Here is a 90,137-nt window from a genome sequence, read left to right as displayed (position 1 = left end):
CGGAGAACAAGATCTCGACGAGGGGACCGCCACAACGCCGAGACACGACCACCAAGGGTCTTCGCGGACGGTTGCTACATCAGTTCGTGTCGTTGTCGCGGCATCTGGCGTGTACGGCCACTGGCCAGGGTGGGGAGCCGACCCCCGGGAATATCCCATCAGGTTTGCGTGTGAAGTTGTCCGCTACCCAGACCATGACACACCCCACCGACAACATGCCGGAGGTAGCGGCAAATCGGCACCAACCTGTGGACAAGCGCCGAAACTCAGACGATCAGTGACCCGACCGGAGCGCAGCGGCACCAGGAACGCGCTCTCATGCCTCGCGCACCGAGCCGCAACGCGGCTACTTGTTGGTGCCGCTTCGCCGCAGCGACGAGTTCCAGCATTGGCGGTCTGACGAGGTGTGGTCCGGAACGACGAGCAGCAAGCGTCGCGCGCTTGACCGTCATTGCGCTGGCTCAGGCGGCCCGGCTCTCGGTGGGACGCCAGACCAGGATGACGACACTGAGAAGCAGCACCCAGAGCGGGAACAGGAGTTGGGTCCACTGCTGTCGCCCCGCGGCCACGAGCAGGACCAGCGCGACAAGGTAGCCGAGGAACGCGACCCAACGCGGAACTGCGGACGTCCTGAGACCGACCGTGCTCACCGAGATGGTGAACACGGCGGCCATGCGCATGGCGTACACCGTCATGAGGGTCTGGCTCGTGAGGCGAGTGGACTCCAAGAGGTCTGGACTTGTCTGCGATGCGGCGAGCATGCCCAGCAGGCTGTGGGCGGTGACGGCGGCATCGAAGAGCATGGCCAGGAACAGCAGGCCGCTGCCGAGGAACACCGTGGAGAAGAGCCGATCCTCGACCTCACCGAGTTGGTCGCGGACGACCCCGATGAACCAGAGGAACGCGATGCCAGAGAACGGCACGAGGTGGAGACTCAGCCGGATCAGGGTCCGCTTGCCTTCGTCGGCTCGAAGCGACTCGAGGCTCTCCTCGGAAAACGCGACACGCATCATCGAGATGGCAGCCATCAGGAGCAGGGCAAACACGATGCCCGCGATGGCTGCGGAGCGGCGGCTCCGCCAGAATCGGGCGGTCAGCTCGACCGATGGAGAACTCATGCCCTCTCCCTCGCTTCGTGCTCCGCCGCTGTGTGGGAGCGATCGTGGATGAATGACTCATCAGCGTCGCGCCGCCGATCGCGAGTCGTCCCAGGATGCTGAGCCCGAACACGTTCGTAGAGACGATCCTGATGATTCCACAGCCCTCGTCGCGCTGGCGGTAGCGGCCGCGGACCTACCCAGGTGCACCGGCGGACTGGTCACCAACGGACTACCGCAGCAGCACAACCGGCCGACGCGACACGTACGCGCCACGATTACCGCTCTCATACCGACGAGCGGACGCGGCATCGCAGAGTCAGGGCGGACGGAATCGTGACCCTTGGAACGAGCACGAGGTGAGCGTCCTGGCCGCGAGCCATGTCAACCAGCGCGGCTGTCCTCCGGCGCCGGAGGCCCCGGGGTCGGTAGCACGAAGGTGACGACGAACGCGACGACCACGGCAACCACAATCTCGGGGGTGACGGCGGCGCCGTCGGCGCCGAGCAGGAGGACTGCGAGCAGGGTGGAGGTCAACGGCAGCCTCAGCATTGCGCTGCACATGGCGCCGATTCCCATGCCGATCGCTGGCGAGAGGCTCATGCCTGGCAGTCCGCTCACCGCGATCCCGAGGGCGGCCCCGATGAACATGGACGGGAAGACAGGGCCGCCCCTGAAGGCGCTCAGCGAGAGGCCGTAGGCGAGCATCTTGCAGGCGATGAGCAGGATGAGCACACCCACCGAGTAGTCGGCGGCGTTCTGGACCAGCTCGGGCAGGGCGTCTTGTCCGGAGAAGAGCACTTCGGTGAAGCTGTTGCCGGAGATCAGGTCGTAGGCCATCGCGGTCAGCCCGATGATCAGGCCCAGAGTCGCGGTGACGAGCACCCGGTTGAGGTGCACGATCGGCCGCAGTGAGAGCCCGATCCAGCGGATCACATAGGCGAGCAGGGCACAGCCGACTCCCATGGCGGCGGCCCAGCACAACGTGGCGACGGTCGGGTCCACCAAGGGTGGGACGGAGGTGAGCGCGAGGGAGAAATCGCCCAGCCCGGTCCAGTTGTCGAGCCCCAGGAAGACGAGGGCGCCGATGCCGGAGGCGAGCAGTCCAGGCAGGGCCACCAGGCTCAATGTCATCCCGCCGAGGCCGGCAGCCTCCATGATCAGGAACGCCCCGAGCACTGGCGAGCCGAGCAGGGTGCTGATGGCTGCGAAGCTGCCGGCCGAGGCCATGATGGTCAGCGCCATCGGCGGTGCGTCCTTCTTCACCAGGTGCACGGCCAGGGCTCCGAGCCCGCCGCCGATCGCGATCAGGGGTGCCTCCGGTCCGAGGACGGCGCCCAGGCTGAGCGTGGTCAGGGCGGCCAGGGTGACGTCGACCAGCTGCGGGCCGTTCACCGGTCCGCCGCCTGTCTGGAAGCCGAAGGCGGGTGAGTGTCCGCCGTTGCCCGGGAGATAGCGGATAACCATGCCGGTCAACAGCCCGCACAGCACCAACCACGGCACCGGCCACCACGCGGGCACGGAGCCGCTGACCAGCTGGTCGGGCAGATCCTCGAAGATCAGCTGCTGCAACCGGGTGGTCAACGCCAGGAACCCGTAGGCAACCGCGGAGACAGGTACACCCAGGATCGCCGCGAGTGCCAGTGCGGACAGGTAGGCCCTCGACCGGATGACCGCAACCGGATCCATGCCCGGGTCAGCTCCGGCATCTGTCGGGTGCCGTGACGGGCCCGTCGGGCCGTGCGATTCGCTCATCCCCACGCCCCGTCGTCGACGACCTGATCGTGAGTCAGTCAGCCATCGCGCCATTGCCCAAGCATCCTCCTCAGTTCACCGGTCCCGCTATCTCCCAAGCCGCCGCATCCTCCGAAGCCATGTCCGCGCCGTGCGTGCCCGGCAAGTGCGGCTGTGAACCGGGCTCGCGGGCTCGGCCTGATCTGACCCCAAGAGCTTGGGTGTCCGGAGGGCCCCACGTCGGGTCAGGCGTCCACGCGAAGCCTGTGCGACGCAACCTCGGCGGCCGACGGTCGGACCATCCGCTCCGGGTGATGCCCCAACGCGGGGTCAGGGTGGAGGCTCCAAGTGCGGGTGCTCGTCAGCACACCCGACCCTCCTTGTGGCCGGCGCAGGCGCGGCCCCGCCCATGGCCGGGACCCCGAGGAGGAGGAGCCATGCAAGAGAGCAACGACGTGACACTCGACGAGCTCGGACCGGTGGACTACCTGGTGGTGGAGTTCCCGGCCGGGGCGCAGAATTTTACCGGCGAGATGGCCGACGAGCTGACCCGGATGTCGGAGGCCGGCACCATCCGGATCCTCGACATGCTGATCCTGCAGAAGAGCGACGACGGGTCCGTTGACGCCCTCGAGATCGACGACATCCCCGGTACGGACGACATCCGCGCACTCGAGGCGACCATCGCTGAGATCCTCGCCGCCGACGACGTCGAGCACCTCGCGGCGGCGATGCTTCCCGGCAGCGTCGCCGGCGTCCTGGTCTGGGAGAACTGCTGGGCCGCCCCGTTCGCGAGCGCTGCCCGGCGAGCGGGCGGCCAGCTCATCGCCAGCGGACGCATCCCCATCCAGGCCATCGCCGCCTCCATCGAGGCCGAGATCTCCGCAGAGGAAGGAAACTGACATGCCGCTCCGTCCAGCACGCGCAGCACGCCGAGGCGTGATCGGCGCCCCGGTGGCCCGCACCGCGGCCACCGTGGGCACGACAGCCGTCGTCGTCCACGGGGTACGCCGTCGCGGTGACCGCCGCGAGGACCGGCGCGACGACCGTCGCGACCGTCGCTGAGGATCCCCGGGATGACCAGGGACTTCGCCGGCCGGATCGAGCTCGACATCCGGGACTCCGTCCCGGACTGGGAGCCCTTCCTCGCACCGAAGCCGCCGGCCGGTGCGCCCAACGTGGTGTTCATCGTCTGGGACGACGTGGGCTACGGGACCATGGACTGCTTCGGCGGCCCGGTGAAGACCCCGACCATGAACCGCATAGCGGACCGTGGTGTGCGCTACTCCAACTTCCACACGACCGCGCTCTGCTCCCCCACCCGCGCTTCGCTCCTCACCGGACGCAACGCGACCTCCAACGGGATGGCGACGATCGCCGAGTTCGGCGCGGGCTTCCCCGGCATCTCCACCCGGATCCCGTTCGAGAACGGGTTCCTCTCCGAGGTCCTCCTCGAGCACGGCTACAACACCTACTGCGTCGGCAAGTGGCACCTCACCCCGGGTGACGAGACCGGCATGGCGGCCTGGAAGAAGCGCTGGCCGCTGGGTCGCGGGTTCGAGCGCTTCTACGGGTTCCTGGGCGGCGAGTCCAGTTGCTGGTACCCGGACCTGGTCCACGACAACCACCCCGTGGAGCCGCCGGCGACGCCCGAGGAGGGCTATCACATCGCCAAGGACCTCTCGGACAGGGCGATCGAGTTCATCCGCGACGCCAAGGTCGTCGAGCCAGAGAAACCCTTCTTCCTGTACTTCTCTCTCGACGCCGCGCACGCACCGCACCACGTGTTCCAGGAATGGTCCGACAAGTACAAGGGCGTCTTCGACGAGGGCTACGAAGCGATCCGGAACTCCATCCTGGCCCGGCAGAAGGAGCTCGGGCTGCTGCCCGAGGACACCGAGCTGTCCGGGATCAACCCGCACGGGGAGCCCGCCACGACCGGGCCCGACGGCCAGCCCTGGCCGCTGCTCGACACCGTGCGACCCTGGGACTCCCTCAGCGAGGACGAGAAGCGCCTCTTCGTCCGGATGGCCGAGGTGTTCGCGGGTTACGTCGAGTACACCGACGACCAGGTGGGCAGGGTCGTCGACTTCCTCGAGTCCTCGGGCGAGTTGGACAACACGATCATTGTGGTGATCTCCGACAACGGGGCCAGCGGCGAGGGCGGACCCAACGGGACGTTCAACGAGTGGCGCTTCTTCAACGGCGTCCCCACCCCAACCAAGCTGACCCTCGAGCACATCGACGAACTCGGTGGCCCGATGTCGTACAACCACTACAACACCGGGTGGGCGTGGGCCTTCGACACCCCGTTCCCGTACTGGAAGCGGTGGGCGGGCTTCGAGGGCGGGATCGCAGACATGTGCATGGTCTCGTGGCCGGCGAGGGTGCCGGCCCAGGCCACGCCCCGCACGCAGTACGTGCACGCGGTCGACGTGGTACCCACGATCTACGACCTCATCGGCATCACCGCACCCGCCTCACTGAACGGATTCGACCAGAGTCCGATCGAAGGCGAGAGCTTCCGGGCCTCGCTGACCGACGAGGATGCGCCGGCCAAGCGCACGCAGTTCTACGCGATGCTCGGCCAGCGGGCGCTGTACGAGGAGGGGTGGCTCGCCTGCACCCTGCACCCTCCGCTCAGCGGCTGGGGGAAGTTCGACCAAGACGCCTGGGAGCTCTACCACATCGAGGTCGACCGGTCGCAGTCCCGGAACGTGGCCGCCCAGGAGCCGGAGCGACTGGAGCGGATGAAGGCGCACTGGTTCGAGCTCGCCGAGCAGTACAACGGCCTGCCCCTCGACGACCGCACCGCGCTCGAGCAGGCCCTCGCCGAGCGCCCCAGCGGCGCCCCGCCCCGTGACCGCTACGTCTACTACCCCGACTGCGCACCCGTCCCCGAGCAGTCCGCCGTCGCGATCGCCGGCCGCTCCTACACGATCTCGGCGGGCATGCACGTCACCACACCGGATGCCTGCGGAGTGCTGTTCGCGCACGGCGGGCTGACCGGCGGGCACAGCCTCTACGTCCAGGACCGGAGACCCACCTACGCGTTCAACTGGGTGGGGACGCACCTGCAAACCATCGCCTCCGACCGGGACCTGGAGCCCGGCCCGCACGTCGTCACCGCCGAGTTCGTCGCCACCGGCCGCAACGAGGACCCGATGATGGCAGGGGCACGGGGCACCCTCACCCTGTACGTCGACGGCACGGCCGTGGGCAGCGACGAGATCGTGACCCAGCCGGGCCCGTTCTGCGCGGTCGGCGACGGGCTGTGCGTGGGCCGCGACGACGCTTCACCGGTGACCCCGGCGTACACCGCGCCGTACTCCTTCATCGGCGGCAGCATCGACAAGGTGATCGTGGACGTCTCCGGGGATCGCTACCTCGACCACGAGGCGCAAGTGCGCGGCTGGTTCCTGCTCGACTGACCGCGCCAGGCAACCGTCGGCCGTTGCGGGGTGCGGTGACCTCTTCCTTGAGGCGCGGACGCGGCGCATGGGCGCAAGGACTCATCTCAACCGACCGGTGAGTCAACGTCGCCGACATGGGCACAGCATGCGCGACTCATCAGCCCTGCGCACGGATCTGCAGCGATCCGTTCCTCCGTTGTGAGTGCTCTTCCTGTCCGGCCGGTTTGGGCTGGCTCCGATTCAGTTAGTCCATCCGAGGAGACCTGGGAGATCTCGGTAGTAGTTGCGCCAATGGTCGTGGAACGGGTCGGCGGAGAGGTCAGCCGCGAGCGCTTCCAGGTCTGTCCGGAACTGTCCCCGGTCGTCGTTGGACAACTGGCTCAACGTGTGGGTCAGGTCCTCCATGATCTTGACCGCCCAATCAGGGTTGACGTCCTCTCCCCCGACTTTGTCGTAGCTCATGAACGCAATCGCGATCGCCTGCACCAACACTTTGGGGTCAACGGGCGTCAGCGTAGGACTCCGCGTTCAGCGGCCGAGTTTGAAGGGCCGGCTGCGCTTCTGAGCCAGCGGGTCCGCGCGACGAAACATCCTATGCCGGGACGGCGCGCGGCTCGGGCCATCGGCGTCAGGGGCTCGGAATCCACCGACTCGTGGGACACGCCTGCTCATCCGTGTGATCATCCGTGTGATCATCCGGATCGGTTACGACTTTCCTTGCTGGCTCAAGCGCGCCTGCGGCGCGAGGGCGCTCCGCCCTCAGACGAGTGCCCACGATCCGCGTGCTCGGGCTTGCCGCCGAAACCTCGCTCGCCACCGAGCCGCCGACCCGATCCCCAACGGTCTGCACGGCACCGGCCGGCATCAAGGGCACTTCGTGTCGCTCCGCGATGACCTCCTGCCACCCTTGACCCCGACCACTGCCGAGCAACTGGGCTGGCTATCGGGTCGGTGGCTCTCCCCTGGCGGCGGTCTGGCAGCCGTGGCACTCGTCGTGGCACTCGTGAGCCGGCGGAGGTCAGGAACAACCGGTAGCCACGCGCACCCCTCCACGCGTGGGGCGACCCTGGACTCGAGATCGCGCGGGCTTCGGGAGGTTTCCGTTGGTTGTGGGTTCGAGTCCCACAGGGCCTACGACTGTGATCTCTCAAGAGATCGGGAACTCCCGGACCCACGATCGTGGGTTCGGGAGTTGCTCATGTGGGTCCCTTGGTACTCCGGTGGGTTGGTAGTCGCCGCTTGGGTCGAGGGTGACTTCGCGGAGGAGCTCGCCGGTGATGGCGTCGACGACTCGGATGTCGAGGCCGTGGACGAGCAGGATGACCTGGGTTCCCGGTGTGGGTTCGCATGCCGCGTTGGGGGACGACCGGGCCAGCATGGTTGTCGGCCGCGCAACGCACGGCACGTCGGGTCAGGTGCGGCTCGGCTCCATCAGGGCGTTCTTGAGCTTCGTGCGCGCTGCGGCGTACCGGCTGCGGGCGGTGGACTGGTTGAGGCCGAGGACCTCGGCGGCCTCCGCGAGGGTGAACCCGTCCCAGTGGACGAGCGTGACGATCTCTCGATGCCTGGGCGGCAGCCGCAGGACGGCGTCCCGGACCGCGTTCGCCTCGGTGGGGTCAGGGACGGCGCCCGCATCGGTGAGGTGTGTCCGTAGCCGCTCGGTCAGGGCGAGGCGTCGCCGCGACGACCGGCGGTGGTTGGCCAGCACGCGTCCCGCGATGGTGAACAGCCACATCCGCTGCTGGGTCGCGTCGCCGGGAGGTAGGTCGCGACGCCGGCGCCAGACGTGGAGCATGGTGTCGCCGAGCAGGTCGGCGGCGTCCTCGCGTGGGCTCACCCGCCGCTCGAAGTAGGCCAGGAGTGCCTCGGAGTTGGCGCGCAGCGCGCCCCGGAGCTCGGCGCGCTGCTGCGGCCGCGAAGGGGGCGTCACCGGGTGCACCGGTTGCCGGCGCTCACCATGATGGCGCGGATGTCGAGGCCCCGCCCGTGCAGGTGGTCCCGGAGCCGGTTGACCACCTGGGTCAACACCGCGGTGACCTCCAGGTCGTCGCCCTGCAGTGCCGGCTGACGATCGCCTGGCCGCTGTCCAGCCCGGATGTGTGCCTCCTGCGCCTGCCACTCGGCGATTGCGGCGTCCCGGTCGACGGAGTCGTAGTCGAACGCCGTCAGGAACTCTCGGGCTGCCGCGTAGGTGGCGCGCTGCTCGGCGTCCGTGAACGTCTCAGTGATGAGCTCACCGTCCCCGTCTCTGCGCAGGCCTACGTCGAGCTGGAGCTCGCAGGTCGAGCCCTGGGTGGTGCTCCACGTCGCCCACCCCGGCAGCAAGCCGGCCGCCGACGCCACCGGAGCGAGACCCAAGACACCGGCGACCGCCACACCGGCCAGGCCCAGGCGCACCGAGCGGCGCCGCCGACCGGCCGTCGTCTCGCTGTCTCGCACGAGCCGCCTCAGCTCCACCTCCAAGCGGTGGCCACGCGTGCAGATCGGCGGGCCCGAACGCTCCAGCAGTTCATCCAGATCCATCAACGGCTCCTCCGGTCGGGGCATCCTGACACCCGGTACATGTCCGCAACCGCGAGAAACGTCCAACCGTCGGCCGATTTTCTCGACGCGACGCCATGTCTGCGGATGTCGGAGACCCGGCGACCGATGCGCGCCCCGCCTGCGCGCGCCAGAGCACGGGGAGCAATGAGTCGAGACAACGATCCCGACAGACATCCGCCCACCTGGCTGCCTCGTGCGCCCTCAGAGCCGATGAGCGGGCCGTGGACGACGCGATGTGCCCAGCGCTAGCGTCCGCCATGTGTCGGACGAGTCGAATACCCCGGTCTACTGGCGGACCGTGATCCTCGTCGACGTGCTGTTGATCGCCGTGGGCGTCTGGATGGTCTCCCGTGGGTGGACAGACGTCGGTGAGGTCGTGGTGTTCGTCAGCGTCATTGGTCTACCGGTCTCCGTGTGGAAGCTGATTCAGGTGAGTAGGCAGCAGCCTCCTGCGGAGGAGTAGCGACCGCTCATAGCCGCGATCCGCGCCTGTCTGCAGGGGTGACGTTCCTTCCGCAAGTCCCACGAACGGCTGGGAAACAAGCGACTCTTCATCGGGCAGATTGGCCGAACCGTCCGCTCGTACCGCAGATCGCGCGCGGTCTGCCGATGAGCGGATGCCGGGTGCCAGTGGCCGAGCACGACAACTTGCTCGAAGGGCCTCGCACGGAACGCACTCACCTCATGGCGTGCGGCTCGAGCAATCGGGCGTTGGCGGTCCGAACCCACCGGTCTCGATGGATGCCGCGCGCGGCATCTTCGACTTCATCGTCGCGGGCTTCATCCTTGTGGGCTTCGAAACGGCCCCGACCCGGATCGTCCTCGGCGTCGTCAGAGCGGCTTGAGGCGGGCCTTGAGCAGGCAGAACTCATTGCCCTCGGGGTCGGCAAGAACGTGCCACGCCTCCTCGCCGGTCTGGCCGATATCGGCCGGGCGGGCCCCGAGCGCAAGGAGGCGTTCCAGTTCGGCGTCCTGGTCGCGGTCGGTGGCGTTGACGTCGATGTGCAGGCGGGTCTTCCCCGGCTCCGGCTCGTCCCTGCGGCTGAGGATGAGCGTCGGCTGTGGTCCGCCGAACCCTTCCCGGGGCCCGATCTCGAACATCTCGTTCTCTTCGCGATCGAGCACGACGAAGTCCAGGACCTCACACCAGAACCGCGCCAGCACCTCGGGGTCGCGGCAACCGAGCACGAGCTCACTGATACGACATGCCATCGACGAAACCTCTTCTCAGCGGGGGAGCTACCGGGGCGCCAGTGCGCGGAGTTCTCGGGCTCCCCGCAGTGGCAGCACGCCCGCGACCGTACCGGGCGAGACGAGCACGTGCGAGGCGGTTCTTGGGGCTCCCATGGTCGTGTAGCGGAGCGGGAATCCAGCGCTCTCGGCGGTGACGGTCGAGGCACGACGTCTGCCTCGCGCCACCTCTGAGCCGCCGACCCGATCCACGAGGTCGTGGACGCCGGCGGCATCCCTGGCTTGGGAAGAATGCTGGGCAGAATAGGGCCAGAAACCAGGTCGCCAGGAGCCACCAGGCTCCACCCACCGCAGGCGCCAACGCACCTGAATCCCCTTGTCCTGAAGGCCTGAGGACGTCTCCGTTGGTGGTGGTTCGAGTCCCACGGGGCCTACCCCTGGGCTACCACTCGGCCTACCAACGGGAGCGTGCACGCACCCCAACGGGACCCGTCGCGGTTCGGCTCAGGCGGCCTCGAGGACGAAGAAGAGGAAGCACAGGAAGGACCGGCCTTCTGCCAGGCCTGGGGGGAGCAGTCCCGGAGGTGTGTCCGCCGCCGGGGGCGGTTCGCTGACGGTGGCGATGCGGAACCCTGCGGCGGCAAAGGCAGCCGTGACGGCGTGGAGTGGTCGGTGCCAGTAGGTCAGGACCGCGCTCTGCCCGTCGAACGTGTATTCCTCGGAGTACCTGGTGAGCGCGAAGTAGTCGGCCTCGGGATACACGATGGCGTAGACACTGGGGTGGATCACCGAGAGGATCAGGCGACCGCCGGGCTTCAGCACGCGCCGAAGCTCGGTGAGGGGGCCGGCCCAGTCCTCGAGGTAGTGCAGGACGAGCGATGCGACGACGTCATCGAACTCGTCATCGCCGAACGGCAACGGCGCGCCTAGGTCCGCCACGTGCACGTCGGCGTCGTCGCCCAGCCTCTGACGCGCCAGGGCGACCATGGCCGTGCTCGCGTCGAAACCGGTGACGACGGCGCCCTGAGCGCGAAGGGCAGCCGTCAACGGCCCGGAACCACACCCCGCGTCGAGGATCCGGCGGCCGGAGACGTCACCGGCGAGGCGGAGCATCTCGGGTCGCTCGTAGTACGCGTTGAAGAGGTTCGACTCGTTGTCCGCCGCGTAGGCGTTCGCGAAACTGTCGTAGTCGCTGGCTGTCACTGCGAGCCCGTTCTCGAAGGAAGCATGGGTGCATTTCTACCGGGGCCACGCGGGTAGGACAAACCAACCGCAGTCGGTGCGGCCGGAGCGAACGCTCGTCGTCGACTCGTGCACGCTCATGGCCGATGAGCGAACGTCCGCGACGGCGAGCTTCCGCTGCTCACGGACCCACGCCGTCACTCCAGCTCGTAGGGGCTGGGGCCGGGGATCCACTCGACGCCGGCCTGCGCCTGGTAGGCCTCGACGGCGGTGCGGACGGTCGGGAAGAAGCGGTCGCGCTTCATGGTGTCGGCCAGCTCGTAGGTCTCGATCTTCTGGCGTACGGCGTCCTTGAGCTCGGCGAAGACCAGCTTCGTGCCGCCCTCGGCGAGCTCGGTGTCGAGGTCCTCGAGCATGTCGGCGGCGGTGGTGTCGACGTCGGTGATCGGCTCCGACGCGACCACCACCCAGGCCGGGCGGGGGTCGGTCGCGACGAGGCGGCGTACCTGGTCACGGAAGGTGCGGGCGTTGGCGAAGAGCAAGGGGGCGTCGAACCGGTAGATCGCGAGGCCGGGCAGGTGCTCGATGGTCGGGTGGAACTCCGTGTCGTGGTAGCCGCGCATGCCCTCGGCGCGGCCGAGCAGCGCCTGGTGCGGCCACCACACCCGGCGGAAGACGTTGAGGATGGAGAGCCCGACCGCCACGGCGATGCCGGGCAGGACTCCGAGCAGTGCCACGCCGAGGAACGGGGCCAGCGCGAGGAGGAACTCCGAGCGGCGCTGCCGGTAGAGCCGCCGCAGCCCGCGTACGTCGGCGAGTGAGGTCGACGCGGCGATCACGACCGCCGCCAGGGCCGGCTGCGGAAGGTCCTTCAGCAGGCCGGGCGCGACGAGCAGCATCACGATGATGGCGACCGCACCGACCAGGCCGGTGACCTGGGTCTTCGAGCCGCTCTGGAACGCGACCGCGGTGCGGGAGCCGCTGGTGGACACCGGGAACCCCTGGAAGAGGCCGGCGGAGAGGCTCGCCGCACCGACGGCGATCATCTCGCGGTTGCCGTCGACCTCGGCGCCCGTCTTGTCGGCGAACACCGAGGCGTTCGAGATGGTGTCGGTGAGGGCCACCAGCGCGATGCCCAGCGCGCCGGCGAGCAGCAGGGTCAGGTCCTCGACCGGCACGTGCGGGATCGTGAACGGCGGGAAGCCGGCGGGCATCTCCCCGACCAGCTTGACGCCGCGGTCCTCGAGGTCGAAGACGGCGACGGCGGCGATCGCCAGCACCACCGCTGCCAGCACGCTGGGGAAGATCGGCCACAACCGCTGCATCACCAGGATGAGGACCAGGCAGAACAGCCCGATCGCGAGCGCAGCGCCAACGGTCTCCCCGTCCCGGACTGCCCGGACGAACGCCGTCGCCTCGTCGATCAACCCGTCCGCGTCCACCGAGAACCCGAACAGCTTCGGGAGCTGGCTGACCAGGATCGTCAGCGCGAGCCCGTTCATGTAGCCGATCTGGGTCGGGTGCGAGAGCAGGTCGGCGACGAAGCCGAGCTTGAACAGTCCGGCCAGGACCGTGATGACGCCGACCATGATCGCCAGCAGCGAGGCGTAGGCGACCGCCGTGTCCGGGTCCCCGTCGGACGCGACGAGGGGCAGGACCGTGGCCGCGATCATCGGGCCCAGCGCGGAGTCCGGGCCGAGCACCAGCACCCGTGACGGCCCGAACAGCGCGTACGCGAGCAGGCAGAGGATGGTGGTGTAGAGGCCGGTGATCGCGGGCAGGCCGGCCAGCTCGGCGTACGCCATGCCCTGGGGGACCAGCAGCGTCGTGAGCACCACCCCGGCGACGAGGTCCTTCGCCAGCCACGACCTGCGGTAGGTACGCAGCATGTGCAGTCCCGGCACGTAGCTGGACACGGTGTGCGCGCGCACCGCCGGCTCGCCCATGGGCCGCGACCTCCTAACGTCGTGCGGGCAGGCCGCACCCGAGCGGCCCGCGGGCCCTACCCGAGGACAGCGGTTCGTACGGCGTCCGGAGCACCCCCGTTCCGGGTGATCCTGTACGGTCTATGTCGATTATCTCAGTTGTCTTTATCGGGAATGACAGGAGAACACATGCGGACCGATGCAGCCTCCCCCCGCAAGGTGGCCCTCGCCTCGGCGGTCGGCGCCACCATCGAGTGGTACGACTTCTTTCTCTACGGCACCGCCGCCGGCCTGGTCTTCGACCAGCTCTTCTTCAGCGGGCTCAGCGGCCCAGCCGCCCAGTTCGCCGCGTTCGGCACGTTCGCGGTCGGCTTCCTGGCCCGGCCGCTCGGCGGCTTCGTCTTCGGGCACCTCGGCGACCGGATCGGCCGCAAGACCATGCTGATCTGGACGCTGGTGATCATGGGCGTCGGCACGGCCGCGATCGGCCTGCTCCCGTCGTACGAGGCGATCGGGGTGTGGGCGCCGATCCTGCTCGTGGTGCTGCGGATCCTCCAGGGCATCGGCGTCGGCGGCGAGTACGGCGGCGCGGTGCTGCTCGCCGTCGAGTTCGCCCCGCCGGAGCGACGGGGCTTCTTCGGCAGCTTCGCGCACATCGGCGTGCCGGGCGGGCTGTTCCTCGCTTCCGGCGCCTTCGCGATCGCCAGCCAGCTGCCCGACGAGGCGTTCCTCGCCTGGGGCTGGCGCGCGTGCTTCCTGCTCAGCGTGCTGCTGCTCGCCATCGGCGCCTGGATCCGGCTCAGCGTGATGGAGACCCCGGCGTTCGAGCAGGTCCAGGAGCAGAAGCAGGTCGTCGCGAACCCGGTGAGGGAGCTGGTCCGCCGGCAGCCGCGCACGCTGCTGCTCGGCATGGGCACCCGCTTCATCGAAGGCTTCACGTTCAACCTGTTCTCGGTCTACCTCCTGGCGTACGCCGTGAAGAACGTCGGCGTCGCGAAGTCGGTGGTGCTCGACGCGATCATGGCCGGGGTCCTGCTCGGTGTGGTGCTGGTGCTCGCCGCCGGCCGCCTCAGCGACCGGGTCGGCCGCAAGCCCGTCTACAACGCGGGCACGGTGTTCGCCCTGTTCTTCGCATTTCCGGCGGCCTGGCTGATCCAGGGCGGAACGACGCTCGGCGTGGTGGTCGCGTTCGTCGGCGGCCTGGGCGTCGTCTACGGCGTGGTCTACGGGCCGCTCGCGGCGTTGTGGAGCGAGCTGTTCGACACCCGCTACCGCTACAGCGCGCTCAGCACGCTCTACCAGGTCTCGGGGATCGTGGCCTCCGGGTTCACCCCGCTGATCGCCGCGTGGCTCGTGACCAGGGGCGACGGTACCCTGTGGCTGGTGGCGGGCTACAACGTCGTCGTGGCCACGATCAGCCTGAGCTGTGCGACCCTGCTGCCCGAGACCCGCGGCCGCGACCTGCGCGACGACCTGGTCGTGGACCGCCCGCACCGCGAGCCGCAGCTGGTCGGGAGCTAGACGCTGATCCAGTAGCGCCGCTTGCCCTCGCGCACGTCCTCCTGGACCCCGCCGTTGGCCTCGATGGTGCGCCGCGACGCCTCGTTGTCGACGTCGCAGGTCACCAGCACCCGGTCGATGCCGAGCTCCTGGCAGACCGGCAGCGCGAGGGCGAGCGCGCGCCGTGCGTGCCCCTGCCGGCGCCGGCTCGGGCGCACCGAGTAGCCGACGTGCCCACCCTGCTCGAGGAGGTACGGCGTGAGCTCGTGGCGGATCGCCAGGTTGCCCACGAACTCGGGCCCCTCGACGATCCAGAGGAACGTGCAGTGCACCCAGTCAGGACGCAGCGGGGTGGCCGGGTCGGCCTGGGCCAGGCGGTCCGCGACCATCGCGTCGAACCGCTCGCGAGTGAACTCGCCCTCGACCCGGCCGTGCTGGCCCGACCCGTCGGAGAACACGTGGTCGAACTCCTCGAACGCCTCCTGCCAGGAGTCGTGGTAGGCGGCGTCGGGGCGTACGAGGCTGGTCATGGCGCCATCAGACCAAGCCGCGTCAGGGCGGCACAAACCGGTTTCAGCGGTCGACGCTCACCCCGCGACGGTTCTCGTCGCTGAGCCGGGCCTCCTCGGCAGCCTGGGCCTCGAGCTCCGCCCGCCGGGTGGTCTCGAGCAGCGCCCGGCTGGCGTCGTACGCACCGGGGCGGGAGACCAGGTCGGCGGCCCCGCCCTGCAGGCGTTTGAGCGCCGCCCGCCCGAAGATCTGCTGCTCGGTGGTGGTCCGCTCCGAGCGGCCGCGGCCGAGGAACGAGACCGCCCAGTGCAGCAGCGCGGTCACGCGGTTCTTGAACCCGGTGATGTAGACGAGGTGCACGGCCAGCCACATCAGCCAGGCCAGCACGCCGGTCAGCCGCAGCTTGCCGACCATCGCGACCGCCCGGAAGCGGCTGATGATCGCCATCGACCCCTTGTCGTGGTAGTGGAACGGCGCCTGCGGCGGCCGGTCGTCGATCCGGTTGCGGATCTCCTTGGCGGCGTACTTCGCGCCCTGGATCGCGACCTGCGCGACGCCCGGGAGGTTGTCGAGCGCGATCATGTCGCCGACCACGAACACCTCGGGGTGGCCGGGCAGCGTGAGGTCGGGGTTGACCCCGATCCGGCCGGCGCGGTCCAGCGGTGCGCCGGTCTGCTCCGACAGGGTCCGGCCGAGCGGGTTGGCCGCCACCCCCGCTGCCCAGATCTTGGTCATGCACTCGATCCGGCGGACGGTGCCGTCGCGGTCCTTGACCTCGAGGCCGCGCTCGTCGACGTCGGTGACCATGGCACCGAGCTGGACCTCGACCCCGAGCTTCTCGAGTTCGTGCTGGGCCTTGGCGCCGAGCCGGTGACCGAACGGCGGCAGCACCTGCGGGGCGGCGTCGAGCAGGATCACCCGCGCGTGCCGGGTGTTGATGAACCGGAAGTCGTGCTTGAGCGTGCGGTTCGCGAGCTCGGCGATCTGGCCGGCCATCTCGACACCGGTCGGGCCGGCGCCGACGACCACGAAGGTCAGGTGGTGGTCGACGTTGTCGCCGCGCATCGCGCCCATCTCGGCCCACTCGAAGGCGCCGAAGATGCGGCCGCGCAGCTCCAGCGCGTCGTCGATGCTCTTCATGCCGGGCGCGAACTCCGCGAACTGGTCGTTGCCGAAGTAGGACTGGCTGGCACCGGCGGCCACGATCAGCGAGTCGTACGACGTCACGGTCGGCCGGCCGAGCACCTGCGAGGTGACCGTGCGGGCGGTGAGGTCGATGTCGGTCACCTCACCGAGCAGCACGCGGGCGTTCTCCTGGTGGCTGAGGATCTCGCGCGTCGGCGGGGCGATCTCGCCCTGGGAGAGGATCCCGGTCGCCACCTGGTAGAGCAGGGGCTGGAAGAGGTGGTGGGTGGTCTTGGCCACCATCGTGACGTCGACGTCGGCCCGCTTGAGGGCCTTGGTGCCGAACAGCCCGCCGAAGCCGGAACCGATGACGACGACCTGGTGCCTGCCCTCGCGTGCAGCCATGAGCGGCCTCCTGGACCATTGCGTACATCTGCTGCCCCCAGCCTCTCAGACCTGCGGGACACGGCAGAATCGACCCCAGTTTTTGGTTTGTGGAGCGTGGCTGCCGGGTATTCGCCGGTCAGTTCGTCCACCATTCGACTGTCAGGAACCCGTGGTGAAGGCTCGTCGTTGCCGCTGAACAGGCCACCCGTGCCACTCGACAGCAGCCCTCGATCAGTGCAGGAGGCACGTCGATGGGCGGGTGACGTGTGCCGCGACCTCGACCGCGGCGACCTCCTCGAGTGCACCGAGCTGGCCGTGACCGAGCTGGTCACCAACGCCGTGCTGCACGCCGCGCCCCCGATGAGCCTCAAGGTCGCGGGCACCTTCGACCATCCCCGCTTCGAGGTCCACGACGGCTCCCGCGGCCTTCCGCAGCTCAACCCGCGGATGACCGAGGACGACGAGCTGCTGTCGACGATCGGGCGCGGCCTCGGCCTGGTCGGGATGTGCTCGACCTCCTGGGGGGTCGACGTCCACGACGACGGCAAGATCGTCTGGTTCGAGCCGGCGACCTCACTGGCCGCCACCCCCGCCTCGCCGGTGCTCGACGTCCCGACCGAGGCCAGCTCCACGCAGCCGGCCACGCCGCCCGCGGACTACCTGCGCGTGGTCTTCGACGACATGCCGGTGCGCCTGCTCGCCGACTTCCGGCGCCACTACCACGAGGTGCGCCGCGAGCTGCGGCTGCTGGCGCTGGCCCACGAGGACGACTACCCGGTCGCGAAGAGCCTGACCCAGCTGTTCCACCGCGTCGACGAGATGTCCCGCCTGATGTTCGGGCTGCCGGCGCTCGAGCGCGCCCTGGCCGACGGTGTCGAGCGGGCCGACATCGTGCTGCACACCCCGCCGGGGTCGGCGGAGACGATGGCGCAGCTGCTCGAGCTGCTCGAGCTCGCCGACGAGTTCTGCCGGGCGCAGCGGCTGCTGGCGCTGGCGGCGACGACGCAGCAGTTCGAGCTGCAGCGGTGGTACCTCGGCGAGTTCGTCCGCCAGGCGCGCGGGGAGCCCCCGCTGCGGTGGGCGGGCACCTACAAGGTGGACCCGTCGTACCGCCAGAGCGCGTCCTGACCGTCTCCCGTCACAGGGCAGTGCCGATCGCGTACCCCGCCGCGGCCGCGGCCAGGCCGACGGTGAGGCTCAGCGCGACGTTCCACCCGGCGTACAGCAGCGCTCCGTCCTCGGTGAGGCGGAGGGTCTCGTAGCTGAACGTGCTGTACGTCGTGAGCGCGCCGCACAGCCCGGTGCCGAACGCGAGCGTGACGTCCTCGGGCACACCGCCGTGGGCGCCGCGGCCGACCAGGACACCGAGCACGAGCGAGCCGACCACGTTGACGGTGAGCGTGCCCCACGGCAGCAGGCTGTCGTGCCGGGCCTGCACCGTGCGGTCGACGAGGTAGCGCGCGGGCGCCCCCACTGCGGCACCCAGGCACAGCAGCAACCAGCCGGTCACCGCGGCTCCTCCCGGTAGCGGTGCACCACGACCTCGACGTCGTCGAGCGTCACCAGGCCCTCGGTGACCAGCTCCTCGACCTGCGGCAGGAAGGCGTCGATCCGCTCGGGCTCGTCGACGAGGACGACCACCACCGGGAGGTCCTCGGAGAGCGAGAGCAGCCGGCTGGTGTGGATGCGGCTGGAGGTGCCGAAGCCCTCGATGCCGCGCAGCACGCTGGCCCCGGCCAGCCCGGCGGCGTGGGCGCGGTGCACGAGCTCGCTGTAGAGCGGCTTGTGGTGCCAGGTGTCGGACTCGCCGAGGTAGACGGTCAGGCGCCGGGCGGTGCGCGACAGGGGGCGGCGGGCGTCGTCGGTGGTCATCGCGTGTCCTCCGGGCGGTGGGTGGGGCGGGTCTGCGGTCGGGGGTGCCGTCGGCCGGCCCGGCGGGCCAGGCGCCGCGCGGCGCGGGCCGCCACCACGCCGGCGGTCACCGCGGCCATCGCGGCGACGAGCGTGCCGAGGAGGTACGCCGCGGCCGTCCCGGGGTGGTGCTCGACCAGCAGGAAGGTCTGGACGGCGTACGTCGAGAACGTGGTGTAGCCGCCGAGGACGCCGACTCCGAGGAAGGGACGCAGCAGCGGGTGGGCGCCGCCGACCTCGACGACCTGCACCATCAGCACGCCGATGAGCAGGCAGCCGGTGACGTTGGTGACGAAGGTCGCCCACGGAAACCCGCCGTCCGGAGTCGCCCAGGCCACCTCGAGGCCGTGCCGGGCCAGGGCGCCGAGCACGCCGCCGAGGGCGATCGTCGGCAGCACCCAGCGGTGCCGGGTCCACCCCCGACGCTGCCCCGGGACGTGCAGGTCTGCGTCGGGATCCACCGCCGCGACGACGTCGAACGACCGTCCGTCCGTCGGCGGCCGGTGTCCGGGGGGCTGGTGCGGGGGCATGCTCCTCCTACCGTCGTCCACGACCCCCACCCGGGCGGGCAGGCGTCCTTGCGAGGTAGGGACTGTTGGCAGCAGCACTGCGGTTGTCGGCGAGCCCCACCGCCATCGCGCCCGAGTCTACGGCACCCCTCCCCCGCCCAGCGGCCAGGAATTGCGGGCCCAGCGGCCAGGGATTGCGGGCATGGCGGCCAGGTCTTGCCGTCAGCCGTAGCCGAGCTCGTGCAGGTGGGCGTCGTCGATCCCGAAGTGGTGGGCGATCTCGTGGACCACGGTGATCTCGACCTCCTCGACCAGCTCGTCCTCGGTCGCGCACATGTCGAGAAGCGGCTCGCGGAAGACCAGGATCCGGTCCGGCAGCTCACCGCCGTGGTTGGCCTGGCGCTCGGTCAGCGCCACCCCGTCGTACAGCCCGAGCAGGTCGGGCGGCTCGCCCTCCGGAGGCCGGTCCTCGACGAGCACCACCAGGTTGTCGACGACCGCCGCGATCCCATCGGGGATCTGGTCGAGGGCCTGGTCGACCAGGGCCTCGAAGCGCTCCCGGCTCATCTCGATCGGCACGCTGCCAACCTAGCCCGCCGGAGTGAGGGTTCCGGTGGTTGTGGAGGGCGAGGAACGCGCCCGACTCGAAACCACCGACGCCGGGCGGGGTGGTTTCGAGACACTCGCTGGCGCTCGCTCCTCAACCACCGAATCGACTAGAGGGCGGACGCCTCCCGGGCGAGGGTCTCGACCCGGGTCCAGTCGCCGGTGGCGGCGGCGTGGGCGACCACGTCCTTCGGGGTGAGCCAGGAGCCGCCGACGCAGCCGACGTTCGGCAGCGCGAGGTACGACGGTGCGGTGGCCGCGGTGATCCCGCCGGTCGGGCAGAACCGCGCAGCCGGGACCGGCGAGGCGATCGAGGAGAGGAAGGCGGTGCCGCCCGAGGCCTCGGCGGGGAAGAACTTCATCTCCGTGATCCCGCGCTCGAGCACCGCGAGCACCTCGGAGACCGTGGCCGTCCCCGGCAGGAACGGCAGCCCCGTGTCGGACATCCCCCCCAGAAGGTCCGGCGTGGCCCCGGGCGACACCAGGAACTGCGCGCCCGCGTCGAGCGCCTGCTTGGCCTGCCCCGGCGTCAGCACGGTGCCGGCGCCGACCAGGATCTCGGGCACCTCGTCCGCGATCGCGCGGATCGCGTCGAGGGCCGCGGGGGTGCGCAGCGTCAGCTCGATCACCGGCAGGCCGCCGGCGACCAGCGCCCGGGCCAGCGGTACGGCGGTCGCGGCGTCGTCGACGACCACGACCGGCACCACCGGCACCCGGTCGAGCAGGGACCCCTCTACCGACAGCTCAGACCGCCTGGACAACGGGCACCTCCTGCCGGGGCGCGCCGTACGACGGGAACACGCTGGCCCCCGTGTCCGCGGCGCCGACGGTGGCCCGGAACGCGGCGAACAGCTCGCGACCGGTGCCGGCCCACTCCTCGCCCTGCGGCGCCCGGCCCTGCGGCGTACGCGAGGCCAGGTCGACACCGGTGAGGTCGAGCCGGCCGGCGTCGGCGTCGACGGTGAGCAGGTCGCCGTCGCGGAGCCTCGCCAGCGGGCCGTCGAGCGCGGCCTCGGGGGTCACGTGGATCGCCGCCGGGACCTTGCCCGACGCACCGGACATCCGTCCGTCGGTGACGATCGCGACCTTCTGCCCCCGGTCCTGGAGGACCCCGAGCGCGGGTGTGAGCTTGTGCAGCTCGGGCATCCCGTTCGCGGCCGGGCCCTGGTAGCGGATGACGGCGACGAGGTCGCGGCCGTCCAGCTCGCCGTCCTGGAAGGCGGTGAGGAAGTCGGCCTGGTCGTCGAAGACCACGGCCGGGGCGGTCACCACCCGATGCTCGTCGGCGACCGCGGACACCTTGATCACGCCGGTGCCGAGCGGCCCGTTCAGGACCTTGAGGCCGCCGTCGCGGGCGAACGGCCGGTCGGCGGGACGGAGCACGTCGAGGTCGAGGCTCTGCTTCGGGCCCTCCTCCCAGGTGAGCTCGCCGCCCCGCAGCCGCGGCTCGGTGGTGTAGCGCCACAGGCCGTGGCCGGCGATGGTCTGCACGTCGTCGTGGAGCAGCCCGGCGCGGAGCAGGGTGTGCACGAGGAAGCCGATGCCGCCGGCGGCGTGGAAGTGGTTCACGTCGGCCGGGCCGTTCGGGTAGATCCGGCACAGCGACGGCACCACGGCCGACAGCTCGGACAGGTCGTCCCAGGTCAGCGTGATCCCGGCCGCCCGGGCGATCGCGACCAGGTGCATCGTGTGGTTGGTGGAGCCGCCGCTGGCGAGCAGGGCCACGCAGGCGTTGACGACCGCGCGCTCGTCGACGATGTCGGCGATCGGGGTGTACTCCCCGCCCTGCCGGGTGATCTCGGTGGCGCGGCGGGCCGCGGCGTCGGTCAGCGCCTCGCGCAGCTCGGTGCCGGGGTTCACGAACGACGACCCGGGCAGGTGCAGCCCGAGCACCTCCATCAGCAGCTGGTTGGAGTTCGCGGTGCCGTAGAAGGTGCAGGTGCCGGCCGAGTGGTACGACGCGGCCTCGGCCTCGAGCAGCTCCGCGCGGCCGATCCGCCCGGCGGCGTACTCCTGCCGGACCCGGGCCTTCTCGCCGTTCGGGATGCCCGACGTCATCGGGCCGGCCGGCACGAACACCGTCGGCAGGTGTCCGAAGGACAGGGCGCCGATCAGCAGTCCGGGCACGATCTTGTCGCACACCCCGAGCAGCAGCGCGCCGTCGAACATGTCGTGCGACAGGGCGACCGCGGTGGACATCGCGATCACGTCGCGGCTGAACAGGGAGAGCTGCATGCCGTCGCGACCCTGGGTGATCCCGTCGCACATCGCGGGCACGCCGCCGGCGACCTGGGCGATGCCGCCGGCGCGGACCACGGACTGCTTGAGCTGCCGCGGGTAGGTCTCGAACGGCTGGTGTGCCGAGAGCATGTCGTTGTAGCTGGTCACGATGGCCAGGTTCGGCTTGGTGCGGCCGCGCAGCGCCTGCTTGGACGGGGCGTCGGAGGCGGCGAAGCCGTGGGCGAGGTTGGCGCAGGCCAGGCGGCCACGGGCCGGACCGGTGCCGGCGGCGGCCTCGACGCGGCCGAGGTACGCCGCGCGTCCGGCCGCGCTGCGCTCGGTCACGCGTTGCGTGACCTCGGCGACGACGGGGTGCAGTCGGGTCATGAGTCGGACTCCTGCCAGGTTCGGCCGTCGCGCTCGAGGAGGGTCGCGGCGGCGATGGGACCGGTGGTGCCGGCGGGGTACCTGCGGGGCCGGTCGGGCGACGCTGCCCACCGGGTGAGGATCGGCTCGACCCACGCCCACGCCGCCTCGACCTCGTCGCGGCGCATGAACAGGGTCGGGTTGCCCTTGATGACGTCCATGAGCAGCCGCTCGTAGGCGTCGGGCGACGCCTGCGCGAACGCCGTGGCGTAGCTCAGGTCGAGGGAGACCGGCCGCAGCCGGATGCCGCCGGGGCCGGGCTCCTTGGCGGTGAGGTGCAGGCGCATGCCCTCGTCGGGCTGGACCTGGATGTGCAGCCGGTTCGGGGTGGAGCCGCCCTCGCTGTGCGGGAACATCGCGTGCGGCGGCTCCTTGAAGACCACCACGATCTCGGAGGTACGGCGGTCCAGCCGCTTGCCGGTGCGGAGGTAGAACGGCACCCCGGCCCAGCGCCAGTTGTGCACCTCGGCCTTGAGCGCGACGAAGGTCTCGGTGTCGCTCTGGTCGTGCCCCAGGTCGTCGGCGTACGACGCCACGGCGGCGCCGCCCACCAGCCCGGCGTCGTACCGGCCGCGGACGGTGTCGCGGTCGACGTCCGCCGGGGTCATCGGCTTGAGCGCCTGCAGGACCTTCAGCTTCTCGTCGCGGACCGTCTCCCCGCCGACGTACGTCGGGGGCTCCATGGCGACCAGGCACAGCAGCTGGAGCAGGTGGTTCTGCACCATGTCGCGCAGCGCGCCGGCGTGGTCGTAGTAGCCGCCGCGGTCGCCGACCCCGAGCGACTCGGCCACGGTGATCTGCACGTGGTCGACCCAGTGCGAGTTCCACAGCGGCTCGAGGAAGGTGTTGGCGAAGCGGGTGACGAGGAGGTTCTGCACGCTCTCCTTGCCGAGGTAGTGGTCGATCCGGAAGATCTGCGACTCCTCGAACACCTCGCCCACCGCGTCGTTGACGGCCTGCGCGGAGGCGAGGTCGTGCCCGACCGGCTTCTCGACGACGACGCGGGCGTTCGCGTCGGCGGCCCCGATCTCGTCCAGCCGGCGGCAGATCGAGCCGAACAGGCCGGGCGCGACAGCGAGGTAGAACACGCGGACGGTGTCCTCGTGCCGGGCCCGGTCCTTGAGCAGGCCGTGCAGCTCGTGCCAGCCCTCGGAGCCGTTGACGTCGAGGGTGACGTGGTGCAGCCGGGCCAGCATCCGGTCGAGGGCGGCGTCGTCCAGCCGGTCCGCGTCGACGTGCTCGAGGAGCGCGGCGCGCACCTCCTCGCGGTACGCCGCCTGGTCGTGGTCGCTGCGGGAGACTCCGACGATGCGGGTGTCCGCGGGCAGCTGGCCCTCGCGGTCGCGGAGGTAGAGGGCGGGGAGCAGCTTGCGCAGGGCGAGGTCACCCGTCCCGCCGAAGACGGTGAAGTCACAGGCGGGAGGAAGGCCGCCGGGCGCGGTGGTGGGTCCGTGCATGCGCACCACGGTAGGAAGGGTTTGGCCACATCGCAAGCAGATGTATGTTTTTTTGAGATCAAAGTGAACGGAACCGTATCCTGCGGCCAACGGCAGGCAGCCAGGCCGAACCTCAGGGAACAACGTCAGGAGGCACACGTGCACGTCGACGGCGACCAGCTCACCGCCGCGCGCTCGACCGCCGGGATGCTGCTGGACCTGGTCCGGAACGGCCGGGCCAGCACCCGGTCCGACCTGCGCCGGCTCACCGGCCTCTCCCGCACCGCGGTCACCGCGCGGGTCTCGGCGCTGGTCTCCAGCGGGCTGCTGCTGCCCGGCGACGAGCTCGCCTCGACCGGCGGCCGTCCGCCCGAGTCGCTCGTGCTCAACCCCGACGCCGGCGTGGTGCTGGCCGTCGCCGTCGGCCGGTCCCGAAGCCAGGTCGGCGTCTTCGACCTGCGCGGGCAGGAGCTGGCCGCTGACTCCGAGGACCACCCGGCCGGAACCGGCCCGGACGTCCTGATGCCCCGGATCGTCGAGCGGGCCACCGACCAGCTCCGCGGCCGCGCGACGCCGCTGCTCGCGGTCGGGCTGTCCGTCCCCGGCACCGTCGACGAGGTCCGCGGCGCCTGCGTCGACTCCCCGTCCATCCCGGGCTGGGACGGCGTCGAGCTCGGCCCGTACTTCGCGCCGCTCACCGACGCCCCCGTGGTCCTCGGCAACGACGCCGACGTGCTCGCCCAGTCCGAGCTGCTCGCCCGCGGCGCGGTGCTCCGCGACGCTGTGGTCCTCAAGGCGTCGACCGGCCTCGGCCTCGGGATCATCGCCGACGGCCGGCTGCTCAAGGGCCACGTAGGCGCGGCGGGCGAGATCGGCCACACCAAGTCGGCCCGTGCCGACGGACAGACCTGCCGCTGCGGCGCCACCGGCTGCCTGGAGGCCGCGGCCGGCGGCTGGGCGCTCGTGCAGCGGCTGGACCGCCCGGGCGTCGAGCACGTGCGCGACCTGGTCGCCGCCGCGCTCGCCGGCGACGCCACCGCCCGCGGGCTGCTGCGCGAGAGCGGCCGGGCGGTGGGCGAGGTCCTCGCCGTGGTCGTCAATGTGGTCAACCCGCAGGCGCTCGTGATCGGCGGGGACATGGCCGCCGCCTTCGACATCGTCGCGGGCGGCGTGCGCGAGGCGGTCTACGCCCAGTCCACCAGCCTGTCGACCCGCGACCTGCAGCTCCTGCCCGCCGCCCACGGCGACCGGGCCGGGCTGGTCGGGTGCGCGGCGCTCGCGCTCGACCACGTGCTCAGCCCGTGGGCCGTCGACCAGCGGCTCGCCCTCGCCTGATCCGTCCCGACCTGAGGCCGGATCAGGGGACCGTGACCCGGGTCAGTCGACGCGCCTCGATCGCATGCCCCCTCATCCAGGTCACCGCAGCCTCGCCGCCGTCACCCACGGCGATCGCGTACAGGCCCGGCCCGATGGTCGCGGGCGAGATCCGACGGACCGCCGACCACGGGCCGTCCGTGGGTCGCAACCGGCCCCGCATGACCCGGATGTCCCGGCGGGTCAGCCACACCACGAACACGTCCCCACGCAGGTTGGTGGCGACCTTCAGGTCCGGCAGGCCGCCCGGCGCCTTCTGCTGCGCCCGGGCGATCGTCCGGGGATGCCGCCAGGAACCGTCCGGCCGACTCCGCAGCACCCGGACGTCGTGCCGCGCGTTCCACCAGGCGGCAACGGCCCGACCCCGTCCGTCGACGGCCAGGCCCTCCCTGGGGATCGCGCCGCCAGCGGGAATCCTGACCCTCGTCTGCCATGCCCCTGTCGGGCTCATGCGGGCAGCCCAGCTCGACACGACGTCGTACCCGCGGTAGCGCTCCCACACCAGCACGGCCTCGCCCCCCGGGCCGACGGCGAGCTTCGCGTACCCCACGTTGCGGGCCGCGAAGTCGCGCCACGCGCTCCAGGTCCCGTCCGCCGACCGGCGGCGGGCATGCGCCCCCTGGTTGTCGGCGTACGCGACCACCACGTTGCCGGCGTCGTCGATGCCGACCTCGCCGGCGTACCCCCCTCGTGCGATGACGCGCTCGGGCTCGCCCCACTCCGACGTCCCGGCCGCGCGGTACGCGAGGAACATGCTCTCGACACCCCGCACCCAGACCGCGGCAGCCGCCCCGTCACGCCCGACGACGAGGTTGGCGCGGCTCACGAACCGGGGCTCGCCCGACACCACGGCCGCTGGTGACCAGTCGCCCCCCACCGGCCGGGTGGCGGTCATGATCTCGTACGTCCCGGTGAAGTCCCCGTCGGGAGACAAGCCTTCCTCGGTCATCACGACGGTCTGGTTGCCGTCGCCGTCCTGACCGAGATGGCGGTCGACGTCGGGATCACCCATGCCCGGCCATCCCTCGCCACCCGCTCGGATTATCCGGGGGTCCGATGCCGACGGCGGAACATCCCCGGAATAGGCGTTGGACGGCGTGGGATACGGGGGCGGAGCAGCACCGAAGGCCACGGTCGCCCGACCCGACGGGCTCACGACGATGTCAGGGAAGCCGACGGAACGCGATCTCGGAGACAGCGTCCTCACCGGATGGAGGAAGAGCCGGGTCGGGCACGGTGGTGAACAGTCGACCACCGTCGCGGACGCACGCGTGCGCGGTTCGTCGACCACGATCGGACCTGTCAGAGCGGCCACGACCACCGAGACGAGCGCGAGGACCCGCGACGACTGCCTCATCACGACCACCACTTTCCGGCCGACGGTGACGCCACCGTCGCACCGGCGCCCCTGCACCGGCAATAGCCCGAAGGGTCCACGCGCACGGAACCGCACGCCGTCCGGATCCCTATGCTGGCGGCATGCTGCCACCGAGCGGAGCCCAGCTGGAGATCGCGTCGGGGCCCTACCGGGCCGTGATGACCCAGGGCGGGGCCTCCCTCCGCGTCCTGACGTACGACGGGCAGCCGCTCGTCGACGGGTACGCCGAGGACGAGCTCGCCCCGACCTGCCGCGGACAGGTGCTGGTGCCGTGGCCGAACCGCCTCGAGGACGGCGAGTACGTCGTCGACGGCACCACCCACCGACTGCCGCTGACCGAGCACGAGCGGCGCAACGCCACCCACGGACTGGTCCGCTGGGAGACCTGGCAGGTGCGCGACCACGTCGCCGACACCGCAGTCCTCACCTACCGGCTGGCCGCGCGCAAGGGCTACCCGTGGACGCTGGACCTGACCTGGACCTACGCGCTCTCGGACGAGGGCCTGACCGTGACCCAGGCGGCGGCGAACCGGTCGGCGACCCGGGCACCGTTCGCGGTCGGGTCGCACCCCTACCTCACGCTCGGCCACGGGCCGGTCGACCCGTGGGTGCTGCACTCCCCCGCCCGCTCCCACACGCTGACCGACGACCGGCTGCTGCCGACCGGCAGCGAGGCGGTGGCCGGGACGGCGTACGACTTCACCACGCCGCGGCCGATCGGCGGCACCGTGCTCGACGACGCGTTCGGCGACCTCGCCCGGGACACGGACCGGCTGGCCCGGGTGACCGTGTCCGGCGACGGCCGCACGGTCGAGCTCTGGATGGACGAGCACTACCGGTGGATCCAGCTGTTCACCGCCGACGAGGTGCCGGGTGCGGAGCGCCGGTCGCTCGCGGTCGAGCCGATGACCGCCCAGGCCAACGCGTTCCGGACCGGCGAGGACGTGGTCTGGCTGGAACCGGACGGGGTCGACGGCTCGACGTGGACGGGGTCGTGGGGGATCCGGCAGCAGGGCTGAGCGGTACCCCGAAATCACGAGAGGCCCCGGATCATCGATCCGGAGCCTCTGGTGCCAGTGGCGACCCCGACGGGACTCGAACCCGCGGCCTCCGCCGTGACAGGGCGGCGCGCTAACCAACTGCGCTACGGGGCCTGGTTGCTGCCTCATCTGTGAGGCGGGTGGAACTCTAACCTACACTCGCCGCGGTCTCCCAATCGGCGGTGACGGCCGGTCCCACTCGCACCCCCAACGGGATTCGAACCCGTGCTACCGCCGTGAAAGGGCGACGTCCTAGGCCACTAGACGATGGGGGCCTGCCCCCGGGTCCGCACCAGCCGGCGCGCCCGCGAGCCGCACCAGCATAGGGCGCGCGAAGGTTCCGGGCCAAAAGGCAGGCCCGATGCCGAATTCTTGGCCATCGCACCCCTGCGGTATGGTTTCCGCGGCTTGGCCAGGTAGCTCAGTTGGTACGAGCGTCCGACTGAAAATCGGAAGGTCGGCGGTTCGACCCCGCCCCTGGCCACCACCCACGACCGCAGGTCCGGATCCCGGGCCTGCGGTCGTGTCGTTCCAGCCGCCCGGACGGCGGTTGCCCGGACCGATCCGAGTACCCGTGCTCAGCCACGTCGGGCGATCGCGCTCACGACGCGGCCCACGGCCGGCTGGCGCAATGGATGCATGATCCGCTACGCCGACCCCGAGGTCTGCCCGTGCTGCCGGCAGGCCATCACGTACGCCGCCACGCAGTGCCGGCACTGCGACGCCACGCTGACCGGTCCCGACGCCGAGGCGCTGTTCCGCACCCTCACCCACGCCGACTCCCTGGTCGCCAGGCTGGCTGCTGCGGCGGTCGCCGTCGCCCAGCCGGTCGCCCATCCAGCCGCCCAGCCAGTCGCCCAGCCAGTCGGCCAGCCGGTCGCCCAGCCGGTCGCGGCCGGAGTCGCGGCCTCCGCGACCGGTCCGGCTCCCGCGACCGCTCCCCGCATCGACGTCACCGCCCTTCCCGCCTACCCGACCTCCGCGTCGCGCGAGCGGAGCACCGGCCTCGGTGCCGCCTCGGTCCCCCGCATCCTGCTCGGCCTGGGTGCGACCTGCCTGCTGGCGGCGGCGATCGTCTTCCTCGTGGTGGCCTGGGGCGACCTCGGCTTCGGCACCCGCACCGTGATCCTGCTCGCGCTCACCTCCGGCGCGGGCGCCGCCACCGGCTGGATGGCGCGGCGCGGCCTGCCCGCGGGGGCGGAGTCGTTCGGGCTGCTGCTCCTCGGCTTCCTCGTCCTCGACCTGCTCGGCGCCCTCTCGGCCGGCTGGCTCGACGCTGTCTCGTCCACCGGCTTCGTGGCGCTGGTCGGCTCGGTCCTCGGGGTCGTCGGCTCCGCCACCGCGGCCGCGGTGGGGCGCACCTCCCTGCGGCCGCTGGTCGGGGCACAGCTGGTCGCCATCGCTGGGACCGCCCTCGCCGCGGCCGCCGTCACCGACCTGGCCGGCACCGCCGAGGCCCTCGCGCTGACGATCCTGGTTCTTGCGCTGGCCGCGGTCGCCGCCCTGAGCCACGCCGCCGGCCTGCGGGTCGCCGCCGCCGGTGCGACGCTGCTCTGCGGCATCTGGTGGCTGCTGCTGGTCGCCCTCGGTCTCGGACGGGTGCTCGACGACCCGTCGTTCGCGGACGTCTGGCTCCGGATCGAGGGCTGGCCGCTGCTGGCCGCCGCCGGGCTCGCCGCCGCCCCGGCCCTGGTCCGGGCCGCCCCCGAGGCGCTGCGTGTGAGCGCCGCGTCGATCGGTGTGGCCGTCCTGGTCGTGCTCACGGTCGCCCCCGTCGTCGACGAGTCCACCGTCCCTGTCGTGCTGACCGGCCTGGCCGTGGTCGCCGGCGCCGGCGTGGCGTCGTACCTCCTCCCCGGTCGCTGGCAGTGGGTCCTGGTGGCCCCGGCCCTCGCCGCCGGCACCGGTCTGGGGCTGTGGGTGCTCGCCGAGGGTGGCCGCGGTCTCGAGACGCTGCTGGAGCTGGGCGTGTGGACCCTCGGCGCCGGTGACCGTGTCGGCGGTGGCCCCACCCCGGCGACGTGGCTGGTCCTGCTGCCGGCCGCGGCCGCGGCGGCCGTCGCCGCGCTCGCGGTGTCGCTGCGCCCGGCCGGCGGCCCCGGGAGGCGCGGGCTCACGGACCTGGCCGTGGTGGCCGTCGGCGGCACCGTGGCGGTCCTGCCCGGGCTGTACGACGTCCCGCTCGGTTCGGCCCTCGCCGTCCAGGTCGCCGTCGTCGTCGCGCTGGCGACGGCCGGGCTGCGCGCCACGCCGGTGCTCCACGGCGTGCCGGTGACGCTGCCCGCCGCCGGCGCCGCGGCGGTGTCGGTCCTCGCCGCGGTCACCGCGGTCGGCAACGACGTGACCACCGCCGCCCTGCTGACCCTGCTGACCGCGGCCGCCGGCTGGGCCTCGTTCCGGGGCCGGGACGGGGTGCGGGTCGTCGGCGACGTGGCCCTGGCCCCGGTCGCGGGCGCTCTGGTCTGGACGCTGCTGCACCTGGCCGGCGGGGACCTGGTCTGGCGGGCCGTGCCGGTCGTGGTCCTGGCCGGGCTGCTCGCGATCGTCCGCCCGACGTTCGCCCGCGAGCTCGGCGGCACGCTGGCCGTGCTGGTCGCGGTCCCGGTGTCCGTGCTGTCCGGGACCGGCGTCGACCAGACCTGGCTGGCCGTCTACCTCACCCTGGCCGGCGCCCTCGTGATGGTCTCCGCACTGCGCAACCCGGACCGTACCGAGCTGGGCTGGACCGGCCTCGGCCTGCTGACCCTGGCCCAGTGGGTGCGGCTCGAGCAGCTCGGTGTCGGCACCGTCGAGGCCTACACGCTGCCGCTGGCGCTGGTGCTGATCGGGGTCGGGCTGGTCCGGATGCGCGACACCGCGGTGTCCAGCCGCCGGGCCCTCTCCGCCGGGCTCGGGCTGGCGCTCGGCCCGTCGCTGCTGCTGGTCCTGGTGGAGCCGGTCACGATCCGGGCCTTCTGGCTGGGCCTGGCCTGCCTGGTGCTGGTCGTCGCCGGGGTCCTGCTGCGGTGGGCGACCCCGCTGGTCGCCGGTGCCGCGGTCGGGCTGGTGCTGGTGCTCCGGGAGGCGCAGTACGCCTCGGTGGCGCCCCAGTGGGTGCTCATCGGGCTGGTCGGCACGGTGCTCACGGTCGTCGGGGTGACCTGGGAGCAGCGCCTGGCCGACCTGCGGAAGGCGGCGGCGTACGTCCGCCGCCTCCGCTGACCCGGCACAAGATGTGCCGACTCACCACGTCCCCAAGGCGGTGACCCGGCACAAGATGTGCCGACTCACCGCGTCTGGACCAAGGCGACCCGGCACAAGATGTGCCGGGTCAGCGGTCCTAGGGTGAAGGACGTGCTGTCGCCGTTCTCGCCCGTCCACCGGTCCCGTCCGGTCGCGCTGGTCGCGGACGAGCGGCGCACCGGCTTCGTGGCGCCGTACGCCGCGGTGGAGGCGCGGCTGGGCACCCACGACCTGGCCGGTCGTGTGGTGGCCGGGTTCCGCGGGCCGGGCGGGGTGCTGCTGGAGGCGTGGTACGACGGTGGGCGCCGGCTGGCCGGTCTCGACGTCACCGACGGGACCGGGCGCACCACCCACCACCGCAGCCGCCGGCACGGCCGGCCCGACACCCCGCCGGACGGCCTCGCGGCGACCCTGACCGGCCGCCAGCTCACCGTGCTCACGCTCGCCGACGACACGTGGACGCCGCGGGCCAAGGTCGACCTCGCCGACCGGGTGCCCACCACCGACCCCGCGTTCCTGGCCGGGCTCGGGGCGGACACGGCCTGGCTGCCCCGCGAGTCCCACGAACGTACGCCGGTCACGGCGGTGCGGGCGGGCACGTTCGGCCAGCTCGGACTGCGCGACGTCGGGTTCGTCACCCACGCCGACGGCACACCGTACGAACGCGACGGGCGGCTGCTGGTGACCGCCACCCATGCCGGTCCGGGCTTCTTCGACACCGCCCACACCGGCGTCTGGGGGTTCGACCCCGACACGTTCGCCCTGGAGCACCGGGCCGACCTCTACGTCCACCGCGGCGGGCGGGTGCTGGGCGACCACGCGGTGCACCTGGTCCGCGACGGCGACCGCTGGCTGTTGGCGTCGAGCACCTGGGGCGACTTCGACCACACGTCGATGGGCATCACGCTGTCCACCAGCACCGCGGACCTGCTGGCCGGCGAGCACGTCCTGGACGCGGTGCCGCTCGCGCTGCCGGTCGGCGACCTGCCGACGCCGTGCGTGGGCACCTGGGACCCGCACCTGGCGGTGGTCGACGGGCACTGGCACGTGTCGTTCGTCGCGGCCCGGAAGTTCTTCGACTTCTACCCGGCCCTGGCCCGGGCTCGGGAGCCCGGCCGGCTGGACGGCTGGGAGCTGCTCGGCGCCGCCTCCGACCGCCGCGGCACCGAGGGCGCGATGCTGGCCCGGTTCGACGGGACCTGGCGGGTGCTGGCCAGCGACGGCCGGGACAACCCGAAGCCGCTGCGCGGCCGGTTCCCCGTGTTCGACCTCGCGATGACCGAGGTCGGCTCGCTGGACGCGCCGTACCCGACGAACATCCCGTGGCCCTCGCTGGTCGAGCGCGACGGGCGGTGGCTGCTGCTGACCTTCGACGGGACGCCGTACGGTGGCGGCGTCGCCGGCTACGGCACCCACGGCGACGTGCTGGTGCTGCGGACGGAGGGACGCCCATGAACGAGCCGGTGCGGGTCACCCACGAAGGTCCGGTCACGACGGTCACGCTCGACCGGCCCGAGGTGCGCAACGCGGTCGACGGACCGACCGCGGCGCTCCTGGCCGACGCGTTCCGCGCGTTCGAGGCCGACGACGCAGCGCTGGTCGCGGTGCTGACCGGCGCCGGCGGCACCTTCTGCTCCGGAGCCGACCTGGCCGCGATCGGCACCACGCGCGGCAACCGGGTGGCGCCAGACGGTGACGGCCCGATGGGCCCGACGCGGCTCCGGCTGACCAAGCCGGTGATCGCGGCGGTCGAGGGCTACGCGGTGGCCGGCGGGCTCGAGCTCGCGCTCTGGGCCGACCTGCGGGTGGCCGCCGAGGATGCGGTGCTGGGCGTGTTCTGCCGGCGCTGGGGCGTGCCGCTCATCGACGGCGGCACGGTGCGGCTGCCGCGGCTGATCGGGCAGTCCCAGGCGCTGGACCTGGTGCTCACCGGGCGCCCGGTGCCCGCCGACGAGGCGCTCACGATGGGCCTGGTGAACCGGGTGGTCCCCTCCGGGGAGGCGCTGGCCGCGGCCCGCGAGCTGGCCGCGCAGGTCGCCGTACACCCGCAGGTGTGTCTTCGGCACGACCGGGCCAGCCTGCTGGAGCAGGCCGACCTCGACTTCGAGGAGGCGATGGCGAACGAGCTGCGGCACGGGATGGTGCCGCTGGCGGCCGAGAGCGTGGAAGGAGCCGCCCGGTTCGTCGAGGGACGAGGCCGGCACGGCTCCTTCGGGTGATCGTTCAGTTGTGGATGGAGCTCACTGCGATCCGTCGGCCTCGAGTAGCTGTCGGACCTCCGACTCACGGAAACGGCGATGCCCCCCGAGAGTGCGGATCGACCCGATCTTGCCGGCCTTGGCCCAGCGTGTCACCGTCTTCGGATCCACGCGGAACAGGGCAGCAACCTCGGACGGCGTGAGCAGGTTCTCTGCTTCGTCGATTCGCGGGTTCATCTTGTGGCTTTCTGCTCCTTGAGAGTTGCTGGCGTCCGGGATCGCCGGACGTGTCTGGTTTTCGCGCAGTGCCCCTCCCCCTCCTAGTCTGGGGTAGAGGTGTCTGCGCCACCCATGCGGGACCTCACCAAACAGGACAAATGATGCCACAACCAGTTGGCTGATACAGAGAAAGGTCGCCACCGTGACCGGGTTCCCGTCCGAGCTGCTCGACACCGAGCACGAGCAAGTCGTCTTCTGCCACGACCAGGAGAGCGGCCTCAAGTCGATCATCGCCCTCCACTCCACCGCGCTGGGTCCCGCCCTCGGCGGCACCCGCTTCTACCCGTACGCCAGCACCGCCGACGCGGTCGCCGACGTGCTGAACCTGTCGCGCGGCATGACCTACAAGAACGCCCTCGCCGGGCTCGACCTCGGCGGCGGCAAGGCGGTCATCGTCGGGGACCCGACCGCGATCAAGACCGAGGCCCTGCTGCGGGCCTACGGCCGCTTCGTCGAGTCGCTCAACGGGCGCTACTACACCGCCTGCGACGTCGGCACCTTCTCCGAGGACATGGACCACATCGCTCGGGAGAGCTCGTTCGTCACCGGCCGCACCGTCGCCCACGGCGGCGCGGGCGACAGCTCGGTGCTCACGGCGTACGGCACGTTCCAGGGGATGCGCGCCGCCGCCGAGGCGACCTGGGGAGAGCCGACCCTGGCCGGCCGCACCGTCGGCATCGCCGGCGTAGGCAAGGTCGGCCGGCACCTGGTCCGCCACCTGATCGAGGACGGCGCCACCGTTGTCGTCACCGACGTCTGGGCGCCCGCGGTCGAGCGGGTCCGCGACGAGTTCCCGCAGGTCACCGCGGTCGAGTCGACCGAGGCGCTGGTCGCCTCCGAGCTCGACGTCTACGCCCCCTGCGCGCTCGGCGGCGCGATCACGGACACGGTCGTCCAGCAGCTCAGCGCGAAGATCGTCTGCGGTGCGGCCAACAACCAGCTCGCGCACCCGGGCATCGAGAAGCAGCTCGCCGACCGCGGCATCCTCTACGCCCCCGACTACTGCGTGAACTCCGGTGGCGTCATCCAGGTCGCCGACGAGCTCGAGGGCTTCTCCTTCGAGCGCGCCCAGCACCGGGCGTCCGGCATCTTCGAGACCACCCGCCGGGTCTTCGAGCTCGCCCGGGACGACGGCGTACCCCCGGCCATCGCTGCCGACCGCCTCGCCGAGCGCCGCATCCGCGAGGTCGGCCGCCTGCGTGGCCTCTACCTCAACCGCTGACCGAGCTGCCCGATAGTCCCGAACGAAACGGTCGCGGATCCATCCGCACGACGACCGTTTCGTTTGGGACTATCCCGATCCCGGGGTGGGAGGGCAGGGCGAGGCGACGGTCCTGCGCGACCGAGCGACGGGTACGGCGCGCGGCCACCGCGCCCGGGTCCGGGCAGCACGACACCCCGACGGCCTGACCGTCAGGGTGCGGTGGGCGTCAGTCGCGTCGCGACTGGGAGTAGTCCGACCAGTCGTCGTACTCGTCCTCGGGCGAGTCCGCCTCGTCGGCCTTGGACTGGTTGTTGCCGTGCAGCTCGTTGGCCAGGGCCCCGAAGTCCGTCTCGTGCGTGCGGTACTTCAGGTCACGGGCGACCTTCGTCTGCTTGGCTTTTGCTCGGCCGCGTCCCACAGGAACGACCCCCTCGCGCGCTTGGCCGGGGCTCACGGGCTCCCGGTCTGTCTCTGGTTTCTCGTGGGCCCAACGCTACCCGCTCGGTGGGTGTTCCCGCACACCGGGACCACGATTTTCGCCGTGGGCATACGCACATTTCGGGCACCGGGCGCCCGCGGACCGCGCCACCGGGCCGAATCCGGTGGCCGGACGGGTCACCAGCCGGGGTGCTGCCCGACCAGCTCCACGCTCCCGTCGCCGCTGGCGACCGACCCGGCGACCCAGGCCCGGATGCCGAACCGGTCGAGCACCGCGACCGCCTTGTAGGCATCGGCCGGGTCGGTGAGCGCGACCATCCCGACGCCGCAGTTCAGGGTCTGCTCCAGGTCGGCCTGGGGTACGTCGCCCACCCGGCGCACCAGGTCGAAGACCGGCGCCGGGGTCCAGGTGCCGCGCTCGATCGTCGCGCCCAGCTCCTCGGGCATCACCCGGGCCAGGTTGGCGGCCAGCCCGCCACCGGTGACGTGGGACATCGCGTGGGTCGCGGTCTCCTCGGCGAGCGCCAGGCAGGCCTTCGCGTAGATCCGGGTCGGCTCGAGCAGCTCCTCGCCCAGCGTCCGGCCCAGCTCGTCGACGTGCCGGTCGAGCGACCAGCCCGCAGAGCTCAGCAGGACGTGCCTCACCAGCGAGTAGCCGTTGGAGTGCAGGCCCGAGGCCTCCATCGCGATCACCGCGTCACCCGGGCGGACCCGGCCGGGGCCGAGCAGCTTCTCCGCCTCGACCACGCCGGTGGTCGCGCCGGCCACGTCGTACTCGTCGGGCTCGAGCAGCCCGGGGTGCTCCGCCGTCTCGCCGCCGATCAGCGCGCAGCCGGCCTCGACGCAGGCCTCGGCGATGCCCTTGACGATCGCGGCGATCCGCTCGGGGACCACCCGTCCGGTGGCGATGTAGTCGGTGAGGAACAGCGGCTCGGCACCACACACCACGAGGTCGTCGACCAGCATGCCGACCAGGTCGAACCCGATCGTGTCGTGCTTGTCGAGGGCCTGGGCGATCGCGACCTTGGTGCCCACGCCGTCGGCGGAGGTGGCCAGCAGCGGGCGGTTGTAGGTCAGCAGCGCGCTGGCGTCGAACAGCCCCGCGAAGCCGCCGATGCCCCCGATCATCTCGGGGCGGCGGGCCTTCTCGACCCAGCCCTTCATCAGCTCGACCGCGCGGTCGCCAGCCTCGATGGAGACGCCCGCGGCGGCGTAGGCGTTGCTCGGCTGGTCGGACGGCTGGGTCACAAGCACTCCTCGATCGGGGGCGGTGTCGGTTCCGGCAGGGTCAGGGTCGGTCGAGGGCGTCGGCCGCGCCGCCACCGGCCAGCGAGGTGGCCAGCCCGTCGACGTCGATCGGCAGCGGGGTCTCGAGGAGGTGCTTGCCGAGCCGTTCGGCCTCGGGCAGGGCCACCGGGTAGACACCGTCGAAGCAGGCCCGGCACAGGTCGTCCATCGGCACCGTGGTGGCCTCGACCAGCTGCTCGAGCGAGATGTAGCCGAGCGAGTCGGCGTCGATGGAGCGGCGGATCTCGTCGGTCTCGAGGCCGTTGGCGATCAGCTCGGCCCGGGTCGCGAAGTCGATGCCGTAGAAGCACGGCCACTTCACCGGCGGCGAGGAGATCCGGACGTGCACCTCGCGGGCGCCGGCCTCGCGCAGCATCCGGACCAGGGCGCGCTGGGTGTTGCCGCGCACGATCGAGTCGTCGACCACGACCAGCCGCTTGCCCTCGATGACGTCGCGCAGCGGGTTGAGCTTGAGCCGGATGCCGAGCTGGCGGATGGTCTGGCTGGGCTGGATGAAGGTGCGGCCGACGTAGGAGTTCTTCACCAGGCCGGTGCCGTAGGGGATGCCGGACTCCTCGGCGTACCCGATCGCGGCCGGCGTGCCGGACTCCGGCACCGGCATCACCAGATCGGCGTCGGCGGGGAACTCGCGGGCCAGGCGGCGACCGATCTCGACGCGGACGCTGTGCACCCGCTTGTCGTTCATCATCGTGTCCGGGCGGGCGAGGTAGACGAACTCGAAGAGGCAGTGCTTGGGCGCGGCCTCGGCGAACCGGCGCGAGCGGAGGCCGTCCTCGTCGATCGCGACCAGCTCGCCCGGCTCCACCTCGCGGATGTACGACGCGCCGACGATGTCGAGCGCCGCGGTCTCGGAGGCGACCACCCACCCGCGCTCGAGCCGCCCCAGCACCAGCGGCCGGATGCCCTGGGGGTCCCGGGCGGCGTACAGCGTGTTCTCGTCCATCCAGACGAAGGAGTAGGCGCCACGGACCTGCGGCAGCAGCTCCATCGCCTTCTCCTCGACGGTGCTGTCGGGGTGGTGGGCGAGCAGCGCGGTGACCACGCTGGTGTCGTTCGTCGCCGCCTCGGGGCGCCGCATCTGGAGGTCGAGCTCGCCGTCGAGGGCGGAGAGGTCCTGCACCATCGCGGCCAGGTCGGCGGTGTTGGTCAGGTTGCCGTTGTGGGCCAGCGCGATCGACCCGCCCGCGGTCGGGTGGAAGGTCGGCTGCGCGTTGTGCCAGGTGCTCGCGCCGGTCGTGGAGTAGCGCGAGTGCCCGATCGCGAGGTACCCCTTGAGCGCCTCGAGGGTGGACTCGTCGAAGACCTGCGAGACCAGCCCCATGTCCTTGTACACCAGGATCTGCCGGCCGTTGCTGACCGCGATGCCGGCCGACTCCTGACCACGGTGCTGGAGCGCGTAGAGGCCGAAGTAGGTGAGCTTGGCGACGTCCTCGCCGGGGGCCCAGACCCCGAAGACCCCGCAGGCGTCCTGCGGTCCCTGGTCCTGGGGGTCGATGGCGGTGGTCAGGCGGCCGTCGCCACCCTTGCGTGTGCTGCTCGACTGGGGCACGGCACGAGTCTAGGCGCCCTCGGGCCGACGGGACGATTCGGGCAGCGTTACTCCCCATTTCGTGAACAAGTCAAGTACTGGTGCCGCACACTGAGGCCTGAGGGACGGTAGCCTCGAACAGTCGTTCCTCGGGGAGACACAGTGAGCTTCGAAGAGAGTCCCGACACGGGTCTCCGGCTCGACGAGATCATGTCCGGTGCATGGTCGCAGGCCGAGCTGGTGGACGCGCTGCAGGAGATCGCCGACGGCGTCTACGGCGTCGTCGGCTTCGGCGTTGCCGCGATCTCCGTGCTCCGGGACAACGACGAGCTCGAGATCGTGGCCGTCTCCGGCAACGCTGACGCCCGCGAAGAGCTGCTCGGCAAGCGCCGCGCGCTCACCACCCTCGAGGCCGACATCGCGATGGCCGACTGGTGGGGGCCGCTCTGCTTCGTGCCCGAGGAGCGCGTGATCGACCGGCTCGAGGACCCGGGCTGGGTGCCCGACGTGGTCCCCGTCGACGACCCCAACGCGTGGAAGCCCCTGGACTTCCTGTTCTCCCCGCTCCGCGACGACGTCGGCGACCCGGTGGGCGTGCTCGCGGTCGACCTGCCGGCCGACGGGCTGCGCCCCGACCAGGAGCGCCAGCGCCTGCTCCAGCGGTACGCCGACTACTCGGCCAAGGCGGTCAACGCGCTGCTGGCCCGCGAGCGGCTGACCGAGCGGCTGCGCCTCGCCGAGACCGCCCGCTCCATCGTCCGCACTGCCTCCGCCCAGCTCGACCTCGACCGGATCCTGGCCGACTGCCAGGAGGCGATCGTCGAGGGCTTCGGCGCGCACGGCATGTGGATCCAGACCTTCGAGGGCGGTGGCGTGCGCGGGCACGGCGCGATCTTCGCCGGCGAGGGCACCGAGATGGACATCCCGGCCGACCTGGTCGAGATCGCGGTGGCGGCCGCGCACCGGTGCTGGGACGAGCAGCGGGTGGCCTTCGCCTCCCGGCGGCGCGACCCGGTCAAGGACATCCTGCTCCCCGACGAGCGCGAGCTGGTGCTCGACTTCGTCGACCGGATCGGCGTGGTCTCGCTGCTCTTCGTGCCCCTGGGCGCCGGGCCCGAGTGCCTGGGCAACCTCGTCCTGACCCGCACCGAGCGCGACCACGAGTGGACCCAGGTCGAGGCGGACGCCGCGTTCGACATCGGCCACGACCTCGGCCGCGCGGTCCTCAACGCCCGCCTGTTCCAGCGCGAGAAGCAGCTGCTGGAGGAGATGCGGGAGCTCGACAGCTACAAGTCGCAGCTGATCAAGACCGTCTCCCACGAGTTCAAGAACCCGCTCACCTCGATCCTCGGCCACCTCGAGCTGCTCGAGGGCGTCGAGCTCGACGCGATGGGCGGGCGCTCGCTCGAGGTGATCGCCCGCAACACCAACCGGCTCCAGCGCCTCGTCGCCGACATGCTGCTGCTGAGCAGCGTCAACGACCCGAGCCGCCCGCTCGACCCGCGGCCGGTCGACCTGCTCGAGGTGCTGGAGGACGTCCACGAGATCGTCGGCGTGCAGGCCGAGGCCCGCGCCATCAAGATCGTCGTCGACGCGCCGCACGAGCCGGTCTGCGCGCTCGGTGAGCGTCCGGAGCTCGAGCGGGTGCTGGTCAACCTGATCAGCAACGCCGTGAAGTACTCCCCCGAGGACGCCGTGGTCGCCGTCCAGCTCGCCCGCACCGGCGACAGGGTGCGGTTCACCGTCACCGACCAGGGCCTCGGCATCTCCCGCAACGACCAGGTGCGGCTGTTCGACGAGTTCTTCCGCTCCTCCAACCCCGACGCGACCCGTCGCCCCGGCACCGGGCTGGGACTGGCGATCGTGAAGCGGATCATCGACCGGCACGCGGGCGAGATCAGCGTCGAGTCCAAGCTCGGCGAGGGCAGCACCTTCCAGGTGACGCTTCCCGGCTGCGGCTGAGCTCCTTCGCGGGTCCTCGGTTTCGAGACGGGCGCAGGACGCCCTCCTCAACCAGCGGAGGCGGGTCAGCCCAGGTTCTGCAGCAGCAGCGTCTCCGCGACGCAGACCCGCTCGAACTCGGCGAGGTGCAGGCCCTCGTTGGCGCCGTGCGCGCGGGTGTCGGGGTCCTCGACGCCGGTCACCAGCACGCTCGCGGCGGGGAACGCCTCGAGGAACGCGGCGATGAACGGGATCGAGCCGCCGACTCCCATGTCGACCGGCGGGGTCCCGTCCCAGGCCTCGGCGAAGGCGTCGCGCGCCACGTCGTACGCCGGGCCGGTGGCGTCGATCGCGATCGGCTCCCCGGTGTCGACCACGGTGAAGTCGAGCTCGGCGCCCCACGGCACGTGCTTCTCGAGGTGCGTGCGCAGGCAGGCGACGGCGTTCTCCGTGGTGTCGCCGGGCGCGATGCGCATGGAGATCCGGGCGCGGGCGGCGGGCACGAGGGTGTTGCTGGCGCCGGCCACCTTGGGCGCGTCGAGGCCGGTGATGCTGAGCGACGGCTTGGTCCACAGCCGCTCCACGACGCTGTCGGAGCCGATCCAGCCGATGCTCGGCAGGGCGCCGGACTCGGCCCGGAGACGCTCCTCGGGGTACTCCACGTCGGCGGCCGGGCCGGCGTGCAGCCCCGCCACGGCCACGTTGCCGTCGTCGTCGTGCAGAGTCGCGATCAGGCGGGAGAGGGCCATCAGCGAGTCCGGCACCAGGCCGCCCCACATGCCGGAGTGGACGGCGTGGGTGAGCGTGCGGACCTCGATGTCGGCGCGGACCAGGCCACGCAGGCTGGTGGTCAGTGCGGGCACGCCGATGTCCCAGTTGCCGGAGTCGGCGATCACGATGACGTCGGCCTCGAGCTCGTGCTCGTACTGCTCGAGGAACGCGCCCAGCGACTCGGAGCCGACCTCCTCCTCGCCCTCGATGAACATGGTGACCCCGACCGGGAGGTCGTCACCGAACGCACGGACCGCGGCCAGGTGGGCGACGATGCCGGCCTTGTCGTCGGCGGCGCCGCGGCCGTAGAGCCGGTCGCCGCGCTCGGTCGGCTCGAACGGCGGGGAGTCCCAGTCGGCGTGGTCGTTCTCGGGCTGGACGTCGTGGTGGGCGTAGAGCAGCACCGTGCGCGACCCGGGCGGGCCGGGCTTCTTCGCGACGACGGCCGGCGCGCCGCCGTCGGCGCTGAGGATCTGCGCGTCGAAGCCCTCGGCCGCGAACAGGTCGCGGACCGCCTCGGCGCTGCGCTGGACCTCGCCGGCCCGCTCCGGGTCGGCGCTGACCGACTCGATCCGGACCAGGTCCTCGAGGTCGGAACGGAGGCGGGGCATCAGCTCGCGCACGCGGGCGCGCAGCTCGTCGAGGGTCTTCGGGTTGCTCATGGGGCCCGACCCTAGCGAGCCGCCGCGGCGACGGCGCGGCGCCCTACGCTGGGGCGCGACGAGAGGAGCCGACCGTGGCCGCAGCGCACGATCCCGATCGGGCGGGCGCGCGGCGCCGTCCGGTGCTGGTGCTCAACACCGGGTCCTCGACGCTGAAGTTCAAGGTGGTCGACCCGGACGGCACGGTGTGGCTGGCCCGGCAGGTCGAGCACGTCGACGACGACGCGGACCGGGCGCACGCGCTGGACACCCTGGAGGACGACCTCGCGGGGGCCGGGCTCGGCGCGGACCGGCTGCTCGCGGTCGGGCACCGGATCGTGCACGGCGGACCGGACCTGGTCCGGCCGACGATCCTCGACGACGCGGCGGTCTCGCGGATCGAGGACGCCTCGGAGCTCGCACCGCTGCACAACCCTCAGGCGCTGCGCGCGTTGCGCCGGGCCCGCGAGCGGTTCCCGGACCTGCCACACGTCGCGGTCTTCGACACCGCGTTCTTCGCCGACCTGCCGCCGGCCGCGGCGACGTACGCCCTCGACGCCGGGATCGCCGAACGGCTCCGGCTGCGCCGCTACGGGATGCACGGCATCAGCCACCGGTACGTCGCGGCGCGCGGCGCCGAGCTGCTCGGCCGCGACCTGGCGGAGCTCCGGCAGGTGACCCTGCACCTCGGCAACGGGGCGTCGGTCGCGGCGGTCCGGGGCGGGCGGGCGCTGGACACGTCGATGGGGCTGACCCCGCTGGAGGGCCTGGTCATGGGCACCCGGCCCGGCGACCTCGACCCGGGCGTCGTGGTGCACCTGCTGCGGCACGGCGGGCTCGACGTGGACGGGCTCGAGGACCTGCTGCACCACCGGTCCGGGCTGCTCGGGCTCGCGGGGCACAGCGACTTCCGCGACCTCGTGGCGGCCCGCGACATGGGTGACGAGCGGGCGCGGGCGGCGTACGACGTCTACGTGCACCGGCTGCGGAAGTACGTCGGGGCGTACGTCGCGGTGCTCGGGGGCCTGGACGTGCTGACGTTCACCGCCGGGGTCGGCGAGCACGCGGCCGGCCTGCGGCACGACGTGCTCACCGGGCTGGCGCCGTTCGGGCTGGCGGTCGATGACGCCCGCAACGCGGGCGACGGAGCGCGTGTCATCTCGCCGGACGGCGCCGCGACGACCGCGCTGGTCGTCCCCACGGACGAGGAGCTCGCGATCGCCCGCGACGTCGCGGCGCTGATCGGTTCCTAGAAGTCGGCGCTGGTGTCCGCGGTGGTCGACGGCGAGTTGCCGCGGCCCGGCTCTGCGGCCGGGTCCCACCGCCACTCGCGCACCTCGGGCAGGTCGTCGCCGTGCTCGCGGGTCCACGCCCGGGCCCGCCGCCGGGTGTCGACCATGAGCTGGCCCAGGCCAGCCGCGCGGCTACCCAGCCCGGGCACCCGGTCGATCACGTCCATCACCAGGTGGAACCGGTCGACGTCGTTCATCATGACCATGTCGAACGGCGTCGTGGTGGTGCCCTCCTCCTTGTAGCCGCGCACGTGCAGGTTGGCGTGGTTGGTACGGCGGTAGGTCAGCCGGTGGATCAGCCACGGGTAGCCGTGGTAGGCGAAGATGATCGGCTTGTCGGTCGTGAACACGGTGTCGAAGTCCCGGCCGGGCAGGCCGTGCGGGTGCTCGTGCTCGTCCTGGAGCCGCATCAGGTCGACCACGTTGACAAACCGGATGCGCAGGGCGGGCAGGTGCTCGCGGAGGATCGAGACCGCGGCCAGCGCCTCGAGCGTGGGTACGTCGCCCGCGCAGGCCAGCACGACGTCCGGGTCGCCGTCGTCGTTGGAGGCCCAGTCCCAGATCCCGAGCCCGCGGGCGCAGTGCAGGTCGGCCTGGTCGGCGTCCAGCCAGTCGAACGACGGCTGCTTGCCGGCGACCACCACGTTGACGTAGTGCTCGCTGGCCAGGCAGTGCCGCATCGTCGAGAGCAGCGTGTTGGTGTCCGGCGGGAGGTAGACCCGGACCACCTCGGCCTTCTTGTTGATCACGTGGTCGATGAAGCCGGGGTCCTGGTGCGAGAAGCCGTTGTGGTCCTGCCGCCACACGTGCGAGCTGAGCAGGTAGTTGAGGCTGGAGATCCGCGGCCGCCACTCGATCCCGCGGGTGGTCTTCAGCCACTTCGCGTGCTGGTTGAACATCGAGTCGACGAGGTGGATGAACGCCTCGTAGCAGCTGAACAGCCCGTGCCGCCCGGTCAGGAGGTAGCCCTCCAGCCAGCCCTGGCAGGTGTGCTCGGAGAGGATCTCGACGACCCGGCCGCTGCGGGCGAGGTGCTCGTCGCTGTCGAGGATGGCGCCGGCGAAGACCTTGTCGGTGACGCCGTACACCGCGTCGAGCCGGTTGGAGGCGGTCTCGTCGGGGCCGAAGATCCGGAACGTCGTCGGGTTGTCGCGGACCACGTCGACGAGGAACTGGCCGAGCACCCGGGTCGCCTCGTGGATGGACCCGCCCGGGGTGGTCACCTCGACCGCGTGGCTGCGGAAGTCCGGCATCTCCAACGGCCGCCGCAGCAGTCCGCCGTTCGCGTGCGGGTTGGCCGACATCCGCCGGGTGCCGGCCGGGGCCAGGTCGCGCAGCGCCGCGACCGGGGTGCCGTCGCCGTCGAAGAGCTCCGCCGGCCGGTAGGACCGCATCCAGTCCTCGAGCATCCCCCGGTGGGCGTCGTCGGTGCGGGTCTCGGCGAGCGGCACCTGGTGCGCCCGCCAGGTGCCCTCGACCTGGACGCCGTCGACGGTGGCCGGACCGGTCCAGCCCTTGGGGGTGACCAGCAGGATCGCCGGCCACGGCCGCCGCTCGGTGTCGCCGTCCTCGCGGGCGGCACGCTGGATCTCGCGGATCCGGTCGTGCGCGGTGTCGAGGGCCGCGGCCATCTGGCGGTGCACGTCGGCGGGGTCGTCGCCCTCGACGGTCAGCACCTCGTGGCCGTAGCCCCGCAGCAGGCTCTCCAGCTCCGGCCGCGGGATCCGGGCGGCCACGGTGGGGTTGGCGATCTTGTAGCCGTTGAGGTGCAGGATCGGCAGCACCGCGCCGTCGTGGACCGGGTCCACGAACTTGTTCGCGTGCCAGGACGCGGCCAGCGGACCGGTCTCGAACTCGCCGTCGCCGACCACCGCGGCGACGACGAGGTCCGGGTTGTCCATCGCGGCGCCGTACGCGTGGGAGAGGACGTAGCCGAGCTCGCCGCCCTCGTGGATCGACCCCGGGGTCTCGGGGGCGACGTGGCTCGGGATGCCTCCCGGGAAGGAGAACTGCCGGAACAGCTTCTGCAGCCCGTCGCGGTCCCGGCCGATCGCCGGGTAGATCTCGGAGTAGGTCCCCTCCAGCCAGGCGTTGGCGACAGCAGCCGGACCACCGTGCCCGGGCCCGGCGAGGAAGATCGCGTCGACGTCGCGCTCGCGGATCAGCCGGTTGAGGTGGGTCCACAGCAGGTTCAGGCCGGGCGTGGTGCCCCAGTGGCCGAGCAGCCGCGGCTTGATGTCCTCCGCCGCGAGCGGGCGCTCCAGCAGCGGGTTGTCCAGCAGGTAGATCTGGCCGACCGAGACGTAGTTGGCGGCCCGCCACCAGGCGTCGAGCGCGGCCACCTCCTCGTCCGCCAGGGGCGTTCCGGTCGGTTGCTCGGTCACGGTCATGTCGGGCTCCCTCGTCGCTCCCACGTCGGTGTCCTGCGCTCCGGGTCCCAACGTAGAGGCCGGAGTGCGGACGCGCGAGGGGCCGGAAGTCCCGGCCCGCGGACCGGCCCGGCTCAGGTGAGCGGGAGGTACGGCGTGAGGTCGGCGCGCTCGCCCGAGGCGCTGACCCGCCCCGAGGCCTCGGCGTCCACCCAGGCGAGCTCCCCGGTGGCGAGCGCGATCCAGGTCGCGGCGTCGGTCTCGACGACCGCCGGCGGCGTGCCGCGGGTGTGCCGGACGCCCGGGACCGCCTGCACCGCGGCGTACGGCGGGACCCGGACCTCCACCGACGCCCCCGGCGCCCGGTCGGCGAGGACGGCGAGGAAGTGCTTGCTCAGCAGCCGCAGGTCGGCCCGGTCGGCACCGAGCCCGCGGAACCGGGAGAGCGCGTCCGCGACCTCGACCGGGTCGGCGGGCCGGAGCCGGGCCGGGCTCACGACGACGGCTCGTCGGACGGGCCCGACCCGCCCTCGTTCGGCGCCATGCTGGGCTGGGCGCAGGTGTCGTCCGTGTAGGTCAGCAGCGCCTCGACATGGTCGTCCTGCGCGTCGGTGATGTTCTTCTCGACCTCGTCGTTGGAGTCGTACGTCCGCACCACCTCGAGGATCACGTCGTACCCGTCACCGGCGTCGTCGGGTGCGTCCTTCGGCAGCCCGGCGTCCTCGAGCCGGTCGGCGGCCTGGCGCAGCGCCGACCAGTCGTCGTTCTTCGCGGCGGAGGCGAAGTCGGTGATCGCCGCGCAGAAGTCGTCGGTGCTCGCGGCGACCTTGCGACCGTCCGCGCCGGTGGCGTCCCCCTCGTCGTCACCGCAGGCGGCGAGCCCGGTGAGCGACAGGGCGATGAGCAGGGCGGCGGCAGTCGTCCTCATGCCCGGCACGCTACCCGCGGCCGGGCACGGCGAACCGTGCGGGTCAGCCGGCGCGCGAGAACCGTTCACCGGTGCGCACCAGCAGGTCGCGGAGCTCCGGCGGCGACTCGACCTCGACGTCCGCGTCGAGCCGGGCCAGCACCATCACCGGCCAGGCCAGGTCGTCGACGTTCATCTCGAGCAGGGCCCGGTCGCCGTCCGGCGTGACCTCGCCCCACTGCCCGACCACGTCCTGCACCGCGGCCACGGCGGTCGCCAGGCGCACCCGGACGGCGTACCGCTGCGGCATCGAGCGGATGCCCGCCTGCACGAACGTGAGCGCGTCCTCGGCGGGGAGCTCGCGCGGCCGGAACCGCTGGCCCGTGGTGGCGGCATCGGCGATCCGGTCGACGCGGAAGGAGCGCCAGTCCTGGCGGTCGCGGTCGTAGGCGACGAGGTACCACCGGCGGCCGATCGAGACCAGGCGGTGCGGCTCGACCCGGCGTTCGGTGCGCTCGGAGCCGCGGGCGGTGTAGCCGAACGTGAGCGGCTCGTCGTCGCGGCAGGCCTGGGCCAGCGTGGTCAGAACGTCGGCGTCGATCGCCGGGCCTCCGCCCCAGACCAGGTTGTCGCTCTGCGAGCGCAGCGCGTCCATCCGGCGACGCAGACGGGGCGGCATCAGGGCGATCACCTTGGTCAGCGCCTGCACCGAGGTCTCCTCCAGGCCGCTGACCGCGCCCGCGGCCGACGTACGCAGGCCCACCGCGATGGCGACCGCCTCGTCGTCCTCGAGCAGCAGCGGCGGCAGCGAGCCCCCGGCCCGGAGCTGGTAGCCGCCGGCGACGCCGCGGACCGCGTCGACGTGGTAGCCGAGGTCGCGGAGCCGGTCGATGTCGCGGCGCAGCGTGCGCGGGCTGACCTCGAGCCGCTCCGAGAGCTCGCCGCCGGGCCAGTAGCGGTGGGTCTGGAGCAGGGAGAGGAGCCGCAGCATCCGGGCGCTGGTGTTCATGGAATCCAGATTAGGTCGCATTGCGGTCAGGAAGTGGCCTGAATGGTTCCTAGCGTGGTGGCCATGAGCGAACACACCACCCAGTCAGGGACCGTGATCCGCACCCGCGGGCTCACCAAGTCCTTCACCCGCGGCAAGAGGACGGTCGAGGCGGTGCGCGGCCTCGATCTCGAGATCGGTCACGGCGAGCTGGTTGCCTTCCTCGGCCCGAACGGCGCCGGCAAGTCGACCACGCTGCGCATGCTGACCACGCTGCTGGCACCCACGGCCGGCTCCGCCGAGGTCGCGGGGTACGACGTCGTGACCCAGCGCCGCGCGGTCCGCAACAGCATCGGGTACGTCGGGCAGGGCAACGGCGCCGGCCACACCCAGCGCGGCCGGGACGAGCTGGTCAGCCAGGCGCGTGCGTTCGGGATGTCCCGGGTCGACGCCCGCCGCCGGGCCGAGGATCTGCTCGCGGCGTTCGACCTGACCGAGCACGCCGGCCGCCCGGTCTCGACCCTCTCCGGCGGCCAGCGGCGTCGCCTCGACGTCGCGATCGGCCTCGTGCACACGCCGAGCCTGCTGTTCCTCGACGAGCCGTCGACCGGGCTGGACCCGCAGAACCGGGCCAACCTTCAGCAGCAGATCGAGCGGCTGCACGCGGAGCAGAACACCACGATCGTGCTGACCACCCACTACCTCGAGGAGGCGGACGCGATCGCCGACCGGGTGATCGTGATCGACCACGGCCGGGTGATCGCCGACGACACCGCGACCCGGCTCAAGTCCGGGCTCGGCGACCTGGTCACGCTCGGCTTCGCCGGGAGGGAGCAGGCGGTGATCGCGGCCGAGCGGGCGGCGGCCGGGCTGCCCGCCGACGCGACCGTCGAGCGCTCCGGGCAGGTCGTGACCATCCGGGCCGCTCGGGGTGCCGAGACCGCGGCGGGCCTGGTCCAGGACCTCGCCGGGCTGGGCGCCCCGGTCCAGCGGATCACCGTCGCCCAGCCGACCCTCGACGACGTCTTCCTCGACCTGACCGGACGCAGCCTGCGCGAGAGCAACGAGACCACCCCGACCGCCACCGACGAGACCGAAGGAGCCGCGGCATGAGCACCGTGCTCGACACCCCCGCCCCGACCACCCCGACCACCCGCCGTACCGCCGAGGCGCGGATGCCCGGCTTCCTCGCCGACACCTGGAACGTGATGGTCCGCGAGCTGAAGCCGGTGTTCCGCGAGCCGGCGTCCGTGCTGTTCGCGATGGTGCAGCCGCTGGTGTTCCTCGGGCTGTTCGCGCCGCTGCTGCCCGAGGTCGAGAACGGCTCCGCCCTGCAGTGGTTCGTGCCCGGCATCGTCGCGATGACCGCGCTGATGGGGGCCTCGTTCACCGGCGCGAACCTCACCCAGGAGATCGTCACCGGCTCGCACGAGCGACTGCTGGTCTCGCCGCTGAGCCGGTCGTCGCTGCTGGTCGGGCGGGCCCTGAAGGAGGTCGTGCCGATGCTCATGCAGACCGCGATCATCCTCGCCGTCGTGACGCCGTTCAGCTTCGACCTGCACCCCGTAGGCGTCCTCGTCGGGATGGCGCTGCTCAGCCTGTTCAGCATCGGCGTGGGCGCGCTGTCGTTCGCGTTGGCGCTGGTGTCGAAGGACCAGGAGTGGCTGTTCTGGACGGTCCAGCAGACCCTGATCTTCCCGGTGCTGCTGCTGGCCGGCGTCCTGCTGCCGCTCGAGGGCGCCCCGGGCTGGCTGTCCGCGGCCTCCGACCTGAACCCGCTGACGTACGTCGTCGAGGCCGAGCGAGCCCTGTTCGCCGGCGACGTCCCGGTCGACACCGTCGCCGCCGGCTTCCTCGGCGCCGCGATCGTCGCCGCCCTCGGCCTGCTCGTCGGCCTGCGTGCGATGAACCGCTCCGCCTGACCTCGCCCCCTCTCGATAGTCCCCATCGTTCGAGGGGTCGGCACCGGCGTGTCGGCCCCTCGAACGTTGGGGACTACCTCGGTGCCGTCGCGGGATGGTCCCCAACGAAATGGTTCGGCCTTCGGCGATCCGAGAACCATTTCGTTTGGGATTACCCCGGATTCACGGCGAAGGGGCCAGGCGTACGACGGGTGGCCGGCCGCCGAGGAGCTCGACCACCGTGCCCGCGGCACCCCGCTCGAGCAGGTCGACCACCGTCTGGGCGACCTGACCCGGCGGGACCAGCGGCGCCTGGGCGTCACGCTCGGCGGGATCCATGACCGCCAGCTCCGCGCGCGCCCGGTCGAGCCCGATCCAGCCCGGCACCACGCAGGTCACTCGGGCCAGGCGCGCCACGTCCGGTCGCGCCAGCGCGGTGGTGAGCCGGATCAGCCCGGCCTTCGCGGCGGCGTACTCCGGCGAGCCGTAGCCTGCCCGCTCCAGCCCGGCCTCCGAGGCGACGTTGACCACCGCGCCGGGCTCCTCGCTCCGCCCGCGACGCTGCCCGACGTCGGCGAGGAAGAGCTGGGTGAGCCGCATCGGGGCGAGCAGGTTCAGGTCCAGGGTGGCCGCCCAGGCCTCCGGCGGGGCCGCGGGGTACTGATCTCCGTCGGTCCAGCCGCCGGCGTTGTTGACCAGCAGGTCGGCCCCGCCGAGGTCCCGCATCCTGGCGGCCAGCAGGTCCAGCTCCCCCGCGTCGGTGACATCGACCTGCCACGGCCAGGCCTTCACCCGGCTCTCGCGCACCTCGGCGGCCACGCTCTCGGCGGTGGTCGCGTCGCGGTCGGCGACCAGCACCCCGACCCCCGCGCGACCGAGGCGCAGGCAGATCTCCCGGCCGAGACCGGAGCCACCCCCGGTCACGACGGCCAGCCGCCAGCGCAGGTGCATGCCTCCGACCCTAGGCCGCTCTCCCGACCGCCCCCACCGGGGTGGTCCCTGACGTCTGGGTCCTGATCTCCCCGGGCGAGCCAGATCCTCGCGGACCATCCGAACCTTGGCCCGATACTCCCCAACGTTCGAGGGGTCGACACGACCCCTCGAACGTTGGGGACTATCCGGGCGCGACGGCGGGGTAGTCCCCAACGAAACGGCTGAGGATCCGGCCAGATCGCAGCCGTCTTGTTTGGGACTATCCGGAAGTCGGGGGGGCAGGAGCAGGGGGAGCCAGGGCGGCGAGCAGGGTGAGGGTGCGGGCCCAGGCGTCGGAGCCGGGGGCGATGACGACGAAGTGGTCGCCGGCGACCTCGGTGAGGGAGGCGTCCGCGCCGGCGGCGGTGGCCGCGGCGACGTAGTCGCGGGACTGCGAGACCGGGACCACGTCGTCGTCGGTGCCGTGCACGCACCGCACCGGTACGTCGAGGGGGAGCTGCCGGCGCGGATCCACCATGTCGTACGACGGGCCGGGCGCGGACCCCGTGAACCGCTCCACGGCGCCGGTCCCCAGCCCGTCGGCGTACCCGGCGGTCAGGTCGAGCACCCCGGCCTGCGAGACCGCGGCCATGACCTTGACCCGCTCCGGCTGCCAGCGCGGGAACCGGCCGCGGGCGGCCGCCCAGACCGCGAGGTGTCCGCCGGCGGAGTGGCCGAGCGTCACCACGGTCGAGGTGTCGAGGCCCTCGACGTCGGCCAGCAGGTCGATCGCGGCGGCCACGTCGTCGAGGGTCGCCGGGACCCCGCCGCCGTTGCCGACCCGGCGGTACTCCACGTTCACGGCCGTCCACCCCTCGGCGGCCAGGCTCGCGGCGAGCGGCCGGCCCAGCGACGCGTCGTACTCCGCCTTCCAGAACCCGCCGTGGACCACCACCACGGTCCCCCGCGGGCGGCCGGCCGGCCGGCTGATCTCGACGTACTGGCTGGGGTCGTCGCCGTAGGTGACGCGCTCGGGATCCACGGGGGCCTCCAGGGAAGAGTCGGTGGTCGGGGAACGGTCGGCGCACCCGGCCAGCCGCAGACCGTCAGGCCGACGGCCAGCGCGCCCCGCCGGGTCAGGTCCACGGCCCCATTCCAGCAGAGCCTCCGGGTCTAGGCTGCCGCCATGCACGAGATGGCCGTGGCCGCCCGGGTGGTGGCGCACCTCGCGGCGTTCGACGAGGCCGTGGCGACCGGACGGTGGGCGGCGTTCGTGGGCCGGTTCACCGAGGACGCCGTGATGTCGTTCCCCGACCTTCCGGTGCCCGAGGCCCGCGGCCGCGACGCCATCCACGCGGCGTACGTCGCGAACCCGCCGGACGACACCATGGTGGCGACCGGGGCGGTGACCGACGGCGACACCGACGAGGTGGAGGTCGCGTGGAGCCGCGGCGGCACCGGCCGGATGCGGATCACCTGGGAGGGCGACCTGGTGGCCGCGCTCGAGGTCCGCTCCGGCTGAGGGTTCGACGGCTACCGTGGGGCAGGTGGGGGACGGCATGGGGGTCAGCGTCGAGGACCGGGCGGGTCCGGGATCCGGGCACGGCGCGCCGGTCATCCGCACGGGCGCGCTGACCAAGACCTATCCGCGCGTGACCGCGCTCGACGGCCTCACCGTCGACATCGGCGGCGGCGTCACCGGCCTGGTCGGTGCGAACGGCGCCGGCAAGTCCACCCTGATCAAGATCCTGCTGGGACTGATCCCGGCCACCAGTGGCACCGCCCAGGTCCTCGGGTACGACGTGGCACGCGACGGCGGCCGGATCCGGTCGCTGGTCGGCTACATGCCCGAGCACGACTGCCTGCCGGCGGACGTGTCGGCGAGCGACCTGACCGTGCACCTGGGCCAGATGTCGGGGCTGCCCTACCCGGCCGCGCGGGAGCGCGCCGCGGACGTGCTGCGCCACGTCGGCCTGGCCGAGGAGCGCTACCGCCCGATCGGCGGCTACTCGACCGGCATGAAGCAGCGCGCCAAGCTCGCCCAGGCGCTCGTGCACGATCCGCGCCTGGTGCTGCTGGACGAGCCCACCAACGGCCTCGACCCCTCCTCGCGCGACGACATGCTGGCGCTGGTGCGCCGGATCGGGACCGACTTCGGCATCGCGGTGCTGGTGACCTCCCACCTCCTCGGCGAGCTGGAGCGGATCAGCGACCACGTCGTGGTGCTCGACAGCGGCCGGCTGCTCCGGGCCTCGGCCACCACCGAGTTCCTCCACCGCACCGGCACCCTGCTGGTCGAGGTGCAGGGGAAGCCCGACGCCGACCGGCTGCTCGGGCAGGCGCTGCTCGACGCCGGCGTGCGGGCCACGCCGGCCGACGGCCGCATGGTCGAGGTCGAGCTGCGCGACGACGCCACCCACGACCTGGTGCGCGACCTCGCCGTCGACCTCGGGCTGGGCCTGGTCCGGATGCAGGAGCGGCACCACCGCATCGAGGACGTCTTCCGCGAGGGAGGTGCCGGCAGTGTCCACCCCGTCTGAAGGCGCGCCCACCGGCGTCATCCACGACATCGGCTACCGCCCGTATGCCGGCCCCCGGCTCGGCGAGGGCGCGGTCGCGTGGGCGCTGTTCGTGACCGGGCTCCGCAACAGCTTCGGGCTGGGCCGCTCCGGCCGCTCGAAGGTGCTGCCGATGGGGCTGCTCGCGCTGATGCTGCTGCCGGCGCTGATCCTGGTCGGTGTGCTCGTCCAGGCCAAGGACCTGCTCGGGCTCGACCAGCAGATCGTCGCGTACTCCACCTACCCGATGACCACCCAGCTGCTGATCTCGGTGTTCGTCGCCTCGCAGGCGCCGGCCCTGATCTCCCGCGACCTCCGGTTCCGCACGATCACGCTCTACCTCGCCCGCCCGGCCCGCCGCGCGACGTACGTCCTGGTGCGGATGGCCTCCCTCACCGCCGCCACCTTCCTGCTGGTCGCCGCGCCCCTCGTCCTCATGTACGTCGGGGGCTTGCTCGCCGACCTGCCGCTCGGCCGCGAGTCCCAACGGGTCGGCGGCGCCCTGGTCGGCGCACTCCTGCTGGCCGCCTGCCTGGCCTGCACCGCTGCCCTGGTGGCGGCGCTGACGATCCGGCGGGGGCTCGCGGTCACCGCCGTGATCGTGCTGCTGCTCGTGACCTACACCGTGGTCGCGACCATCCAGGGCATCTCCGCCGACACCGGGCACGCCCGGGTCGGCGAGGTGGCCGGCATCTTCTCGCCGTACACGCTGGTCAACGGCGTCCAGGTCTACGTCTTCGACGCGCCGCACGCGACGCGGACCCCGCCCACCGGGGACGGGATGGGCGTGCTCTACCTGCTGGCCACCGCGGTGACCGTGCTCGGCTCGGTCGGCGCGATGCTGCTGCGCTACCGGAAGGTCCAGGGATGAACACCCCACGCCACCCGTCGCTCCGCTCGCGCTTCCGCGGGGACCCCGGATGAGCAGCATCGTCCTCGACCACGTCTCCCGGTGGTACCGCAACGTCGTCGCGGTCAACGACGTCTCGATGACCATCGGCCCGGGCGTGACCGGCCTGCTCGGGCCGAACGGCGCCGGCAAGTCGACGCTGATCGCGCTGATGTCCGGGTTCCTCGCGCCGTCCTCGGGCACGGTCACCCTGGACGACGAGCCGCTGTGGCGCAACGAGCAGGTCTACCGCAAGATCGGTCTGGTGCCGGAGCGCGAGGCGCTGTTCGACTACCTCACCGGGCGGCAGTTCGTGGTCGCGAACGCCGAGCTGCACGGCCTGCCCGACCCGGGCGCCGCCGCCCAGCACGCGATCGCCCTGGTGGAGATGGACGACGCGCAGGACCGCGTGATCGCGACGTACTCCAAGGGCATGCGGCAGCGGATCAAGATGGCCTCCTCGCTCGTGCACCAGCCCGCGGTGCTGCTGCTCGACGAGCCCTTCAACGGCATGGACCCGCGCCAGCGCATCCACCTGATGGACCTGCTCCGGCACATGGGGGCGGAGGGCCGCACCGTGCTGTTCAGCTCGCACATCCTCGAGGAGGTCGAGCAGGTGGCCCGGCAGATCGAGGTCGTGGTGGCCGGGCGGCACGCGGCCTCCGGTGACTTCGGCGCGATCCGCAGGCTGATGACCGACCGGCCCAACCGGTTCGTGCTGCGCACCGACGACGACCGCACGCTGGCCTCGGTGCTGCTGGCCGACCCGTCGGTCCGCGGCGCCCGGCTGCGCGGCGACGGCGGGATCGAGCTGGAGGCCTCCGACTTCGGCCGGTTCAGCGAGGTGCTGCCCCGGCTGGCCCGGGAGCACGGCGTGCGCCTGCTCGAGGTGACGCCGACCGACGAGTCGCTCGAGAGCGTCTTCGCCTACCTGGTGTCGGCATGAGCGGGATGTCGGCATGAGCGGGGTGCCGGCATGAGTGCGGTCTCCCCCACCATCGTCCGCATCGGCGCGCACAGCGTGTTCGGCCGCCGTCGCGGCATCCTGCTGTTCCTGCTGCCGCTGGTGCTGGTCGGGCTCGCCGTGCTGGTCCGGGCGCTGGTCGGCGAGGACCTGCGCTCGACGGAGGACACCCTCTACGGGCTCGGGCTCGCGGTCGTCGTACCCCTCGTCGCGCTGCTCGCCACCACCGGCGTGCTGGCCCCGGAGATCGACGACGGGTCGATCTCCTACCTGCTGGCCAAGCCGATCTCACGGCACACGATCGTGGCCAGCAAGCTGCTGGTCGCCTGGGCCTGCGTACTGGTCTTCGGCGCACTGCCGATGCTCGTCGCCGGGCTGGTGCTGTTGCTCGGCCAGCCGGAGGTGGGCTTCGCGTTCGCGGTCGGCTCGCTCGCCGGCGGGCTCGCCTACTGCTCGCTGTTCGCGCTGCTGTCGGTGATGACCCGGCACGCGGTGGTGATCGGCCTGCTCTACCTCCTGCTCTGGGAGGGCCTGCTCGGCGGGCTGCTGGACGGGGTCCGGTGGCTCAGCGTCACCCGGTGGGCGGCGGCGATCACCGAGCAGGTGGCCGGCCAGGTCACGCTGGTGGACGACCTCGGGTTCACGTACGCCGTGGTGGCGACCGTGGTCGTCGTGGTGCTGGGCGGCTGGCTCACCGGCCGTCGGCTCCAGGCGTTCAACCTGACCGGCGACGAGTGAGCCTCACCGCACCGGCTGCCAGGCGAGCGCGCTCTCGACGTCGCCGGCCAGCGGCAGGAGCCCCCGCCCCCCGTCGGCGCGGACTGCCACGACGCCACCCCCGACCGGGCGGTAGGCAAGCCAGCGCCCGTCCGGGCTCCACACGACGGCCGGGGGCGACTCGCTCAGGCAGACGCACCGGCCGGCAGCCCGCATCACCCGGGCCCGCGAGCCGTCGGCCCCCACGACCATCAGGGTGAACCGGGTCTCACGGGTGCCCAGTCCCGGACGCTCCGGGAGCAACTGCTGGTCGTAGAACGCGAGCCGTCGGCCGCCCGGCGACCAGGTCGGCGCGAGCGGCATGGCCGACTCGTCGCGGTAGGTGAACACCTGGCGCGGCGCCTCGAACGCCAGGTCGAGGACGTAGACCCCGTCGCCGCCGTCGTAGGCCAGCGAGCGGCCGTCCGGCGACCACCGTGCGGTGAATGGCTCGACCCCTGTCAGTCTGAGGTCGCCACCGGTGGCCAGGTCGCGCAGGACGGCGTCGCGGGCCTGCCCGAGCAGCAGGACCTGCGTGCCGTCCGGTGAGAGCGCCGCGGGGCACAGGTGGGCCCCGCGCAGCGGGCACCGGGTCAGGTCGCGGGACCTGCCGGTGGTCACGTCGTACGTCGCGACCCACCCGCCGCGCCGGGTGTAGACCAGGTGTCGGCCGTCCCGGGTGAACTGCGGGGTGCTCCCGGGCTCGGCGTCCGCCGGGAGGGGGACCGTCGAGGTGCCGGGCGGGAGCGCGACGCCCAGCGCGCCGCCGACGCCGCGCCCGACGAGAGCACCGTTGTGGTGCGGGGGTCCGGCCCGCTCGGGGGCCGGGCCGCCGCGGGTGAGTACCCACGTCGCCACCAGGACCGCCATCACCAGCGCCAGCCCTCCGGCGGTCGCGAGGCTGCGTCGCCGGCGTACCCGCCGCAGGTCCTCGAACAACACCACCGGGTCGGGTCGGACGCTCTCCAGCAGCTCGGCGGTGGCGTGCGCGGCCGGGGACCGCCGGACCCCGTCCAGGTGCTGCATCACGGTCCCCTCGGTGCAGTCCAGGGTCTCGGCGACGTCCGGCACGGGCATGCCGTAGACGTGGTGCAGCGCGACCGCCTGCGCCTGCCGCTGCGGCAGTCCGCGTACGACGGCCCAGAACCGCTCGCTCGGTGGGCTCAGCGACGGCGGCCGGACCGGCCGGGATGCCAGCCGCGCGGTGGCCCGGATCTCGACCAGCCGCCGCCGGAGCGGCGAGACGGAGAGGTCCGCGCAGGTGCGCCGCACCCACAGCTCGGGTCGCTCCACCTCGCGCAGCTCACGCCAGCGGCGGCAGGCGACCAGCATCACCTCCTGCGCGAGGTCCTCCGCCAGCGCCGGAGGTGCCAGGCCGCCGGCCAGCGCGACCAGCCGGGGCAGTTCGGACGCGTAGAAGTCCTCGAAGCGCTCCGGCCCCTCCACGGCCGGCTGCTCCGACGACGTCACCATCCCGGTGCGGTAGTCGCCTCTCACACCCAGTACCTCGCGCGAACGCCCTTTCAGGATGACAAAGGCGTCGGCGGCGAGTCTCTGGGGTCTTCGGGCCGTCTTGGCATGGTGCGGACAGGCCGACCGGGCGGTCCCCGTGGCGCCATCAGGGGGCGCCGGTGGGTCAGCCCAGCGCGGCGGGCAGGGTCGCGGACCAGGCGGCCCGGAGCTCCTCGACCGACACCGAGAAGTGCCCGTCCACGACCAGGTCGGGGCCGCCGGTGCGGCCGAGCCGGGTGAGGGGTACGCCGTGGCGCGCGGCCAGGTCGTTGAGCGCGGCGGCGTCGGCGGCGGTGACCACGGCCCGGGCCGCGGACTCGGAGAACAGGCCGAGGAACGCGTCGCCCTCGAAGCCGACCGTGCAGCCGATCCCGTTGCGCAGCGCCGACTCGGCGAGTGCCTGGGCGACGCCGCCGTCGGAGACGTCGTGGGCGGAGGTGACCGCGCCCGTGCGGGACGCCTCCACCAGCAGCGCGGCCAGCGCCTTCTCCGCGGCCAGGTCGACCCGCGGCGGCAGCCCGCCGAGGTGGCCGTGCACGACGTGCGCCCACTCCGAGCCGCTGAGGTCCTCGCCGGTGCTGCCGAGCAGGAACACGTCCTCGCCCTCGGCGACGAAGCCGGACGGGGTGCGCCTGGTGACGTCCTCGATGACGCCGAGCACCGCGACCACCGGGGTCGGCAGGATCGCGGTCTCGCCGGTCTGGTTGTAGAGGCTGACGTTGCCGCCGGTGACCGGGATGCCGAGCTCGACGCAGGCGTCCTTCAGTCCGCGGCAGGCCTCGGCGAACTGCCACATGACCGCGGGGTCCTCGGGGGAGCCGAAGTTGAGGCAGTCGGAGATCGCGAGCGGGGCGGCGCCGCCGGTGGCCACGTTCCGGTAGGACTCGACCAGCGCGAGCTGGGCGCCGGCGTACGGGTCGAGCTTGGCGAACCGTCCGTTGCAGTCGGTGGAGACCGCGACGCCGAGGTTCGACTCGTCGTCGACCCGGATCATCCCGGAGTCGGACGGCTGCGCGAGGACGGTGTTGCCGCGCACGTAGCGGTCGTACTGGTCGGTGATCCACGACTTGTCGCACAGGTTCGGCGAGGCGACCAGGCGGAGCAGGGTGTCGCGCAGCTCGGCCCCGGTGATCGCCCGAGGGAGCGCGTTCGCCGAGTCGGCCTGGAGGGCGTCCTGCCAGTCGGGGCGCGCGAAGGGACGCTGGTACGTCGGCCCGTCGTGCGCCACGGACCGCGGGGGTACGTCGACCACGCGCTCGCCGTGCCAGTCGATCTGCAGCCGGCCGGTGTCGGTCACCTCGCCCACCACCACGGCCTCGACGTCCCACTTCGCGCAGATCGCGAGGAAGGCCTCGACGTCGCCGGGCTCGACGACCGCCATCATCCGCTCCTGCGACTCGCTCATGAGGATCTCCTCGGGAGCGAGCGTGGAGTCGCGCAGCGGGACCCGGTCGAGCTCGACGTGCATGCCGCCGTCGCCGGCGGAGGCGAGCTCGGAGGTGGCGCAGGACAGCCCGGCGCCGCCGAGGTCCTGGATGCCGGCGACGAGGCCGGCCGCAAAGATCTCGAGGGTGCACTCGATGAGCAGCTTCTCCATGAAGGGGTCGCCGACCTGCACGCTGGGGCGCTTGGCCGGGCCGCCCTCGTCGAAGGTCTCGGAGGCGAGCACGGAAACGCCTCCGATGCCGTCGCCGCCGGTCCGGGCGCCGTACAGGATGACCTGGTTGCCGACGCCGGAGGCCTTGGCCAGGTGCAGGTCCTCGTGCTTGAGCACGCCGACGCAGAGCGCGTTGACCAGCGGGTTGCCGAGGTAGGTCTCGTCGAAGACCGCCTCGCCGCCGATGTTGGGCAGGCCGAGGCAGTTGCCGTAGCCGCCGACCCCGGCCACGATCCCCGGCAGCACCCGGTGGGTGTCGTCGGCGTCGAGCGGCCCGAACCGGAGCGGGTCCATCACGGCGACCGGCCGGGCGCCCATCGCGAGGATGTCGCGAACGATGCCGCCGACACCGGTCGCGGCGCCCTGGTAGGGCTCGACGTACGACGGGTGGTTGTGCGACTCGACCTTGAAGGTGACCGCGTAGCCCTGGCCGATGTCGATGACGCCGGCGTTCTCGCCGATGCCGGCCAGCATCTTTCCGACGGGAGTCTCCTGCGGGATCTCGGAGAACTGCCGGAGGTGCACCTTGGAGCTCTTGTAGGAGCAGTGCTCGCTCCACATCACGGAGTACATCGCCAGCTCCGACGACGTCGGGCGGCGGCCGAGGATCTCGCGGATCCGGGCGTACTCGTCTGCCTTCAGGCCGAGCTCGGCCCACGGCTGGTCGCGGTGCGGGTCCTGGCTGGCGGCGGCGACGGTGTCGAGCGCGGACCGCTCGGGGGCGCTGGTCTCGGGCACGGGCGCCAATCTACCGGTCACGCCACCGCGGCCCGCACGGTGGCTTCCCGTCGGACCGGTCAGACCAGGAGCCCGTCGGCGACCACCTCCAGCAGCGGCCGGACGGTCGCCGGATCGAGGTCGCCCTGGTCGGCCACGGTGGCGACGCCGCCGACGAGGCGGGCCACCTGGGTGACCTCGACGCCCTCGCGCAGCGCGCCCTCGGCCCGGAGCCAGTCGAGCACCCGGTCACCGGCGGTCTTGAGCACCTCGCACTTGGTCCGGATCGGAGAGGCGGGGTCGTCCATGGCCGAGGTGATCTTGGCCGGGCCGCCCTTGTGCAGGCTGATCAGCGCGACGTACTCCTCGAACCAGTGGAGCAGCAGGTCGCGCGGCGGGCCCTCCTGGGCGAGCGCCTTGTCGGCGGCCTCGTCCACCCGGTCCACCCAGCTCTGCATGATCGCGTCGATCAGGTTCTCGCGCGTGGGGAAGTGCCGGTAGAGCGTGCCCGGGCCGACCCCGGCCCGCTTGGCGACGAGGTCCAGCGAGGCGTCGTACCCCTGCTCGCGGAAGACCTCGCGGGCGACCTCCACGATCCGGTCGTAGTTGCGCTTGGCGTCGGCACGCACAGCATTCCCCTTGCTAAACGGAGACACTCTCCGTATGGTGGATCCCAGAACCGGAGTCATTCTCCGTCTAGAGTACCTCGCCCCGCCGGGGCAGAACAGGACCTCTCCCATGACCGTGCACCCGCGAGCTCCCCGCACCGACCTCCAGACCGACCTCCCGCCGGACGCCGGACGTGCCGCGACCGGCATCGCGATCGTCCTCGTCGCCCAGCTGATGCTGGTCCTCGACGCGACCGTGGTGAACGTCGCCCTGCCCCGCATCGACGCCGACTTGGGCTTCGGCCCGGCTTCGCTGTCGTGGGTGCTCAACGCCTACACGCTCGCGTTCGGCGGGCTGCTCCTGCTCGGCGGACGTCTCGGTGACGTCTTCGGACGGCTGAAGGCCTTCGAGATCGGGCTCGCCGTCTTCACCGTGGCCTCCGCGCTCGGCGGGCTGGCCCAGACGCCTGGCCAGCTGGTCGCGGCCCGCACCCTGCAGGGCGTCGGTGCCGCGCTGGCCGCGCCGAGCGTGCTGGCCCTGCTCACCACCAGCGCTCCCGACGAGGCGGCCCGGCACCGGGCGTTCGCGCTGTTCGGCGCCGTCTCCTCCGGTGGCGCCTCGATCGGCCTGCTCCTCGGCGGCCTGCTCACCGACGTCGGGTCGTGGCGCTGGACGTTGTTCATCAACGTGCCCATCGGCATCGGCGTGCTGCTGCTCGCGCCGCGCTTCGTCGACGAGACCCGGCGCCGCCCGGGCCGGTTCGACGTGGTCGGCGCGCTGACCGCGACCCTGGGCGCCGTCTCGCTGGTCTGGGCACTGATCGGCACCCCGGAGCACGGATGGCTCTCCGTGCGGACGATCGGCGGCTTCGCGCTCGGCCTCGCCCTGCTCGCCGTGCTCGCCCGGACCGAGGTGCGCCACCCGCACCCGCTGGTCCGTCCGTCCCTGGTGAGGGACCGGGACCGGGTCGCCGCGCTGGCCGTGATGGCGCTGGTGATCGGCGCCAACCTGTCGATGTTCTTCCTGGTCGTGCAGTACGTCCAGGTGGTGCTCGGCTTCGGGCCGCTCGCCTCCGGCGTCGCGTTCCTGCCGTTCAGCCTCGGCATCTTCGCGATGTCGCGGGTGACGCCCCGCCTCCTGGCCCGGTACGGCGCCCGCTCGATGATCATGGTCGGGACCCTCGCCCTGGCCGGCGGCTACGCCTGGCTCAGCGGCATCGGCACCACCGACACCTACCTCGGCGCGGTGTTCGGCCCGATGACGATCGCCGGCCTCGCGACCGGGCTGGTCTTCATGCCGATCACCGCGAGCGTCCTCGGGGGCGTCGAGCCGGAGCACGCCGGTGCGGCCTCCGGCCTGTTGCAGACCACGCAGCAGCTCGGCAGCGCGGTCGGCGTGGCCACCATCGTGTCGGTGTACGCCGCCGGCGCGGTGCCCGGCCAGTTCGTGCCGGGCGTCCGCGAGGCGTTCCTGACCTCGGCCGCGTTCGCGGCCGTGGCACTCGTGGTCACCGCAGTGGCGCTGCGCCCGCGGCGGGCGAGCACCACCGCCCTCGACCGGGCTCCCGACCCGGTCACCGAGCCGGTCCTGGACGAGGTCGCCTGACCCCCGTCCGACACAGAACGCGGGTGTGGCCGCGACCGGTCGGTCGCGGCCACACCCGCTCTGACCTGCGCAAACTACAGATGTGTAGTTCGCCGACTCCTGTGACGGGTGTGATTTCTGAGGTTAAGGTGACCGCACCCGACCAGGCTTGGAGACCCGAACCATGAGCCCCCTTCCCCGTCGAGCCCTGCGGTCCCTCGCCGCGGCCGCCGCCATCCTCGCCACCGTGGCGACCACCGTCGCCGTCCTGACGGCACCCGCCCAGGCGGCGAACCGGGTGACCCCCGGCAACTTCACCGGCTACGGCTTCGACCAGTGCCTCGCGCCCACCCAGTCCAAGATGGACGCCTGGCGTGAGTACTCCCCCTTCTCCGCTGTGGGCATCTACATCTCGGGCAAGTCCCGGGCCTGCCGCAGCCAGCCCAACCTGACCAGGACCTGGGTCAGCAACCAGCTGGCCCGCCAGTGGAAGCTGCTGCCGATCACGCTCGGCCCTCAGGCCTCCTGCCAGCCCCGGTTCCCGCGGTACCAGGACGACGTCAAGATCAACCCGAGCTCGACGGACAACTACCGCAGGGCCCGCCAGCAGGGCTGGGCCGAGGGGAAGGACGCCGTCCGGGCCGCCCAGGCACTCGGCATCACCGCCGGCTCCACCCTCTGGTACGACCTCGAGGGCTTCGACTTCGACAACACCGCCTGTCGCGAGTCCGCGCTGCGGTTCCTGCACGCGTGGACCCGCTCGCTGCACGCGCTCGACTACGTCTCCGGCCTCTACTCGAGCGCCGGCTCCGGCATTAAGATGGTCGACAACGCCCGCGTCTACCGGGCCGGCCAGTTCGTCCTCCCGGACATGATCTGGATCGCCCGGTGGGACGGCGTCGCGAACACCTCCACCTCCTACGTCCGGGACGACGGCTGGCGGCCGGGCCGGCGGGTCAAGCAGTACCGCGGCGGCCACAACGAGACCTGGGGCGGCGTCACCATCAACATCGACAGCAACTACCTCGAGGTCGGCACCGGCTCCCAGCGCCGCAAGGCGGAGACCTTCTGCGGCGGCGTCAGCATCGACCTCCCGTCGTACCCGACCATGCGGGAGGGCTCGACGCGCACCGCTGCGGTCAAGGCGCTGCAGTGCCTGCTCCAGCGGCAGCGTGTGTACGCCGGCAAGGTCAACGGCGTCTTCTCCCCCGCCGTGACCGCCGCGGTCCGCGCCTGGCAGAAGAAGGTCGGCGCCCCGGCGTCGAACACCTGGCGCAAGCGCGACTGGATCCAGATCCACAGCCGCGGGGCCTACCGACCGGCGAAGTACGGCACCACCGGCCCGTTCGTCGCCCGCCTGCAGCGAGCGCTCGTGGCCGCGACCGGGACCCGGCAGGCCGCGGACGGCGCCTACTTCCGCAGCACCGAGAACCTCGTCAAGACGTGGCAGCGCCAGGTCGGGATGTCGGCCACCGGCGTCATGCACAGCAAGGCGTGGCGCAGGCTCCAGGCCGGCGGCTACTGACCGTCGCCGGCCCGGGGTCAGGCCCGGCCACTCAGGCCGGCGGTCCGACCAGCAACGCGACCGCGGTCAGCGCGCCCACCGTGGCGACGCCCGCGGCGGCGCCCCGGCCGGGGTGGCGCAGCGCCCACGCGGCCGGGCGCTCCAGCACGGTCACCGGGGGGTCGGCCCGCAGACGCCAGGTGGCGGGGAGCAGACCACGGGACTCGGCGTACCGGTCGAACCAGACGGTGCAGAACGGTGGCACCGCGGCCGCGAGCCCGAGCAGCGCCCGGCGCGCGGACCAGCGCTGGTCGACGGTGACCAGCACGGTGGTGACGCAGTAGGCGACGAACACGACGCCGTGGACCATGCCGAAGACCCGGACCCCGAGCTCGGTGGTCTCGGTGAGGTACTTCAGCACCATGCCGAGGAGCAGCAGCGCCCAGGTGACCGCCTCGGCGACAGCGACCCGGCGGAACAGGACAAGAGGAGTCATGACAGCACCTGCGCCGCGAGCGAGGTGAAGAAGCCGAGCCCGTCGGTGCCGGGCCCGCACAGGTCCTCGACCGCGTGCTCGGGGTGCGGCATCAGGCCGACCACGTTGCCGCGCTCGTTGGTGATGCCGGCGATGTGGCGCTGCGAGCCGTTGGGGTTCTCGCCGACGTAGCGGGCCACCACCCGACCCTCGCCCTCGAGCCGGTCGAGGGTCTCGGTGTCGGCGACGTAGGACCCCTCGCCGTTCTTGAGCACGATCGTGATCTCGCCACCGTCGGCGTACGACGAGGTCCACGGCGTGTGGTTGTTCTCGATGCGCACGCGCTGGTCGAGGCAGGCGAACTTGCGGTGGTCGTTGCGGATCAGGGCCCCGGGCAGCAGGTGGGACTCGCAGAGGATCTGGAAGCCGTTGCAGATGCCGAGCACGGGCAGGCCGCGGCCGGCGGCCTCGATGACCTCCGTCATCACCGGGGAGAAACGGGAGATCGCCCCGCAGCGCAGGTAGTCGCCGTAGGAGAACCCTCCGGGCAGCACCACCGCGTCCACGCCCTGGAGGTCGTGGTCACCGTGCCAGAGCGCGACCGCCTCGTTCCCGCCGATCCGGACCGCGCGCTGGGCGTCGACGTCGTCGAGGGAGCCGGGGAAGGTGACGACCCCGATCCGCAGGCCGCTCATCAGGCGCGGTGCTTCGCGCTGGCGGACCCGCCCTCGACGTGGACCGCGTAGTCCTCGATCACCGGGTTCGACAGGAGGGTCTCGGCGATCTCGTGCACGCGGGCCAGCGTCTCGTCGGTGGCGTCACCGTCGATCTCGAGCTCGAAGCGCTTGCCCTGGCGGACGTCCGAGACGCCGCTGAAGCCGAGCCGCGGCAGCGCGCCCTGCACCGCCTTGCCCTGCGGGTCGAGGATTTCCGGCTTGAGCATGACGTCGACGACGACACGGGCCACGAGGGACTCCTTGGCTCGGGGGATGTCTGCGCGCGTCAGTCTAGTGAGGTGTCCGGCTCGTCCTGGAACTGGACCTGGCTCGTCTCGCCGCTCGGAGCCCCACCGGCCTGGTCCCCCGCCTGGTCGTCGTTCTGCGCGGACAGCAGGGTGGCCGCGATCACGGCCGCGCTGGCGGTGAGGCCGGCGGTGGCGAGGACGGTACGGCGGGGCCGTGCGCGCCGTTGTCCGGGCGGGTCGGCGTGGGCGTCGGGCTGGGTCGCGGGCTGGGTCGCGGGTTGGTGCTCCTCCGGCATGGTCCTCCTCGGGATCGGGGCCGCCGTCCAGCGTGCCGGACCGACCTCGGCGGTGCCTGAGCCGTCGCTGAGACGTCCCTGAGAGTCAGCGTCGTCGGCCTGCTCCGCGCAGCCCGACGATCGCCAGCCCCACGCCGAGCCCGGCGAGGATCGGCCCGACGACCGCCCAGAGCGCGACGCCGGTCATCGGGCTGCCCTCGAGGTAGCCGAGACCCTGGAGCGTCCACACCAGCCCGAGCAGGAACAGGATGCCGCCGAGCGCGACGGCGAGGGTGCCGCGCACCTCAGGACAGCTCGCGCTTGAGGATCTTGCCGGTCGCGGTCATCGGGAGCGCGTCGACGAACTCGACGACGCGGGGGTACTTGTAGGCCGCCATCTCCTCCTTGCCCCACGCGACCAGCTCCTCCTCGGTCACCTCGGCGCCCTCGTTGCGGATCACGAACGCCTTGATCTCCTCGCCGTGGCTCTCGTGGGGTACGCCGATCACGGCGGCCAGCGAGACCGCCTCGTGGGTCATCAGGACCTCCTCGACCTCCCGCGGGTAGACGTTGAACCCACCCCGGATGATCATGTCCTTCGACCGGTCGACGATGTAGTAGAAGCCGTCCTCGTCGCGGCGGGCCAGGTCGCCGGAGCGGAACCAGCCGTCCCGCATCACCTCGGCGGTCGCCTCGGGCCGGTTGTAGTAGCCCTTCATGATGTTGTGGCCTTTGATCGCGATCTCGCCGACCTCGTCGGCGCCCTCGACGGCCTTCCAGTCCGGGTCGACCAGCCGCACCTCGATGCCCCAGATCGGGATCCCGATGGAGCCCGGGCGCGGGTCCCGGTCGGGGTCGCTGAACGTCGCCACCGGCGAGGTCTCGGACAGGCCGTACCCCTCGAGGATCTGGACGCCGAGCTTCTCCTTGACCTGGCTGATGATCTCGACCGGAAGGCTGGCGCCGCCGGACACGCCGATCCGGAGGTTGCGGGCGATCCGCTCGACGTCGACCCCGGTGTCGGTGTCGCCAAGCGCGTGCAGCAGGCCCCACCACATCGTCGGGACACCTGCGAAGAACGTGATCGTCTCCTTCTCGAACAGCGCCACCGCCTGCTGGGCGTCGAAGCGCGGCAGCAGCACCAGGGTGGCGCCCATCGAGAATCCGGCGTTCATCTGCACCGTCGAGCCGAACGAGTGGAACAGCGGGAGCGTCAGCAGGTGCGTGTCCGAGGCCGGCTTGCTGTCGAAGAGCCGGTTGCAGGTCAGGGCGTTCATCACCGCGTTCGCGTGGCTGAGCTCCGCGCCCTTGGCCTGCCCGGTGGTGCCCGAGGTGTAGAGGATCACGGCGGTGTCGGTGGCCTCGGTGACCACGGAGTCGAAGGTCGCCGCCTGGTCCTTCAGCGCCGCCGCCATCGTCGTGGTGCCCTCGATCGGGGATCCGGCCGCGGGGTCGGCGGTGATCACGAAGAAGTGCTCGCAGCCCTCGGCCTGGCCGAAGCCGGCGTACCCCTCCTGCGCCATCGGCAGGTCCGGCGTGCCCTGGAAGCAGAAGTACGCCTTCGCCTCGGAGTCGTTGAGGTGGTAGGCCACCTCCCGGCCCTTGAGCAGCACGTTGAGCGGCGCGACCACGGCCCCGGCCTTGAGGATCCCGTAGTAGACGATCGGGAAGTACGGCAGGTTCGGGCAGCTCAGCGCGACCTTGTCGCCCGGCTGGATCCCGAGGTCGACGAGCAGGTTGGCGACCTGGTTGGCCGCGGCGTCCACCTGCGCGTAGCTCAGCCGGGTGTCGCCGAGCACCACGGCGTCGCGGTCGGGGTAGCGGCGGGCGGAGTCCTCGAGGAACACGGACAGGTTGAGCACGGGCAGCTCCCTCGGACGGGGTGTCGGGCGCGGTGTTGCCCCGAACCTACTGTGCGGTCGGTCGGGCCGGTAGGCCCGAACGGGCCGTCGCGGACGCGTAGCCCGTCGGGGTCTTCAGCCGGCTGGTCAGCCGGTTGATCGGCCGGGTGATCGGCCGGGTGGCCGGCCGCCGGCGAGCAGCAGCGAGGCCCGGCGCAGGTCGCTGCGGACCGCGGGCGGCGCGAGCCGGTGGAGGACCATCGCCAGCGGCCGGAGCGGCGTACGGCGGCTGGTCACCGCGAACGTCGCGCGGACCAGGGTGCCGCTCCCGGACGGCTCGAACACGAGGCGGAGCGCGGCCTCGAGGCCGTGCCAGCTGCCGGTCTCGGCCCACGACCGGCCCGGCTCGTGCTCGGTGACCACCATCCGCGGGCGGGCGCCGGTGGTGGTGACGTCCAGCCACGTGGCGCCGACGCCCTCGCCGGACACCTCGTCGACCCGGCGCAGGCTGGACTGCCAGGCCGGCCGGTTGCGGGGGTCGGCGAGGTAGGCGAAGACCACGTCAGGCGGCGGCGCGAAGTCGACGACCAGCTCGGTCATGGCCGGACCGCTACCAGCCGAGCCCGGTCAGCCGCTCGTACGCCTCGACGTACCGGGCCCGGGTGAGCTCGACGACCTCGTGCGGCAGCGGCGGGGGCGGCGTGCCGGAGCCGCGGTCCCAGCCGGACTCGGCGGAGGTCAGCCAGTTGCGCACGATCTGCTTGTCGTACGACGGCTGCGTGCGGCCCGGCTGCCAGCCCTCGGCCGGCCAGTACCGGCTGGAGTCGGGGGTGAGCACCTCGTCCGCGAGCACGATCTCGCCGTCGGCACGGCGGCCGAACTCGAGCTTGGTGTCCGCGAGCAGGATGCCCTTCGCGCGGGCGATCTCCTCGGCCCGCCGGTAGATCCCGACGGTCCGGGCGCGCAGCTCGGCGGCGACCTCGGCCCCGACGGTGGCGACCACCGCGTCGAAGGAGACGTTCTCGTCGTGGTCGCCGAGCTCGGCCTTGGTAGCCGGCGTGAACACCGGCTCCGGGAGCCGGCTGCCGTCCTCCAGCCCGGGCGGCAGCGGAATCCCGCACACCTCGCCGGTGGCGCGGTAGTCGTGCAGCCCCGACCCGGTCAGGTAGCCGCGAGCCACGCACTCGACCGGGAACATCTCCAGCGGCTCGCAGACCACCGCCCGGCCGGCCACCTCGACGGGCACGTCGGTGGAGATGACGTGGTGCGGCACGCCGAGCGTCTCGAACCACCACAGCGACATCCGCGTGAGGATCTCGCCCTTGTCGGGGATCGTGGTCTCGAGGACGAAGTCGAAGGCGCTGATCCGGTCGCTGGCGACCATGAGCAGCTTGCCGGCGTACGGACCGGTCTCGAGGCGGTAGAGGTCGCGGACCTTGCCCGAGTGCACGGGGATGGCGCCGTCGATCTCCGGAGCCGGCGGGATGTTCAGCACGCGGCCACCCTAGTGCGTCCGGCGACCGCCGCGACCGGGCGGCTCACGCCCGCCACGGAGCAGGGCGACCGTGCAGCCACCAGTCGAGGGCGCGGGTCATCCGGGGCAGCACGACGTACGTCATCAGCGGGGTCATCACCACCGTGCTCAGCAGCACCCGCGGAAGCAGCGGCAGCCCCGGCGCGGCCAGCCCGAGCAGCCAGGACATCAACAGGCTGAGCGGGAAGAACGCCAGCCAGATCACCACCATCTGCTTCCACCGGGGCGGTGCCTGCGGCAGGGGACGCAGGTCCTGCACGTCCGTGGTGGTGGGCTCGTCGAACCAGCCCTCGATGCCGGTACGTCGCTCCAGTCGGGACTCTCCGACGATGCCCTGGGCGGCGCCGAGCCACCAGCGCCGCTGCGACGACTCCTCCCAGCGGGCCAGCGAGTGTCCGTCCGCGAACCGGTAGAGCATGTGCCACTCGTCGGAGTCCGGCGCCGGGCGCACCCAGCCGGTGCCGAGGAACCCGTCGAAGCGCGCCGCGAGCGCACCGCCGGCACGGATCCAGGCCAGCATCTCGTCGGAGTGCGCGGGGTCGACGTGGCGGGTGATCGAGACGGTCACGGGCGCGGACATGCCCCTAGGTTCGGGCCGACCCGTGCGCCGTACCAAATGCGTCTCATGTGAGAGTTGACCCATGCCCGAGTCGCCCGAGGAGCTCCACGCCCGAGTCGTCGCAGCCGTCGGTGAGGACGGCCGCCTGCCCATGCCGCCGGTCCACGAGTGGGAGATCTTCCCGTGGGAGCTCGTCGACGGCGCCCTCCAGCCCAAGGTGGTGCCGGCGCCGCTCGACGGTCCCGAGCCGCCCCGCGCCGGTCACGACGGTGTCGACTGCTTCAGCTGCGCCGGCGACGGCAACGCCGCCCGCGTGTGGGAGAACCAGCGCTGGAAGCTCACCCACCCGCCGAAGCCGACCGGCCTGCCGCTGGTGCTGTGGCTGTCGTCGAAGGAGCACCTGGACTACGCCGACATGGGCGACGAGCTGGCCGGCGAGTACGGCCGGATCTCGACCTGGCTGTGCCGGATCATGGAGCGGCTCCCCCACATCGGCCGGGTGCACGTCAACCGGTGGGGCGACGGCTCCGAGCACCTGCACGTGTGGTTCATCGCCCGCCCCGAGCGGTTCCCGATGATCAAGGGCAGCCTCGCCGTCGAGTGGGACGAGATGCTCCCGCCGGTCCCCGAGGACACCTGGCGCGCGGACATCCACGAGGTCGCCCGCAAGCTCGCTACCCACGACGGCCGCGCCCTCGTCTGACCCCCGCCGATCCCGGCGAGCGCCGTACGAACACCACGCCATGGACGACGTCCCCACCTCACCCCGGCTCACCTTCCGCCGGATGCACGCAGCCGACGTCGACGCGATGGCGCGGCTGCTCGGCGACCCGGCGGTGATGGTGCACTACCCGCGCCCGAAGACCCGTGACGAGGCGGCGGACTGGATCGCCTGGAGCGAGCGCAACTACGCCCGGGACGGGTTCGGGCTCTGGATGCTGCACGACCGGGCCGGGGAGTTCGTCGGCGAGTGCGGGCTGACCTGGCAGCGGGTGGACGGCGAGGAGTACCTCGAGGTCGGCTACCACCTGCTCCCCGAGCACCAGGGGAAGGGCCTGGCCACCGAGGCCGCCGCCGCGTGCCGCGACTTCGCCCGGACGCGCGGCATCGGGCGACTGGTCGCGATCATCGTCCCGGACAACCACCCCTCGAAGCGCGTCGCGCAGCGGATCGGCCTCGTCCTCGACCGCGAGTCGGTGACCAGCAAGGGAGCACCGATCCACGTGTACGCCGCGGACCTCTGACCCAGGGCGACCACGGGGTCGTGCCGGGCCGGCCGGTCAGCCCGTCCCGTCGCTGCCGATGGCGTCGCGGATGATCTCGACGGCCCGCTCGCCGGCCGGGTCCTGCGTGATGACCTGCCACTCACCGTCGCGCTCGTCGTGGAAGATCGGTGCGCCGTGGTTCGCCGACGCGAGGTGCGAGACGGCTACGTCGTAGCCCCCGGCCCGGAGCGAGCGGGCCAGGCGTTCCGTCTGGGAGGCGGGACAGGTCGGGTCCCGGTCGCCGGCCACGAGGTGGACCTCGGTGTCCTTGCCGGTCCAGCCGGACAGGTCGTCGAACCACGTGACCGGGCGGCCGTCGAACCGGTAGTAGCAACCGGAGAGGGCGACGACCACCTCCGGGTCAGGAACCCTGCCCGGGCAGCGACCTGTGCCGGGGTCGTCGCGTGGCCCGAGCACGCCGAGCACCGCCAGGTCGGCTCCGAGCGACCATCCGACCACCGTGACCGGACGGTCCAGGTCGCCGCCGTACTCGTGGGCATGCCGGCGAGCGACCTGGTAGGCGCACGACAGGTCGTCGCCAGTCCGGGTCAGGCCTTCCGCCGACCCGAGGTCCGTGTGGTACGTCGGCACGAACACGACGGCGCCGGTCCGGGCGACCCGGGTCGCCAGCGCCACCATGTCCTGCCCGGTTCCCTCGTAGCCGTGCAGGGCCACCACGACCGGCCACGGCCCGGCGCCGGCCGGTGCCAGCACCCGGAGGTCCGGAGCTGTCGGGTCCGGGACGACGTGCGCGGTGACCGCCGGTTCCCTGCCGGCGCGGCCGTTCGTTCCGTCGTCGGCGCCGCCCCCGCACGCCGCCACCAGGAGGAGCGCCGCGAGCACGGCGGAGTGGCGGCTCCTCGACGTTCGGCGACCGGCAGCCACTGTGGCTCACCTCGATCCGGCGCGGATGCGCACCCGCGCATCCGGCCACCTCCACCGTCCGACGCGACGCTGGGCCGGCGGTAGGGCCGAACGGTCAGAACCGGATCCGGAAGTCCCGGGCCCCCTCGTCGGGGACCTCGTCGACGGAGACCCCCTCGACACGCGCGTACGACGGCCCGTGGCGGCACCAGTCGACCAGCTCGCCCGCCCGCTCACCCTCGAAGTGCCCGGCGACGCAGCCGTCGGGCTCGTTGCGCACCCAGCCGGTCACACCGAGCCGGGCTGCCTCCTGCTCGGCGTACCAACGGAACGACACCCCCTGCACACGTCCCCGGATCCGCACGTCGTAGGCCATGCCCCATCATGCGCACAGGTTGGCGACGTGGTGAATGCTGGGCCGGGTGAGCGACGAGACGGTGGCGCAGCCGCGCGAGGGCGAGGAGCCGGCGTACGTCCCGGACCCCCGGCGCTGGCGGATCCTCATGGTCTCGCTGGTGATCGCGTTCATGGCGCTGCTCGACGTCACCATCGTCAACGTCGCGCTGCCCTCCATCCGGGCCGGCCTCGACACCTCGAACGCGACCGTGCAGTGGGTGGTCTCGGGCTACGCGCTGGCGTTCGGCCTGACCCTGGTCGCAGGCGGTCGGCTCGGCGACGCGTACGGTCGGCGCCGGCTCATGCTGATCGGCCTCGCCGGCTTCATCATCTCCAGCGCGGCCGTGGGCCTGGCGCCCGACGCTGCGCTGGTGATCGTCGCCCGCCTGGTCCAGGGTGCCTCGGCCGGGCTGCTCACCCCGCAGAACTCCGGCCTCGTCCAGCAGCTGTTCCGGGGGCCGGAGCGCGGGCGCGCGTTCGGGTTCTTCGGGCTCACGGTCGGCATCTCGTCGGCGACCGGACCCATTCTCGGCGGCGCGATCATCGCGCTGGCCGGCCCGGAGGACGGCTGGCGCTGGCTCTTCCTGGTCAACGTGCCGATCGGGCTGGTGGCCATGGTCGCGATCGTGGCCTTGGTGCCGAAGCGGCACCACGACCCGGACCAGCCGCGGGCCCGCCTCGACCTGGCCGGCGCCGGGCTGCTCGGCGCCGGGGTGCTCGCCCTGCTGCTGCCGCTGGTGAGCCTCGAGGGTGGCGCGTCACCTGTCGTCGTGCTGGTGCTGGCGGCGCCGGTGCTGCTGGTCGCGTTCTTCCGCTGGGAGTCACGACTGAGCCGGGCCGGGCGGGAGCCGCTGCTCGACGTGAGCCTGCTGCGCGGGCTGCCCGGCTACTCCAGCGGGCTCGCGATCGGGGCCATCTACTTCACCGGCTTCACCGGCATCTTCCTGGTGCTCTCGGTCCACCTGCAGGAGGAGCTCGGCTTCACGCCGCTCGAGGCCGGCCTGCTCATGACCCCGTTCGCGATCGGCGCGGCCGTCACCGCTCCGATCGCGGGACGGCTGGTGTCGTTGATCCACCGCTCCCTGACCGTGATCGCACTGTCGACGATGATGGCCGGCACGCTCGCGGTCGCCCTGCTGGTGCCGCAGCACGCCGCGACCGCGCTCGGGATGGTGCTGGTCCCGACCCTGCTGGTGGCCGGGCTCGGCGCCGGCGGCGTGATCGGCCCCAACTTCACGCTCACCCTCGCCGACGTGCCGCCGCGCATGGGTGGCGCGGCCGGCGGTGCCATCCAGACCGGCCAGCGCATCGGCTCCGCGATCGGCGCGGCGCTGCTGATGACCGTCTACCACGTCACCGCCGACGCGACCTCGGCCGCGACCGGCCTGCGCACGGCGCTGCTCACCGCGATCGGGGTCCTCGCGGTCGCGCTGGCCATGGCGGTCCGCGACCTGCGGGTCCGGCGCTAGAGGATCGCGCCGGGGGTGTACGCCGCGGCGTCGGGGTGCCGCTCGGCCACCTCCGCCACCCGACGTACGACGGCTTCGACCTGGTCGCGGGCCGCGCCGGTGAAGGTGATCGGCTCGGCCACAAGGGACGCGAGCTGGTCGGTGGTCAGGCCGAGCCGGGGGTCGGCGGCCAGTCGCGCGAACACGTCGTTCTCGGCCTGGCCCTGACGCATGTCGAGCGCGGTGCCGACGGCGGCCTCCTTGATCGCCTCGTGGGCGGCCTCGCGACCGACGCCGTTGCGGACCGCGGCCATCAGCACCTTGGTGGTGGCAAGGAACGGGAGGTAGCGGTCGAGCTCGCGCTGGATCACCGCCGGGAACGCGCCGAACTCGTCGAGCACGGTCAGGAACGTCTGGAAGAGCCCGTCGGCGGCGAAGAACGCGTCGGGAAGCGCGACCCGCCGGACCACGGAGTCCGAGACGTCCCCCTCGTTCCACTGGTCGCCGGCCAGCTCGCCGACCATCGAGAGGTGGCCGCGGAGCACGACGGCGAGGCCGTTGACCCGCTCGCAGGAACGGCTGTTCATCTTGTGCGGCATCGCGGAGGAGCCGACCTGGCCCTCCTGGAATCCCTCGGTCACCAGCTCGTTGCCGGCCATCAGCCGGACCGTGGTGGCCAGGTTGGACGGTCCGGCGACCAGCTGCACCAGTGCGGAGACGACGTCGAAGTCGAGCGAGCGAGGGTAGACCTGGCCGACCGAGGTGAGCACCCGCTCGAACCCGAGGTGCGCAGCCACCCGCGACTCGAGCTCCGCGAGCCGGGAGCCGTCGCCGTCGAGCAGGTCGAGCATGTCCTGGGCCGTGCCCATCGGTCCCTTGATGCCGCGCAGCGGGTAGCGGGCGATCAGCTCCTCCACCCGTTCCAGCGCGACCAGCATCTCGTCGGCGACCGTCGCGAACCGCTTGCCGAGCGTGGTCGCCTGCGCGGCGACGTTGTGGGAGCGACCGGCCATCACGGTGGCCTCGTGCTCGGCGGCGAGCCGGCCGAGGCGAGCCAGCGCGGCCACCGCCCGGTCGCGGAGCATCTCCAGCGACTGCCGCACCTGGAGCTGCTCGACGTTCTCGGTGAGGTCGCGCGAGGTCATGCCCTTGTGGATGTGCTCGTGCCCGGCCAGCGCCGAGAACTCCTCGATCCGGGCCTTCACGTCGTGGCGCGTGACCCGCTCGCGGGCCGCGATCGACTCGAGGTCGACCTTGTCGACGACGTCGCGGTAGGCCTCGACGACCCCGTCGGGTACGTCGATGCCGAGGTCGCGCTGCGCCTCGAGAACCGCGATCCACAGCCGCCGCTCGAGGACGATCTTGTGCTCCGGCGACCAGATGTGGGCCAGCTCGGCCGAGGCGTAACGGGTGGCGAGGACGTTCGGGACCATCACGCGGCCGATTCTCCCACGGTGCCGGACCCCGCGATGAATCCCTGTCTGGCGCCGGAACCGGTCAGATGTGGGCCGCGATGTCCGTGCGGTGCTGGGCCCCCGGGAAGCTGATCGACGCCACTCCCTCGTAGGCCCGTGCCCGCGCGTCGGCCACCGACGAGCCGACCGCGGTCACCGCGAGCACCCGGCCGCCGGCGGTGACCAGGTGGCCCTCGGCGTCGCGGGCGGTGCCCGCGTGGATCACCTGCACGCCGTCCTCGCGGTCGAGGGTCTCGGTGCCGACGATGACGTCGCCCTTCGACGACGACTCCGGGTAGCCGGCGGACGCCAGCACCACGGCGACCGCGGCTCCCGGTTTCCAGCGGGGGGCCGGTACGTCGGCGAGGTGCCCGGTCGCGGCGGCGTGCAGCAGCTCCCCGAGCGGGGAGTCGAGCAGGGCCATCAGCGGCTGTGTCTCGGGGTCGCCGAACCGGGCGTTGAACTCCACCACCCGCACCCCCCGGTGCGTGAGCGCCAGGCCGGCGTACAGCAGGCCGGTGAACGGCGTGCCGCGCCGGGCCATCTCGTCGACGGTCGGCTGGAGGACGGTCCGGGTGACCTCGTCGACCAGCCCCTCGGGCGCCCACGGGAGCGGCGTGTAGGCCCCCATCCCGCCGGTGTTCGGGCCGGCGTCGCCGTCGTGGATGCGCTTGAAGTCCTGGGCCGGCTGGAGCGGGTAGACGCATGCGCCGTCCGCCTCGTTCCAGCTGCACAGCGCGAACAGCGAGACCTCGGGCCCGTCCAGGAAGGCCTCGACCACCACCCGCTTGCACCCGGCCGCGTGGTCCAGGGCGACCTGCCGGTCCTCGGTGACCACGACGCCCTTGCCGGCGGCGAGCCCGTCGTCCTTCACGACGTACGGCGGGCCGAACGCCTCGAGCGCGGCCGCCACCTCGTCGGGGGTGGTGCACACCCGGGCCTCGGCGGTCGGGACGCCGGCGGCGGCCATGACCTCCTTGGCGAACGCCTTGGAGCCCTCGAGCGCGGCGGCCGCGCGGGTCGGCCCGAAGCAGGCGATCCCGGCCTCGCGGACGGCGTCGGCCACCCCGGCGACCAGCGGCGCCTCGGGGCCGACCACGACCAGGTCGACGCCGAGCTTGGTGGCCAGGGCCGCCACGTCGGAGCCGGACATCGGGTCGACGTCGTGGAGGGTGGCCACGGCCTCCATCCCGGGGTTGCCGGGGGCGGCGTGCACCTCGGTGACCGAGGGGTCGCGACGCAACGCGGCCGCGAGAGCGTGCTCGCGGCCGCCGGGGCCGATGACGAGGGTCTTCACGTGAGCCGATGCTATCGGCCCGGGCGCGCGTCACCGGACCTGCGTGGTCAGGCGGGACGCACCCCGTTGCGCTCGAGGAAGTCGAGGGAGGTCTGCGCGACCTCGGACCACCCGGCGTCGATCACCAGGGAGTGACCGCGACCCGGGATCTCGGTGATCTCGGTGACCGACTTCTCGTTCTTCCGCTGGAGCTTGTAGGCGGCGTTCGCCATCGCCCACGGGACGATGTTGTCGTTCTCGCCGGAGACCACCAGCATCGGGCCGCGCTCGGGGTTGCGCTTGTCGGCCTTCACCTCCGTGAACGGGTTGAGGTTGGCGGTCGCGGCCTGGAAGAGCGGGCGGCCGGATGCGGCGACGTGGAACTCGTCGTACAGGCGCCGCGCCTCGTCCTCGGGGACCGCGTTGGCGAAGCCGTACTGGAACTCCTCGAAGGTCAGGGTGACTGCCCGGCCGTAGTTCACGGGGTTGCCGAGCACCGGGAACGCGCCCTTGAGCGAGGAGAAGGGCAGCGGCAGCACGCCACGGCTGGGGGCCGGGTCGATCGCGACGGCGGCGACGCCGAGCCCGCGGCCGGCCAGGATCTGGGTGAGCAGCCCGCCGAAGCTGTGGCCGATGATCACCGGCTTGCGGTCGAGGCCGCGGATGACCTCCTCGAGGTGGTCGGCCACCTGGCCGACCGACTTCTTCGCGAACCGCTCGGGGTGCTCGCGGGCCTCGTCGACGGTCGCGGCGTCGTCCGGCCAGTCGGGCGCCACCGTGGCGAAGCCGCGCTCCTCGAAGAAGGTCCTCCACCCGGCCCAGCTGCTGGGGAGGAGCCAGAGGCCGTGCACGAAGACGACCGGCTGCTTCCCGGAGGCGTTGGCGGCGGCGACCTCGGCGGCCTCGCGGGCAGTGACGGTGCTGGTGGTGGTGTTGGTGTTCATCGGTTTGCTCCTTGTCGGTATTCTGTAGACAGAACGTTCGTTCTCCCTAAGCGCGGGCAACGAACGGGTGTTCCCGAACCGTCGACCCGTCTGGACCAGTCATGAGCACGACGACCCCGCCCCCCTCCCCGCAGCCCCGCCCCTCCGAGGCCCGCGAGCGGCTGCTGCGCACCGCCGCCGACCTCTTCTACAACGAAGGCATCCACGCGGTCGGCGTCGACCGGGTGCTGGCCGAGGCCGGCGTCACGCGGGCCACGATGTACCGCCACTTCCCCGGCAAGGAGGCCCTGGTCGCGGCGTACCTCGGCCTCGAGGACGCGACCATCCGGGGCTACTTCGCGGCGGCCGAGGAGCAGTCCGGCGGCGCGCCGCGCGACCTGGTCGAGGCGGTCGTCGAGGGGATCGCCGAGGATGCCCGGCGCTACCACACCCGCGGCTGCCCGTTCATCAACGCGGCGGCGGAGTACCCCGACGCCGGCAGCGAGGTCCGCGCGATCGTCCGGCGGCACCGCGACTGGTTCCGCGCCACGCTGGCGGACGTGCTGACCGCGGCCGGGCTGCCCGAGCCGGGGGCGAAGGCGGACGCGCTGGTCCTGCTGCGGGACGCGACCCTGGTCGGGGTCTACCTCGACGACGGCGCCGAGGTGGTCGAGTCGTTCCGGCGTACGGCGCGCCGCGTCGTCGGCCTCGACGACTGACCTCGCGCCCCGCCGCGACCGGGGTCAGTCGTTGACGACGATCGTCTGCTCGCGGCCCGGGCCGACACCCACGCCCCAGAACTTCGCGCCACTGAGGTCCTCCAGCGCGTGCACGTAGCGCTGCGCGTTCTTCGGCAGGTCCGCGAACGTGCGGCAGCCGGAGATGTCCTCCCACCAGCCGTCGAGGTACTCGTAGATCGGCTTGGCGTGGTGGAACTCGCTCTGGGTCATCGGCATCTCGTCGTGCCGGACGCCGTCGACGTCGTAGGCGACGCACACCGGGACCCGCTCCCAGCTCGACAGCACGTCGAGCTTGGTGAGGAACAGCTCGGTGAGGCCGTTGACCCGGGTCGCGTAGCGGGCGATCACCGAGTCGTACCAGCCGCAGCGGCGGTCCCGGCCGGTGGAGACGCCGACCTCGCCGCCGATCTTCCAGAGCTTCTCGCCGTCCTCGTCGAACAGCTCGGTCGGGAACGGCCCGGAGCCGACGCGCGTGGTGTAGGCCTTGATGACGCCGATCACGCGGTCGATGCGGGTCGGCCCGACGCCGGCGCCGGTGCAGACGCCGCCGGCGACCGGGTTGCTGCTGGTGACGAAGGGGTAGGTGCCGTGGTCGACGTCGAGCATGGTCGCCTGCGCGCCCTCGAACAGCACGGTCTTGCCGTCGTCGAGCGCCCGGTTGAGCAGCAGCGAGGTGTCCTGGACCATCGGCCGCAACCGGTCGACGTACGACAGGAGCTCCTCGACCACGGCCTCGACCTCGATCGCGCGGCGGTTGTAGACCTTGGCCAGCACCTGGTTCTTCAGGTCGAGCGCGCCCTCGACCTTCTTGGTGAGGATGCCCTCGTCGAAGAGGTCGGCGACCCGGATGCCGGTGCGGTTGATCTTGTCGGCGTACGCGGGCCCGATGCCGCGGCCGGTGGTGCCGATCTTGTTCTTCCCGAGGAAGCGCTCGGTGACCTTGTCGAGCGCGGTGTGGTAGCTCGCGATCACGTGCGCGTTGGCACTGACCACCAGGCTGGACGTGTCGACGCCGCGGGCCTCGAGCCCGTCGACCTCGCGGAACAGGGCGTCGGGCGCGACCACCACGCCGTTGGCGATGACCGACGTGCAGCCCGGGGTCAGGATGCCGCTGGGCAGCAGGTGCGTCGCGAACTTCTCGCCGTTCACCACGATGGTGTGGCCGGCGTTGTGACCGCCGGAGGTTCGCACGCAGTAGTCGATGTGCGCTCCGCCGCGCTCGCTCTGCGTGGCCAGCAGGTCGGTCGCCTTGCCCTTGCCCTCGTCGCCCCACTGGGCACCGAGGATCACGATTGCGGGCATGCCACTCACCTCTCCGGTGAAATAGGAACGGCCCCGGGCAACAGCGCTGGCGTTGTCGGGGCTCTTGCGGCCCTACGCTACCAAAACCGCCGGTAGGGTTCCCGCCGTGGACCCGTTGCTCGTGATCACCAACAAGGGCGCCGGCACCGCCGACGACGAGAACCTGGCGGTCGCGCTCGACGTCCTGCGGACCGGCGCGTCCGTCGAGGTCGCCGCCACCTCCAGCCCCGGCGAGCTGGACAGTGTGCTGCACCGCTCCGGCTCGCGCCGGATCGTGGTGGCGGGCGGCGACGGCTCGATCCATGCGGTCGTCGCCGCACTGCACCGCCGCAACGAGCTCAAGGACAAGACCCTCGGCCTGGTCCCGCTGGGCACCGGCAACGACTTCGCGCGCGGCAACGCGATCCCGCTCGACCCGGCCGAGGCCGCCGGCGTCGTCCTGAACGGCGAGCCGCGCCCGGTCGACCTGCTGGTCGACGAGGTCGGCGGAGTGGTCGTCAACAACGTGCACGTGGGCGCCGGCGCCCAGGCCAGCCGCCGCGGAGCGCGCTGGAAGAAGCGGCTCGGCTCGATCGGCGTCGGCAGCGCCAACCTCGGCAAGCTCGGCTACCCGATCGGCGCGCTGCTGGCCGCCACCCACCCGCCGCGGCTGCGGCTGCGCGTGAAGATCGACGGCGCGATCGTCAACGACCTCGACCAGCCCGTGCTCATGGTCGCCGTCGGGAACGGCGCCCACGTCGGTGGCGGCACCGAGCTCACGCCCGAGGCCGACCCGGAGGACGGCCGCATCGACGTGATGGTCTCGCGGTCGGTCGGGCCCATCCAGAAGATCTCGTACGTCGCGCACCTGCGGCGGGGGGAGCACCACAAGCGCGACGACGTGCTCTACCTCCGCGGCTCCCAGGTCACCGTGACCGGCGAGGAGTTCTGGTGCAGCGCGGACGGCGAGATCAGCGGCCCGGAGCAGCGCCGGTCCTGGCGGCTCGAGCCCGCGGCGTACCACCTGCTGCTGCCGCACGACCCGGAGGCGGCCGAGCAGCCCTAGATCCAGCCCCGGCGTACGGCCTCGACGCCGGCCTGGAACCGGCTGTCCACGCCGAGCTCGTCGAACAGCTCGGCCATCCGGCGGCGCACGGTGCGCAGGCTGACCCCGAGCGAGCGCGCGATCTGCTCGTCCTTGGCGCCCTGGCTGAGCTGGCGCAGCAGCATCGTGCGGGCCATGCCGGAGGAGATGGAGACCGGGTCCGGCGCGATGCCGGCGCCCGGCACCACGATCGCCCGGTCCCACAGCTCGTCGAAGAGCACCGTGAGCGCGGTGAGCAGCCCGGGCTCGCGGACGATGAGCCGCCGGTCGTCGCTGGCGCCCCACTCGGCGGGCAGCAGCGCGCCGGCCTCGCCGATGATCGCCAGCCGGCTCGGCACCTCGGCGATGATCCGGACCTCCTCGCCGGCCGAGGCGCGCTGGAAGATCACCTGCGGCGCCTCCTCGAGGGCGCGGGCCGGGTAGATCGCACGCGAGCGACGGCCGTTCCTGAGGTGCTCGGTGACGGCGACGTCCATCGCCGAGCCGGCCTGCAGCCGCCACTGGTCGGGCCGCAACCACATCAGGTCGCCGGTCGACTGCCGGATCCACGACTCGAGGAGCACGGGTACGTCGTCACCGGTGCGCATCTCGCCGCCGAGCGGCACGCCGTGGGTCGCCGGGTCGGCGAGCGCGTAGGGGAACGACGGGATCGCGGTGCGCAGCTCCTCGAGCCGCTCCGTCGCCTGGCGCAGGGCCTGGGTCTGCTGCAGCATCATCGACGCGACCGCCTCGCCGGGCGGGGTCACCAGCACCATGTCGTCGTCCAGGGTGACCAGGCCGGCCGCGACGAACGGCGCGAGATCCTCCAGCAGGTCGACGGGGTCCCGCTCGAGCCCGTGGGCGAGTGCGTCGAGGGTCTGGCCGGACCGGGGCAGCACCTGGCGGTAGGTTTGTTCCGCCTCCGCGGAGAAGCCGAGGATGCTCAGCGCTCCGGCCAACGATTGCCCCATGAATGGCATGTTAGTGCCATCGGCACGAACCTGTCAGAAATGGTCTGGATCTCGGTGCAAGGATGTGCCCACCGCGCCTTGCAACCGAGTCCCACCGCGGGGGATGAGATTCGGGGGACAGCGCTCTGATCGCCTGGTGGCGACCGAGCAGGCGCGACGTGGGCGCCGGAACGGCCATCGTTCCGGCGCCTCACGCATTTCCGAGCGCGGTCGGCTCCAGCGTCAGTGCCGGACCTCGGGCTTGAGGTGCGGGAACAGGATGGTCTCGCGGATCCCGGCGCCGGTGAACAGCATGATCAGCCGGTCGATGCCGAGGCCGAGGCCGCCCATCGGGGGCGCGCCGTACTCCAGCGCCCGGAGGAAGTCCTCGTCGAGCTGCATCGCCTCGAGGTCCCCGGCCGCAGCCCGGCGCGACTGGTCGGTCAGCACCTCGCGCTGGATGATCGGGTCCACCAGCTCGCTGAACGCGGTACCGCGCTCGATACCGCCGATGACCAGGTCCCAGGCCTCGATCAGGCGCGGGTCCTCGCGGTGCGGGCGGGCCAGCGGCTGCGCGGACGGCGGGTAGTCGCACAGGAACGTCGGCTGGATCAGGGTCGGCTCGACGAGGTCGCCGAGCAGCTCCATGACGATGTGCGCCGGCTCCCAGTCGTCGTCGTACTCGACGTCGTGCTTGTCGGCGATCGCGCGCAGCGTCTCGAGGCCGGTGTCGGGGGTGACGGTCTCGCCCACGGCGCGGCTCACGCCCTCGTAGACCGGCAGCCACGGCCATTCCTGGTCGAGGTCGACCGTGCCTGCGGGGGTCTCGACCTGTCGGCTGCCCACCGCGTCGGCCGCGGCCAGGATCATGTCGCGCATGAGCTCGGCCATCGTGAACTGGTCGCCGTAGGCCTGGTAGACCTCGAGCATCGTGAACTCGGGGCTGTGCGTGGAGTCGACGCCCTCGTTGCGGAAGATCCGGCCGATCTCGTACACCTTGTCGACGCCGCCGACGACTGCCTTCTTCAGGCTGAGCTCGAGGGCGATGCGCAGCGTCATCTCCTGGTCGAAGGCGTTGATGTGGGTCCGGAACGGACGTGCCTTGGCGCCGCCGTGGATCAGCTGCAGGACCGGGGTCTCGATCTCGAGGTAGCCCTGGTCCTCGAGCGTGCGGCGTACGGCGCGCACGATGGCCGAGCGGGTGCGGACCATGTCGCGCGCCTCCTGGCGCACGATCAGGTCGGCGTACCGCTGGCGGACCCGGGCCTCCTCGGACAGGTCGTGGTGCAGCACCGGCAGCGGGCGCAGCGCCTTGGACGCCATCTCCCAGCGGGTCGCCATCACCGACAGCTCGCCCCGGCGGGAGGAGATGACCCGGCCCTCGACGAACACGTGGTCCCCGAGGTCGACGTGCGCCTTCCACTCGGCGAGCGCCTCCTCGCCGACCTCGGCCAGGCTGAGCATCACCTGCAGCCGGGTGCCCTGCCCCTCCTGGAGGGTCGCGAAGCAGAGCTTGCCGGTGTTGCGCACGAACATCACGCGGCCGGCGACGCCGACGACGTCCTGGGTCTCCTCACCGGTCTCGAGGTGGCCCCAGCCCTCGCGCACCTCGGCGAGCGAGTGGGTGCGCGGGACGCCGACCGGGTACGCCTGCTTGCCGTCGGCCAGGAGCTGCTCGCGCTTCGCGCGGCGCACCCGCATCTGGTCCGGCAGGTCGAGGTCGGGCGTCGTGGGGGCGTCGTTCACGCGCTCAGGGTAGCGAGGACCGCTGTCCGGCTCCGCATCGCGGAGCGGCGCGGACGCCCGGGCGCTCAGGCCAGCAGCGCGTCGTACGCCGCGGGGCTGGAGTCGCGCAGGAACGTCGAGCAGCGCTCCCACTCCTCGGTCTCGCCGATCGCGCGGGCGGCCCTGGCCAGCATCGCCAGCGAGCGGAGGAAGCCACGGTTCGGCCGGTGCTCCCACGGGACGGGACCGTGCCCCTTCCACCCGTTGCGGCGCAGGAGGTCGAGGCTGCGGTGGTAGCCGACCCGGGCGTAGGCGTAGACGGTGACGTCGTCCGCGCCGGCGCCCGCGGCCTGCTCGGCCATGGCTGCCCAGGCGAACGGCGAGGCCGGGTGGCGGCGTACGACGTCGGCGGGTGCGGCGCCGTCGTCGAGCTCCGATGCGGCCGGGTCATCGGGCAGGTGCGTGGGCGGGGGGCCCGCCATCAGGTCCACGTGGCTCATGGCGTCAGCCTAGGGTGCCCCAGGCAGGGTCCGGGGAATCGTGGTCGGCGCCCGGGTGTTGACTTGAGTCATGGTCGACACCGCACCCCAGCAGCCACCGGCACCGCGATCCGACGTCGACGCCGCGGGGCACGAGATCCGTCCGTGGCCGGCCCTCTTCGCCCTCTGTCTCGGGTTCTTCATGATCCTGGTGGACACCACGATCGTGACGGTCGCGACGCCGGCGATCATGGCCGACCTCGACGCCGACGTGAACTCCGTGGTCTGGGTGACCAGCGCCTACCTCCTGGCGTACGCCGTGCCGGTGCTGATCACCGGGCGCCTCGGTGACCGGTTCGGTCCGAAGAACCTCTACATGGTCGGCCTGACCGTCTTCACGGTCGCCTCGCTGTGGTGCGGGCTCACCACCACGGTGGAGATGCTGATCGTGGCGCGGGTGGTCCAGGGCCTCGGCGCCTCGATGATGACCCCGCAGACGATGGCGGTCATCACCCGCATCTTCCCGGCGGAGCGGCGCGGCCAGGCGATGGCGCTGTGGGGCGCTACCGCCGGTGTGGCCACGCTGGTCGGCCCCATCCTCGGCGGCATCCTCGTCGACACCCTCGGCTGGGAGTGGATCTTCTTCATCAACGTGCCCGTCGGCGTGATCGGCTTCGTGCTCGCCGCCCGCCTCGTCCCCAGGCTGCCGACGCACCCGCACCGGTTCGACTGGCTGGGCGTGGCGCTCAGCGGCCTCGGCATGTTCGCGCTGGTGTTCGGCATCCAGGAGGGCCACCAGTACGACTGGGGCACCATCAACGGGATCATCACGGTCTGGTCGCTGATCGTGTTCGGCCTCGTCGTGCTGGCCGGGTTCGTCTGGTGGCAGAAGGTCAACAAGCGCGAGCCGCTGGTGCCGCTGTCGATCTTCTCCGACCGCAACTTCTCGATCTCCAACTTCGCGATCTCGACGATGTCGTTCACCGCGACCGCGATGGGCTTCCCGCTGATGCTCTACGCACAGCTGGTGCGCGGCCTGTCGCCGACCGACGCGGCGCTGCTGATGGTGCCGATGGCGGCGGTGTCGATCGTGATGGCGCCGGTCGTCGGCCGGTTCACCGACCGCGTGCACCCGCGCCTGATCACCGGCGCCGGCTTCGCGGTCACCGCGGCTGCCGTGCTCTGGCTGGCGCTGGTGATGACTCCGGACAGCGCGACCTGGCAGCTCCTGGTCCCGATGGCCGTGCTCGGCCTCGGCATGGCCGGCGTCTGGGCACCGCTCGCCGCCACGGCGACCCGCAACCTGCCGCTGCAGCTCGCCGGTGCGGGCGCCGGCGTCTACAACGCCACGCGGCAGGTCGGCGCGGTCCTCGGCTCGGCCGCGATCGCGGTGCTGATGGACAGCCGGCTCGCCGCGCAGGGCCTCTCCTCCGGCGGTGCCGGCAAGGGCGAGGCCGCGATGAGCGGCGGGCTCCCCGACGTCGTGCACGTGCCGTTCAGCGACGCCATGTCGCAGTCGATGCTCCTGCCCGCCGCCGTCCTCGTCCTCGGCTTCGTCTCGGTGCTGTTCTTCCAGCTCCCGAGGCACCTGGCCGAGCGCTCCGCCTGACACCTCTCCCTGCGCTCGCCCTTCTATCGGACACCGCAGCTGTAACGCGGTGTTCGTGTTGCTTGGCACGTGTTCGAACACTGACTAAGTGACATGAACACCGCGTTACAGCTGAGATCGGGGGCGGGTCAGGCGAGGCGAGCGCCGCGCAGCTCCCGGGCGACGGCGGCGAGGTGCGGGGGTAGCACGGTGCCGAAGCGGTCGACAGTGAGGGCGTACTCCGCACGCAGGCGCTGCTTCGCCCGGTCGCGGGCCGGTCCCCAGAGGTCGTCCCAGATGATCCGGGAGATGCCGAGCCCCTCGGCGACGATGAGCCGCTCGCGCTTCTTCTCCTCCCAGACCACCTCGCCCGGATCGCGGTCAGCCACGCCGCCCTGCTCGACCCGGACGTACTTGACCCGCCCGTCGAACTCGAAGACGTGGCGGCCGATCCGGAGGTCGCACCAGAACGTCCCGCCGGCGGTGCGCAGAGGGAACTGCGTGTCGACGACGCCGAGGCCGAGCTCCTCGAGCATCAGACGTGACAGCGACTCACCGATCGACTCGGCGCCCGGGTCGGCGTGGAGTACCGCCTCGCGGGAGGCGGTGATGCCCGGCCAGCAGGTCATCGTGGCGAGCTGTGCCTCGAGCTGGCCCCGGGTGACACCGCGCCGCATCGCGCCGTCGCAGGCGACCACGCCAGCCGTGAAACCGTGCTCCCTCCCGAGGTCGAGCGCGGTGCGTCCGACGCCGGTGACGTGGAGGCCGTCCACCTCGTCGAGCTCGGGGAGGGCGTACGACAGGTGGTGCTGGACGCCGTGCTCGGTCCGGCCGCCGCCGACACCGGGACGGGTGATGTGGACGAGCTCGCGCCTCGGTGTGAGCATCGGCAGTCCGTGTGCCCGCGCCGCCGAGTCGTGGCTCAGCACGTGCGGGACCCGCAGGGTCAGGTGGGCGGCCCGGTCCCGGAGCCTGGCGCGCCCGTCGTACGGGTCGACGCCGTCCCAGACCTCGGGGAGGACGTAGACACCACGGCGCACGGGCACCCAGGCGCCGGTGCGCACGTGCCGGCGGATCTCCTGGTCGGTGTATCCGGCGACGAGGGCCTGCCGTCGGGTGAACAGTCCGTGCTGCCTGGCCGCCACCGCGGCGAGATCGGGTCGCATGGCCGCCAGCCTGCGACCGCCGTACGACGTCGCCCCGGCCGTTCCCGGTCACCTGTGGACGACCGCGCTCCACCGGCCCCTTGTGGACGAGAACCGGGCCGATCCGTGCCCCCAGCCGCCTGTAACGCGGTGTTCGTGTTGCTTAGTACGTGGTCGAACACGTGCTGAGTGACAAGACCACCGCGTTACAGCGAGAACGGCGGGGTGGCGGTGGTGGGTCAGGCGGTGGGGGACGTGCCCGCGGAGCGGAGGTTCTCGCAGGCCTCGACGATGCGGGCGGCCATGCCGGCCTCGGCGGCCTTGCCCCAGGCGCGGGGGTCGTAGGCCTTCTTGTTGCCGACCTCGCCGTCGACCTTCAGCACGCCGTCGTAGTTGGTGAACATGTGCCCGGCGACCGGGCGGGTGAAGGCGTACTGCGTGTCGGTGTCGACGTTCATCTTCACCACGCCGTAGTCGACGGCCGCGCCGATCTCCTCGGCGGTCGAGCCGGAGCCGCCGTGGAAGACCAGGTGGAACGGCTTGCTGCCGTCCTCGAGGCCGAACTCCTTCACGACCGCGGCCTGCGCGTCGCGGAGCACGTCGGGACGCAGCTGCACGTTGCCGGGCTTGTAGACGCCGTGCACGTTGCCGAAGGTCAGCGCGGTCATGTAGTAGCCGCGGTCGCCGTACCCCAGCGCGCGGGCGGTCGCGATCGCGTCCTCGGGCGTGGAGTAGAGCTTGTCGTTGATCTCGTGGGCGACACCGTCCTCCTCGCCGCCGACCACGCCGACCTCGATCTCGAGGATCACGTTGGCCTGCTTGCACTTCTCGAGCAGCTCCTCCGCGATCACGAGGTTCTCGTCGAGCGGCACCGCGGAGCCGTCCCACATGTGCGACTGGAACAGCGGCGGCTGGCCGTTCTTGACCCGCTCGAGGGAGATGTCGAGGAGCGGCCGCACGAAGCCGTCGAGCTTGTCCTTCGGGCAGTGGTCGGTGTGCAGCGCGATGTTGACCGGGTAGTTCTTCGCGACCTCGGCGGCGAACGCGGCGAAGGCGGCCGAGCCCGCGACCATGTCCTTCACGGAGGGGCCGGAGAGGTACTCCGCGCCGCCGGTGGAGACCTGGATGATGCCGTCGGAGCCCGCGTCGGCGAAGCCCTTGAGGGCGGCGTTGAGGGTCTGGGACGACGAGACGTTGATCGCGGGGTACGCGAACGCGCCGGACTTGGCGCGGTCCAGCATCTCGGCGTAGACCTCGGGCGTGGCGATGGGCATGGCGGTGCTCCTCCGGACTCGCTGTGACGACGCTGCCCACCCTAGTGGTCGCCGGCCACGCGCGGCAGCCGGGCGGCCGGGCACCGAGACGCCGTACGACGCGCCCGTGACAACCCTTCCGACGGACGATCCGTCAAGGAGGTGACAGGCTGGACCACCTCAGGGGGACACCATGCAGCACGGCGGCACGGGCACCGACGACCACGAGACCGACTGGCACGACCTCATCGACCGCTCGTTCGGCGACGGGCCCCGCCACGTCCGGCTCGACGACCGGATCGTCGCCGGGCGGCGGGCGCTGGCCCGACGCCGCGCCGCGTCGGTGGCCGGCGCGGCCGCAGTGGTCGCGGTGGTCGCCGCCGGCACGTGGGCCGTGAGCGGCGGCCCGAGCTCCTCCGCGCTGCCCGAGCCCGCGCCGGCGACCCGCTCTGCGAGCGCGGCCCCCACGCCCACGACGGACGCGACCGCCGACGACCCGGCCGACGGGCCTCGGCCGCTGACCCGGCAGGAGCGCAAGGAGCTGTGGGAAGGCGGCGCCCACGCGGCGTACGACGCGTGGGGCCGGCTGACGATCAAGAAGGGGTGGACGATCCACCAGCGGATCCCGAACCCGATGGGCTACGACCTGCCCGCGAAGTCGGTCGGCCTCGAGGTCACCAACGGCGGCAGCGCCGAGTGGGTGCTGGTCACCCACGAGGAGAACGGCGGCGGCGCCAGCTGGGTCCCGGCCGGGGGAGGCTTCGGCACCCTCCAGGCCTGGGTCGACGACCAGGTCGCCATCAACTCCGGCAACCGCAGCACCCCCGCGCCCGGATCAGACGTCGTGACCATGACCGACGACGGGCGCCTGGTCGGGAGCAAGGGCGCCGAGGTGCTCCAGCAGGTCGCGAACCCCGACGTCCCCGGCTTCGCCGAGCCCGGCGACCTGACGGCCGCGGCGAAGGTCCGGGACGGGGACCAGGTCTGGTTCGTCCTGGCCCGCCGGGTCGCCGGCGAGTCCGACCTCTACCCGGTGCCTGCCCAGGTCCTGCAGCCCGGGCCGACCATGGAGGCGTTCCTCCAGCGCTGTCGGGAGCGGTACGCCGACGGGGAGGGCCTGCGGTGAGCCTGCTGACCCGCCGGGCCGACCGGGAGGCGGCGTACGTCGACTACGTCACGGCCCGCCAGGGCCACCTGCGCCGGATCGCCTACGCCCTCTGCGGCGACTGGGCGAAGGCCGACGACCTGCTGCAGACCGCCCTGGTGAAGCTGTACGTCGCGTGGCCACGGGTGGCCCTCGACGGTAAGGAGGACGCCTACGTCCGGCGGATCCTGGTCCGCGCCAACATCGACGAGTCCCGCCGTCCGTGGCGGCGCGAGGTGGCCGGCGAGCTCCCGGACGCGGCCGCGCCGGCCGGGCTGCCGTCCGAGGACCGCACGGTGCTGTTCGAGGCGCTCCAGTCGCTGCCCCCGATGCAGCGGAAGACGGTGGTGCTGCGGCACTGGCTGGGGCTCTCGGTCGCCGAGGCCGCGGTGGAGCTCGGGATCTCGGAGGGCACGGTCAAGAGCCACACGTCGCGCGGGATCGAGGCGATGCGGGCAGCGCTGGCGGAGGTCGAGCGATAGCACCGGCTAGCGTCGGGACATGGGACTCCTCACCAGCAGCCGCGAGGGCCACGTCGACCTGACCCTGGCGGACGTACGCCGGGTGCTCGCCTGCGGCCTGGCCGGCGACCGGTGGTACGTCGACGCGTGGCCGTTCGTGCTGCGCGGGACGCTGGACGTGCTCGTCGGCGGGGCCGGCCGGCAGTGGCCGGTGCCGGGCCGGCCGCTGCTCCGGGTGGGCGACCGGGCCGGCTTCTGGACGGTCACCCGGTCCGACCCCGGCGGGCTGGCGCTCGACGCGACCGTGCGGGCACCGGGGACGGTGTCGCTGCTGACCGAGTGGTTCGCGCGGCCGGGCGGCGGCACCCGGGTCCGCCTCGACGTCGCATTCCACCCGCACGGCGCGCTCGGCACGGCGTACCTCCTCGCCGACCTGCCGGCCCGCGAGCTGGTCGCCGAGCTCACCCACCGCCGGATGATCGGCGACCTCCGGAAGGTCAGCTGACCCAGCAGCCCCGGTGCAGCACGCGCTGTACGCCGAGGTCGTCGTCGAGCAGCACGGCGTCGGCGCGGAAGCCCGGCACCAGCGCCCCGACCTGACCGAGCCCGAGCATCGCGGCCGGGGTCGCGGTCGCCGCGCGCACCGCGTCCTCGATCGGCAGCCCGACCTCCTGGACCGCGTAGCGGACCGCGGCGGCCATGGTCAGCGTGGACCCCGCGATCGCGCCGCCCTCGGCCAGCCGGGCCACGCCGTCGCGGACCTGCACCTCGAGGCTGCCGAGCCGGTAGTCGCCGTCCTGGGAGCCGGCCGCGGCCATCGCGTCGGTCACCAGCACGGTGAGGTGCGGCTTCGCGCGGGCGGCCAGGCGGAGCGCGGCCGGGTGCACGTGCACGCCGTCGGCGATCAGCTCGACGTACGCGTCGGGGTGCTCGAGGAGTGCCGCCACCGGGCCGGGCTCACGGTGGTGCAGCCCCCGCATCGCGTTGAACAGGTGGGTGCCGGCCGCCGCGCCGGCGTCGAGGGCAGCGCGCGCCACGTCGTACGTCGCGTCGGTGTGCCCGATCGCGCTGACCACGGCGGCGGCGCGCAGCCGGCGGATCGCCTCGAGCCCGCCGGGCAGCTCGGGCGCCAGGGTGACCACGCGCAGGTGGCCACGGGCGGCGGTCACCAGGTCGTCGACGCGCTGCGGGGTGGCCGCCGCGAGCAGGGCCGGGTCGTGCGCGCCCGCGTGCAGCGCGCTCAGCCACGGCCCTTCGAGGTGGATGCCGGCCAGCACGCCGTCGTCGACCAGGTCGGCGAGACGGCCCACCGACGCCACCAGAGCCCGGTGGTCGTCGGTGACCAGGCTGGCCATCATCGACGTGGTGCCGTGGCCCAGGTGGGTCCGGGCGACCGCGGCCGCCGCCACCGGGTCGCCGCCGTCGAAGGACCGCCCGCCACCTCCATGTGCGTGGGCGTCCACGTAGCCGGGGACCAGCGTGGCCCCCGGCAGGTCGACGTCGGGCTCGCGCGGCGGCTCCCCCGGCCCGACGTCCGCGATCCGGTCCCCCTCGACCAGGAGCCACCCCGGCGCGAACACGCGCGCCGGGGTGACCACCCGTCCTGCTGAGACGAGCACGCTCAGGCGCTCGTGTCCGCGGCGACGGTCGACTCTTCGTCGTCGTCCTCGCGACCCGGGGTCCTGAGGTTCCACCTGCGGATCACCCAGCGGAACCCGAAGTAGTAGACGACGGCGTAGCCGAGGCCGATCACGATCAACCACCCCGGCCTGGTCGCGATGTTCCAGTTCAGGACGTAGTCGAACAGGCCGGCGGAGAACCCGAACCCGTCGCGGATCTCGAGCGCGTTGGTGAGCGCCATCGACGTACCGGTCAGCACCGCGTGCAGGACGTAGAGCGGCCAGGCGACGAACATGAACGCGAACTCGAGCGGCTCGGTGACCCCGGTCAGGAACGAGGTCAGCGCGGCCGACAGCATGATGCCGCCGACGACCTTCTTCTGGGTGGGCTTGGCCTCGTGCCAGATCGCCAGCGCCGCGGCCGGCAGCGCGAACATCATGATCGGGAAGAAGCCGGTCATGAACGCACCGGCGTTCGGGTCGCCGTGCAGGAACATCGCGATGTCGCCGTGGTAGACCGTGCCGTCGGAGGCGGTGTAGTCGCCGATGATGAACCACGGGCCGGAGTTGAGGATGTGGTGCAGGCCCAGCGGGATCAGCAGCCGGTTCAGCGTGCCGTAGACGAAGCCGCCGACGACCTCGTTGTTGGTGACCCACTCACCGGTGTTGGTGAGGCCCTTGTCGAAGATCGGGTAGACGAGGCCCATCAGCACGGCGATCGCGATCGCGGCGAAGGCGGTGATGATCGGTACGAAGCGACGGCCGCCGAAGAACGCGAGGTACGGCGGGAGCTTGATGCGGTGGTACTTCTGCCACAGGAACGCGGCGACCAGGCCCATCACGATGCCGCCGAGGACGCCGTAGTTGATCAGCTCCTGGACCTCGCCCTCCCTGGGCACGTCGAGGATGAACGGCGAGATCGCGTCGCCGACCGCCTTGAAGACCAGGTAGCCGACGACGGCCGCCAGCGCGGTGGAGCCGTCGGCCTTCTTCGCCATCCCGATGGCGACACCGACCGCGAACAGCAGCGGCAGGTTGGCGAACAGTGCGTTGCCGGCCGCGCCGATGACCGCGGCCACCTTGTCCCAACCCAGGCCGTCCGCGCCGAGAAGGTCCGGCTGGCCCAGGCGCAGCAGCAGCGCCGCCACCGGGAGAGCGGCGATCGGCAGCATCAGGCTGCGCCCGAACTTCTGGAGGGGGGCCAGGTTGAACCTGGCCTTGGTGGTCTCGCCCGCGG

At 72.2% G+C, this 90,137-nt stretch carries 86 protein-coding genes, 3 tRNA genes and 1 pseudogene (1 of these 90 cut by a window edge); 34 read left to right on the top strand and 56 right to left on the bottom strand.

Annotated features, from left to right (window positions below; all coding sequences use genetic code 11):
- Positions 1-461: 461 nt before the first annotated feature.
- Both EKO23_RS08875 and EKO23_RS08870 read right to left on the bottom strand, forming a co-directional pair.
- A complete protein-coding gene (locus EKO23_RS08875; RefSeq protein ID WP_217702543.1) occupies positions 462-1,046 on the bottom strand; it encodes a hypothetical protein in 585 nt (194 codons plus the stop codon).
- A gap of 435 nt (positions 1,047-1,481) precedes the next feature.
- On the bottom strand, positions 1,482-2,786 hold the full coding sequence (locus tag EKO23_RS08870; protein WP_217702542.1) for a chloride channel protein: 1,305 nt from the start codon (positions 2,784-2,786) through the stop codon (positions 1,482-1,484).
- 482 nt (positions 2,787-3,268) lie between these two features.
- On the opposite strand from EKO23_RS08870, the gene EKO23_RS08865 reads away from it, so the two are divergent.
- The 3 genes from EKO23_RS08865 to EKO23_RS08860 are packed head-to-tail and all read left to right on the top strand — an operon-like array spanning position 3,269 to position 6,262.
- Entirely contained in the window at positions 3,269-3,733 is a 465-nt protein-coding gene (locus EKO23_RS08865) for a DUF6325 family protein (protein ID WP_134716299.1), read from the top strand.
- A 1-nt stretch (position 3,734) separates the two neighbouring features.
- Entirely contained in the window at positions 3,735-3,896 is a 162-nt protein-coding gene (locus EKO23_RS25160) for a hypothetical protein (protein WP_167880385.1), read from the top strand.
- An 11-nt stretch (positions 3,897-3,907) separates the two neighbouring features.
- Complete coding sequence (locus EKO23_RS08860) at positions 3,908-6,262, top strand: arylsulfatase (RefSeq protein ID WP_134716297.1); 2,355 nt, start codon at positions 3,908-3,910, stop codon at positions 6,260-6,262.
- A gap of 222 nt (positions 6,263-6,484) precedes the next feature.
- On the opposite strand, the gene EKO23_RS08855 is transcribed toward EKO23_RS08860, so the two are convergent.
- The 3 genes from EKO23_RS08855 to EKO23_RS08840 form a co-directional block, all read right to left on the bottom strand.
- Entirely contained in the window at positions 6,485-6,730 is a 246-nt protein-coding gene (locus tag EKO23_RS08855) for a hypothetical protein (RefSeq protein WP_134716295.1), read from the bottom strand.
- Between the two features lie 925 nt (positions 6,731-7,655).
- A complete protein-coding gene (locus tag EKO23_RS08845; protein ID WP_134716291.1) occupies positions 7,656-8,174 on the bottom strand; it encodes an RNA polymerase sigma factor in 519 nt (172 codons plus the stop codon).
- Positions 8,171-8,767: a hypothetical protein gene (locus tag EKO23_RS08840; protein WP_134716289.1), complete on the bottom strand. Its 597-nt coding sequence runs from the start codon at positions 8,765-8,767 to the stop codon at positions 8,171-8,173. The genes EKO23_RS08845 and EKO23_RS08840 overlap by 4 nt, the downstream gene beginning before the upstream one ends.
- A 280-nt stretch (positions 8,768-9,047) precedes the next feature.
- On the opposite strand from EKO23_RS08840, the gene EKO23_RS08835 reads away from it, so the two are divergent.
- Both EKO23_RS08835 and EKO23_RS25155 read left to right on the top strand, forming a co-directional pair.
- Positions 9,048-9,251 (top strand): hypothetical protein, encoded by a 204-nt coding sequence (locus EKO23_RS08835; RefSeq protein ID WP_134716287.1) that lies wholly within the window; start codon positions 9,048-9,050, stop codon positions 9,249-9,251.
- A 226-nt stretch (positions 9,252-9,477) separates the two neighbouring features.
- Complete coding sequence (locus EKO23_RS25155) at positions 9,478-9,633, top strand: hypothetical protein (RefSeq protein WP_167880384.1); 156 nt, start codon at positions 9,478-9,480, stop codon at positions 9,631-9,633.
- Here the strand turns inward: EKO23_RS25155 and EKO23_RS08830 are convergent.
- The 3 genes from EKO23_RS08830 to EKO23_RS08820 form a co-directional block, all read right to left on the bottom strand.
- Positions 9,620-10,000, bottom strand: a complete 381-nt coding sequence (locus EKO23_RS08830; protein ID WP_134716285.1) for a VOC family protein — start codon at positions 9,998-10,000, stop codon at positions 9,620-9,622. The genes EKO23_RS25155 and EKO23_RS08830 overlap by 14 nt on opposite strands.
- A 483-nt stretch (positions 10,001-10,483) precedes the next feature.
- Positions 10,484-11,092, bottom strand: coding sequence for a class I SAM-dependent methyltransferase (locus tag EKO23_RS08825; RefSeq protein ID WP_246050979.1), 609 nt, complete (start codon positions 11,090-11,092; stop codon positions 10,484-10,486).
- 266 nt (positions 11,093-11,358) lie between these two features.
- On the bottom strand, positions 11,359-13,107 hold the full coding sequence (locus tag EKO23_RS08820) for a SulP family inorganic anion transporter (protein ID WP_134716281.1): 1,749 nt from the start codon (positions 13,105-13,107) through the stop codon (positions 11,359-11,361).
- Positions 13,108-13,275: 168 nt separating this feature from the next.
- On the opposite strand from EKO23_RS08820, the gene EKO23_RS08815 reads away from it, so the two are divergent.
- A complete protein-coding gene (locus tag EKO23_RS08815; RefSeq protein ID WP_217702541.1) occupies positions 13,276-14,607 on the top strand; it encodes an MFS transporter in 1,332 nt (443 codons plus the stop codon).
- Here the strand turns inward: EKO23_RS08815 and EKO23_RS08810 are convergent.
- Together EKO23_RS08810 and EKO23_RS08805 are read right to left on the bottom strand one after the other, a co-directional pair.
- Positions 14,604-15,116 carry a GNAT family N-acetyltransferase gene (locus EKO23_RS08810; protein WP_134716277.1) on the bottom strand — a complete coding sequence of 171 codons (513 nt, stop codon included), beginning with the start codon at positions 15,114-15,116 and terminating at the stop codon, positions 14,604-14,606. The two genes, EKO23_RS08815 and EKO23_RS08810, sit on opposite strands and share 4 nt — an antisense overlap.
- Positions 15,117-15,159: 43 nt before the next feature.
- Positions 15,160-16,626: an NAD(P)/FAD-dependent oxidoreductase gene (locus EKO23_RS08805; protein ID WP_134716275.1), complete on the bottom strand. Its 1,467-nt coding sequence runs from the start codon at positions 16,624-16,626 to the stop codon at positions 15,160-15,162.
- Between EKO23_RS08805 and EKO23_RS08800 the strand changes: the two genes are divergently transcribed.
- On the top strand, positions 16,603-17,736 hold the full coding sequence (locus EKO23_RS08800) for an ATP-binding protein (RefSeq protein WP_342773581.1): 1,134 nt from the start codon (positions 16,603-16,605) through the stop codon (positions 17,734-17,736). The genes EKO23_RS08805 and EKO23_RS08800 overlap by 24 nt on opposite strands.
- Before the next feature lie 10 nt (positions 17,737-17,746).
- Here EKO23_RS08800 and crcB read toward each other — a convergent pair whose 3' ends face one another.
- The 7 genes from crcB to zwf form a co-directional block, all read right to left on the bottom strand.
- A complete protein-coding gene (gene crcB / locus EKO23_RS08795) occupies positions 17,747-18,118 on the bottom strand; it encodes a fluoride efflux transporter CrcB (RefSeq protein WP_246050978.1) in 372 nt (123 codons plus the stop codon).
- Entirely contained in the window at positions 18,115-18,480 is a 366-nt protein-coding gene (locus EKO23_RS08790) for a DUF190 domain-containing protein (protein WP_134716271.1), read from the bottom strand. Before EKO23_RS08790 ends, crcB begins: the two co-directional genes overlap by 4 nt.
- Positions 18,477-19,049, bottom strand: coding sequence for a fluoride efflux transporter FluC (locus EKO23_RS08785; RefSeq protein WP_134716269.1), 573 nt, complete (start codon positions 19,047-19,049; stop codon positions 18,477-18,479). The genes EKO23_RS08790 and EKO23_RS08785 overlap by 4 nt, the downstream gene beginning before the upstream one ends.
- 201 nt (positions 19,050-19,250) lie before the next feature.
- Positions 19,251-19,607: a metallopeptidase family protein gene (locus EKO23_RS08780; protein WP_134716267.1), complete on the bottom strand. Its 357-nt coding sequence runs from the start codon at positions 19,605-19,607 to the stop codon at positions 19,251-19,253.
- A gap of 137 nt (positions 19,608-19,744) precedes the next feature.
- On the bottom strand, positions 19,745-20,395 hold the full coding sequence (eda, locus tag EKO23_RS08775) for a bifunctional 4-hydroxy-2-oxoglutarate aldolase/2-dehydro-3-deoxy-phosphogluconate aldolase (RefSeq protein WP_246050977.1): 651 nt from the start codon (positions 20,393-20,395) through the stop codon (positions 19,745-19,747).
- The gene (gene edd, locus EKO23_RS08770) at positions 20,379-22,241 is read right to left on the bottom strand and encodes a phosphogluconate dehydratase (protein WP_134716265.1); all 1,863 of its coding nucleotides are present in this window, start codon (positions 22,239-22,241) and stop codon (positions 20,379-20,381) included. Before edd ends, eda begins: the two co-directional genes overlap by 17 nt.
- Positions 22,238-23,737: a glucose-6-phosphate dehydrogenase gene (gene zwf / locus EKO23_RS08765; RefSeq protein WP_134716263.1), complete on the bottom strand. Its 1,500-nt coding sequence runs from the start codon at positions 23,735-23,737 to the stop codon at positions 22,238-22,240. Before zwf ends, edd begins: the two co-directional genes overlap by 4 nt.
- 138 nt (positions 23,738-23,875) lie before the next feature.
- On the opposite strand from zwf, the gene EKO23_RS08760 reads away from it, so the two are divergent.
- Positions 23,876-25,051, top strand: a complete 1,176-nt coding sequence (locus EKO23_RS08760; RefSeq protein WP_246050976.1) for an ROK family protein — start codon at positions 23,876-23,878, stop codon at positions 25,049-25,051.
- A 22-nt stretch (positions 25,052-25,073) separates the two neighbouring features.
- Here EKO23_RS08760 and EKO23_RS08755 read toward each other — a convergent pair whose 3' ends face one another.
- Entirely contained in the window at positions 25,074-26,102 is a 1,029-nt protein-coding gene (locus EKO23_RS08755) for a hypothetical protein (RefSeq protein ID WP_134716261.1), read from the bottom strand.
- A gap of 467 nt (positions 26,103-26,569) precedes the next feature.
- On the opposite strand from EKO23_RS08755, the gene EKO23_RS08750 reads away from it, so the two are divergent.
- Positions 26,570-27,487 carry an aldose 1-epimerase family protein gene (locus EKO23_RS08750; RefSeq protein ID WP_134716259.1) on the top strand — a complete coding sequence of 306 codons (918 nt, stop codon included), beginning with the start codon at positions 26,570-26,572 and terminating at the stop codon, positions 27,485-27,487.
- A gap of 58 nt (positions 27,488-27,545) precedes the next feature.
- Here the strand turns inward: EKO23_RS08750 and EKO23_RS08745 are convergent.
- Positions 27,546-27,622 (bottom strand) — tRNA-Asp (locus EKO23_RS08745).
- Between the two features lie 88 nt (positions 27,623-27,710).
- Positions 27,711-27,783: transfer RNA gene (locus EKO23_RS08740), tRNA-Glu, on the bottom strand.
- A gap of 135 nt (positions 27,784-27,918) precedes the next feature.
- On the opposite strand from EKO23_RS08740, the gene EKO23_RS08735 reads away from it, so the two are divergent.
- From EKO23_RS08735 to EKO23_RS08720, 4 genes are all read left to right on the top strand, one after another.
- Positions 27,919-27,995: transfer RNA gene (locus EKO23_RS08735), tRNA-Phe, on the top strand.
- Positions 27,996-28,147: 152 nt separating this feature from the next.
- Complete coding sequence (locus EKO23_RS08730) at positions 28,148-30,709, top strand: SCO7613 C-terminal domain-containing membrane protein (RefSeq protein WP_134716257.1); 2,562 nt, start codon at positions 28,148-28,150, stop codon at positions 30,707-30,709.
- A 132-nt stretch (positions 30,710-30,841) separates the two neighbouring features.
- Positions 30,842-32,185 carry a hypothetical protein gene (locus tag EKO23_RS08725; RefSeq protein WP_134716255.1) on the top strand — a complete coding sequence of 448 codons (1,344 nt, stop codon included), beginning with the start codon at positions 30,842-30,844 and terminating at the stop codon, positions 32,183-32,185.
- The gene (locus EKO23_RS08720; protein ID WP_134716252.1) at positions 32,182-32,949 is read left to right on the top strand and encodes a crotonase/enoyl-CoA hydratase family protein; all 768 of its coding nucleotides are present in this window, start codon (positions 32,182-32,184) and stop codon (positions 32,947-32,949) included. The genes EKO23_RS08725 and EKO23_RS08720 overlap by 4 nt, the downstream gene beginning before the upstream one ends.
- A gap of 21 nt (positions 32,950-32,970) precedes the next feature.
- Here EKO23_RS08720 and EKO23_RS08715 read toward each other — a convergent pair whose 3' ends face one another.
- On the bottom strand, positions 32,971-33,165 hold the full coding sequence (locus EKO23_RS08715) for a BldC family transcriptional regulator (RefSeq protein WP_134716250.1): 195 nt from the start codon (positions 33,163-33,165) through the stop codon (positions 32,971-32,973).
- A gap of 184 nt (positions 33,166-33,349) precedes the next feature.
- On the opposite strand from EKO23_RS08715, the gene EKO23_RS08710 reads away from it, so the two are divergent.
- Entirely contained in the window at positions 33,350-34,429 is a 1,080-nt protein-coding gene (locus EKO23_RS08710) for a Glu/Leu/Phe/Val dehydrogenase dimerization domain-containing protein (RefSeq protein ID WP_134716248.1), read from the top strand.
- A 208-nt stretch (positions 34,430-34,637) separates the two neighbouring features.
- On the opposite strand, the gene EKO23_RS08705 is transcribed toward EKO23_RS08710, so the two are convergent.
- The 3 genes from EKO23_RS08705 to purF form a co-directional block, all read right to left on the bottom strand.
- Positions 34,638-34,829: a DUF3073 domain-containing protein gene (locus EKO23_RS08705; RefSeq protein WP_134716246.1), complete on the bottom strand. Its 192-nt coding sequence runs from the start codon at positions 34,827-34,829 to the stop codon at positions 34,638-34,640.
- A 197-nt stretch (positions 34,830-35,026) separates the two neighbouring features.
- The gene (gene purM / locus EKO23_RS08700) at positions 35,027-36,097 is read right to left on the bottom strand and encodes a phosphoribosylformylglycinamidine cyclo-ligase (RefSeq protein ID WP_134716244.1); all 1,071 of its coding nucleotides are present in this window, start codon (positions 36,095-36,097) and stop codon (positions 35,027-35,029) included.
- Positions 36,098-36,137: 40 nt separating this feature from the next.
- The gene (gene purF / locus EKO23_RS08695; RefSeq protein WP_134716242.1) at positions 36,138-37,706 is read right to left on the bottom strand and encodes an amidophosphoribosyltransferase; all 1,569 of its coding nucleotides are present in this window, start codon (positions 37,704-37,706) and stop codon (positions 36,138-36,140) included.
- A 141-nt stretch (positions 37,707-37,847) separates the two neighbouring features.
- Here purF and EKO23_RS08690 point away from each other — a divergent pair, with 141 nt between their 5' ends.
- Positions 37,848-39,647, top strand: coding sequence for a sensor histidine kinase (locus tag EKO23_RS08690; protein WP_134716240.1), 1,800 nt, complete (start codon positions 37,848-37,850; stop codon positions 39,645-39,647).
- 65 nt (positions 39,648-39,712) lie between these two features.
- On the opposite strand, the gene EKO23_RS08685 is transcribed toward EKO23_RS08690, so the two are convergent.
- Complete coding sequence (locus tag EKO23_RS08685) at positions 39,713-41,059, bottom strand: dipeptidase (RefSeq protein ID WP_134716238.1); 1,347 nt, start codon at positions 41,057-41,059, stop codon at positions 39,713-39,715.
- Between the two features lie 74 nt (positions 41,060-41,133).
- Here EKO23_RS08685 and EKO23_RS08680 point away from each other — a divergent pair, with 74 nt between their 5' ends.
- Positions 41,134-42,291: an acetate/propionate family kinase gene (locus EKO23_RS08680; RefSeq protein ID WP_217702540.1), complete on the top strand. Its 1,158-nt coding sequence runs from the start codon at positions 41,134-41,136 to the stop codon at positions 42,289-42,291.
- On the opposite strand, the gene EKO23_RS08675 is transcribed toward EKO23_RS08680, so the two are convergent.
- The 4 genes from EKO23_RS08675 to EKO23_RS08660 all read right to left on the bottom strand — a co-directional run bounded on the left by EKO23_RS08675 (position 42,288) and on the right by EKO23_RS08660 (position 46,615).
- Complete coding sequence (locus tag EKO23_RS08675; RefSeq protein ID WP_134716236.1) at positions 42,288-44,720, bottom strand: phosphoketolase family protein; 2,433 nt, start codon at positions 44,718-44,720, stop codon at positions 42,288-42,290. The two genes, EKO23_RS08680 and EKO23_RS08675, sit on opposite strands and share 4 nt — an antisense overlap.
- Before the next feature lie 113 nt (positions 44,721-44,833).
- Positions 44,834-45,196 carry a sterol carrier family protein gene (locus EKO23_RS08670; protein ID WP_134716234.1) on the bottom strand — a complete coding sequence of 121 codons (363 nt, stop codon included), beginning with the start codon at positions 45,194-45,196 and terminating at the stop codon, positions 44,834-44,836.
- Positions 45,193-45,627, bottom strand: a complete 435-nt coding sequence (locus EKO23_RS08665) for a hypothetical protein (protein WP_134716232.1) — start codon at positions 45,625-45,627, stop codon at positions 45,193-45,195. Before EKO23_RS08665 ends, EKO23_RS08670 begins: the two co-directional genes overlap by 4 nt.
- A gap of 43 nt (positions 45,628-45,670) precedes the next feature.
- Positions 45,671-46,615 (bottom strand): helix-turn-helix transcriptional regulator, encoded by a 945-nt coding sequence (locus tag EKO23_RS08660; RefSeq protein WP_246050975.1) that lies wholly within the window; start codon positions 46,613-46,615, stop codon positions 45,671-45,673.
- Between the two features lie 63 nt (positions 46,616-46,678).
- On the opposite strand from EKO23_RS08660, the gene EKO23_RS08655 reads away from it, so the two are divergent.
- Entirely contained in the window at positions 46,679-47,707 is a 1,029-nt protein-coding gene (locus tag EKO23_RS08655) for an ABC transporter ATP-binding protein (protein ID WP_134716228.1), read from the top strand.
- Complete coding sequence (locus EKO23_RS08650) at positions 47,704-48,516, top strand: ABC transporter permease (RefSeq protein WP_134716226.1); 813 nt, start codon at positions 47,704-47,706, stop codon at positions 48,514-48,516. The genes EKO23_RS08655 and EKO23_RS08650 overlap by 4 nt, the downstream gene beginning before the upstream one ends.
- 162 nt (positions 48,517-48,678) lie before the next feature.
- Here the strand turns inward: EKO23_RS08650 and EKO23_RS08645 are convergent, their stop codons facing one another.
- Positions 48,679-49,446, bottom strand: a complete 768-nt coding sequence (locus tag EKO23_RS08645) for an SDR family NAD(P)-dependent oxidoreductase (RefSeq protein ID WP_167880383.1) — start codon at positions 49,444-49,446, stop codon at positions 48,679-48,681.
- Positions 49,447-49,687: 241 nt separating this feature from the next.
- Positions 49,688-50,449, bottom strand: coding sequence for an alpha/beta hydrolase family protein (locus tag EKO23_RS08640; protein WP_134716222.1), 762 nt, complete (start codon positions 50,447-50,449; stop codon positions 49,688-49,690).
- Between the two features lie 144 nt (positions 50,450-50,593).
- Between EKO23_RS08640 and EKO23_RS08635 the strand changes: the two genes are divergently transcribed.
- The 5 genes and pseudogenes from EKO23_RS08635 to EKO23_RS08615 all read left to right on the top strand — a co-directional run bounded on the left by EKO23_RS08635 (position 50,594) and on the right by EKO23_RS08615 (position 54,556).
- A complete protein-coding gene (locus EKO23_RS08635; protein WP_134716220.1) occupies positions 50,594-50,929 on the top strand; it encodes a nuclear transport factor 2 family protein in 336 nt (111 codons plus the stop codon).
- Positions 50,930-51,107: 178 nt separating this feature from the next.
- Positions 51,108-51,947: pseudogene (locus tag EKO23_RS08630) on the top strand (ABC transporter ATP-binding protein); the annotation flags it as partial.
- Positions 51,931-52,836, top strand: a complete 906-nt coding sequence (locus EKO23_RS08625; protein ID WP_134716218.1) for an ABC transporter permease — start codon at positions 51,931-51,933, stop codon at positions 52,834-52,836. The pseudogene EKO23_RS08630 and the gene EKO23_RS08625, both read left to right, overlap by 17 nt.
- A 49-nt stretch (positions 52,837-52,885) precedes the next feature.
- A complete protein-coding gene (locus EKO23_RS08620) occupies positions 52,886-53,800 on the top strand; it encodes an ABC transporter ATP-binding protein (RefSeq protein ID WP_134716216.1) in 915 nt (304 codons plus the stop codon).
- A 30-nt stretch (positions 53,801-53,830) separates the two neighbouring features.
- Complete coding sequence (locus EKO23_RS08615; RefSeq protein ID WP_134716214.1) at positions 53,831-54,556, top strand: ABC transporter permease; 726 nt, start codon at positions 53,831-53,833, stop codon at positions 54,554-54,556.
- Between the two features lie 3 nt (positions 54,557-54,559).
- On the opposite strand, the gene EKO23_RS08610 is transcribed toward EKO23_RS08615, so the two are convergent.
- From EKO23_RS08610 to EKO23_RS08600, 3 genes are all read right to left on the bottom strand, one after another.
- Positions 54,560-56,071 (bottom strand): sigma factor-like helix-turn-helix DNA-binding protein, encoded by a 1,512-nt coding sequence (locus EKO23_RS08610; RefSeq protein WP_134716212.1) that lies wholly within the window; start codon positions 56,069-56,071, stop codon positions 54,560-54,562.
- A gap of 139 nt (positions 56,072-56,210) precedes the next feature.
- The gene (gene purL / locus EKO23_RS08605) at positions 56,211-58,481 is read right to left on the bottom strand and encodes a phosphoribosylformylglycinamidine synthase subunit PurL (RefSeq protein WP_134716210.1); all 2,271 of its coding nucleotides are present in this window, start codon (positions 58,479-58,481) and stop codon (positions 56,211-56,213) included.
- A 59-nt stretch (positions 58,482-58,540) separates the two neighbouring features.
- A complete protein-coding gene (locus tag EKO23_RS08600; protein WP_134716208.1) occupies positions 58,541-59,089 on the bottom strand; it encodes a TetR/AcrR family transcriptional regulator in 549 nt (182 codons plus the stop codon).
- A 109-nt stretch (positions 59,090-59,198) separates the two neighbouring features.
- Here EKO23_RS08600 and EKO23_RS08595 point away from each other — a divergent pair, with 109 nt between their 5' ends.
- Positions 59,199-60,674 (top strand): MFS transporter, encoded by a 1,476-nt coding sequence (locus tag EKO23_RS08595; protein ID WP_134716206.1) that lies wholly within the window; start codon positions 59,199-59,201, stop codon positions 60,672-60,674.
- Between the two features lie 163 nt (positions 60,675-60,837).
- Positions 60,838-62,178, top strand: a complete 1,341-nt coding sequence (locus EKO23_RS08590) for a glycoside hydrolase domain-containing protein (RefSeq protein WP_134716205.1) — start codon at positions 60,838-60,840, stop codon at positions 62,176-62,178.
- A gap of 31 nt (positions 62,179-62,209) precedes the next feature.
- Here EKO23_RS08590 and EKO23_RS08585 read toward each other — a convergent pair whose 3' ends face one another.
- From EKO23_RS08585 to EKO23_RS08545, 9 genes are all read right to left on the bottom strand, one after another.
- Positions 62,210-62,653 (bottom strand): DUF3817 domain-containing protein, encoded by a 444-nt coding sequence (locus tag EKO23_RS08585; protein ID WP_134716203.1) that lies wholly within the window; start codon positions 62,651-62,653, stop codon positions 62,210-62,212.
- Positions 62,650-63,318, bottom strand: a complete 669-nt coding sequence (purQ, locus tag EKO23_RS08580; protein WP_134716336.1) for a phosphoribosylformylglycinamidine synthase subunit PurQ — start codon at positions 63,316-63,318, stop codon at positions 62,650-62,652. Before purQ ends, EKO23_RS08585 begins: the two co-directional genes overlap by 4 nt.
- 8 nt (positions 63,319-63,326) lie before the next feature.
- Positions 63,327-63,599: a phosphoribosylformylglycinamidine synthase subunit PurS gene (purS, locus tag EKO23_RS08575; protein ID WP_134716201.1), complete on the bottom strand. Its 273-nt coding sequence runs from the start codon at positions 63,597-63,599 to the stop codon at positions 63,327-63,329.
- Between the two features lie 35 nt (positions 63,600-63,634).
- Positions 63,635-63,892, bottom strand: coding sequence for a hypothetical protein (locus tag EKO23_RS08570; protein ID WP_134716199.1), 258 nt, complete (start codon positions 63,890-63,892; stop codon positions 63,635-63,637).
- A gap of 85 nt (positions 63,893-63,977) precedes the next feature.
- Positions 63,978-64,175, bottom strand: coding sequence for a hypothetical protein (locus tag EKO23_RS08565; RefSeq protein ID WP_134716197.1), 198 nt, complete (start codon positions 64,173-64,175; stop codon positions 63,978-63,980).
- A 1-nt stretch (position 64,176) separates the two neighbouring features.
- On the bottom strand, positions 64,177-65,733 hold the full coding sequence (locus tag EKO23_RS08560) for a long-chain-fatty-acid--CoA ligase (RefSeq protein WP_134716195.1): 1,557 nt from the start codon (positions 65,731-65,733) through the stop codon (positions 64,177-64,179).
- Positions 65,734-65,859: 126 nt separating this feature from the next.
- Positions 65,860-66,312 (bottom strand): SRPBCC family protein, encoded by a 453-nt coding sequence (locus EKO23_RS08555; protein ID WP_134716193.1) that lies wholly within the window; start codon positions 66,310-66,312, stop codon positions 65,860-65,862.
- A 10-nt stretch (positions 66,313-66,322) separates the two neighbouring features.
- Positions 66,323-67,207: a phosphoribosylaminoimidazolesuccinocarboxamide synthase gene (locus EKO23_RS08550; protein WP_134716191.1), complete on the bottom strand. Its 885-nt coding sequence runs from the start codon at positions 67,205-67,207 to the stop codon at positions 66,323-66,325.
- Positions 67,208-67,250: 43 nt separating this feature from the next.
- Positions 67,251-67,826 (bottom strand): antibiotic biosynthesis monooxygenase, encoded by a 576-nt coding sequence (locus EKO23_RS08545; RefSeq protein ID WP_134716189.1) that lies wholly within the window; start codon positions 67,824-67,826, stop codon positions 67,251-67,253.
- 61 nt (positions 67,827-67,887) lie between these two features.
- Between EKO23_RS08545 and EKO23_RS08540 the strand changes: the two genes are divergently transcribed.
- Both EKO23_RS08540 and EKO23_RS08535 read left to right on the top strand, forming a co-directional pair.
- On the top strand, positions 67,888-68,508 hold the full coding sequence (locus EKO23_RS08540; protein WP_134716187.1) for a hypothetical protein: 621 nt from the start codon (positions 67,888-67,890) through the stop codon (positions 68,506-68,508).
- 40 nt (positions 68,509-68,548) lie between these two features.
- The gene (locus EKO23_RS08535) at positions 68,549-69,049 is read left to right on the top strand and encodes a GNAT family N-acetyltransferase (RefSeq protein WP_134716185.1); all 501 of its coding nucleotides are present in this window, start codon (positions 68,549-68,551) and stop codon (positions 69,047-69,049) included.
- Between the two features lie 36 nt (positions 69,050-69,085).
- On the opposite strand, the gene EKO23_RS08530 is transcribed toward EKO23_RS08535, so the two are convergent.
- Positions 69,086-69,913 (bottom strand): alpha/beta hydrolase, encoded by an 828-nt coding sequence (locus EKO23_RS08530; protein ID WP_134716183.1) that lies wholly within the window; start codon positions 69,911-69,913, stop codon positions 69,086-69,088.
- Positions 69,914-70,049: 136 nt separating this feature from the next.
- Positions 70,050-70,310 carry an acylphosphatase gene (locus EKO23_RS08525; RefSeq protein ID WP_134716181.1) on the bottom strand — a complete coding sequence of 87 codons (261 nt, stop codon included), beginning with the start codon at positions 70,308-70,310 and terminating at the stop codon, positions 70,050-70,052.
- 46 nt (positions 70,311-70,356) lie between these two features.
- On the opposite strand from EKO23_RS08525, the gene EKO23_RS08520 reads away from it, so the two are divergent.
- Positions 70,357-71,799 carry an MFS transporter gene (locus EKO23_RS08520; protein ID WP_217702539.1) on the top strand — a complete coding sequence of 481 codons (1,443 nt, stop codon included), beginning with the start codon at positions 70,357-70,359 and terminating at the stop codon, positions 71,797-71,799.
- Here EKO23_RS08520 and purB read toward each other — a convergent pair.
- The 3 genes from purB to EKO23_RS08505 form a co-directional block, all read right to left on the bottom strand.
- A complete protein-coding gene (purB, locus tag EKO23_RS08515; RefSeq protein ID WP_134716334.1) occupies positions 71,796-73,211 on the bottom strand; it encodes an adenylosuccinate lyase in 1,416 nt (471 codons plus the stop codon). The genes EKO23_RS08520 and purB overlap by 4 nt on opposite strands.
- A 64-nt stretch (positions 73,212-73,275) precedes the next feature.
- Positions 73,276-74,529, bottom strand: coding sequence for a phosphoribosylamine--glycine ligase (purD, locus tag EKO23_RS08510; protein WP_134716177.1), 1,254 nt, complete (start codon positions 74,527-74,529; stop codon positions 73,276-73,278).
- A 47-nt stretch (positions 74,530-74,576) separates the two neighbouring features.
- The gene (locus tag EKO23_RS08505) at positions 74,577-75,452 is read right to left on the bottom strand and encodes an alpha/beta hydrolase (RefSeq protein WP_134716175.1); all 876 of its coding nucleotides are present in this window, start codon (positions 75,450-75,452) and stop codon (positions 74,577-74,579) included.
- 101 nt (positions 75,453-75,553) lie between these two features.
- Between EKO23_RS08505 and EKO23_RS08500 the strand changes: the two genes are divergently transcribed.
- Positions 75,554-76,150: a TetR/AcrR family transcriptional regulator gene (locus EKO23_RS08500; RefSeq protein ID WP_134716173.1), complete on the top strand. Its 597-nt coding sequence runs from the start codon at positions 75,554-75,556 to the stop codon at positions 76,148-76,150.
- 24 nt (positions 76,151-76,174) lie between these two features.
- On the opposite strand, the gene EKO23_RS08495 is transcribed toward EKO23_RS08500, so the two are convergent.
- Positions 76,175-77,473, bottom strand: a complete 1,299-nt coding sequence (locus tag EKO23_RS08495) for an adenylosuccinate synthase (RefSeq protein ID WP_134716171.1) — start codon at positions 77,471-77,473, stop codon at positions 76,175-76,177.
- A gap of 106 nt (positions 77,474-77,579) precedes the next feature.
- On the opposite strand from EKO23_RS08495, the gene EKO23_RS08490 reads away from it, so the two are divergent.
- Positions 77,580-78,518: a diacylglycerol/lipid kinase family protein gene (locus tag EKO23_RS08490; RefSeq protein WP_246050973.1), complete on the top strand. Its 939-nt coding sequence runs from the start codon at positions 77,580-77,582 to the stop codon at positions 78,516-78,518.
- Here EKO23_RS08490 and EKO23_RS08485 read toward each other — a convergent pair.
- The 3 genes from EKO23_RS08485 to EKO23_RS08475 all read right to left on the bottom strand — a co-directional run bounded on the left by EKO23_RS08485 (position 78,515) and on the right by EKO23_RS08475 (position 81,711).
- Positions 78,515-79,507, bottom strand: coding sequence for a helix-turn-helix transcriptional regulator (locus EKO23_RS08485; RefSeq protein WP_167880382.1), 993 nt, complete (start codon positions 79,505-79,507; stop codon positions 78,515-78,517). The genes EKO23_RS08490 and EKO23_RS08485 overlap by 4 nt on opposite strands.
- A gap of 222 nt (positions 79,508-79,729) precedes the next feature.
- Positions 79,730-81,187 carry a lysine--tRNA ligase gene (gene lysS / locus EKO23_RS08480; protein ID WP_134716330.1) on the bottom strand — a complete coding sequence of 486 codons (1,458 nt, stop codon included), beginning with the start codon at positions 81,185-81,187 and terminating at the stop codon, positions 79,730-79,732.
- A 110-nt stretch (positions 81,188-81,297) separates the two neighbouring features.
- Positions 81,298-81,711 carry a DUF3151 domain-containing protein gene (locus EKO23_RS08475; protein WP_134716167.1) on the bottom strand — a complete coding sequence of 138 codons (414 nt, stop codon included), beginning with the start codon at positions 81,709-81,711 and terminating at the stop codon, positions 81,298-81,300.
- 70 nt (positions 81,712-81,781) lie between these two features.
- Here EKO23_RS08475 and EKO23_RS08470 point away from each other — a divergent pair, with 70 nt between their 5' ends.
- Positions 81,782-83,299 (top strand): DHA2 family efflux MFS transporter permease subunit, encoded by a 1,518-nt coding sequence (locus EKO23_RS08470; RefSeq protein WP_134716165.1) that lies wholly within the window; start codon positions 81,782-81,784, stop codon positions 83,297-83,299.
- A 128-nt stretch (positions 83,300-83,427) separates the two neighbouring features.
- Here EKO23_RS08470 and EKO23_RS08465 read toward each other — a convergent pair whose 3' ends face one another.
- On the bottom strand, positions 83,428-84,444 hold the full coding sequence (locus tag EKO23_RS08465; RefSeq protein ID WP_134716163.1) for a type IV toxin-antitoxin system AbiEi family antitoxin domain-containing protein: 1,017 nt from the start codon (positions 84,442-84,444) through the stop codon (positions 83,428-83,430).
- Between the two features lie 218 nt (positions 84,445-84,662).
- On the bottom strand, positions 84,663-85,697 hold the full coding sequence (gene fbaA / locus EKO23_RS08460; protein ID WP_134716161.1) for a class II fructose-bisphosphate aldolase: 1,035 nt from the start codon (positions 85,695-85,697) through the stop codon (positions 84,663-84,665).
- A gap of 172 nt (positions 85,698-85,869) precedes the next feature.
- Here fbaA and EKO23_RS08455 point away from each other — a divergent pair, with 172 nt between their 5' ends.
- From EKO23_RS08455 to EKO23_RS08445, 3 genes are read left to right on the top strand one after another with little or no spacing between them, the layout of a single operon-like run.
- Entirely contained in the window at positions 85,870-86,802 is a 933-nt protein-coding gene (locus tag EKO23_RS08455; protein WP_134716159.1) for a hypothetical protein, read from the top strand.
- Complete coding sequence (locus tag EKO23_RS08450) at positions 86,799-87,302, top strand: SigE family RNA polymerase sigma factor (RefSeq protein WP_246050972.1); 504 nt, start codon at positions 86,799-86,801, stop codon at positions 87,300-87,302. The genes EKO23_RS08455 and EKO23_RS08450 overlap by 4 nt, the downstream gene beginning before the upstream one ends.
- Before the next feature lie 19 nt (positions 87,303-87,321).
- Positions 87,322-87,786: a DUF2867 domain-containing protein gene (locus EKO23_RS08445; protein ID WP_134716157.1), complete on the top strand. Its 465-nt coding sequence runs from the start codon at positions 87,322-87,324 to the stop codon at positions 87,784-87,786.
- On the opposite strand, the gene nagA is transcribed toward EKO23_RS08445, so the two are convergent.
- Entirely contained in the window at positions 87,779-88,900 is a 1,122-nt protein-coding gene (gene nagA, locus EKO23_RS08440) for an N-acetylglucosamine-6-phosphate deacetylase (protein WP_217702538.1), read from the bottom strand. The genes EKO23_RS08445 and nagA overlap by 8 nt on opposite strands.
- Positions 88,901-88,902: 2 nt before the next feature.
- Positions 88,903-90,137, bottom strand: partial view of a PTS transporter subunit EIIC gene (locus EKO23_RS08435; RefSeq protein ID WP_342773577.1) — the 3' portion only. The gene runs 19 nt beyond the window's last position; only the last 1,235 of its 1,254 coding nucleotides appear in the window; the start codon falls outside the window, past its right edge — the gene reads right to left on this strand; its stop codon occupies positions 88,903-88,905.

Source organism: Nocardioides guangzhouensis, assembly GCF_004519545.1.
GTDB lineage: Bacteria > Actinomycetota > Actinomycetes > Propionibacteriales > Nocardioidaceae > Nocardioides > Nocardioides guangzhouensis.
This window is presented reverse-complemented; position numbering and strand designations above follow the sequence as displayed.

What these genes read in the sequence shown, in the direction of transcription:
- EKO23_RS08870 (WP_217702542.1), bottom strand. Translation starts at nt 2,786, where the DNA reads ATGGATCCGGTTGCGGTCATCCGGTCGAGGGCCTACCTGTCCGCACTG.
- EKO23_RS08865 (WP_134716299.1), top strand. Translation starts at nt 3,269, where the DNA reads ATGCAAGAGAGCAACGACGTGACACTCGACGAGCTCGGACCGGTGGAC.
- EKO23_RS25160 (WP_167880385.1), top strand. Translation starts at nt 3,735, where the DNA reads ATGCCGCTCCGTCCAGCACGCGCAGCACGCCGAGGCGTGATCGGCGCC.
- EKO23_RS08860 (WP_134716297.1), top strand. Translation starts at nt 3,908, where the DNA reads ATGACCAGGGACTTCGCCGGCCGGATCGAGCTCGACATCCGGGACTCC.
- EKO23_RS08840 (WP_134716289.1), bottom strand. Translation starts at nt 8,767, where the DNA reads ATGGATCTGGATGAACTGCTGGAGCGTTCGGGCCCGCCGATCTGCACG.
- EKO23_RS08830 (WP_134716285.1), bottom strand. Translation starts at nt 10,000, where the DNA reads ATGGCATGTCGTATCAGTGAGCTCGTGCTCGGTTGCCGCGACCCCGAG.
- EKO23_RS08825 (WP_246050979.1), bottom strand. Translation starts at nt 11,092, where the DNA reads ATGCTCCGCCTCGCCGGTGACGTCTCCGGCCGCCGGATCCTCGACGCG.
- EKO23_RS08820 (WP_134716281.1), bottom strand. Translation starts at nt 13,107, where the DNA reads ATGGGCGAGCCGGCGGTGCGCGCGCACACCGTGTCCAGCTACGTGCCG.
- EKO23_RS08815 (WP_217702541.1), top strand. Translation starts at nt 13,276, where the DNA reads ATGCGGACCGATGCAGCCTCCCCCCGCAAGGTGGCCCTCGCCTCGGCG.
- EKO23_RS08810 (WP_134716277.1), bottom strand. Translation starts at nt 15,116, where the DNA reads ATGACCAGCCTCGTACGCCCCGACGCCGCCTACCACGACTCCTGGCAG.
- EKO23_RS08805 (WP_134716275.1), bottom strand. Translation starts at nt 16,626, where the DNA reads ATGGCTGCACGCGAGGGCAGGCACCAGGTCGTCGTCATCGGTTCCGGC.
- EKO23_RS08790 (WP_134716271.1), bottom strand. Translation starts at nt 18,480, where the DNA reads ATGACCACCGACGACGCCCGCCGCCCCCTGTCGCGCACCGCCCGGCGC.
- EKO23_RS08785 (WP_134716269.1), bottom strand. Translation starts at nt 19,049, where the DNA reads ATGCCCCCGCACCAGCCCCCCGGACACCGGCCGCCGACGGACGGACGG.
- edd (WP_134716265.1), bottom strand. Translation starts at nt 22,241, where the DNA reads ATGACCCGACTGCACCCCGTCGTCGCCGAGGTCACGCAACGCGTGACC.
- zwf (WP_134716263.1), bottom strand. Translation starts at nt 23,737, where the DNA reads ATGCACGGACCCACCACCGCGCCCGGCGGCCTTCCTCCCGCCTGTGAC.
- EKO23_RS08755 (WP_134716261.1), bottom strand. Translation starts at nt 26,102, where the DNA reads ATGGGTGATCCCGACGTCGACCGCCATCTCGGTCAGGACGGCGACGGC.
- EKO23_RS08750 (WP_134716259.1), top strand. Translation starts at nt 26,570, where the DNA reads ATGCTGCCACCGAGCGGAGCCCAGCTGGAGATCGCGTCGGGGCCCTAC.
- EKO23_RS08730 (WP_134716257.1), top strand. Translation starts at nt 28,148, where the DNA reads ATGATCCGCTACGCCGACCCCGAGGTCTGCCCGTGCTGCCGGCAGGCC.
- EKO23_RS08720 (WP_134716252.1), top strand. Translation starts at nt 32,182, where the DNA reads ATGAACGAGCCGGTGCGGGTCACCCACGAAGGTCCGGTCACGACGGTC.
- EKO23_RS08715 (WP_134716250.1), bottom strand. Translation starts at nt 33,165, where the DNA reads ATGAACCCGCGAATCGACGAAGCAGAGAACCTGCTCACGCCGTCCGAG.
- EKO23_RS08685 (WP_134716238.1), bottom strand. Translation starts at nt 41,059, where the DNA reads ATGAGCAACCCGAAGACCCTCGACGAGCTGCGCGCCCGCGTGCGCGAG.
- EKO23_RS08675 (WP_134716236.1), bottom strand. Translation starts at nt 44,720, where the DNA reads ATGACCGTGACCGAGCAACCGACCGGAACGCCCCTGGCGGACGAGGAG.
- EKO23_RS08665 (WP_134716232.1), bottom strand. Translation starts at nt 45,627, where the DNA reads ATGAGGACGACTGCCGCCGCCCTGCTCATCGCCCTGTCGCTCACCGGG.
- EKO23_RS08660 (WP_246050975.1), bottom strand. Translation starts at nt 46,615, where the DNA reads ATGAACACCAGCGCCCGGATGCTGCGGCTCCTCTCCCTGCTCCAGACC.
- EKO23_RS08655 (WP_134716228.1), top strand. Translation starts at nt 46,679, where the DNA reads ATGAGCGAACACACCACCCAGTCAGGGACCGTGATCCGCACCCGCGGG.
- EKO23_RS08650 (WP_134716226.1), top strand. Translation starts at nt 47,704, where the DNA reads ATGAGCACCGTGCTCGACACCCCCGCCCCGACCACCCCGACCACCCGC.
- EKO23_RS08645 (WP_167880383.1), bottom strand. Translation starts at nt 49,446, where the DNA reads ATGCACCTGCGCTGGCGGCTGGCCGTCGTGACCGGGGGTGGCTCCGGT.
- EKO23_RS08635 (WP_134716220.1), top strand. Translation starts at nt 50,594, where the DNA reads ATGCACGAGATGGCCGTGGCCGCCCGGGTGGTGGCGCACCTCGCGGCG.
- EKO23_RS08620 (WP_134716216.1), top strand. Translation starts at nt 52,886, where the DNA reads ATGAGCAGCATCGTCCTCGACCACGTCTCCCGGTGGTACCGCAACGTC.
- EKO23_RS08615 (WP_134716214.1), top strand. Translation starts at nt 53,831, where the DNA reads ATGAGTGCGGTCTCCCCCACCATCGTCCGCATCGGCGCGCACAGCGTG.
- EKO23_RS08595 (WP_134716206.1), top strand. Translation starts at nt 59,199, where the DNA reads ATGACCGTGCACCCGCGAGCTCCCCGCACCGACCTCCAGACCGACCTC.
- EKO23_RS08590 (WP_134716205.1), top strand. Translation starts at nt 60,838, where the DNA reads ATGAGCCCCCTTCCCCGTCGAGCCCTGCGGTCCCTCGCCGCGGCCGCC.
- EKO23_RS08585 (WP_134716203.1), bottom strand. Translation starts at nt 62,653, where the DNA reads ATGACTCCTCTTGTCCTGTTCCGCCGGGTCGCTGTCGCCGAGGCGGTC.
- EKO23_RS08570 (WP_134716199.1), bottom strand. Translation starts at nt 63,892, where the DNA reads ATGCCGGAGGAGCACCAACCCGCGACCCAGCCCGCGACCCAGCCCGAC.
- EKO23_RS08555 (WP_134716193.1), bottom strand. Translation starts at nt 66,312, where the DNA reads ATGACCGAGCTGGTCGTCGACTTCGCGCCGCCGCCTGACGTGGTCTTC.
- EKO23_RS08545 (WP_134716189.1), bottom strand. Translation starts at nt 67,826, where the DNA reads ATGTCCGCGCCCGTGACCGTCTCGATCACCCGCCACGTCGACCCCGCG.
- EKO23_RS08540 (WP_134716187.1), top strand. Translation starts at nt 67,888, where the DNA reads ATGCCCGAGTCGCCCGAGGAGCTCCACGCCCGAGTCGTCGCAGCCGTC.
- EKO23_RS08535 (WP_134716185.1), top strand. Translation starts at nt 68,549, where the DNA reads ATGGACGACGTCCCCACCTCACCCCGGCTCACCTTCCGCCGGATGCAC.
- EKO23_RS08525 (WP_134716181.1), bottom strand. Translation starts at nt 70,310, where the DNA reads ATGGCCTACGACGTGCGGATCCGGGGACGTGTGCAGGGGGTGTCGTTC.
- purB (WP_134716334.1), bottom strand. Translation starts at nt 73,211, where the DNA reads ATGGTCCCGAACGTCCTCGCCACCCGTTACGCCTCGGCCGAGCTGGCC.
- EKO23_RS08505 (WP_134716175.1), bottom strand. Translation starts at nt 75,452, where the DNA reads ATGAACACCAACACCACCACCAGCACCGTCACTGCCCGCGAGGCCGCC.
- EKO23_RS08500 (WP_134716173.1), top strand. Translation starts at nt 75,554, where the DNA reads ATGAGCACGACGACCCCGCCCCCCTCCCCGCAGCCCCGCCCCTCCGAG.
- EKO23_RS08495 (WP_134716171.1), bottom strand. Translation starts at nt 77,473, where the DNA reads ATGCCCGCAATCGTGATCCTCGGTGCCCAGTGGGGCGACGAGGGCAAG.
- EKO23_RS08485 (WP_167880382.1), bottom strand. Translation starts at nt 79,507, where the DNA reads ATGGGGCAATCGTTGGCCGGAGCGCTGAGCATCCTCGGCTTCTCCGCG.
- lysS (WP_134716330.1), bottom strand. Translation starts at nt 81,187, where the DNA reads ATGCGGGTGCGCCGCGCGAAGCGCGAGCAGCTCCTGGCCGACGGCAAG.
- EKO23_RS08475 (WP_134716167.1), bottom strand. Translation starts at nt 81,711, where the DNA reads ATGAGCCACGTGGACCTGATGGCGGGCCCCCCGCCCACGCACCTGCCC.
- EKO23_RS08470 (WP_134716165.1), top strand. Translation starts at nt 81,782, where the DNA reads ATGGTCGACACCGCACCCCAGCAGCCACCGGCACCGCGATCCGACGTC.
- EKO23_RS08465 (WP_134716163.1), bottom strand. Translation starts at nt 84,444, where the DNA reads ATGCGACCCGATCTCGCCGCGGTGGCGGCCAGGCAGCACGGACTGTTC.
- fbaA (WP_134716161.1), bottom strand. Translation starts at nt 85,697, where the DNA reads ATGCCCATCGCCACGCCCGAGGTCTACGCCGAGATGCTGGACCGCGCC.
- EKO23_RS08455 (WP_134716159.1), top strand. Translation starts at nt 85,870, where the DNA reads ATGCAGCACGGCGGCACGGGCACCGACGACCACGAGACCGACTGGCAC.
- EKO23_RS08445 (WP_134716157.1), top strand. Translation starts at nt 87,322, where the DNA reads ATGGGACTCCTCACCAGCAGCCGCGAGGGCCACGTCGACCTGACCCTG.